The sequence below is a fragment of the Halorubrum halophilum genome, assembly GCF_000739595.1.
In the GTDB taxonomy this organism is placed as follows: Archaea; Halobacteriota; Halobacteria; order Halobacteriales; family Haloferacaceae; genus Halorubrum; species Halorubrum halophilum.
Window position 1 is genome coordinate 1 of sequence record NZ_BBJP01000014.1, and the last position, 110,367, is coordinate 110,367.

The following is a 110,367-nucleotide window of genomic DNA, read 5'->3' on the forward strand; positions in this document are numbered from 1 at the left end:
AGCCGTCTTCGGGATCGGCCCCGGCGACCCCTCGACGCTCCGGAACCTCGGGCTCGAAGACCAGCGCGGGCTCCGCCCCGTACTAGAGGCGTTCAAGACCGCTCAGAAGCTCTGGGCCGGCGAGCGCGTCAACCACGAGGGGAGCTTCGACGCCGAGGGCGCCGGCCTCAACTACGAACCCCCGCAGGGCGCCGACATTCCGGTTCACGTCGGCGGCGAGGGACCGCACATGTGTCGGATGGCGGCGAAGCACGCGGACGGCCTGCTGTATAACGGTTCGCATCCGAAGGATCTCGCGTGGGCCCGCGAACAGGTCGACGACGGACTCGCGGATCGGCCCGAACACCGCGGCGACTTCGATCTGATCGCGTACGCCGCGGTGTCGGTCGCCGAGGACGAGACGGCCGCCCGCGAGGCCGCCCGCCCGCCGGTCGCGTTCATCCCCCGGGGGGCCCCCCCGCCCGCCGGTCGCGTTCATCGCCGGGGGCGCAGCGCCGCCGGTCCTGGAGCGGCACGGGATCGACTCGGACGCGGCCAACGAGATCGGCGACCGCGTCTCGGCCGGCGAGTTCTCCGCGGCCTTCGAGCGCGTGACTCCCGAGATGATCGACGCGTTCTGCATGGCGGGCACCCCCGAGACCGTCCGTGAACGCGCGGCCGCCGTCGCCGAACACGCCGACGGGCTGGTGGTCGGCTCGCCGCTCGGCCCGGATCTGGAGGATGCGGTCGATCTCGCGGCCGAGGCCGTCGACGGAATATTTTAAATAGTCGTCGCCGTTCCCGCGCCCCGAGAATTGGAAATCGCGCCTGATAACTCCGGGGTGAGTTTCATAAGCCGCTTCCGTCGAGTTCTCCGCATGTCGACGACACGACAGCGGCGCCCGGGTCTCCGCGGGCGGTACGAAGGCCTCCTGTGGGGAACGATGGACCGTCTCGGGATCACCGAATCGATAGAGCGGAAGGTCGTCACGGCCGTCGGGATCCAGTTTCTCGTCACCGTCGGGATCTTCCTGACGCAGTTCCTGGTCTCCGGAACGCTCTCCTACGTGATCTCAGGCGCCCTGTTTCTCGGCGCCGTCGTCGCGATCTACAACACCCTCCTCATCGTCCGCCGTGACTTCGTGGCGCCTCTCAAACAGTTGGAGACCGGCGCCGACGCGATCGCCGCGGGGGAGATCGATGCGGTCGGGTCGAAAGACGGCTCCGGCACCGCGCTGACCGGCAGCGACCAGCCCGACGAGATCGGGAGCCTCGTGAACTCGTTCGTCGAGGTCGAGCGCTATCTCGGGACCGTCTCCGCGCAGGCCGAGGCGCTCGCGGCTCAGGAGTTCGACGACCCCGCGCTCGACGAGGACGTGCCGGGCGCGTTCGGCGAGTCGCTCGACGAGATGGCCGCGAATCTCGAAGCGTACACGACCGATCTCGAGTCTCTCGTCGACGCCTTCGGCGACGCGGCGGGACGCGCCCGAGACGGCGACCTGACCGCGACGATCGACGACGGCGCGCTGGCGGTAGACGGGGACCGGTACGCGGAACTCGTCGAGAACTACAACCGACTCGTGACCACGCTCGGCGGGACGGTCGGCGAGGTCGCGTCGTTCACGGGCGATGTCGCGGACGCGAGCGACGACGTGCGCGCGAGCATGGACGAGGTCGACGACGCCAGCGAGGAGGTCGCGCGCTCGGTCCAGGAGATAAGCGACGGCGCCGCCGAGCAGACCGAGGAACTGGAGTCGGTCTCCGGCGAGATGAGCACGCTCTCGGCGACCGTCGAGGAGATCGCGGCGTCGGCCGACGACGCGGCCGCGACCGCCCGGAGCGCGGCGGACCGAGGGCGGGCCGGCCGCGAGGAGGCGGCCGAGGCGATCGAGGAGCTGGAGGCCCTCGAAGCCAGTATCGCCGAGACGGCGACGGCGGTGGAGGACCTCGTCGACCGGATCGGCGAGATCGACGAGATCGCCTCCGTGATCGACGGGATCGCCGAGGAGACGAACCTGCTGGCGTTGAACGCCTCTATCGAGGCGGCGCGGGCAGACGGCTCCGGCGACGGGTTCGCGGTCGTCGCCGACGAGGTGAAGTCGCTCGCCGAGGAGACCCGCGAGGAGGCGGCCGCGATCTCCGGGCGCATCGACGAGGTGCAGGCGGCGTCCGCGGAGACCGCCGCGGACGTGGACGAGATGGAGTCGCAGGTGTCTGACGGCGTCGACACGATCGAGTCGACGCTCCGGGAGTTCGAAGAGGTCGTGGAGGACGTGACGACCGTCGACGAGACGGTCCAGGAGATAAGCGAGGCGACAGACGACCAGGCGCGGACGACGCAGGAGGTCGTCGATATGGTCGACGGCATCGCCTCGGTCAGCCGGCAGACCGCGACCGAGGCGGAGACCGCCGCCGCCGCGGCCGAGGAACAGACGGCGACGGTCTCGGAGGTCACCCGGCGGGTCCACGCGCTCTCGGACCAGTCGGACGAGCTACTCGCGAGGCTCGACGAGTTCGACGTTCCCGACGGCGACACTGATCACGCGTCCGCGTCCGAGGCAGAGCGCCCCGGAGCGTCGATCGCAGGCGCGGACGACGACTGAGCGAAGCGTTGAGGCCCTGAAGCGCTACTCCGCCGGACCGCGACCGCCGAGCGAGGGGAGCGTCACGCCGATCTCTTGGAGGAGGGCGCCGATCGTCGCGTAGCCGAACGCGGCCACCGAGGCGACGAGCAGGACCTGACCGACGACGACGAGGAGCGCCGACACCGGATCGCCCGCGCCGAGGATCAGGTCGTTCAGGAAGATGTCGACGAAGCGGCCGACGTCGCCGACGAGCCGGGAGACGAAGTCGATGAGTGCCATCATGGAACGTAGTTGGACCAGGGGGTACTTGGATGTTGAGTTCGCGGCTTTCTCTCGGGACCGATCAGGGAGCACGATTGGCGGCCGGGTTTCGACAACCGAACGGCTTACACCCAGCCGACACGGACCTGTCCGTCATGAACGCCCTGACGGAGCTGTTCGCCGCGAACACGTTGCTGTGGGTCCTCACGGGGGTCCTCGCGTACTCCGCGGCCGCGATGTGGCTTCGGGACCGGGGGGTCCTCCCCGAGTCCGTCCGCGTCTCGGGACCGGTACTGACCCTCAGAACCCTCCGCGGCCGGGTCTTCCTCAATCGGCTCGCCGCGCCGAAGCGGCTCTGGCGGGCCGTCGCGAACCTCGGGCTCGGCGGCGCCTTGGTCGCGATGGTGGGATCGTTCGTCCTCATCCTCTCGTCGGCGCTGTCCGCGCTCCGGACGGCCCAGCCCTCCGCGATCCAACAGCCGCAGAACTTCCTGATCATCCCCGGCGTGAACGACTTCCTCCCCCTCTCGGTCGCGCCCGAGATCGTCGCCGGACTCGCGGTCGCGATGGTCGTTCACGAGGGCGCGCACGGCCTGCTGTGCCGCGTCGAGGGGATCGACATCGAGTCGATGGGGCTCGTCTTCTTCACGTTCCTCCCGATCGGCGCCTTCGTCGAACCGAACGAGGAGGCGACCCAGGAGGCCTCCCGGGGCGCCCGCGCCCGGATGTTTGCCGCCGGCGTCACCGCGAACACGGTCCTCACGGTGCTCGTCTTCGCGCTGCTGTTCGGCCCCGTCGTCGGCGCCATCGCGCCGGCACCCGGCTACGCCGTCGGCGAGGTGACTCCCGAGTCGCCGGCCGCGGGGGCCGGCATCGCCGGAGGCGACCGGCTGGTCGCGGTCGACGGCGCGCCCGTCGACACCGCCGCGGAGTTCGAGACCGCCCTCGCGGACGCCGGCGAGACGGTGAGCGTCACGGCCGACGACGGCGACGCGGAGCGGACCGTCGAGGTGGAGCGCGAGCTCCAGGTGATCGGCTCGGCCGGCGGGAACCCGCTCGGCGTGACCGTCGAGGCGGAGCCGGTGGCGATCGCCTCGGTCAACGGCGAGTCCGTGGCGACCGAGGGGCAGTTCCTCGACGCCGTCGGGAACGCCGAGCGCGCGACGGTGACCGTCGACGCCGACGGCGCGGCCAACGCCACGGTCGAGTCCGAGACCGCCGAGATCCCGATCGGCGCGTACGCGCTCGGCGTGCAGGAGGACGGCCCCCTCCACGCGGCGGGCGCGCCCCTCGGCGAGCCCCTGACGATCGTCTCGATCGACGGCGAGCGCGTCCGGAACAACGACGAGCTCTCCGCGGTGCTCGGCGAGCGCGAGCCGGGAGAGACGGTCGAGGTCGTCGCGTACGGCCCCGACGACGAGCGCGTGCCCTACGACACGGAGCTCGATCCCCATCCGAACCGCGACGGCGGGTTCGTCGGGGTGAGCGTCTTCCCCGGCTCCAGCGGGCTCGCGCTCGACGACTTCGGCGTCTCGGAGTACCCGGCGGGCGCCTACCTCGAACTGCTCGGCGGCGACGGCGGGGAGGGCGCGACCGACGGGCTCGCGCTCGGCGGGCTCACGGACTCCCCGCTCGGGCTCGTGTTCGCCTCGCTCATCCTCCCGCTCGGCAGCCTGTTCGGACTCCCGTTCAACTTCGCGGGATTCACCGGCGAGATGACCAACTTCTTCGTGGTCGAGGGGTCGCTCGCCGCGCTCGGCGGCGGGACGTTCCTGCTCGCGAATCTCCTCTTCTGGACCGGGTGGATCAACATCCAGCTCGCGCTGTTCAACTGCCTGCCGGCGTTCCCGCTCGACGGCGGCCGAATCCTCCGGATGGTCGCCGAGGCGGTGGTGAGCCGGACACCCATCTCCGACCGCCACGCCGCGGTCCGCACGATCACGGTCTCGTCCGGGCTCGTCATGCTCGCCGGGCTGATCATGATGATCTTCGGTAATCAGATCCTCATGGCGCTCGGGCTGTTGTAGTCCCGAACCGCGGGGCGAGCGGACCCCGCGACGTTCGCCGAATGGGAAACGGGTTTCTCCGCGGGGCGAAACGGGTACCCATGAGCCACTCACGCACCGTCGAGATCGAGGGCCACATCATCGACAGCGGGACGATGCAGCGCTGTTTCGGCGCGGTGATGGACCTCGGCGGCTCCTTCGACGTCGAGCAGTTCGACGTGGGGACCCACGAGGAGGCGGAGTCGTACTGCCGGATGGCGGTCTCGGCTGACGACCCGGAGACCCTCCAAGCGATCCTCCACGAGCTCCACCAGAACGGCGCGGTACTCGAAGACCCGACGGACGTGGAGCTCGTGGCGGCGCCCGCGGACAAGGTCGTCCCGCCGGATTTCTACTCTACCACGAACCACCCGACGGAGGTGCTGTACGACGGCGAGTGGATCGAGGTCGAGCGGATCGAGATGGACTGCGCGCTGATCGTAGATCCCGAGGGACCGGACGGGACCCCCCGAGCGTACACGAAGGTGCTCAACGCGGTCGAGGAGGGCGACCTCGTCGCCACCGACCAGTCCGGGATCCGCGTGAAGCCTCCCGAACGCCCGCGACACGGCGGCGGCGCGTTCGGCTTCATGCAGGGCGGCGTCTCCTCCGAGCGCCCCTCGGAGTCGACGATCCGGGAGGTCGCCGAGGAGCTCCGCGAGGTGGCCGAAGACGGCGGGAACGTGATGGTCGTCGCCGGCCCCGCCGTGATCCACTCGGGGGCGGGCGACGCGCTCGCGGAGCTGGTCGAGGCGGGCTACGTCGACTCCCTGTCGGCAGGCAACGGCTTCGCCACCCACGACCTGGAGCGCTCGCTGTACGGCACCTCGCTCGGGATGGACGTGGAGACGCTCGAACACCCGCGGAAGGGCCACAAACACCACATCTGGACCATCTCGGAGATCATCCGGGCGGGCGGGATCGAGGCCGCCGTCGAGGACGGGATCGTCACGGAGGGCGTGATGTACCAGTGCGTGCGAAACGACGTGGACACCGTGCTCGCGGGCTCGATCCGCGACGACGGACCGCTCCCGGACACGATCACCGACGCGGTCGAGGCGCAGGACGCCATCCGCGAGCAGGCCCACGACGCCGACATCGTGTTGATGCTCGCCACCCTGCTCCACTCGGTCGCGGTGGGGAACTGCCTCCCGTCGACGACCAAGACCGTCTGCGTCGACATCAACCCCGCCACCGTCACCCAACTGCTCGACCGCGGCTCGGCGCAGGCGGTCGGGATGGTCACCGACATCGGGACGTTCGTCCCCACGCTCGCGGAGTTCGTGCTGGAAGGAGAGGAGGAGAATCTCGCCGCCGACGCGGACGACACGCACTCGCACGCCCACGGGGAATGACCGACGTTCGCCCGTACGACTCCGAGACCGATGTCGACGCGTTATACGGGCTGAAGATCGCCTTCGAGCGCGGGCTCGGCGCGTCGACCGGCGGCGAGGGGAAGGCGGCCGCCTACGAGGGGAAGCTCACCGACGAGTACCGCGAGCGCTGGCTCGCGTGGGTGGACCGCTGCGTCGACGACGACGAGCGGTGCGTGACTGTCGCGGTCGAGGAGGGCGGCGAAGGACCCGGCGACCGCGACGGCGACACCGACGGCCCGACCCTCGTCGGCTACGTCTTCGTCCTCCCCGAGCGCCTCGCGATGATCTGGGACGCCGCCGTGATCAACGAGATATACGTCGATCCGGAGCATCGCGGGACCGGCGTCGCAGACGAGTTGATGGACGCCGCGGTCGCGCTCGCCGGAGATCAGGACCTCCCGATCGACCGGGTCGTGCTCGACGTGGACCCTGCGAACGAGCGCGCGAAGGCCTTCTACGACCGACACGCCTTCGAGTCGTGGGGCGAGATGGTGGCGCGACCGCTCGACGGCTGACCCTCGGGAGGGCGGGCTCGCGCCTACTCGGGCTCGTTGTACGCCTGCCGCCACAGCAGCCGCACCGACCAGACGACGAACGGCAGCAGGAAGATGACCCGTACGGTGGTCCCCGAGTCGCCCCACGGCCCGGCGATCAACGCGATCGTGCCGGCTGCGAGCGCGAGCCCGAACCCGACCGCGCCCGCGGCGATCCGCCGGTCCATCGGCGGCAGATGGGTCGTTCGAATCGGGAGGTCGAACGCCGAGACGAGCGCCTCGCCGTCGGCGACCGGGCCGACGAACCGCTCCGCCTCGTCCTCGCCGACGCCGGCGGTCAGCTCCACGGTTCGCGCGTCGAACACGCGGTCCGGGAGCCGAGTGTGAACCACGCTCACCCCCCGGATCCGATCGACGGAGACGGCCCACTGCGGTTCGTCGAGCCACGCGTCGTACGCGACCAACCGGTCGGCGTACCGCCGGTACTCGATCGGCGCGTAGGTGAGCGCGAACCCGGCGGCGTTCACGGCGATCGCGCCGAGGTACAGCGCGAAGAGGCCGACCGCGGACCAGCGGACGGCGGCACCGGAGGGGTCCCCGCCGACGAACAGCCCGAAAGCGGCGATCCACGCGACAAAGAAGCCGGTCGCGTAGATCGGGGCGACGCCGACGAGCGTCTTCAGAACGCCGGTGGCGGCGGCGGTCCGGCGGTGAACCGGGATCCGGGCGTCCGGTTCGGCGTCGGGGACCGCGATCGGTTCCGGATCGTCGGGCGACTCGGACGGGCCGGCGAGCCAGTCGGTGAGCCGACCGCCGGCGGACCCGTCGTCGCCGTGAGCCGCCCGGAACGCCGACCACTCGACGACGAGCTTGACCGCGACGAAGGCGGCGAGCACGGCGACCCCGCCGCCCGCGGCGTGGAGCGGCGGGAGCCCGAACAGGGCGAACAGCAGGAAGGCCGCCCGCCTCGTCGGAGTCTCCACGACCGCGTACGGGGAGGTCTCCGCGTACCGCCGCCGGCCGAAGTAGTCGCGGGCGACCTCGACCGCTTGCCCCGCGAGGAGCGCGAGCGCCGACGCGAGGACGGTCGGACGAGAGAGCAGGGCGGGCACGTCGAACGCCTGCGAGAACGTGACGCCGACGAACAGCGCGATCCACGCGGTCGCGCCGCAGACGGCCGCCGCGAACGGGAGGTTTCGGGGGTAGACCGGGGGAAGCCACGAGACCGGGCGGAACGCGCCGCGTTTGCTCGCCAGCGGCGTCTCCCTGATCCCGATGACGCCCGACTCGCGGTCCTCGGTGGGCGGTCGGGCCGCGAACAGCGCCTTCGCGCCCGCCAGCGGGATCGACAGCACGACCTCGATCGCGTACACCGCGGCCAGCGTCGCGGGGTCCCAGCCGAGGCGGAGCACGCCGACGAGCGGGAGCAGGTTGGCGAGCAGAACGGGGAGGAACGCAGCGGCTCCGGAGGCGGTCCGGCGGCCGCGGTGAGCGATGGAGGGCATCCGTCGTCGTTTCCGAAACGATCGGCCGGAGTGATAAGCACCGGTGAATACGGCCCGAGTCGTGGACACGTTCTTAGGCGCGCTCCGCGTGAGGAGGCGGTATGAGAAGCGTACATCGGCTCGCCGTGGCGGCGGGCCTCGTGGCGATCGCGGCCGCGCTGAGCGCGGTCGCGGCGCCCTCGCTCCCTGAGCGCGTGGTGACGAACTGGGACGCCGCGGGGCGGCCGGCCGGGACTCTCTCGCGGACCGCGGCCGTCTGGCTACCTCCCGCGCTGATGGCCGGACTGGTCCTGCTTCTGGCCGCGCTTCCACGGGTCGATCCGCTCCGCGAGAACGTCGCGGCGTTTCGCCCGACCTACGACTGGTTCGTCGTCGTCCTGACGGCGTTCCTGTTCGTCGTCCACGCCGGAATTCTCGCCTTCAACCTCGGCTACGAGTTCCCGTTCACGTCGCTTCTCGTGGCCGCCGTCTCGCTGCTCGTCTACTACGTCGGCGCCGTGCTCCCGCGGACCGAGCGCAACTGGTTCATGGGGATCCGCACGCCGTGGACGCTCAGCAGCGACGCGGTCTGGGACCGGACCCACCGGCTCGGCGGGCGGCTGTTCAAGCTCGCGGCGGTCGTCGGCGTCGCGGGGCTCGCGTTCGGCGAGTACGCGGTGTACCTCCTCGTCGTATCGGTGGTGACGGTCGCGTTGGTCACCGCGGCGTACTCGTACGTCCTGTACGCTCGGCTGGAGCAAGACGGCGACGGCTCGGTCGGGCCGGGGTCGGAGTCATAGCGTCCCGCCTTCAGGGGGCGAGAACGCCGGACAGGAGTTATGTGGGTGCCCGTGCCATCTCCGGGTATGAGCTATCTCGTTGCGACCGACGGATCGACGGAGAGCGACGAAGCGGTCCGGTACGCCGCGCGACAGGCGGTCGCGTTCTACGAGACGCTGGAGATCGCCCACGTGCTGACGCCGGACTCGGAACTGGTCGACGGGACGATCATCCTCCCGGGCGAGGAGGCCGCAGTCGAGGCGGGCCAGGGCGTCTTGGAGAACGCTCGCACCGTCGCCGAGGAGGCGGTCGGCGACGAGCCGATCGACGTGGAGACCCAGCTCCTCACCGGTCGTCCCGCCGACGCGCTCACGGACTACGCGGCCGATCAGGCCGTCGACGCCATCTACGTCGGCCACCGGGGGCTCTCGGAGGAGCGCGAGCAGGTCGTCGGCAGCGTCGCGAAGAGCGTGGTCGACAAGGCGGATGTGCCGGTCACCGTGATCCGGTAGCGCGCTCGACTCCGGCGCGATCGATCCCGGCGTGTCCGATTTCGGCGCGTCCGAGACGACGGCAAGGACCACCATTACCGGGGGTTCAAAACCGGTCGGGGGTGTAACACGACGTGATGCCTGAAGACTCACTCGTCACGGCGGACTGGGTGGAAGAGAATCTCGAGAAGTTCGAAAGCGACGACCCGGCGTACCGGCTCGTCGAGATCAACAACCCGACCGTCACCGACGAGTCGGACTACACGCCCTACGAGGAGGGCCACATCCCCGGCGCGCTGAACTTCGAGTGGGATGAGGTCTTCACCGACAAGACGGAGCGCGACATCGTCTCGAAGGAGAAGTTCGCCGAGCGAAACGGCGAGGGCGGGATCGAGGCCGACACGACGGTCGTGGTGTACGGCGGCGGGCGCGTCCCGAACTGGTTCGCGCTGTTCGGCTACTGGATCTACAAGTACTACGGTCACGACGACGTACGCGTGATCGACGGCGGGAAGGGGTACTGGGTCGAGAACGACTACCCGCTCTCCACCGAGGAGCCCGACTTCACGCCGCGCGAGTACGAGGCCCGCGGACCCTTCGAGAGCGTCCGCGCGTACAAGGACGACATCGACAACGCGATCGAGGACGGACTCCCGATGGTCGACGTTCGCTCCCCCGAGGAGTTCTCCGGCGAGGTCATCGCGCCCGAGGGACTCATGGAGACCGCCCAGCGCGGCGGCCACATCCCCGGTGCGAGCAGCGTCCCGATCGGCACCACCCTGAACGAGGACGGCACGTTCAAGAGCAGAGAGGAGCTCCGCGAGCTGTACGCTGACGCCGGCGTCGACGGCAACGAGTCGACGATCACCTACTGCCGCGTCGGCGAGCGCTCGTCGATCGAGTGGTTCCTCCTGCACGAACTGCTCGGCTACGACGACGTTCGCAACTACGACGGCTCGTGGACCGAGTGGGGCAATCTCGTCGGCGCGCCGATCGAGACGGGCGAGTAAGGAGGTTCGCGGCTGCGACCGCATCCACGGATTTTTGAATAGTCGGCGCTTTGAATGCCTACTCGATAGGCGCGCTTCTGTTCGAAGCGACCGGTCGATGAGAGTTTCGACAGCGCTACAACGACGCGTCCGCATCGGTTACGCGAGTCGAGAACGCATGCTGGACAGAGAACCGACTTGGAACGAGAATCTCGGCTTCCTGGTCGTCTCGTTCGGAATCGCCAGCACCGCCGCGGTACTCGTCGTCCCCGCGGTCGGCCTCGGAGGCATTCCCGGGGCGATCGTGGCCACCGTCGTATTCGTCCTCGCCTTTTTGACGTGTATGCTGGCCATCGACAGGCTATTCCTCTCCGAGGAGTGACGCCAAGAGTCCGTCAGCGGTAGCGACGTACGATCGACCGGGGCTGCGATCTTGATCGATAGTGGGAGTGGGTATAGCACGTTGGGAGTGAGGTTGTTTATAAGCGATCGAGTAGTGTTGCTGTCGGCTGTTTATAAGTGGTTGATGGTGGGTCGGCGGTGAACACCTCCAAAGCCCCAGCCGACGAGGCGGGCGCACGCTCGCTGCGCTCCTCGGTCGCTCGCAGTGCTCGCTCTCTGCGGTGCTTGCGTCGCCTGCGCCCGCCTCGTCGGCTGCCCCTTTGAGTCCCGCCCGCAACCGCACAGCGCCTCACGCCTCCCCAGCCTCGTCGGTGGTCCTCCGCTTCGCTCCGGACCACCGACTCCCTCGCACCGTCGGTGAGCGGCCCAGAGGGCCGCTCACCGGGGCGCGCCACCGCCTCGTTCATTTATAAGCGATCGTCGCTGTCACTCGTGGCCTTTTAAATGCTGGATCGCCACCACCGATCTGCAACACCCACTCCCGCCATCGATCGTCACTGTTCCCGTACTGACCGCGATCTGGTCTCGATAGATCGCCCGTTGAGAATTTCGACAGAGCCGCCCTTCTCGATGTCAACGCTGAGGATTTCGAGAACGTCCAAAAACGCTATACCGGTCCCGAAAGACCGCTCGATCCATGGCTCCGCTTCCGTTACAAGTCCCCGCCGGCCCCGAGTTGCTGCTAATTCTCCTGATACTGATCGTCGTCTTTGGGCTCATCGGCCGATGGGTCTACCGGGACGCAAAATCCCGCGGGAGCGACTGGGCGTGGCAATGGGGAGTCGGCATCGCGTTCCTGTTTTTCCTCGGTCTGGTCCCCGGCCTACTCGGTATTCTCATCTACGTCTTGGTCCGAGGAGAGCGCGTTGCAACCGCGTCCTGAGCGCGGTCCGCCGAGTAACACGCCTTTAAAAGGTTCGACGGCGCGGGACGGGCCGGTTGCGGGGGATCCGCCGGCCCGCTTGTCGCCGAGCGCGTCGACCTCGTCTGTGACAACCATTTTCGCAAACGGGGCGCCTCAGCGTCGACGATTCGCAGCCGTGCAAACGTCTTTATGGTTGTGTATACTATTGTAAAGTATGCAAAAGAACGTCGGTACGACTGATAAGCGCGTCAGAACGGCTTTCGGCGCGGTCCTCGGGATCGTTTCGCTCGGGACGCTCGGTGGCGTGGTTCCGCTCCCGGAGCTCGCTGCGCCCGTGTTCGGAATCGCCGCGCTCCTCATGCTCGGAACCGCCGCGACCGGCACCTGCGGGCTCTACGCCCTGCTCGGCGTCGATACCTGTCCGGCGTCGGCGGGCGGGTCGCGGTAGGGGTCCCGACGGATCCCGAAACACTCGTGTAGCGAGCCAACACGGACGTTCTCGGCGATTATCGGATCTCCGCCGGCAGCAGCCTCAAGTGTGGCTAGTCGTAACGCGTAGCATGAGCCTTCGAAACGGATCGATGTCTCCCTCGTGCGAGCGTATCCACGGCGGCGCCGACGGGGGTCACCGCCCGTGAGCGACGCTCCGACCGTCCTCGTGATCGGCGGGGGCGCGACCGGGACCGGGATCGCCCGCGACCTCGCGCTCCGCGGCGTCGACGTGACCCTCGTCGACCGCGGCGGACTCGCGAGCGGCACCTCCGGGCGCTCGCACGGCCTGCTCCACAGCGGGGCCCGGTACGCCGAGGCCGACGCGCCCGGCGCCGAGGAGTGTCTCCGCGAGAACCGGACGCTCCGGGATATCGCCGGCGCGTGCGTCCGCGAGACGGGCGGTCTGTTCGTCCGGCTCTCGGACGACGACCCGGACTACTTCGAGGCGAAGATCGACGCCTGCGAGGAGATAGGCATCGAGACCGAGCGACTCGACGGCGACGCGGTGCGGGCGGTCGTCCCCGGCCTCTCCGAGGACGTCGCCGAGGCGTTCCGGGTGCCCGACGGGGTGATCTACCCCTCGCGGCTAGTCGCCGCCAACGCGGCCGACGCGGAGCGACACGGCGCGACCGTCCACACGGACGCCCCCGTCGAGTCGATTGAGCGGGCAGACGGCGCGGTGTCGACGGTGCGCGTCGGCGGCGACGTCGGCGCGACCCTCGAACCGGACCACGTCGTCAACGCCACGGGGGCGTGGGCCGACCGGATCGCCGAGTTGGCCGGCGTCGAGGTGGGGATGGCGCCGAGCCGCGGCGTGATGATCTCCGTCGAGTACGACGGGCTCGACCCGGTGTTGAACCGGTGTCGCGACCCCGACGACGGCGACATCGTCGTCCCCCACGAGGGGGAGGCCGTGCTCGGCACGACGAGTGTCCCGGTCGACGACCCCGACGAGTACGAGACCGCCGACTGGGAGGTGGAGCGGTCGGTCGCAGAGTGCGCGGCGATGCTCCCCGCGGTCGCCGACGCGCCGACGGTCCGGACGTGGTGGGGCGTCCGTCCCCTCTACGCGCCCGACGAAGCCGGCTCGGACCGACGTGGGATCTCTCGCGGGTTCAGCGTGATCGACCACGCCGACGAGGGCGTCGCAAACCTCCACACCGTCGTCGGTGGGAAGCTGACGACCTACCGGGAGATGGCCGAGGCGACGAGCGACCGCGTCTGCGAGCGGCTGGGCGTCGACGCCGACTGCGAGACCGCGACGGAGCGGCTCCCGGGCGCCGACGACCCCGACCGGCTCGACGAGTTCGTCGAGCGGTACGGCGGGTCGAACCCGACCGACGCCGGCGTCGTCGACGCCGCTGTCGACGACTGAAAAGAAAAAATCTCGGGAGAAGCGACGCCGTGCCGACTACTCGTCGTCGATCAGGCCGCCGAACACCGATTCCGCGGTGTCGGGCACGTCGAAGTCGTGGTAGTGCTCGCCCTTCTCGTTCGAGAGGATGTTGAGGGCGGCGGCGGCGCCGTCGCCGGCCGAGATGACCGCCTGCCACTCCTCGGCCCGGACCATCCCGCCGGTCGCGTACGCGCCCTCGACGCTCGTCTCCATGGAGACGCCGACGTCGACGAGGTCGCCGTCGAACTCGCAGCCGAGCGACTCGGCGAGGTCGCGGCTCGCGCCCGTCGCCAGCACCACGTAGTCGGCCTCGTACTCGTCCGCCTCGGTGGTCACGGCGAAGCCGTCGCCGGACTCCTCCACCGCCGTTACCTTCTCGCCCTGCTTCCGGTCGACTCCGAAGTCGTCGACCTGCTGGCGGGCGGTCGCCATGAACTCGCTGCCGCCGACCGAGCCGATTCCGAGGTAGTTGAACAGGTGCGCCTTGTGCATCCAGGTCTTGTCCGTGTCGAACAGGACCGTGTCGAGCCCGTTTTTGCTCGCGAAGAGTCCCGCGCTGAGCCCTGCCGGTCCGCCGCCGACGATTGCTACGTCTACCATACGCGCCGTAACGAGCGCACGGTCATAAGGGCTGGTGAAAGCGGTTATCCACACGCCGCTGCCGAGCCGAAGGTATTTGCGCTCGACGCCGATGGTGTGAGTATGACCGCCGTCCGCGCGTCGGGGCCGTCCGCGACCGACGCCGCTCCCGCCTCTCGTCTCACTCGGTCGCTTCGCCTGTGCTGCGTCGCCGTCGGCGTCCTCGTGCTCGTCGCCGCGCTGTCCGGCTCCGCCGCCGCGGTCGACGGCTCCCCCGACTCGCTCACCGCGACGAGTTCCGCCGTCAACGCGACCGCCGCCGCCGGCGACGCGGCGACCCCCCTCGACGACGCGAACGGAACGACGACGGTGATCGTCCGGTTCACGCGGGTCGAAGACCCGGACACGCTCGGCGAGCCCGACGGAAACGGCTCCGCCGCCGTCGCCGACCTCCGCGAGCACGCCGACGCCGAGCAGGCGGCGTTCGAGGCGTTCGCCGACTCGCGCGACGGCGTGACCGTCGAACGCGAGTTCTGGCTGGCGAACGCGATGCTCGTGGCCGTCGACGCCGACGCGGTGACGGCGGAGTCGCTGCTGTCGGTCGCGAACGTCACCGGAGTCCATCGGAACGTCGCAGTCGAGCCGCTCGGCGCGGCGGCTCGGCCGCCGCAGGCACCTCCGACGCAGCCGCCACGGCCGCAGATCGATGCCGAACCGTCCGGATCGTACACCGCGGGCCTGCGAGTTATCGACGCCCCGACCGCGTGGGAGCGGTTCGACACTCGCGGGGCGGGCGCCACTGTCGCGGTGATCGACACCGGCGTCGACCCGGCGCATCGGGACATCGACCTCTCGGGGTGGGCGTCGTTCGACGACAACGGGACCGTCGTGAGCGAGGACCTCGCGGACGCGAGCGACCCCGACGGCCACGGCACCCACGTCGCCGGAACAGTGGCGGGCGGGGATGCCTCGGGCACCCATATCGGCGTCGCGCCCGAGGCGGACGTGGTCGCGCTGGACGCGTTCGGCGAGAACGATACCGCGACGTTCGCGGGCGTGATCGGGTCGATGCAGTACGCGACGACCGAGAGCGACGCCGACGTGCTCCAGATGAGCCTCGGTTCCTCCGGGACGTTCCGCGGGTTCATCGGGCCCGTGCGCAACGCCCGCGCGACCGGCGCGGTCGTCGTCGCGGCCGCTGGCAACGAGGGCGCGAACACCTCGTCGGCCCCCGGAAACGTGTACGACGCGCTCGCGGTCGGCGCGGTCGACGGGACCGACGAGGAGCGCCCGGTCGCCGAGTTCTCCAGCGGCCAGCCGATCAACGCCTCCGCGGCGTTCGAGACGTACCCCGAGGAGTGGCCGGCCCACTACGTGGTCCCCGACGTGTCCGCGCCCGGCGTCAGCGTGGTCAGCGCCGAGGCGGGCACGAGGAGCGGCTACGTCCGTCGACAGGGGACCAGCATGGCCGCCCCGCACGTGAGCGGGATCGCGGCGCTCGCGGTCGCGGCGACCGACGGCCGAGCCGACGACGCCGACCTACAGGCCGCGATCGTCGACACCGCAGTCCACCCAGCGAACGCGACCGAGCCGGACGACCGGTACGGACACGGCGTTGTCGACGCGCCGTCCGCGGTCGAGGCGGCGGTGGCGGCGACCCCGCCGGAGGCGGAGTCGACAGACGAGGGGAACGCGAGTGGAGGCGCGAACGGGGATTCGCGGGGAGAGAGCGGCACCGAGGATGGTACACCCGGCTTCGGCGGCGTCGCGGCCGTCGTCGCGCTCGTCGCGGCCGCGGAGCTATCGAGGCGGCGCGGAGTGTGACCGCGGGAGGGCCGCGAGCCCAGATCCCCGAGCTGGGGGCGTTACCCGGAAAAGTCGGACAGCGAGCCGGGGCGATCTGACTCGGGGTCATCGGTGTCTCCACCCGGATCACCGTCGGCGTCGCTCTGGTCGTCCAAGTCGCTCTCGTCCCCCTCGTCGCTGTCGCCCCACGGATTCTCTGAGTCCACCGGCTCGACGGCGCGGTCGAGGTCCTCGGGCGAGTAGTCAGTCCCGTCGTCGAGGAGCATCGCGAGGCGCTGCCAGCGCGCGCTCTGGTCGTCTTCGCCCTCCGGGCCGACCCGGGCGCCGTGGGTCTTGAAGAACTGCGTCCCGCGGTCCAGCCGCGCGCCCTCTCCGGTGTGGCCGTCGAAGACTGCGTCGAACTCGCCCTCCGGTTCGAGGTCGCCGACGGGGAAGTCGTGGGCGGGCTGCTCGCCGCGCTCGCGGGCCTCCGCGCGGACCTCGGCGACGGCGGAGAAGTAGGCGTCGGCGTTCGAGGCCTCCCGGGTCGAGCGCGCGCGGGCGGCCGCCAGCGCGGCGTGGATCGCGCAGAGCCGGCCCTTCCACTCGGCGGGCTCCCAGCGCTCGGTGGCGAGCTCCTCGTAGCGCTCGATCGTGAGGGCCGCGTCGCTGCCCGCGCGGAGGTCCTCGACGACGTAGAGATTGAGGCGGTCCCAGAGGTTCCACGCGTAGCCGGAGCGGGCCAGCTCCCACGCGGCCCACGCGGCGACCTCCTCGTCGGAGCGGCGCACCGCCTTCTGGAGGAGGCTGGAGACGACGTACCGGCTGTACCCGCCGTCGGTCTCGTTGGCCGCCTTCTCCTCGCCGAAGTCGTTCTCGCCGGTCGCGTCCGGCGTCGTGTCGGTCTCCAAGCTCCCGTCCGACCCGAACGTCGCCTGTCGATCGTCGCCGTCGGCCATACCCCCGCTCCCGCCGCGAGCGACTTAAAAACCGCGCGCGGCGGGCGGGGTGTGAGGCGTCGAGCCGTCCGCGGTACCGCGGATCACACCGCGTTTGAAAGATAACCCTTAAGTCGGATCCGGCGGGTAGAATACGGTAACCGCCCTTAGCTCAGCCTGGTAGAGCAGTCGACTGTAGATCGACTTGTCCCCCGTTCAATTCGGGGAGGGCGGACTTCCTTTCCAGTCGATTCGTAGGCGACTGTAGATCGACTTGTCCCCCGTCCTCGTGAGCGGAGCGAACGAGGGCTCGGAAGACGCAGCGCCGAGCGAAGCGAGGCGACCGTCTTCCGGCGTTCAATTCGGGGAGGGCGGACTGGTTCTTTGTGCTCGTGAGCGACAGCGAGCGGATGTTGATCGTGAGGGACAACCGACCCGAATTGGGCACGGAAGACGAGTCATAGCCCGGACCGGCGAGGAAGCTCCTTTGGATGCTCGCTCACGACTTCGTCGACGCGCTCCCGGCCCACAATCGCCCTGTGCATCGCCTCCGCTGTCGTCAGGAGTTCGCTCACGGCGTCGGCCGAACTTTCATCCCGGTTCGCGTGGTAGTGGGTCTCGTGATGGACTGCCGAGTCGTCGTCGAGGCCGCCGTTCCCGTGTACGACGTGGAAACTGCCGACGAAGCGGTCCGGATCGCTATCTCGAAGACCGGTGAGATGCTGAACCCGGACCTCAACTACGTCGAGATCGAGACCGGAAGCCGCACGTCGCCCGGCGGCGAGGAGCTTCCGCCGGCGTTCGTCGCCGCCGACGAGGCTCTCGTCGCGCTCGAACTCCGGATGGACGTGTTCAACGTCGACCGCGAGGAGCACGCGAGCCGCGTCGCCCGTAAGGAGATCGGACAGCGTCTCCGGAACATCCCGCTGACGGTGCTCCGCGTCGATCAGATCGAGGATGACACCGACGAGGACACAACCGACGACGACGCGGTCGACGCCGCCGACGACGCGAACGATACTGACGATGCGAACGATACCGACACGCGGAACTGATCCTTTACGACGGAGTACTCAGAGTCGGCTCTAGACGGCGTCGCCACTCGAAACGTACTGATCGGTCCGCAGGTGGTGACGAAGATTCAGTCTGCGGTCGGGGCCAGCGGCTCCGACTCGGACTCGTCCATCGGCTCGGTGATTCCCTCGGTCAGCTTAAAAACAGCGGCTTTGTGGTCGGTCTTCGACTTGTGAATCGATGTCGGTTTGACGCCGAGTTCTTCGTAGGCGTCGAGGTCGATGTTCTCGTCCCAGAACTCGCACTGCTTTCGTACTTCCGCGAGGAGGCCGTGAAGGTGGATAAGCTCCTGCTTCTTCATGAGTACCAGTCCTTTGCTACCGGAGGTTTATATTATTATCCTGAGTCACGTTACCATGGGTAGCTCCGATTGTCCCGTTTGCGGGGCGGAGACGTGTTTTTTCGCGTTATCGATCGGGAAGGTTCGCGAGCTTCCCGCTGGCGACCGACCGCCGGGCGCCGAGGAATTTCGACCGCCAGTGCGCCCGGGATCGGGTACGCCATCGCGCACCATCGCGCCCCGTCGCGCGCGCTCGGTCGAAGGAAACAGCGAATCCGGAGCGACTTCCGACCTACTGGAACTGTTTGACCGCTTCGAGGTCGCGTTCGGTCCGCATGAACTCCGTCAGTCGGCGCGTCGCGTGACAGTCGGGACAGCTGAAGTTCGATCGGAGGCGCTGCAAGTCAGCGGGATTGTCCTGCCACTCTTTGTTGCACTCCGGACAGACGAGTCTGACGAACGCATCCACCATGCGAGTGACGTACACGCGGCCGGGTTAAAAACGTACGTGGCGGTTCGGAGGCGGTGTTCAGATAAGGATTGAAAAGTGAGGCGGTACGTTTTCAAAGTGACTTATGCCCGAAAACGACCGCCTCAGCGGCTGTTTAGACGAGATCAACTTAGAGTTTGTGGAGCGAGAAGCAACACCGCGGCTGTTGATGAAGCTCAGTATTCAGCTTCATTTAGCTGAATTATCGCTTTCAAATACTGTCTCGTTTCTTGATGTTTTTGGTGTTGATAGGGTTCGATCTACCGTTCATAACTGGGTTCATAAGGCCGATCTACAGCCGGAATCTGGTCGGTGCCCGAATCACGTTGCGGTCGATGAAACGGTGATTCAGCTTGACGATGAACAATATTGGCTGTACGCCGCGGTCGATCCCGATTCAAACGATTTACTCCATACAAAGCTTGAACCGGCAAGAACGAACGTGATCGCAGATCAGTTTTTCGCGGAGCTCCGCGAAAAACACGATGTAGATGACGCGATCTTTCTCGTTGATGGCGCGGTTCCACTTCACCGAGCCTGTGACAAACATGGCCTCGATTTCAGATACGAACGACATGGAAATCGGAACAGCGTAGAACGTGTCTTTCGTGAGGTAAAACGCAGAACTACCAGTTTCTCAAACTGTTTCAGCAACGCCGAGGCAGAAACTGCTAACGAGTGGTTGAGATCGTTCGCTTTCGCATGGAATCAGCTTATCTGAACACTACCGGTTCGGATCGCGTCGTTCCCCCGCGCGGGGGAGCCGCCGAGAACGTCGAACGGGGTGATTCAGGCGGTCAGCCCCTCGCTCGCGTCGAGGAGCTCCTTGTACCGGTTGCGGATGGTGACTTCGGAGATGTCGGCGACTTCCGAGACCTGACTCTGGGTCACCTTCTCGTTCGAGAGGAGCGCGGCGGCGTACACCGCCGAGGCGGCGAGCCCGACCGGCGACTTCCCGCTGGTGATCCCGGCCTCCGTCGCGCCGTCGAGCAGCTCGCGGGCCAGCCGCTGGGTCTCCTCGGAGAGTTCGAGCCGGGAGACGAACCGGGGGACGTAGCTCCCGGGGTCGGCGGGCTGGATCTCCAGTTTGAGCTCTCGGATCACGTACCGGTACGTCCGGGTGAGCTCCATCTTGTCGACCCGCGAGACAGCGGTGAACTCGTCGAGGCTTCGGGGATTCCCCGCCTGACGTGCCGCGGCGTACAGCGCTGCGGTCGCGACGCCCTCGATGGAGCGGCCCGGGAGGAGGTTCTCGCTCAGCGCGCGGCGGTAGATGACGGAGGCGGTCTCGCGGACGTTGTCCGGGAGGCCGAGCGCCGAGGCCATGCGGTCGATCTCGCCGAGCGCCTGTTTGAGGTTGCGCTCCTTCGAGTCGCGGGTGCGGAACCGCTCGTTCCACGTGCGCAACCGCTGCATTCGCTGGCGCTGGCGGCTGGACAGGGACTTGCCGTAGGCGTCCTTGTCCTGCCAGCCGATGTTCGTCGAGAGCCCCTTGTCGTGCATCATGTTCGTCGTCGGGGCGCCCACGCGTGACTTGCTGTCGCGCTCGCTGGAGTCGAACGCGCGCCACTCCGGCCCGCGGTCGACCGAGTCCTGCTCGACGACGAGCCCGCAGTCGGAACAGACCGTCTCGCCGTGCTCCGTGTCGGTCACGAGGTTCCCGTCGCACTCGGGGCAGGTCGTGGTCTGCTCGCTCGTCGATTCCGTCTCGTCTGCGGTCGATTCGGTCGACCCCGTGGTTCGGTCTCGCTCCGTCTCGCCGTCGTAGCCGCGTATGTGTGTCTCAGTCATGGTGTTCATGGTGTTTTCACCGATCGAACTCCCGACAGAAATACTGGCGTCGGGTTCGCCGATTCGTTAACCAATAGTAAGTCTCCAAAGTATATAAACCTTTGTACTACCTTCTCATCGATGATACTGTAAACAGGCCGTATCTGTCTCTTCTGTCCGGGTACTGCGATCTGCGGCCTCTCCGTCGAGTACCCGTTCTGTCGCAGCCGACATCTCCGAGGTATATAAATAATGGTGTCGAACCGCCGTCGACTCGTCGCCGTCGACTGCGGGTCTCAGGAGCGACGACGCGCGACGAGTGCGACCGCGATCAGCGCGATGAACGCGACAGCGACGTCGAACCCGGGCGCCTCGTCGCCGCTTCCGTCTTCGTCGCTCCCGCCGCCTCCGTTCATCTCGTCGTCGCCGTCGGACATGTTGTCGTCGGACATGTCGTCGCCAGCGTTCTCACCATCCTCGCCCTCCATGTTCTCGGTGTCCTCGCCGCTCTCGACGGTCAGATCGGCGGGCGACATCACCGGCCCGCCCGCGGCCGCGTACGGCCCGTCCTCGTTGCCCTCACTGCTGGGGAAGTCGTACGCCTCGTTGTCGTTCGTGTCGCGGTGCGCCATAGCGAACACCGTGTCGTCGTTCTGCAGGGGGTCGTCGAGCCGGACGCGGACGTCCTCGTGGACGCCCGCCTCCAGGTACTCGGTGGTGCCGCGGATGGAGTCGAACACGGCGCCGTCCGCGAGCGAGGAGTCGTGAACCGTCACGAACCCGCCGTCGGGAACGTGGACCTCGTCGACGACGACCGTGTTCCCACCGGACGTGCCGTCGGCGAAGCTCACGCTCGCCTCGTTGGTACCGCTCTGTGCCGCGACCGCGCCAGCCGCGCCGGCGACCGCCGACACGACTACCGCGACCGTTATCGCCAATGTCAATGCGCTGTTGCGCATGAGAGAGTCGACCGAGGATATATAAAAAGAGATTTCCCGAACTCCGGCCGCGTTCTCACCCAAATTCGTTCGAAAAGCCGCCCAAAACGAGTATTCAAGCGCTAACACACCGGTTTCAGGAATAGCAGTGATCGACTGCGGGAGTGGGTATTGCAGATCGGTAACGGTTATCGATTATTTAAACAACGGGAAGCAACGGTGACGATCGCTTATAAACGAACAATGCGGTGGCGCGCCCCGGTGAGCGGCCCGGAGGGCCGCGAACCGACGGTGCGAGGGAGTCGGTCGTCCGGAGCAACGCGGAGGGCGACCGACGAGGCTGGGGAGGCGTGAGGCGCCGTGCGGTTGCGGGCGGTGGGACTCAAAGGGGCAGTCGCGAGGACGGCGCAGGCGACGTAAGCACCACAAGGAGCGAGTGAAACGAGCGACTGAGGAGCACAGCGAGCGTGCGCCGTCCTCGGCGGCTGGGGCTTTGGAAGTGTTCACCGAAGGGTCGTCGATCGCTTATAAACACTCAACGGCAACACCACTCATTCACTTATAAATAACCGATCAGCCGAATAGACACACGCACTCCCGCTCTCGTTCACGGATGTCGAGAGAAACACCGCCACGCTTACCTCAACAGCGAGTTCGATCGAGTCAGTCCCACGTGATCCAGACGAGAAACAGGAGTCCGAGGGTCTGGAGGACGTGTAGCGCCATCATCCCGCGCCACGCGATGGCGGGGACGTCGGAGGCGAACCACACGGACAGCATGGGGTCGACCAGGTAGATGTACAGCGCGAAGGCGTTCTCCCCCAGCAGAAACACGCCGAACATCGCCAACCCGAGGGCGTGCTTCGAGCGGAACTCCGCGTAGTTCCGCCCCCACACCCAGACGAGCGCGAGCAGCAGGGCGACGTTCACCCCCACTGAGAGCCGCGCTACGTCGAACCAGAGACTCATCGTACACCTGCTATCGGCGGGGTGGGTATAACGGCTTTCCCAAATTCGTTCCGAATACGACCCGCAATCCGGCGGATACGGGTCCGAACTGCCGATCTGTCAGTCGTCATCTGTTTGCTCCATGATCGTTTCGATGGTGTCCCAGTGCTGGCGCGCTCGCGGCGTCGGCAGGTAGACGGCGCCGTAGTCGTCGCCGCTGCGCTCGACGACGTCGTTGTCCATCAGGACGTCGAGGTGGTGGCGGACGGTCTTGTAGTCCAGATCGAGGTCCTCGGCGAGCTGGTTCGCGTTCCGCGGGCGGTCGTCGAGCGCCCGCAACAGCCGGACGCGGTTCGCTCCGCCCCGCGTTCCGGTTAGCACGTACCAGAGTGCCGCTTCCATCGTATTCCGATCGTCGGCGCGCCACCTAACTCCACCGCTCCCGGACGGGATCCGGATGCGGGGACACCTACCGGTTCCGGCTCACCGGGAACGCCACCCTGTCGGGATGCTCGTTGAACCGTGAGAGGATCCGCTCGTACAGCCGGTTCTTGACCCGCTGTCCGCGTCGCGGATGGGTGAGATACCGGACGCGGAGCTCCACCCACGACTCGCCCTGTTTCACGTTCACCGTCGGCCGGTCGTACACCTCTAGCTCCACCGGCGTCTCGGCGAGCGCCTCGCGATACGCCGCGATGCCGGCGGCCATCTCCTCGCCGAGGAGGTCGGTCGCCTCTTCGGCCATGACCTCGCGCGCGAAGTCGAGGTCGGTCTCGTAGGCGACCTGCACGGCGACCTCGTTCCACACGTACGGGGAGCCGCCCCCGCCGAAGTTGACCACGTTCGAGGAGAGCACGACGCTGTTCGGCACGGTCACCACCCGGCCGGACGGCTGGTTCGTCGTCACTAACTCGCCGTTGATCTCCCACAGCGTCGTCACGAGGAAGTCGACGCCGATCACGTCGCCCTTCGCGTCGTCGATCCGGACGCGGTCGCCGACGCCGTACGGCTGTTTGACGGTGATGTACACCCACGCGATGAGCGACAGGAGGGGCTGCTGGAGCGCGAAGGTGATCGCGAAGCCGACGACCCCGAGCGAGAAGAGGAGGCCGAGCCAGTTCTCCGTCAACACCGCGAGCACCGCGACCGTCCCCACGAACCCGAACGCGAGGCGCAACACGTTCCGCGTGTTGTACGCGCGCCGCTTGTTCGCCGACCGCATCAACAGTTGGACGGAGAGGAGGTACGTCCCGTACAGCACGCCGAACACGGCGACGACGAGCAGCGCCCGCCCGACGACGAGGGGAGCGGGGTGGCCGATCAGGTCCGGCCAGTCGCCGAGCGCCCCCGTCGTCGTCACGAGCCCGCCCGCCACGCCGGCGGCGACGCCGAGGACGATGGCGCCCAGCCCAAGCGGTCGTCTCACGGTCGTCGGTCGCGGCGGACCGGCAAAACGGTTGTGACGACGGGACACCCCGGCCCCGCGAGTCGCGACCCGCCCGAACGCCGCGTTCGCCTCCAGGTCCGCACAGAGTCGGTCGGCGTCGACTGGCAGGCCCATGCTCGGAGCGGGGACTGCCGGCCCGAAACGGTTCGTGGTCGGGTCGCGTGAGGTTCCCGAAGCAACCAAAGACACTTATTTTTCGCCCGAGTCGTCGGGGACGATGTCCCCGATACTACTGCAGGGAGGAGGAGCCGGCGCGCTCTTTCTCCTGTTCGGCCTCCTCATGCTGCTCGTACAGCTCGGCATCATCGTGTGGATCTACTCCGACGCCCAACAGCGGAGCGACCAGCCGGCGTTCCTGTGGGCGATCGTGGCGTTCCTCGCGCCGCTGCTGGGGCTCGTGTTGTACCTGATCCTCGGTCGGAATCGGTAGAAGGCGGCGGGAAATCACCGCTCAAACCCCTCTGAGGACAGTCGTCGCCCCGACCGTCTCCGCGACCACCCACGCGACGAACAAGAGGTACGCGATCAACAGGACTGAGGACTCCCGCTCGGTGAGCGACAGGTCTGTCCGGAGCGTCGCGAACAGGAGCACGGTCGCCGCGGTGAGCACGCCCAGCATCGGGACGGCGGTGGAGAAGTTCACGTCGACGCTCCCGACGATCAACACCCCCACCGGGATGGCGACGAGCAGGTCGAACGTGTTCGACCCCAGCACGTTCCCGAGGCTCGTGCCTCCACGCCCCTCGCGAGCGGTCCGGACGCTCACGAGGGCGTCCGGGAGGCTTGTCGCCGCCGCGACGATCGTGACCCCGGCGAGGAACTCCGGGACGCCGAACGCCGTCCCGAGCGACTCGACCGACCCGACCAGCCGCTCGACGGCGACGCCGATGAGGAGCAGGCCGGCCGCGAGCCTCCCCCACTCGCGGCGGGCGTCCACGCCCTCTCGCACTCGCTCGACCGCCGCGTCGCCGACGTCCTCGTACTGGATGAACAGGTAGAGCCCGTACAGCGCGAGCGGGATCGCGGCGACGGGTCGGGTTAGCTCCCCGACGATCGGGTCCGACGAAACGGGGTAGTAGATGACGGCGAGCGCGAAGGTGACGACCAGCGCCGACACCGCGATCATGTAGAACTGCGCCTCCTTGTACACGATCGCGCGGCTGGTCTCGAGGTCGCCCTCGGCGCCGAACTCCGATAGGGCGGGGATGACGAGGACGTTGAAGATCGCGGAGCCGACGAGCGCGCCCACGCCCATGTCGAAGACGCCGGTGATCGCGGTGACGACGACGCTCGCGAACTCCGGGAAGCTCGACCCGACGGCGACCACGATCGACCCCTGCACCACCGCCGGCAGGCCGTAGTACCCCGAGAGCGTCTCTGCGGCCTCCTCCAGCCAGCCGCTCCCGACCCAGATGGCGCCGGTCGCGGCGGCGATCACGGCGACGTGGAGGACCGAGCCGTCCGCGAGGCTCCAGCCGAGCATCGGCTATCTGACGTGTTTGCCCGCGAGCTCCCACAGCCGGTCCGCGATCGCGTCGTCGAGCGCCCCGCTTCGGACGCGCCACTCCCAGTTGCCGTCGATCGTCCCCGGCTCGTTGAACCGCGCCTCGCTCCCGAGGCCGAGCAGGTCCTGTGCCGTCGTCATCGCCAGCACCGCCTCCGAGGCCCACACCTCGTCGATGATCTCCCACTCGGTCGGGCGGTCGCCGTCGGCGCCGACGTTGTACCGGAAGCACTCGCGCTGACGCTCCGGGAGGTCCTCGAAGTAGCCGACCCACGTGTCCGTGTCGTGGGTCGAGGTGTAGCCGACGACGCCCTCGGGATAGTGCATCGGCTGGTACTCGTCACCCTCCGCGCACCAGTCGGCGTACTGCGGGACGCGCATCCCGGGGAAGCCGAACTCCGCCATCAGCTCGTCCATCTCGGGCTCCTCGAACCCGAGGTCCTCGGCGATGAAGGGCGCCTGTCCGAGCTCGCGCTCCACGGCCTCGAACAGGTCGCGTCCCGGTCCCTGGCGCCACTCGCCGGCGGCCGGGTCGTCGCGGTCGGCCGGGATCGCCCAGTACTTGGCGAACCCGAGGAAGTGGTCGAGCCGGGCCACGTCGGCGAGTTCGAACAGCCGCCGGAACCGGGCGATCCACCAGTCGTACTCTCGCTCCGCGAGCCGGCCCCAGTCGTAGACGGGGTTCCCCCAGCGCTGCCCGTCGTCGCCGGCGTTCGGCGGCACTCCCGCCACCGCCGCGGGGCGGTTGTCGTCGTCGAGCCAGAACGCCTCGGGGTTCGCCCACACGTCCGCGGAGTCGAGCGCGACGTAGATGGGCACGTCCCCGACGATCGACACGCCCTCCTCCTCGGCGACCGCCCGGAGGTCGCGCCACTGCCGGTCGAAGGTCCACTGGAGGAACTCGCGGAACCGGACCTCGGCCGCGTGGCGCTCGCGGGCGTCGGCGAGCGCCTCGGAATCTCGCGTCCGGAGCGGGTCGGGCCACTCGGTCCACGTGTCCTCGTCTCTCGCGTCCGAGAGCGCTCGGAACAGCGCGTAGTTGTCGAGCCAGGGCTCGCGTTCGCGGAAGGCGTCGAGTTCGTCTTCCGCTTCGGGCGCGTCTGACTCGTCGAACCGCTCGAAGGCGGTCCGCAACAGCGGCTCCTTGTACTCGCGGACCGCCTCGTAATCGACCCGGTCGTCCGGGAAGTCGGGGATCGGTTCGAGGTCGGACTCGTCGAGCCAGCCGTCGTCGACGAGCCCGTCGAGGTCGATCAGGAGTGGGTTGCCGGCGAACGCGGAGGGCGACTGGTAGGGTGACTCCGCAGCCCCGTCAGTCGTCGGTCCGAGCGGGCAGATCTGCCAGTGTCGGACGTCGGCGTCGCCGAGGAAGGAGAGGAAGGCCTTCGCCCCGTCGCCGAGGTCGCCGATACCGTGTCTCCCCGGGAGCGAGGTGACGTGACAGAACACGCCGCCGGAGCGGTCGAGTCGCATGCGTCCCCCTGCGATCCCCACCGACTCAAGCGTTGCGTCCGGTCGGTTTCGGCGACGGTTTCAGCGCCCGGTCTCTCGGACGACGGCCACGTCGTCGACGCGGATCCGCTCGGTCCCGTCGCCGTCGACGACCAGGCAGGGCTCGTCGGTCACGAGGTTCCGATTGCCGTGGTCGACGCCGACCGAGACGCTCGCCGGCTCGGGCGCGAAGTTGAGGACGACGACCAGCGACTCCCCGTCGTCGCGCCGGCGGAACGCCACCACGTCGTTCGGGTGAACCTCCCCGCTGGCGACGATCGGTCGCTCCGAGAGGTCGCCGCTGGCGACGTGGTACGCCACCCGATCGAGGTCGCCGTCGGGCCCGAGCGCGGAGTGGTCGGCGCGGACCGCGAGCAGCCGCTCGTAGCGATCCCGGACTCCCTCCCGGGCGTGCTCCCACGCGATCGCGTCGCGGCGACCGCGCTGCCCGATCTCTTGGCCCGCGTAGATCATCGGAACGCCCGGCAGGGTGACGATCGCCGCCCCCGCCGCGGCCGCGGCGGCGTCGCCGCACTCGACGCGGTAGCGTGTCTCGTCGTGGTTCTCGATGTACTGGAGGAACTCGGCGTGGTCCGGGAAGCCGATCTCGGCGCGCTGGTCGATCGCGTCCAACAGCGACGCGGCGGGGTCGACGCCCCGACCGATCTGGCGGAGCTGGAAGTACAGCGTCGCGTCGAAGTGTACGTCGAACATCCCCTCGTGGAAGCCGGGGATGTACGGGATCGTCTCGTCCATCAGCAGGAACTCCCGGTCGATGTCCTTCACCCGGTCACGGAGCTCGCGCCAGAAGGAGTCGGGCACGGCCCACGCCATGTCGCACCGGAACCCGTCGACGAGCGGCGCCCACTCGTCGATCACGTCGAGGAGGAACCGCCGGACGTCGAGGTTCGCGTGATTCAGGTTCGCGATCAGCTCCCAGTCGAAGTACGTTCCCGGCTCGCCGGACTCCTGCCACTCGTAGCGGTCTCGGTACGGGGAGTCCGGGTTCTCGTAGGCGTCTTGGAACCACTCGTGGTCGCGCGCGGTGTGGTTGGCGACGAAGTCGAACAGCACGCGCATCCCGTGGTCGTGGGCCGTCTCGACCAGCGCTTCGTAGTCGTCGCGGTCGCCGAGGTCGTCGGCCACGTCGAAGAAGTCGGTGATGTTGTAGCCGTGCGGCTTCCCGTCGTGCTTGAGGATGGGGGTCAGCCACAGGGTGTCGACGCCCAGATCCGCGATCGTCGGGATCCGCTCCGCGATCGCGTCGAACGTCTCGCCCCGTTTCTCGTCTCCGCTGTCACCGTCGCTCCCCTCGGCGAACGTCCGGACGTACACCTCGTAGACTGTCGCGTCTTCCGTCCATACCGGCGGATCGTTGAGCCGTACGATCTCGAAGTCGGGGCTGTCCGGGCCCCCGACGCGTCCGTCCCCGTCGTCGTCGCCTCGACCTGCGCCGTCGCCGCTCCGATCGACCGCGACCGCGTCGGCGACGCTGACGCGCGGCTCCTGCCCGGGCTCTGCGGCGACCGCGACCCCGTGGACCCGCAGGCGGTCCGCGACCGCGGTCGCGGGCACCCGGAGCGCTCGCCCGTCGTCGCTGGTTTCGAGCGCGTCGCGCGGGCTCGTCCGCCCCTCCGCGACCGCGCTCGCGACGTCGCGGTCGTCGACGACGAACCTCACTCGCAGGTCGTCCGCGTCGACCGAGGAGTGCGGGTTCGGCGTCGCGGTCGCGCGGACGACGATTTCGGACTCCGCGTCGTTTCCGCCCTCGTCCACGCTCGCGTCCAATCGCACGCGCGGCCGCCCGACGCTCTCGTCGCTGCGCGGCTCGGCGTAGTCGACCGGGGCGTCGCCGGCGGTTCGGTCGCGGATCGCCGTCCCGCTTCCGCCCTCCACGTCCACGCCCTCGTAGCTCGACGGGAACGCGCGGACCGTCAGCAGGTGGTCACCGTCCGGCGCGTCGAGTCCGATCCGATAGCGACCGGGGACGTCTGGGGTGAACTCGGTCACTGGGTCGGTTCCGACGGTCGCTTCGCTGTCGGGGGGCGCGTCGACGACGCGCCACGCGTAGGATCCGCTCGGGTCCGGATCTCGAGGCGCGAGCTCCGTGGTCTCGCCGGTCGCGAGGAATCTCGGGGGTCCGGGATGGTGCATGTCACCCACATCGGCACCCGGGGTCTTCGTTGTTGCTCCTGTGTCACCCCGGCTGGCCGGACGCCGGTGAATCGAGCGTCTGCGGCGCGGATCGAAGACGCCCGCGTTCGTCAAGGCTTTCACCTCGGGAATCGCAGGGAACCCATGCGACTGCGAACCGCTCTCACGGAACACGAACGTCGGCGCGGCGAGCGCTACCCGGCGGAGCGTCCCACCACCGCCGGCGCGTTCACGGGCGACGACGGTCGGTTGGTCCACGTCGGACCGAACGGGACCGTCCACGACTGTTCGTACTCCCTATCCGGAGTCGGCGGCGCCGACCGGCTCCGCATGGGGATCACGGCCGGGCGGGGCGTCCGCTGGTTCGACGACCTGACCACGACCCGCCAACACTACGACGGCGACACGCCCCTCGTCGAGACCGAGTACGACGCCGGCCGCTACACCATCCACCAGTTCGATCTGGTGGTGAGCGACACCCATCTCACTCACGTCGAGCTGCGCGGCGCCCCGCCGGCGGGCGCGGAACTGGTCGCGGCCTGCGCGTTCTCGCCCGACATGGTCGAGGGGCGCGTCGGCAACCTCGTCCACGAGGAGGCCGGCCCCGAGGGCGGGAGCGTCGTCGAGGTGTATCACCGCACCGAACACGACTTCCTCACCGCCTCCACGGGGCTGTCGGCGGCGCACGGCCAGCGGCTCCGCACCGTCTCCGAGCTGCTCGGCGAGAGCGGCGACGGGTTCCCGCACCGCGGCGAGATCGACCAGCGCGAGGACTCCCGGCTCACCCCGGACGTGGTCGTCCGCGCCCCGTTCGAGCGCGACGGCCGGACCGAGCGCGTCACGCTCGCGAGCCGCGCCGTCCTCGACAGGCGGGAGACCCGCGAGACGGTCGACGACGCCAAGGACGCGGTTTCCGACGGTCCGGACCGCCAGCGCCGGATCGAGGAGCTGTCGCGGATCGCGACCGCCTACCCCGACGCCGACGACCTCCGCGACGCGGCCGAGGGCCGTGGCCCGACCGTCCCCGACGACGTGCCGCGCCGGTCGGTGGTCGCGAGCGATCTCCGCGCGCTCGACCTTCTCACCGCCGAGTCCGGCGCGCGGATCGCCGCCCCCGAGTTCGACCCGTTCTACTCCACCTCCGGCGGGTACGGCTACACCTGGTTCCGCGACGAGGCGGAGACGTCGCTGGCCCTGCTCGGCGCGAGCGACGTGCTCGGCCTCGACGCCGACGAGGAGCTCCTCGCGACCGCCTCCTTCTTCTGTCGGACGCAGGACGCCGACGGCTCGTGGCCCCACCGGGTGTGGGCCGACTCCGGCAAGGTCGCGCCCGGCTGGGCGAACGCTCGGATCGAGGGCGCGAACGCCACCGCCGGCCCGAACGATCAGCTCGATCAGCCCGCGTCGGTCGTCGCCTTCCTCGCCCGGCTTCGTCGGACCACCGACCTCCCCCCGGAGTGGCGCGACCGCGTCGACGACACCATCGTCGACGCCCTCGCGTTCCTCCGCGAGACGACCGAGGACGACGGCCTCCCGCGCCGGTGCCAGAACTGCTGGGAGAACGCGCTCGGCCGCTTTACTCACACCGGCGCGACGTACCTCCGCGCGTTCGCCGCCGCGGCACGCGCGCCGCTTCCCGACGAGGTGCGGGCCGACGCCGCCGAGGCGGCCGACGCCGCTCTCGCCGGGCTGCACGACCGGTGGAACCCGGACACGGAGCGGTTCCCGCAGCGCGCGAGCGCGGAGAGCCGCGACGACCGGCCGGACGCCAGCACGTTCGCGCTCGCGAGCGCCGCGACCGAGTACGCGGGACTGCGCGACGAGCGCGAGGCGATCGGTACCGACGGCGGGTCGGCTCCCACCGCGGCCGCCGCGGTCGACTTCGACGCCTTCCTCGACCGCGTGACGACCCACGTGCTGACGACGGTCGGCGATCTCCGCCGCGAGACCGCCGACGTGGAGGGGCTCGTCAGGTTCACCGGCGACGACTGGCGCACCGCAGAGCAGGGCGGCGCGAAGGTGTGGTCGATCGCGACGCTGTGGGGGTCGACCGCCGCCGCCGAGCTCGGCGGGCTCGTCCGCGAGCGTGGCGGGGACCCCGCCGACCTGTTCGGCGCCGCGCGCGACCTCTACGCGCTGTGCGAGCCCGACGGCCCGTTCGTCAACGACGCCGGGCTCATCGCCGAGCAGGCGTTCGACGACGGGGATCTCGACGGCGCGACCCCGATCGCGTGGTCGCACGCCCTCCGGATCGACGCGACTGTGACGCTCGCGCGACACGGGGCGCTCCCGGTCCCGCACGACGAGCCGCGGGGGCCCGACGAGGCGCCCCACTGGACGACCGGCCGGAAGTTCGGCGTCGGCACGCCCGCCGACCACGAGGCCGACGACCCGGTACCGGTCTGGTTCACCCTGACCGAGGGCGCGCTCACCGAGGCCCGGTTCCCGCGGATCGACGTGATGAACGTCCGGACGTTCGACTTCCTCGTCGCCAACCCGGAGACGGGGTACACGGTCCGGACCTTCGACGAGACGAGCCACGTGACCGCGACGGAGACGGTCGAGCGGACCACGGAGCCGACCGTCGACGACGCCCTCGCGTACACGCAGACGATCCGCGAGACGGGCGACGGCCACGGGCACAGCTGGACGCTCACGGTCGAGTACGCGGTCGACACCGACGGCGACGCGATCCTCGCCGACGTGTCGTTCGAGGGGAGCCGCGAGTACGACGTGTACGCCCTCGTCGACACCACGGTCACGAACGTCGGGACGAACGACCGCGGCGACCGGGTTGGCGACTCGGACGGGTACCACCTGCTCGCGCGCAACGACGACGCGGCCGAGCGCGATCCAGGCAAGCTCGTCGACGACGAGGGCGACTCCTTCGAGGTCGCGCTCGCGCTCGACAGCGCCGGTGGCTTCGACTGGGCGAGCGCCCTCGTGGCCGGCGGCCACGAGGCCGACGCGCTGTTCGCCGACGGGGAGCGCGGCGAGGGGATCGCGGAGGCGGCCGGAAACGTCGTCCTCGCCGGGCTCGTCGGGAGCGGCACCGAAATCTCGGACGCGGTCGCGCTCGGGTTCGCCGAGCAGGCGGACACCGCCGCGGCGCTGGGCGAGGCGCGCGGCGCCATCTCGCGGGGGTTCGACGCCGTCTCCGAGTCGTACGTCGAGACGTGGCGCGGGTGGCTCGCGGACCGGAAGTTCCCCGCCTCCGTGACCGGCGACGCGGAGTTGGAGACGCAGTACCGGTTCGCGCTGATGACGCTCGCGGCCGTCGAGGACAAACGGCACGACGGCGCGGGGATCGCCAGCCCCTCGGTCCCGTGGGGCGAGACCGAGTACGCCGCCGAGGACCGCGGCTACGGCTACAACTTCGTCTGGTCGCGCGACCTCTACCAGGTGTTCACCGCGCTGATCGAGGTCGGCGAGGTCAAGCGCGGCGCCGACGCGCTCGCCTACCTCTACAACACCCAGCAGGACGACGACGGGTTCCTCCCGCAGAACACCTACATCGACGGGCGCACGCGGTGGGGCGGCGAGCAGATGGACAACATCGCCTTCCCCTCGGTGATGGCCTGGCAGCTGTACGAACACGGGATCGCGCCCGGCGAGGCCGACTACACCTACGGTCAGGTCCGACAATCGCTCGGCTACATCGCCGCCAACGGCCCCGAGACGGCCCAAGAGCGCTGGGAGGAGGAGGCCGGCTTCTCGCCGTCGAGCATCGCCGCCGAGATCGCGGGGCTCGTCTGCGGGGCCGCGCTCGCGGTCGCCGAGGCCGACCGGATCGAGGCGGGCGACGGCTCCGCCGGCTCCGGGTCGGCGGCCGACCCCGACTCGCTCCGCGCCGACGCCCTCGCGTGGCTCGCGCTGGCGGACGATTGGACGGCCCGCGTCGAGGAGTGGTGCGCGACGAACACGGGCACCGAGCGACACGGTGAGACCCCCTACTACGTGCGGGTCACGGCCGACGGCGACCCCGAGGCCGGCCGCCCGCGGACGATCGCCAACGACGGCCCCACCTACGACGAGCGGGAGATCGTCGACGGCGGCTTCCTCGAACTGGTCCGGCTCGGCGTGAAGCCCGCCGACGACGACGCGGTCCGGAACTCCGTGTCGGTCGTCGACGACTCGATCCGCGTCGATACCCCGTACGGCCCCGCGTGGTACCGGTACGTCGGCGACGCGTACGGGGAGATCGCGCGCGGCGACCCCGGCGGCCCGTGGGCCGGGACCGGCGACGGCCGCGGGCGCCTCTGGCCGATCTTCACGGGCGAGCGCGGCGAGTACGAGCTGCGCGCCCGCGCCGACGGCCCCGACGCTTTCGGCGGCACCGACGAGGACGCCCTCGAACCCGACGCCCTCTTGGAGACGATGGCCGGGTTCGGCAACTCCGGGCGGATGCTCCCCGAGCAGGTGTGGGACCGCGAGCACCCGACCGACTACGGCTGGGAGTTCGGCGAGGGCACCGGGGGGGCGACCCCCCTCGCGTGGTCGATGGCCGGCTTCATCCGACTCGCGCACGGGGTCGACGCCGGCGAACCGGTCGAGACGCCCACGGTCGTCCGCGACCGCTACGTCGAGCGCGACGGCTCGGCCGCGCCGGAGTTGACGGCGACCGCGGAGTACGTCGACGACGCCCTCGTCGTCGCCGGCGTGACCGACGCGGACACGGTCGCGGTGTACACGCCCGACGGCTCCGAGCTCGCGACGCCGGAAGGCGGCGAGTACGAGTTCCGCCTCGACCCCGCGCTCGACGCGAAGACGATCATCGTCGCCGCCGCGAACACTGACGGGGTTGGGGACGGTGATGGCGACGCGGAGGGCGAAGACGCGGACAACGAGACGGTCGACGCCGAGACGATCCTCGGCGAGTTCTCGGGCGCCGGCACCGCGGTCGAGCGGCTCCGGCTGTAGCCGAGCGCGGTTTTTAAACCGGTTCTGTGAAACCGGTCGGCCGCTGATGGCTGCTTCTTGATCGATAGCGGGAGTACGTGAATCTCTGTGGTGGATCGGTTGTTTATAAGCGATCGACGACGCTGCGGTGACGATCTCCAAAGCCCCAGCCGTGAGGACGGCGCACGCTCGCTGCGGTCCTCAGTCACTCACTCCGTTCGCTCCTTGCGGTCCTTACGTCGCCTGCGCCGTCCTCACGGCTGCCCCTTTGAGTCCCACCCGACCGCACCGCACAGCCTCACACCTCCCCAGCCTCGTCGCTGGCGGCTGGCGCCGCCAGCGACTCCCTCGCGCGGTGCTGCTCGGCCACGAAGCGGCCTCGCAGGCACGCGCCACCGCCATCATTTATAAGCAACCGTTGTGCTCGCTCTCGGCTATTTAAATATCGCATCACTAGCGACGAACTGCAACACCTACCCCCGCTATCGCCCGCCGCTGTCACCGATCGGGGGGCGCTCATCCGAGCGCGGCCACGTCGACTTCGACGGGCTCCGCGTCTCCGTCATCGCCGCCAACGTCGAGTTCGACGCCGTCCACCACCGACTCTCGAACCGTCTCGCGCCACGACTCGACGGCCTCGGTGTGTCGCTTCCGGCGGGTCTCCACGTCGGCGTCCGGGTTGTCCGCCATCGTTTCGTCCACCTCCGGATACGGGGGCACGTCCGAGACGAGGTCGTGCGGGTCGATGTGGATCGGGGCGGGACCAGACTCCTCGCCGCTGTCGTCGTCGGGCGTCGCCCCGTCGCTCGTCCCGAGGCTGTGCAGTCGCGCGCGCATCCTCCCCGAGAAAGGCGGCGTCACGCGGAGCACGACCGCGCGGTCGCTTCGCAGCGTCGCCTCCAGCGCGGTCGCCACGTCGTCGCGGTGGACCGCGACCGACCGGATCTGGCTCGGGTCGCCGGACGCGGACGACTCCTCGTCAGTCATCCTCCCTCGACCACTCCGCGTCCGAGAGGGTGCGCTGGACCGCCTCCTCGCCGACGGCGCCGGCGAGGTGCTCGAACCCGGCGCGGACGCCGCGGTCCCTCGCGTTCGCCACCAGCCGCGAGACGATGAACTCCGGCGTCGACTTCCCGACCGTGCCGAACCGCGGCTGGTAGTCGACCCGGAGGTCGAGGTCGTTCGTGAGCCCCTCGGCGAAGATACCGTCGATCCGGGCGAGGTCCGGGAGCGGACTCAGGTCGTCCGCGAGGTGGGTGACGTAGATACCCAAGGCGCCCCGATCGACGGTGAGGGTGACGAGCCCGTTTAAGAGGTCCGCCGCGCGTCCCGGCTCCGTGATCGCCTCGAACTCGTCGACGAGCATCAGGGTCCGCCCGTCGGCGACCAGCGGCGGCACGACCGACTTCAGCGTCGACTCCAGCACGCCGGCGTTGAAGGAGGCGTGTCGGCGGTGGAAGACGATCCGGTCGAACGCGCCGACCTCCGCCTCTTCGGCCGGCACGGGGAGCCCCATCGACGCTAACAGCGCGACCGCACACAGCGTCTCCAACAGGGTGGTCTTCCCGCCGGAGTTCGCCCCTGTGAGGACGCTCACGCGGTCACCGGTCGGCGGTGCCTCGGCGCTCGCCACGCCGGGCTCGCCCGCGAGCGAGTGCGAGCCGATCGCGTACGACACCGGCTGGACCTCGCCGTCGATGAAGAGGTTGCGAGCGTTTCGCACGGCGACGCCGTCGTCGACGAGGGTCGGTCGGGTCAGGTCGAACGCGGCCGCGAAGCGCGCGAGCGACAGCAGGAAGGCGGCGTCGGAGACGGCCGCGACTGCGCCGGCGACGGTGTTTGTGCTCTCCTCACTGTTCTCTTCTCCCTCTCCCTCGATTCGCATCCCGCCGATCCGCTCGCGGATGTCGGCGGCGACGGTCTCCTCGCGCTCCGCGACCGCCCCCTCCAGTTCTGTCACCAGATCGCGGAGGGTGGCGGAGACGAAGTCGGCCGCGTCGAGCGCCTCGTCCGGCGAGACCGATCGCACCGTCGCCGGGTCGACGCCGGTCTCGCGCGCGACGTGGTCGATCGTCGCGGCCTCCAGCGCCTCGAAGTCGCGCAGGGAGCCGTCTCGGACCGCGTCGAGCACGTCGAACGCCGAGTTCGCGAGGTCCCGGGCCGCGTCGAGCTGATCGCGCCGCCGGTCCAGCTCGTCGTCCGCGCCGCGCGCGACCTCGATCTCGCCGTCGCCGCCGGCGCCCGTCGGGTCGATCGCGCCCCGCACGTCGGCGAGGGCGTCGGCGGCGTCGCGCAGGGCATCCCCGTCAAGCGCGCCGATGTCCTCGAAGGGCTCGTCCGTGAGACCGACCTCGCGCAGCGCGACGGCGGTCTCGACGGCCGCCAGATCCGAGCCCTCGGCGTCGTCGTAGCCGTCGAACGCCTCGGTCACTTGCTCGCGCTCGTCGTCGTCGAGTTCCTCCCACGCGTCGCGGGCGGCGATCACGTCGTCGAGTCGGGACTCGACCGCCTCGCGGTCGGTGAGCGGCGTCAGCACGCGGATCCGGTCGGCGGCGTGGGCGGTCAGCGCGTGGCCCGCCGCCAGTCCGAGGAGATCGTCGTACACCGAGCGCGTGTCGCCGGTCGCGAGGACGTCCATGCCGGCCTCGCCGTTGGCCCGGCGGAGGATCCGGGTGGCTCGCCCGCGGTGGAGCCCGGCGTCGACGAGCGCCCGCACGTCGGCCGACTCGATCGCCTCGACCGCGCGCTCGGTCCCGAGCGACTCCGTGAGCCGCTCGCTCGTCTTGGGGCCGATCCCCCAGTAGTCCTCCAGTCGCATACGCGGTACTGTCCCCCCGGCGTCTTGGCGTTTTCGTCGGGGCGCGTCACCCCGAGGAGGACGACGTCACCTCACCGCGACTGCCGGTAGATCAGGTTCCGCTGGATGTCGTTCGCGCCCTCGTAGATCACCGGAATGCGCACGTCGCGGTAGACGCGAGCGATCCGGCGGTCGGTGAGGATCGAGCGCCCGCCGTGGAGCTTCATGCCCTTCTCGGCGCAGTCGGCCGCGACCTCGGTTGATTTGGTCTTCGCCAGCGCGGCCCAGTAGCCGGCGTCGTCGTTGTCCGCGACCTTCTCACAGGCGCGCCAGTTGAGCGCGCGCGCCGACTCGAAGCCGATCCGCATGTCCGAGAGAGTGTGCTGGACCGCCTGAAACTCGTTGACGGTGCGGCCGAAGGCGTTGCGCCCGTGGACGAACTCCTCGGCCTCCTCGATGGCGGCGGCGGCGAGCCCGAGCCCGTGACCCCCGACGATCACGCGGCCGTGGTTGAAGAAGTCGGCGAGGACGTAGAAGCCGCCGCCCTCGCTGCCGACGACGTTCTCCTCGGGGACGAAGCAGTCCTCGAAGACGATGTGGCCCTGCTTGGAGGCGCGCATCCCCATCTTCTCCGGGATGTGTTCGGCCTCGTAGCCGTCCGAGTCCGTTTCGACGATGAACAGCGTGTAGTTGGAGTAGCGGTCGTCGCTCTCGCCGGTCTTCGCGTAGACGGTGAGCCAGTCTGCCTCGACCGCGTTGCCGACCCAGTACTTCTCGCCGGTGAGCTCGTAGCCGCCCTCGACCTTCTCCGCCTTCGTCGTCATCCCCGCGAGGTCGGAGCCCGTCTCGGGCTCGGAGACGGCGAGCCCCGAAATTTGGTCGTTCTCTGCGACCGGCCGGAGGTACTCCTCCTTCTGTGCGTCGGTGCCGTACTGCTCGACCATCTCCGCGCCGAAGCTGGCGAGCTGGAGTGTGAGCGCGATGCCGGCGTCGGCGCGGTAGAACTCCTCCGCGATCGCGAGCACCTGCGCGAGGTCGAACCCCTTCCCGCCGTACTCCTCGCCGATGTCCTGCGCGACGAGTCCGGCGTCCATCCCCGCCTCCAGCACCTCCCACGGGTACTCGCCGGAGTCGTAGTACGCCTCGGCGTTCGGGGCGATGTACTCGTCGGCGAACTCGCGGGCCTCTGCCTTCACGTCCCTCGCGCGCTCCGGGACGATACTGTCGTCAAGTAGGTCCATGCGCCATGTGCGGACCCCGTAGTCAAAACGTTCGTGGAATAACGAAAAACACCGGGACAGTTTATCAGTCGTTACGGTCGCTCGCCGGGTCGTCGCTTCCGCCGTCCTCCTCACGGTCGCCGTCAGCGCTGCTTTCGCTGTCGTCGTCTTCGCCGTCCGCGTTCTCGTCACGGTCGTTCGACGGAGGGTCGGGTGTCACCGACTCATCCGTATCAGTCGTCTCAGTCGCGTCGTCCGCGTCGTCCGATTCGGCCGGTTCAGTCGGCTCGGCGGGCTCGAACCCTGCGGTCTCCAGATCGGCGTCGCTCCGGGGGTCATGCCCGCGCTCGCGGAGGACTTCGCGCACCGCTTCCCGGTCGACGGTCCCCGACACGGTCCGGGGGAGCTCGTCGACGTACGCGACGGTCTTCGGGATCTTGAACCCCGCGAGCCGGTCCCGCGCGAACGAGACGAGTCGCTCCTCGTCCACGAGCGGCGGCCCGGCGGTCTCGCCGGGACCGTCCTCGTCTGCGGGTTCGCCGTCCGCTCCTTCGTCGTCCGCGTCTCTCTCGTCAGCGCCCCTCTCGTCCGCATCTCTCTCGTCCGCATCTCCCTCACCGATGGCTCCGCCGTCTCCGCCGCTTCCACCCTCTCCGCCGCCTTCTACCCGGTCGCCGACGGCGAGCAGCGCCGAGACGCGCTCGCCCCACACGTCGTCGTCGAGCCCGACCACGGCGGCGTCCTCGACCGCCGGGAACTCCCGGAGCACGTCGACCACCTCGCCGGGTTCGACGTTCTCACCCCCGGTGACGATCCGGTCGTCGAGCCGGTTGAGCACGTAGAGGAACCCCCCGTCGTCGACGCGACCCACGTCGCCGGTGTGGAGGCCGTGCGGGCCGAACGCCGAGCGGTCAAGGGCGGTGGCGGCGTCTCGGCCGTCTTCGTCGCTGTCGCGCTCTCCGTCGGTTCCGTCCTCCCCGTCGATGTACCCGGGAGTCACCGTCGGGCCGTCGACGACGATCTCGCCGCTCTCTCCCGGTTCGACCGGCGTTCCGTCCTCGTCGACGACCGTCACGTCGGTACCGAACAGCGGTCGACCGACGGTGCCGATCCGGCTCTTCGTCTGTCGCGGCGTCGCGGTCGCGATCTGTGAGGCCGACTCGGTCATCCCGTAGGTCGGATACACCGGGATCGAGTAGTCGCGGCAGCGCTCGACCAGTTCGTCCGGGGCGGGCGCCCCGCCGAGCAGGACCACCCGGAGCGTGTCCGAGAGCGTCCCTCGACGGTCGAGCATGCGTTGGAGCATCGTCGGGACCAGCGAGATACCGGTCACGTCGTAGGTGTCGATGTCGTCCGCGGTGCCGCCCGGGTCGAACCCCTCGCGGAGCACGAGCGTCGTCCCGTACAGCGCGGAGCGGTACACCGGGGCAAGCCCGCCCATGTGGTGGAGCGACAGCGACACGAGCCACCGGTCCCCGCGATCGACGCCGAGCCGGAACGCGGAGGCGACGGCCGAGCTGTAGATGTTACCCGCGGTGAGCGGGACGGGCTTGGGCTCGCCCGTCGTCCCCGACGTGAACAGGATACAGAGGTACTCCGACTCCGCCCACTCCGGCGGATGGACCGGCTCGGGTTCGACGCCGTGGACCGCCGTGACGCCCTCGGCGGCCGGATCGTCGACGGAGAACACCGGGACCTCGCTGTCCGTGGCACACTCCTCGATCGCGCCGAGCGCGGCGTCTTCCGTCGGCTCCGCGCACACCACCGCGTCGAGGTCGGCCCGCTCGACACGTTCGGCGAGCTCGCGCTCGGTGAGCTCCTGTCCCAGCGGGACGAAGGTCGCCCCGATCCGCATCGCCGCGTGGACGAGCCCCACCGTGCCGACGTACGGCGGCGTGAGCACGCCCAGCCTGTCGTCCGCCTCGATGCCGTGGGCGACGAGACGTCCGGCGGTCTCGGAGACGAGCCGATCGAGGTCGGTGTAGGTCCACGCCTCTCCATCTTCGGCCCGTATCAACGCGGTGTGGTCCGGCGAGGAGGCGACGCGGTGTGACAGCCAGTCGCGCATCGTCGTCACCGGGGGTGGGCGCGTCGCCTACTCATCGGCGGGCTGGCGCACCGTCAGTACCGGCACGTCGGAGGTCCGGACGACCCGCTCCGTGACGCTGCCGAGCAGGTAGCGGTCGAGCCCCTTCCGGCCGTGCGTCCCCATCACGATCACGTCGATGTCGTTCTCGGCGACGTGGTCGCGGATCGACTGGTACGCGGTGCCCGTGGCGACCGTCGTCTCGCAGTCGACGCCCGCGTCCGCGGCGGCGTCGGCGACGCGGCGCGTGGCCTCCTTCCCCTCCGATTCGAGCGCCTCGACGACGACGTCGGCGCCGGCTTCGAGCGTCGAGTACGCCGCCCCGTCGACGACGTAGAGGGCGTGCAGGCGGGCGTCGTAGTGTTGCGCGAGGTCGATCGCGTGCTCGATCGCGGCGTCCGACGCCGGACTGCCGTCGGTCGGTACGAGGATCTGAGAGTACATCTCGTCGAAAGGTACGCCCGGTGCCGATTAAAAACCCGATCACGGAAGACTGTCGTCGCGGCCGACCTTATCGAAAGCCCATCGCTTCGATCTGCTCCTGATACCGGTTGCGGATGGTGACCTCGGTGACCTGTGCGACGTCGGCGACCTCGCGCTGGGTCTTCTTCTCGTTACACAGAAGCGACGCGGCGTAGATGGCGGCGGCGGCGAATCCCGTGGGCGATTTCCCGGAGAGGAGCCCCTGCTCGGCGGAGACGTCGATGATCTCGGTCGCCTTCGACTGGACCTCCTCGCTGAGCTCCAGCGAGGACGCGAACCGGGGGACGAACTGCTTCGGATCGACCGGCTTCAGCTCCAGCCCGAGTTCTTGGGAGATGTAGCGGTACGTGCGACCGATCTCCTTTTGCGGGACGCGCGACACGTCGGCGACCTCGTCGAGCGAGCGCGGGATCCCCTCCTGCCGGCAGGCGGCGTAGAGGGCGGCGGTGGAGACGCCCTCGATCGAGCGCCCGCGGATCAGATCCTCGTTGAGCGCGCGTCGGTAGATGACGGAGGCGACTTCACGTACCGATCGCGGGACGCCGAGAGCGCTCGCCATCCGGTCGATCTCCGAGAGCGCGAACTGGAGGTTGCGCTCGCCGGCGTCCTTCGTCCGAATCCGCTCCTGCCACTTGCGCAGCCGGTGCATCTGTGACCGCTTCTCGGAGGAGAGCGACCGGCCGTACGCGTCCTTATCCTTCCAGTCGATCGTCGTCGTCAGCCCCTTGTCGTGCATCGTCTCGGTGATGGGGGCGCCGACGCGCGACTTCGACTGGCGTTCCGAGTGGTTGAACGCGCGCCACTCCGGCCCGCGGTCGATGTTCCGTTCGTCCAGCACCAGGCCGCAGTCCTCACAGACGAGCTCTTGGTCGGCGTCGGTGACGATCTCCTCCGAATCGCACTCTGGACAGGAGACCGCCTCCGTCTCGTCCGATTCTTGCTCGGTCTCCCGCTCCTGTTGGCGCTGGCGGCTCGGACGTTCCATTATAAGGTTTCTGGTTATTGCCGCATTTAAACCTTTGTCCGAATCTGGGAATTGCCCTCGCCACGCCGACCCGTGAGTCGGCGACTAGAACGGCTCTCCGGGCCCTGTACGGTTCGTTCGCGTTTTTCTGTCACACCCACCGCGCCGCAGAGTGTACCTCCGAACCGCATCGAAATGAACACGAAACGTGACTGTGTTGTATTACTATCGGACATTTAACAAAGCTTTTGTATTACTAAAGTATATAGCGATGTATGAGCACCACGCAGTCCGACGGGATCGAAGCCACGCTCCGCGGCTGTCGCCCCGCAGAGATCGACCCCATCGTCGTCGACGCCGCCGACCTCGAAAGCACCGCGCCCGAACACCTCCGCGACCTCAAAGCCGAGTTCTCCGCCCGCGGCTACCAGCCCGCGACCCTCTCCGTCGCGGCCTGCTTCGACTGCGACGACGCGCTCTCTACCCAGCGCGAGGCCGACCGGCTCCGCGAGTTCGTCCGCGCCGCGTCGTTCCTCGGCGCCGGACGGATCGAAGTCCGCCTCGACGAGGTGGCCGACCGAGACGCCGCCGAGCCGGCGCTGTCTGCGCTCGCGGAGCGCGCGCGCCGTGAGGGCGTCGAACTCGTCCGCGTCGACGACGGCTCGGCCGCCGCCTGAGCGGATGGCGTCGAAGCGATCGCTCGCGACCAAGCTCGGCGTCGTCGCCGGCTTCGAGGACCCCAGCGCCGCACTCGAACAGTACCCGACGCCCCCCGATCTCGGGGCGCACGTCGTCCACCTCGCCGACCTCCACGGCGACGTCGACGGCCGGACCGTCCTCGACCTCGGTACCGGAACGGGGATGCTCGCGCTGGCGGCCGCCCTCCGCGGTCCCGCGCGCGTGTTCGGTGTCGAACTCGACCGCGGCGCGCTCTCGACGGCGATCGAAAACGAGCGCCGGATCGCCGCCAGCGCCCCCGTTCACTGGCTCCAAGGCGACGCGACGCGGCTCCCGCTCGACGTGCCCGACCCCGTGACCGTCGTGATGAACCCGCCGTTCGGCGCGCAGGACGGGAACCGGAACGCCGACCGCGGGTTCCTCGCGACCGCCAGCCGCGTCGCGGCGGTCTCGTACTCGGTCCACAACGCCGGCAGCCGAGAATTCGTCGAGGCGTTCGCGGCCGACAACGGCGGCGACGTCACCCACGCGTTCGCCGCCGACTTCCAGATCGAGGCGCAGTTCGACCACCACACCGACGCCGCCCGCGATATCGACGCCGAAGTGTATCGGATCGAGTGGACGTGACGGCGACGATCGTCGATACCTAGCAGGCGCCGGCGACGGAGCGGGCGGGAGCGCGGGAGACGGGATCTCTCGAAGAGTCGTCACACCGAGCGAAGGAGGGTGAGGTCGGTGACGCAGATCGACCGCGCCTAGTCGTCACCCGTGGCGACCCGCGGTCCGTCGAACCCGATCGGGATCGGCTCTCGCGGGATCGGCTCAGCGGATCCCTCGCGGGCGAACGGCGGCCAGCGGACCTCGGTCGCGATCGGGCCGTCGAGGTCCAGCGTCATCCGGAGGTCCCCCCTCCGGTCGGCAAGCTCGAAGCCGACCGACCGGTAGACGCTCCGTGCGACCCGATTCCCGCTCTCGACGTGGAGTTCGAGCCCCTCGCGACTCCCGGCGGCGGCGTCGGCGATGACGTGGCGGCAGAGCTCCGTCCCCACGCCTCGCCCCTGCATCTCGGGGTAGACGAAGACGGCGAGCTCGGGGCGGGCCGCGTCGGTCGGGGTGTACATGGCGTGACCGAAGGGCTCGCCGTTCCGCTCGGCGACGACGTTGCTCCCGTCGGCGAGCATCGTCTCGATCCAGTCGGCCCGGCGGCTCCGGGTCACCGGCGGGAGCCCCTGCGCGCGGTCCGCCGTCCCGAACCCCTCGTACATCTCCGCGAGGGCCGCGGCGTCCTCGCGGACCGCGGGGCGGATCGTCCACCGGGCCCCCTGCTTGTCCACGAAGCGCGGACAGCGCGGCGGACAGTGGACCGTCCCCTCGCACTCGCTGCCGTCCCAGCCGTCGCAGGCGGTGGCGTCGTGGCTCATAGCTGGCAATCGACCCTCCACGGGGTTATATCGTGACAGGTGGTCCCACAACCTGAGAACGGAGCGGCGGGTGGCGATCGGCGGTCGACCGGATAGAACCCGATCTCACTCCCGAATGAGGACGATCCCGTCGCGGAACACCGAGTGGTTCGGCACCACGTGCTCCTCGCCGTCGGCCTCGATGCGGGTGACGAACAGGTCGACCTCCTGCACGATGCCGCGCTCGCCGGCGACACGCACCTCGTCGCCGATCACGTACGGCTGCCGGAGCAGGAGGAACACCCCGGCGGCCGCGCTGGCGACGAGGTCCTTCGTCGCCAGCGCGGCGAACAGCACGACCGCGAGCGCGTACGCGCCCAGCAACACGACCAGTGCGAGGGTCTGCACGCCGACCTGTCCGAGCGCGATCAGGGCGGCGACGTACACGACGCTGTACTTCACGAGCGGCGGCAACACGCCGAGTTCGGGGAGCTTGATCCCGCGGAGCCGCTCGGCGACGAGCAGCTCCGCCTTGTCGCCGACGACGACCCCGACGATGAGGACGACGACCGCGACGAACAGCCGCGGGAGGAACGCGGCGACGCCCGACCAGAACTGTTCGAGGTAGTTCACGTCGGCGACCGTGAGCGCGACGATGACGGCGACCGCGATGATGAAGTAGCTCGACAGCTTCGCTAAGATTCGCACCGTCGAGGTGTCGAATTCGCGGGCGGTGCGCTCGAAGGCGGTCCCCTCGATCACCTCCGGGACGCCCGCGCGAGTCAGCAGGCGGCGGTTGATCACGCCGACAACGTACGCCGCCACCAGCCCGAACAGCAGCACGAACAGGGCCAGCCAGAGCCGGTCCGGGACCGCCGCGACGAACTCGGAGAGCGGTGTCGGTACCGCGGACATGGCGATTAGTACTCCTCCGGATCGATCTCCAAGACGAGTTCGCCCGCTTTAAACGCCCGCACGAGCCCGTCCGACTCGGAGAGCACGATGGAGGTCGAGTTGGTGTCGCGGGTGATCGCGGCGCCGGACATGTGGCGCGCGCCGAGCCCCTTCGGGATGTCGACGCCCTCCGCGCCGGGTTCGAGGTAGCGGTACGCGGAGACGATCTTCCCGGAGTCGGAGACGACGAAGGCACCGTCGAGCCGCGAGAACTCCTTGAGCATGACGTTGACGATGGGGTCGCCGACGTGGACGTGCGACTTCTCGAAGGGGTTGTACGATAGCGGACGGGACTTGTTCATCACCTTTCCCGCGTCGCCGACGACGAACAGCGCGCCCACCGGCTTCCCCTTCTGTCCCTTCTGTCCGAGCTCGATCGCGACCTCGAACACGTCGCGGATCACGCTCGGCTCCGCCCGCGAGTTGACGAAGAGGTCGTAGATTCCGGTGTGGACCGTCTCGTCGACGGTGACCCGAATCACGGCGTCCGACCCGCCGTCGAAGACGGACGCGATACAGACCACCTCGTCGCCCTCCGAGACGAGCTCGGCGTCCATCGCCCCCTCGATGCCGAACCGGATCCGGTCTTTGACGTTGTCGAACGGGAGGGGAAGCTCGACGAACACCTCGGCGTCGACGTCGTTGTCGGGGGCGACGACGACGACCTCCGTGTCGCCGTCCTCGAACCGATCGTGGAACGAGCTGGTCGGCGAGAACACCAGCACGGCGTCCGCGTCCTCGACGAGATCGGACAAGTGGTCTGTGAGCGAGGCCATTGCTCGTAGGGACTCTCGGCCGACGTATAGTCGTTGTGTCAGTGTCGTGCGCGTGTCAGACGCCGCCTACGTCACGAGGACGCGCACTTGATAGGGAGCCAGATCGAGCCGCGCCAGTTCCTCGTCGGGCGACAGATCGAGGTCCCCGTCGCGCAGGGGCGCGCCGCGCTCCGTCACCGCTTCCCCCCACGTCCACGGAATTTCGAACGCCTCGAACGACTCCGGGCCGAAATTGGCGACGACGACGACTTGGCCGTCGCTTCCGATCGGCTGGTCTCCCGGCCGGCAGTAGGCGACCACGGCGGGGCCGTCGGGATCGTCCGTCTCGGGATGGACGTGGAGGAGTTCCACCTCGTTCCGCTGGAGCGCCGCCGTCGACGTCCGAAGGTGGATCAGATCGCGGACGGCCTCGTGGAGCGCGCCGTGGCCGGGATACTCGCGACGCGACCAGTCGATCGGGTCCTCCATCTTCCGCTGCCAGTTCTCGTAATCGAGGTCGTGAATCTCGGCGAACTCCTCGCCCGCCAGGATCATCGGGACCCCGACCGACGTGAGGAGGATCGCGAACGCGCCCCGGACTCGGTCGAGTGCCTCGGTGTGAGCGTCGATCTGCACGCTCTCGCCGGCGGTGACGAGGTTGTCTATGAGGTACCGCACGTTCTCGATCGACCCGTCGCCGAGGCCTCCCTCGGCGACCATGGTGCCGAACAGGAAGTTCATCAGCCGCTGGTCGCCCTCCGCGCCCACGTCGTGAGAGGTGATGTAGTTGACCGCCTGCGAGAGGTCATCGAACCCCCCCTCGAACGCCTCGGTTCGGCCGTCGTACGTCCGGTCGTTGGCGATCAACGCCTCGATCCGCTCACTCCGGGCGGGCCCGTCCCCGTCGGGCTCGATTCCGTCTCGAAGGAGGCGTCTGGCTTCGACCTGGAAGTCGAAGTTCCACATGGCGTCTACGACGGACCGACCGTCGGGGTTGTTCTCGTGGTCACGGACGATCTGTGCGCGAGTGTGAGAGTCCTCGGCGACGACGAGAAACGGCCGGTCTGCGGACAGTTCGTCGTGGGCCGCGTGGGTACGGTCGCGGAACCGCTGGACGAACTGCCAGTTGTCGGCGCCCTTGAACTCGTCTATTCGGAAGCCGTCGACGTGATACTCTTCGACCCAGTACTCCCCCATCCGGCAGAGAAGCTCCTGTGCCGGGTGGTAGCCGTCGAGCGTCTCCTCGAAGTCGAAGCGGCGTCCGCCCCAGTCGCTCCGCTCCGGCTGTTCGTCCGGGTGACGGAAGAACCAGCCGTCCGCCAGCTGCTCCAGCGGACACCCCGTCGCGTGGTTCACCACCACGTCGAGGAACACCCGGATACCGCGTCGGTGGCACTCCTTGATCAGGAACTTCGTGTCGATCGGCCCGCCGAGGTCGTTGTCGGGCGCGAAGAAGAACCGCGTCCCGTACCCCCACCCGCGGTCGTCCGGCGAGTCCATGATCGGCAGCAGCTCGATCCCGTTGACGCCCAAGTCCGCGATCGCGTCTAGGTGGTCGGTCAGCAGGTCCTGTAGGTCCCCGTCGGCGACGTTACGCCGGTTGCCGCCCGTCGCGGGCGCGGCCCAGCGGGGCGGGAACTCGTACAGCACCAGCTCGTGGTTCCCCGGAAGCCCGCCTTCGGGGAGCTCGTCGTCCCAGGAGAACGGGGGACGGTATCGCTCGCCGTCCCGAATCCGGAAGGTGCTGCGGATTCCCTGGAACCGGGTGAGATCCTCGGCGAACGGGTCGGGAACCGCGATCGGCTCGTCTTCGCCGCGCTCGACGACGAATTCGTACTCGTAGCGGCCGTCGGCCAACTCTAGCTCGCTCAAGTCCAGCTCGTACCACCCCTCGTCGCCGGTCGGTGTCAGCTCCGCTCGGTCCCAACTCCCCGGCTCGAACTCCGAGCGGGACTGCAGCGGCGAGTAGCGCATCGCGACCGTCTCTGCGTCCATCGCCGGCACGCGGACGACGGAGGAATCCGTGTCCGGCGGAAACGCGATGTCGGTGTCAGTGCTCACACCGTACTAACAGCGGAGAGCGGTAAGTGCCGTCGGCTTGCTCCTGCAAGACGTTGATACGTCCCTCGAGCGGGCTCTCGCTCGACGCGGCAGCCGCGTTCGTCGTTGCCTCGTCGTCTCGGGGCCGTTCGGCTGCTACGCCACTCGGTCGATCCGCGTCGGCTTCGCGCTGGATCGCTCGCGATGCGACCCCGCAAGAAGCACTTGCGAACGCAAGCCCAGGCGTATTACCAGTCGATTCCGTAGCGCTGTCATGACAGCGTTGGCACTCGACAAACGGACGCTCCAGAGACTGAGTATCGCATCGACGCTCCTAGACGCCATCGCGGCGTTCGCCCGCCGAGACACCCGGACGGGGATCCTCCTGCTCGGCGCGGCCGTCGCCTCGATATGGGTGCCGGGATTGGGCGTGATCGCCTCCGTCCTCACCCGACTCTACCGGAAATTGCGAAGAGGCCGGCGTCCGAGCCTCGGAGAATCGGTGTGAGTACGACCGCGAGCCGGCTTCCCGCCCGACTTTTACGCGAGAGGGCCGACTGATCGGACGAACATGGCGACCCGCGAGGCCCTCTGGGACTACCGCGACGAGTTCGGCGACGCCTTCGGTCGGACCTACTTCCGACGATTCGGCCCGGGCGTGGTCTCCAGCGTCGGGATCGGGACCTACCTCGGCGACCCCACCCCCGCCGTCGACGACGACTACCGCGAGGCGATCGACCTCGCGCTTCGCTCCGGCGTGAACCACGTCGACACCGCGGTCAACTACCGGTGCGGGCGCGCCGAGCGCGTCGTCGGCGAGGCGGTCCGGAACTCCCCGATCGACCGCGACGCGATCGTGGTGGCGACGAAGGGCGGGTTCCTCCCGTTCGACGGCAGGCGTCCCGACGACCCCGCCGAATTCGTCCGCGAGCAATTTGTAGAGCCGGGGATCGTCGCGCCCGACGACCTCGCGAACGGGGCGCACGCGATCGCCCCCGACTACTTGGGGTGGTCGCTCGACCGATCCCTCGAGCGGCTCGGCCTCGACGCGATCGACTGCTACTACGTCCACAACCCGGAGACCCAGCTGGCGACGCGCTCTCGAGACGCGGTGTACGACCGACTCGAGGCCGCCTTCGAGGCCTTGGAGCGCCGGCGCGCCGCGGGCGACATCGGGGCCTACGGCGTCGCGACGTGGGACGCGTTCCGGGTCGCCGAGGACCACGAGCGATACCTCTCGCTCGCGGCGATCCTCGCGCGGGCCGAGGCCGCCGGCGAGGCGGTCGGCTCCGACGACGACCACGGGTTCGACGCCATCCAGCTCCCCTTCAACGTCGCGATGGCGGACGCGTTCACGCGGCGGAACCAGCGAGCTCCCGGCGTCGACTCCGACGGCGACGCCGACGCGGAGCCGGTCTCCACCTTGGAGTTCGCCCACGAGGCCGGGCTCTCCGTGGTGACGAGCGCGAGCATCGGACAGGGCGATCTCGCCGTAGAGGGGGCAATCCCGACCGACGTCGACGCGACGCTCGCGGGCGAGACCCCGGCCCAGCGCGCGCTCAACTTCGCGCGGAGCGCGCCGGGCGTCACCTCCTCGCTGGTCGGCGCGAGCGACCTCGACCACGTCCGCGAGAACGTCGCCGCCGGAACCTTTGACCCCCTCGGCGCGTCGGCGTTCGACGCGGTGTTCGAGTGAGTGCCGGGCGACGACCGGTCCGGCAAAAGACGTTTGTCGGGACCGCCCCAAGCCGGTCGCATGTCCCCCACGCGGCGAGCCCTCCTCCGGAGCGCGTCGCTCGGTGCGCTCACGATGGGCGGCTGTCTCGGCACCGAGACGCGCGGCGACGGCGCAGATCCGGCGGCCGAGACGAGATCGACGACGGGTAGCGACGACGACCCGACGGTGCTGAAAGTCCGGAATCCCGGCGGCGAGGCGGTCGTCGTCGACCGCTCCGTCGGAGATGACGGGAGTGAAAGCGACGACGATGAAAGCGACGAGAGCGACGGCGACGCCGATCCCGCCCCGATCGGACGCGAACTCGTGACGACCGCCGACCGGGCGACCGAGCTGACGGTCACCGCGGGCGTCCCCGACGAGGACCGCTCGCGGGTCCGGTCGTTCCTTGACGACACCGACTACGAGACGGAGAGCGTGTTCGTCGCCCGCGCCGGAATCAGGTCGTGTTATCGGTTCCGGATCCGGTCGGTGTCGTGGGAGCCGGGCGACGTCGAGTACGAGTACTGTCGCGAGCTCCGGCCGCCCGACGCGGCCTGCGAGACCGACACGCGAGACGCCGTCGGGCTCCTCTTCCGACTCCCCGCCGCGCTCGACTCGCCGCTCACAAGGTCGGGATCGAGCGGCCGATCACCCTGTGAGCGCGTCGGGACGGATTACGACCGGATCGACGCGAACGCGACCGTGCAGGGGAACGAGACCGCGCTCGGCGAGAGTTCGGACGGCGAGACCGCGGACGCCGGAACCGCAGGCGCCCAGACCGCGGACGAGGAGCCCGGGGGTGACGGCTCGTGACGCGCCGCCTCACCCGTCGCGGGACGCTGGCGGCCGCCGGCGTGCTCGCGTTCGGAGGCTGTCTCGACGGCAGGCGTAGTCGGGGGTTCTGGGACGATCCGCCGTCGCTCGACACGACCGGAGTGTCGCGGGCGATCGAGGCCCCCGTCCCCGACCGCCCGCGGCTCGTCCCCGTCTCGATTGAAAGCGGGGTCTCGGCGGCGTTCGCCGATCGCGTCGACCGTCTGCTCGAACCGATCCCCAACCCCCTGACGGCTGAAACGCTCCCGAACGGGGCGATTCGCGAGCAGATCGCTGAGGGACGCGACGGCGCCCGCGACGCGCTCCCGGCACCCGAGGAGCCGATGGCGCCGCTCCGTCGGGCGGAGCGCTTCGCGACCGCGCGCGGCCGCGCCGCGACCGCCGTCGGCACGTGGGCCGGCGTGACGACCGGGGGCGACCCGCGAGCGGTGACGGCCGGCGTCGAAACCGTCCGGAACCGGGCCGCCGAGACGCTGGAGACACTCCCCGGGGACGCGTCGGACCCTCTCGCCGGCGCGGCCGTGTACGGCCCGATCGAGCGCTGGCTCGACGCCGCGCTGCGCCGGGACCTCGTCGGTGGGTCCGCCGGCGTCGCGGACGACGCCAACCCGCTTCGAGCCGGGGAGACGGTCGGCGACACCGAACGGGTCCAGTCGCACGTCGAGGTCGGTCGGCACCTCCGCGACCGGTACCGGAACTCGCTCGCGGAGCCGCAGGCGGTCGACGTCCCCCTTCGCGAGGCGGCCGAGGCGGTCGGCACCGAGATCGCCGATCGGCTCCGAGAGCTCCACGGGGGCGACACCGACCGGATCAGGGGGAGCCCCGGGATGGAGGCGTTCCTCGACGATCGGTCGATTCCACGCGACGCGCCCAGCGTCTCGCTCCTGTCTCGCGCGAACTACCGGACCTTCGAGGATCTCCGGTTCGATCCCGTCCCGCTCGGCGACTGGACCCCGGACCATCCGGCGACGGCGCTCGCCCGAACGGCGCTCGCTCGGGTCCGACTGCGCGCCATCGACGCCCTCGCCGCGGAGATCGAGAACGGGGAGACGATGTTCCCGGCGGACGCGGCCGCGGTCGAGAGCGGCCGCGACGCCGCGATCCGGTCGGTGGAGGGGCTCGTGGCGAGCGCGAACCCCCTGGCGCGCTGGCTCGGCGCGCAGTTCCGCCCCCTGTTCGACGAACGGGACGCCGCGCTCGCGGAGAGCGATCCCGATCCGCGCGCGGTCTCCGAAGCGTTCGCCGCGTACCGATGGATCGAACTGGTCGGCGGTGAGGTGACCCCCGTGCTGGCGTCGATCAGCGACGCGCTCGAGGCAGCAGACTAAGCCCTCGGAGCGTACCGATGAGGGAGGAGAAAGCGGAGACGGGGTGACGGCCGGTTTCGGCGACTGTGCGATCGGAACGGGCGGCGGTCAGCGCAGCTCTTTGAACGTGGCTTTGCACTCGGGACAGACGCGCACGGAGAACACCTCGTCCGGGTCGTTCTGCTTTTTCAGGACCTTCTCGCAGTCGGCGCAGTTCAGCCGCTCGTAGGTGTCCTTGAACAGGTCGCCGTCGCGAAGTCCCTTCCGCGTCGATTTCATGCCTCCAAGTTGATCCCGTGACGGTATAAAAACCCCGTACGACGCGAGTCGGACGCCGCGACTCGCCCGTCGCCGACGGGCGACTCCGCGTCGATCGGACGGGTCGCTTTCGCAACCCTTGTCTCCGCCCCCGAAGTAGCTCGACCGTGTCACGGAGTCGGCTGTTCGGATCGCTGTGTGCGCTCGTCTTTCTCGTCAACTTCGCACGAGTCGTGTTCGCACCCCTCGTGGGCGAGTTCATCGGCGAGTTCGCGATCGGCGAGGGGACGGCGGGGCTGATCGTCACGCTCGCGTGGCTCGGCTCGGCGGCGCCGCGGCTCCCAGCGGGCTGGGCGCTGACGCACTTCTCCCGTCAGTTCGTGATCCTCGTCTCCGGGGCAATGCTGACGCTGGGCGCGCTCGGCGTCGCGCTGGCGCCGGGCGTCCCGACGCTGCTGACCGCCGCGTTCGCGATCGGGTTGGCCTCCGGCGTCTACTTCGTCGCCGCCAACCCCTTGGTCGCGGAGCTGTTTCCGACCCGCGTCGGTCGCGTGATGGGCGTTCACGGGATGGCGAGCCAGCTCGCCGCCGTCGCCACCGCGCCAGTGGTCACGGTCGCGCTCTGGTACGACTGGCGGCTCGCCTTCTACGGGCTCGCGCTCGCCGCCGCCGCCTCCACCGTCGTCTTCGTCGTCTTCGCCCGGCAGACGGACCTCCCGGACGCCGGCGCGAGCGACACCGACTTCGTCGCCGGCGCGTTCTCGGAGTGGAAGCTGATTCTGGCGGGCGTCGTGTTACTGGGGCTCGCGAGCTTCGTCTGGCAGGGACTCTTCAACTTCTACGAGCTGTACATGATCGACAAGGGGCTCCCGCCCGCGACGGCGCGGAACCTGCTCACGGTGATCTTCGCCGCGGGCGTCCCCGCGTTCCTCGTCTCCGGCGACCTGGCGGACCGGCTCCCGCACGTGCCGTACCTGCTCGGAATCGTGTCGACGTTCATCGGCGGCGTCGTCCTCGTGGTCGTCTCCTCGGGACTGGCCGCGGTCGTCGCCGCCAGCGTCGTCGTCGGCTTCACGATCCACATGCTGTTCCCCGCCGGCGACACCTACCTGCTCGCGTCGCTGCCGGACGAGTCGCGGGCGTCGGCGTACGCCGTCTTCTCCGCCGGAATGATGACGACGCAGGCGGCCGGCTCGTGGGTCGTCGGCGAGGCGATCGAGGCCGGTGCCGGCTACGACGCGGTCTTTCTCACGCTCGCCGGGGGACTCGCGCTCGTCGTCGTCGCGTACGCGGTGCTGGAACGCCTCGGCCGGATCCCCGGTGGGGCCGCGAGCGCGGAGCCAGCGCGGTGAGAGCGGTCCGCACTCCGCCCGCCGTCCACCTGCCCGCCGTCCACCTGCCCGCCGTCCGCCGTCCGCCTGCCCGCCGAGACCGGCACGGGAGCACGGGTATCGCACCTATTTAGGGCGTCCCGCCCGTGTACCGGATAGATGGAGTACGTACAAGAGCGCGTGACGACGCTGCACGCGTTGACCGACCACCGGCCGGAGGCCCCCACCGGCCGGGCGGCGGTCGTCGTGCCGATGACGGAGCGCGAGTACGGGACGCTCGCGGCCGATCGGGTCCTGACGGCGCTGGAGTCTGTCGACCCCGCCCGCGTGGTCGTCCCCCTCCGCGCCCCCGCCGAGCGCGTCGGGCCCTTCGCCGAATGGCTCGACGGCTTCGACGTGACCGTAGAGCCCCTGTGGTGCGGCGGCCCGCGGCTCACGGAGCTGCTCGCGGCCCGCGGGCTCGACGGGGACCGCGGAAAGGGTCGGGACGTGTGGCTCGGGCTCGGTCGCGCCCTGGAAGAGGAGTTCGTCGTCGTCCACGACGCCGACACGAAGACGTACTCGCCCGCCTTCGTCAACCGACTGCTGTTCCCGCTCGCGCACGGCCACGACTTCTCGAAGGGGTACTACGCTCGCGTCGAGGACGGGTCGCTGTACGGGCGGCTGTTCCGGCTGTTCTTCAGGCCCTTAGTCCGCGCGCTCGCCGACGCTACCGAGCGCCGCGAGGCCGGCGTTCTGGAGTACCTCGACGCGTTCCGCTACGCGCTCGCCGGGGAGTTCGCGGCGACGACCGACCTCGTCTCGCGGCTCCGCGTCCAGCGCGGCTGGGGGTTGGAGGTCGGGACGCTCGGCGAGACGTTCGCGCACGCGGGCTTCGCGGGGAGTGCACAGGTGGATCTGGGGCGGTACGAGCACGACCACCGCTCCGTCGACGGCCCGACCGGGCTCGCCGACATGAGCCGGGCGGTCGGCGAGGCGACCCTCCGCGCGGTCGAGAACGCTGGCGTCCAGATCGAGTACGACGCGCTCGCCGCCCGCTACCGCGAGGCGGCCGACGGGCTGATCCGCGGCTACGAGACGGACGCCGCGTTCAACGGCCTCGACTACGACCGCACCGACGAGCGCGAGCAGGTCGCGACGTACGCCGACGCCCTCGGAGAGCCGGGCCCGGACACCCGTCTCCCGGCGTGGCGCGACGCTCCCCTCACGCCCGCGGAGGTGGCCGACGCGGCGCGGGCCGACCTCGCGGCGGCTGCGCGGGATACGGGGTCGGGGCGAACGGATCGGAAGCCGCGGGAGGCCGACCGCCCGCGGCCCGCGGACCCGAGCGCCGACGCCCCGGCGGGGGAGGACTGACCGATGGGGGATGGAGACGGACCCGGCGGCTCCGATGGCGACGCCCCCAGCGTCGCCGCCCGCGACGACCTCGCCGGCGTCGTCGACCTGTTCCAGTGGCTCACCCGCGAGGAGCTGTCGCGAGCGCTCTCGGAGCTCGCTTATAAACAGCGCGCCGAGGTCGATGACGAGGCCATCGCCGCCGCCATCGACGTCGCGGTCGCGGAGTACGCGCTCGTCCCCGCGCCCCCCGCGGCGCTCTCGGAGGCGGGAGCGGGGAGCGCGCCGGAATCGGTGGCGGACCCCGCCGACCTCGACAGAGGGGACGACACCGACGGCGCCGACGCGATCGCTCTCGCGGTCGGCCCGGCGGCGTTCCCCTCGCTGCCGGCGGACGCCGAGGACCTCCCGCACATCCTCGACGTCCCCGAGCGCGACGTGGATCGAGAGGCGCTCTCGGAGGCAGTGTTGAAGCGGCTGTCCGAGGACGCGGTCGCCGCGATCGAGTCGAGTGACGCGGAGCGGCTGGAGGTCCTCGCGGACGTGACCTACGACATCGAGGCGTGGGCGCCCGTCGACGCCGGGGACATCCGCGAGCGGATCGTCGACGAACTGGACGCGTAGGCGCCTCTGCGGGACCGTCTACAGCCCACGCCGACGCTCAGTCGATCACGTCGACGATTTCCCCCTCGATCATCCGCGCGAGGACGACCCGAGACACGTCCGCGCGCTCGTGGACGGCCCGAGCGATCTCCCGCGCCGTCGCCTCGTCGTGGGCATCGTCGACGGCGTTGACGAGGGGGATCGCGGTCGCGTCCTGCGGAACATCTTTTAAACCCCCCAGTTCATCGGCGAGCACTCGTCCGACCAGTTCGGGAGTGATCTCGTCGCCGACCGCCGCGTCGGTGATCGCGGCCACGCGCTCGGGACGGTGGACGGTCTCCGCCGTCAGCGGCTCGCCGACCGCGCCGACGCTCGCCACCGGCACCACGCGGTCCGCGCTCGCCGGGACCTGCGGCTCGCGCTCGTTCGGGGCTTTGAAAAGGCGCGTCCGCGCGCCGTCGGCCTTCACAAGGACCGGCCCGTCGTGTGCGGCCCCGATCTCGTCGACGACCGTCGGGTCGTATCCCCGATACCGATCGTCGCGCTCGCGCTCCGGGACCAGTCCGAGCGGGAAGGCGTCCTCGGCTCCCTCGTTCGCCGGCTCCGCGAGTGCGGCGACCGGATCCTCGGTCACGCGGACGCCCGCGACCTCCCGGTCGAAGATCGGGATCCGGACCGTCGCGGTGAGTACCGCCGGATCGAGCCGCCCGGCGAGCGCGTAGAGGGTGGTCTTCTTCCCGCCGGCGCCGACGAGGCAGGTCGTTCCCGCGGCCGCGTCGAGGGCGTCGACGACGCCGTCGATACCGTTCATGTCCGAATCCGTGGTCGGCGAGGGGCGAAAGGCCGTCGGTCGGGGCGGATCGAACGAGGGAGATCGGATCGGCGTGTGGTTTAATCCCGTTCGCCCGCGAGGTGGCTCACGATGACCGTTCCCGACCGGATGCTCCGCGTCGACCTCACCACGGAGCGCGTGCGCAGCGAGCCGGTTCCCGAGGCGTGGCTCGCGCGCTACGTCGGCGGGAAGGGGCTCGGCGCGCGGTACCTCTACGAGATGGAGCCGGGCGTCGACCCGGCGTCGCCGGCGAACCGGCTCGCGTTCGCCGTCGGCCCGCTGACCGGATACCTCCCCGGCGAGCCGCGCTACGCGGCGGTGACGAAGTCCCCGCTCACGGGCGCGTTCCTCGACTCCTACGGCGGCGGGTCGTTCGCGTCGCGGCTGGCCGGCTCCCTCGGCGACCACCTCGGCGTCGTGATCGAGGGCGCGGCCGACGACCCGGTGGTCCTCTCGCTCGCCGGCGGGGAGGCGACGATCGAACCCGCGGACGACCTCCGTGGACTCGACGCGGCAGAGACCGACGCGCGGTTCCCGGACGCCGCCGTCGCCTGCGTCGGTCCGGCGGGCGAGGCTGAGGTCCGGTACGCGACGATCGCCTCCGACGGCGGCGACCACCACGCGGGTCGGGGCGGCGCGGGCGCAGTGATGGGCGCGAAGGGGCTCAAGGCGGTCGTCGCCCGCGATCCGGCGCTCGAGGTTCCCGCCGCGCTCCGCGACCTCCGCGAGCGCGACGAGGCGGCGTTCGCCGACAGCGACGCCGGCCGGTGGCTCGCCGCGGGCGACACTCTCGAAACAGTCGCGTTCGGCGACGAGACCGGCGTGCTCCCGACGCGCGGCTGGCAGTCCCGCCGCTTCGGCGGCGCTGACGGTCTCGGCGTCGAGCGGGCGACCGAGAGCGCGACCGGCCGCGAGCGTCCCGAGGATCCGGTTCCGGGAGGGTTCCGGGTGTCGGCGGGGGAAGGGACGAGTTCGACCGAGGACGCCGACTCCGACACCACCGTCCCCCGCGGCGGCACCCCCATCGCGCTCGGCGCGGGGCTCGGGATCGACGACTTCGACGCGGTCGCGGCCCTCGGCGGTGTCTGCGACCGGCTCGGGATCGACGTGATCTCCGCCGGAAACGCGGTCGCGTGGGCGGTCCGCGCGAGCGACGCGGGGCTGATCGATCCCGCCGATCACGGCGTCGATCGCGATCTCTCGTTCGGCGACGAGGCGGCCGCCAGAGAGCTGATCGAGGAGATCGCGGCCCGGTCGACCCCGCTGGGCGACGCGCTCGCGGACGGGGTGGCGGCCGCCGCGGAGCGGTTCGGCGGGACAGATTTGGTGCCGACCGTGAAGGGGATGGAACTGGCCTCGTACGACCCGCGCGGCGCGGCGACGATGGCGCTGGCGTTCGCGACCGGCGACCGCGGCGGCTGCCACCGACGCGCCCGGCCGGTCGAGACCGAGGCGGTGGCCGACCCGGGGTGGAACCCCGCCGAGCGCGCCGCTGTCGTCGCGGACGAGCAGGACCGGCGGGCCGGGCTGTGGTGTCTCGTCGGCGACGACTTCCTCGCCGAGAGCTTCGGGGCGGCGGCGGCCGCCGAGTGGCTCGCCGCCCTCGGCGACGAGCGCGACCCGGATGACCTCCGGCTCCTCGGCGAGCGCGTGTGGACGCTCACGCGCCTGTTCAACCTCCGAGAGGGGTTCGACCGCGACGACGACGGCCTTCCGGAGGCGCTGACGCGGAATACCGATGAGGCAGGCAAAGAGGGCGAAGCGCCCGGCGACGGCCTCGACCCCGACGCGTTCGAGGACCTCCTCGACCGGTACTACGCGTATCGGGGCTGGGACCGCGAGGGCCGGCCGACCGCCCGACTGCTCGATCGGCTCGGGCTCGCCGACCTTCCCGACGCGGCGACGCCGGTTGGGTCGGCGGAAACGATACCGGGTTTCGGCGCCGCTGACGGCGACGACGACTGAACGGCGAGAAAACCGGACGAGAAAACCGGCGCCGACCTACGGGGCCGCCTGCTTCGTCGAGACCAGTTCGATCACGTCGCGGTGGGAGAGCTCGTGGTCCGTCCCCACCTGTCGGCCGCTCCGGCAGTCGGTGCCGTGGAGGAGCCCCTCGCCGATGTCCGAGTGGATGTGGAACGCGAAGTCCTCGGTCGTCGACCCGCCGGGGAGGATGAAGCAGTCGCGGAAGACGCCCTTCTCGTCTTTGCTCCCGTTCGCGGAGCCGGGGAAGACGGCGATACACCCGAGCACGTCGAAGACGGCCTCCTCCAGCGCGCCCTGCACGCCGGTCCCGTCGTACTCGGCGACGAACTCGCCGATCTGCGCTAAGCCCGCCTCCTGCTCGCCGGAGACGTCGTCGACGACCTCGAAGTCGCTCTCGCCGGGCGTGTAGTCGACGACGCCCGCGTCGTCCGCGTTCTTGAGGGCCTTCTCCGCGTGAGCGCTCGCGGGGACGAACGAGAGGTGGTCGTAGTCGGGGTCGGTCGTGATCTCCCCCCAGTTCGCCTGCGCCTCGGGGGTGTCCATCTTGTTGGCGGCGACGACCATCGGCTTCGTGCGCTTGCGGATCTCACGGGCGAGGTCGGCCTTGTCGGCCTCGTCCCACGTCTCCGGATCGAGTTCGAGCCCCTCCGCGAGGATCACCTGTTTCATCCGGTCCTTGTCGATGCCGAACGCGGACATCTGGTCGGCGAGCTCCGCCTCGATGGCGGCGTCCGCGCCGTGGTAGCGCGTCTCAAACTTTTCGAGCCCCTTCTCTAACACGTCGAGGTACCAGGCGTCGAGCTCCTCCTCTAAGAAGTCGATGTCCTCGCGCGGGTCGTGGCCCTCGGTGGTCTCGCCCTCGATGTCGGTCTTGCCCGAGAAGTCGACGACGTGGATCAGCACGTCGGTCTCGTTGAGGTCGGTGAGGAACTGGTTGCCGAGCCCGCGGCCCTCGTGGGCGCCGGGGACGAGCCCGGCGACGTCGACGAGCTTGACCGGGACGAAGCGGGTGCCCTCGCGGCAGACGCCGACGCTCGGCGTGCAGGTCTCGTCGAACTCGGGGGCGGCGCAGTCGACGCGGACGTACGCCTCGCCGACGGTCGGGTCGATCGTGGTGAACGGGTACGCGCCCTCAGGCACGTCGTTCATGGTCGCGGCGTTGAAAAACGTCGACTTCCCCACGGAGGGCTTGCCGACGAGGCCGATCCGGTAACTCATTACCAGCAGTGCGCGATCCACGGTAAAAAGCGATGCGAGACGCGCCGTGGCGTGGGGAGCGGTGACGTGCGGGCGTATCAGCCGGACTCGATCGGTCCGATCAGGCGTCGCCGTCGGACTGCCCCGGCTCTCCGAGCGCCTCGATCGGGAGCACGTTCTGGAGCGCGGCGACAGCGTCCTCGGCGCTCTCGAATCGCTCTTGGTCGATGTCGGCCACAAGGTCGCCGAGGTCGGCGTCGCCGTCGGCGAACAGCACGGTCGTGCCGGCACAGGAGTCGGAGAGATCCTCGCGGGCGGCCGGATACGAGTAGTCGCGGAACTCGTCTTCGACGCGAGAGAGATTTATTTCGGATGTCATGATAGAGATATCGACGCGTGGGACCTTAAACGCGCCCCTCGTCCGAATTCCGACGGATCCGGCCGAAAAAGAACCGGCAAAACGCGCAAAGAGTTATGTGCGGGCCGCTCTGTGGTGCATGTGAACATATGTCTCTATACGATCGGATCCTCGTCCCGACCGACGGCTCCGCCGAGGGGAAGCGGGCGGTCGCGCACGCCCTCGACCTCGCGTCGGTCCACGACGCGAACGTTCACGCGCTGTACGTGGTCGACACGGCGAGCTACGCGGGGATGCCGATGGAGAGTTCCTGGGAGGGGGTCGGCGACCTCCTGCGGGACGACGCGAACGAGGCGGTCGCGGAGGTCGAGTCGCTCGCGGCCGAGACCGACCTCGGGATCGAGACGGCGGTCGCGGAGGGGTCGCCGAGCAAGGAGATCATCCGGTACGCCGAGGGAAACGGCTGTGACCTGATCGTGATGGGCACGCACGGGCGCGGCGGGATCGACCGGCTCCTCCTCGGGAGCGTCGCCGAGAAGGTGGTCCGCGGGTCGAGCGTCCCCGTGCTGACGGTGCGGTTGGACGGAAATATTCCGGGAGACGGGGCCGTCGAAAGCGACGCTCCGGCCGAGAACGAACCGTCGGCTGACGGCGAGTCCGAAGCGACGGGACAGAGCTAGGCGACGGTCGCGTGTCGAGCGTTCGACGATCGGTCCTCAGTCGTCGGCGTCGCGCAGGTGTTCGCAGTCGCCGGCGTGGACCCGACGGATACCGTCGGCCGTCTCGATCACGAGCGCGCCTGGCGGCTCCACGTCGATCGCGGTGCCCGTCACCGGGCCGTTCGGGGTGTCCACGCGGACCCGGCGGCCGAGGGTGCTCGCGCGCTCGCGCCACGCCGGGAGGATCCGGTCCATCCGGTCGGGCGTCCCCGCCAGCGCCGCGAAGCGTTCGAGGAGCGTCGCGGCGACCCGGCGCCTGTCGACGGGCCCGTCGAGTTCCTCCTGTAGGGAAGTCGCACCCGCCGGAAGCGTCTCGGCGTCGATGTTGGCGTTGACGCCGATCCCCGGGACGATCCACGAGATCCGGTCAGCCTCGCCCTCCATCTCCGTGAGGATCCCCGCGACCTTGCGGCCGCCGCGACCGCCCGGGTCGGGGTCGGCGCCGCCCTCGCCGTCGTCTCCGCTCTCGGACTCCCCCACGAGCACGTCGTTCGGCCACTTGATGTGGGCGTCGACGCCGGCCTCTCGGCAGGCGTCGGCCGTCGCGACCGCGGCGGCGAGGGTGAAGAGCGGGGCGCGGGCCGGCGGCGCGTCGGGCCGGATCGCGAGCGAAAGCCAGACGCCGCCGCTCGGCGCGACCCACTCGCGGTCGAGTCGCCCCCGGCTGCCGGTCTGCTCGTCGGCGACGACCGCGACGCCGTCGGCCCCGTCGCTCGCCAGTTCGCGGGCCCGCTCGTTCGTCGACGCGATCCGGTCGCGGTACTCGACCGCGTAGGGCGCGTCGAGTCCGAACTCGATACCGGCCGCGGAGTAGCCGGGGTCCTTAGGCGCGACGTACCCCTCCGAGGTCGACTCGACCGCGAACCCTTCCTCGCGGAGCGACTCGACTGCCTTCCAGACCGCCGCCCGCGACACGCCGAGGTCGTCGGCGAGCGCGGGACCGGAGACGGGGCCGTCGCCGAGAGCGTCGAGCAGCGCGCGGCGCGTGTCCATGTCGACGGGGTCGGCGCGAGCGTGCAAAGCCGTTCCGGGTCCCGGTTCCTCTCCGACTCAGAGCGCCGGATCTCGCCCGAGCCCGGACCCCAGCTCTCGCCCGACCGATCGGACCGAGCACAGGCCTATCCGTGTGGAGCGCGAACTTCGGCCGAATGACCGGTTCCGGCCGCGAAACCGTTCTCCTGACCGTCCTCGACGGCGACGACCGGACCGAGCTCGCGGTCGAGCCCGGACGAAACCTGCGTCGGGCCCTCTTGGAGGCGGGGCTGTCGCCGTACGCCGCCGCGACGCGCCGGCTCAACTGCGGCGGCCGGGGGCTCTGTGCCACCTGCGGCGTCCGGATCCGGGAGGGACCCGCACCTGAGCACTGGCACGACCGACTGGCGGACCGGTTTGGCTATCCGCGCCTCTCCTGTCCGATGACCGTCGAGCTGGTCGACAAGCTGGTGTGGGGCTCGCGGGCGCGACCCGACAGCGAGGAGTGAGCGCGCCTCCGATCCGGCGGTCGGAGCCGTCCGGATCCGGACCGGAGACACCGTGTTTCCGGTGAAACGGCGAGCGTTACCGAGTCGCACGCGGTCGGCGGCGGACTCGACGAGAGGAGGAGAGGGGACACAAGGGGCGTTCGGACCGGCTTCGGCGCAAGACACAAGGTCTCACGGGCGAACGCTCGGGTATGCAACCCTCCAAGGAGCGGGAGGCGTCCGACGGCGATCCGATGGACGACCTCGACGACCTCCTCGACGACGACCTCGCGGGCGGCGAGGGGGAGCCCGACGCCGAGACGGACGGTGCCGCGACCCCCGAACCGAGCGCGGGGAGTTCCCGGACTGGGGAGGCCGGCAGAATCGGCATCTCCGGCCGGTGGTTCTCGGCGAAGGCCTTCGCGCTCGCGCTCGTCACGGTCGCCGTCGCAGTGTTCGTCGGTGGTCTGATCCCGCTTATCGGCGGGACGATCGGGACAGCAGGAGGCGTGTTCCTCGCCGCGTTCCTGCTTGGCCTCGTCGTCTCGACTCGTCGGTACGTCGAGACGGGGATCGCCGGGGCCGCGGCGGGCGCGACGAGCGCGGTGACGAGCGTCCTCGGCGTCGGCTTCCTCCCGATCGGGATCGACTACCTCTCGCAGTGGGGGCTGCCGCTCGTCGCGGTCGGCGGCGGCGCGGGGCTCGCGTTAGCGCTGCTCGGTCACTACTTCGGGCGGGACCTCCGAGCGGGGCTGACCGAGGATATCGGCGGATAAGGCGAAGCAGGCGAACCAGGCGGAACGAGACGGTCGGTGGTCAGCGCGCCCGCAGCGCGTCTTCGACGCCGACGTAGGCGGCGATCTCGTGGCGTTCTAAGACGAGGAAGCCGGCGAGGATCGCGACGAATCCGAGGAGCGCCTCCGCCTCGATCAGGCTGCCGAGCAGGACCCAGCTCCCGACCGCGGCGACGACCGGTTCCGCGTAGCCGACGAGGTGGAGCTGCGTCGGTCCCACCTCGTCGAGCAGCGCGAAGTAGATCAGGAACGCGACGACGCCCGACAGCAGCGTGAGGTACGACAGCGACATGATCGAGGTGGCGTTCCAGACGATCGCCGCGGGCGACTCGCCGAGCAGGGCGGCCCCGACGAACAGCATTCCGGCGCCGGAGACCATCGCCCACCCCTGCAGCGCGGCGATCGGGAGGTCGGTGCGGAGCGGGCGGAGCAGGACCGCGCCCAGCGAGAAGGCGACCGCGCCGGCGAACGCGAGCGCGACGCCGAGGAGCGCGGAACTGCCGAGCCCCGCCTCCATCGGGTCGGCGATCACGATCACACCGAGGATCCCGAGCGCGAACCCGCCGATCTCGAAGGGGCCGAGCCGCTCGTTCGGAAGGAGCAGCGCCGCGAGCGTGGCCGTCAACACCGGCGCGAGACTCACGACTACGGCGGCGACACCGCCCGAGATGTGGAGCTCGGCGACGTACAGCAGGCCGTGGTACGCGGCGATCACGAAGACGCCGGCGACGGCGACGCCGAGCCACTCGTCGCGGCCCCGAGGGACCGTCCTGCCGGACATGACAACGGCGACGCCCAACACGATCGCGCCGGCGACGGCGTAGCGCACGCCGGCGAACAGCAGCGGTGGGAAGTAGTGCAGCCCGGCCTCGATGGCGACGAAGGAGGTGCCCCACAGGACCGCGAGGAGGACGAAGGCGGCGACGATCGATTCGGGAGTGGAAATGAGGTTCCGCAGATTCATTGGTTATCTGTTCGAAATCACCAGAGATAGTTAAACTAATCTCTCGAATTGCCCCGTATCTGGAATGAACAATCACACATACGAATATGATGCGAGTTCGTCTCGAAACGAGGCCTAATCTTGTACTTGGCTTCAAGTATATCGGTCGTAATATATAACAGACCATCACGCGAACGAGAGGTATGGACGAGCGCGACGTGCGGCTGTTGAAGGCGATTTCGGACCTCGGCACCGGGAGTCCCGAGCGGCTCCACGAGGAGACCGACATCCCGGTATCGACGATCCACTACCGGCTGAACAACCTCCGAGAGGACGGCGTGATCGAGAACGACCTGTACGACCTCGACCACGAGGCGCTCGGGCTCGGCGTCACCGTGATCGTCGAGGTGCTCGCGGACTACGAGGGGCCTTACGAGGAGTTCGCCGAGGAGCTGCTCGCCGTCGAGGGCGTCACGGAGGCGTTCTTCACGATGGGCGAGACCGACTTCGTCGTCCTCGCGCGGCTCTCCTCGTCGGACACCGTCGAGCGCCTCATCAGCGACTTCGAGGCGATCCCGGAGGTCGAGCGCACGAACTCGACGTTCACGATTTCTACTCTGCGCGACGAACCGCGCGCGCCGGCGACGTACGACCTCGACACGCTGATCGAGGAGCTGACCGACTGAGGAAAGGCGGTCTCAGCGCTTTGGCGACGGCATTTTTAAACAGAATTGGTGTTGCGACGACCGTTTATAAACGGATCTGCGGTGCGGTTGCGGTGGGTGGGGCTCAAAGGGGCAGTCGTGATCCCCGCGAGCAACGCGAGCGGGGGCACGGGAGACGAAGTCTCCCGGAGAGACGAAGCCCGCTGTAGCAAGCACCGCAGCGAGGGAGCGACAGCGACCGAGCGAGGAGCGCAGCAAAGCGCGCGAGTCGTCGCGACTGGGGCTTTGGAGGTGTTCACCAGGATGTCGGCAGCGACCACTTATAAATAAACCACAGAAACGCGCAATACGTCCGACCCAACCTCAGCAATCACTTATAAACAACCCCATCACACCGCAACGTCTACGACCGCTTACCGATCTCCTCGCGCAGCACGTCGGAGACGACCTCGCCGTCGGCCTTCCCGCGGAGCGCGCCCATCGCCTCGCCCATCAGCCCGGAGAACGCGCCCATCCCCTCCGCTTCGATCTGGTCGGCGTTGCGCTCGACGACCTCCACCACGGCCTCTCGGACCTCCTCTTCGCTCACGCCCGACAGCCCGGCCTCCTCGACGGCCTCGGCCGCCGACAGCTCGGGATTCTCAGCGAGCGTCGTCAGCACCTCCGGGACGCCCTCCTTCGCGAGGTCGCCGTCCTCGACGAGGTCGAAGAGGTCGAGGAAGTGGTCGTCGGTGAGGTTCTCGACGGGCGCCCCTTCCCGCCGAATCTCCGTCGTCGTCGACTCCAGCGTCGACGCGGCGAAGGTGGGGTCGGCGCCGCGGTCGACCGCGGTCTCGAACAGGGGGAACCGCTGGCCGAACGCGACCTGCTCGGCGAGGCCGGCGTCGAGCCCGAACTCGTCGGCGTATCGCTCGGCCTTCTCGTCGAGCAGCTCCGGCCGGTCCACGTCGGACGGGTCCGGCTCGACCGGCGGCACGTCCGTCTCGGGGTACATCCGGGCGGCGCCCGGGAGCGGCCGGAGGTAGCGCGTGGTCCCGTCGTCGTTGGCGCCGCGGGTCTCCTCGGGGACGCCCTCGATGGCGGTCTCGGCGCGCCCGGCGGCGGCCTCGATCGCGAGGTCGGCGGTCTCGGGGTCGGCGGCGACGATGGCGACCGCGTCCTCATCGCCCGCGCCGACCGCGTCGCGGAGGGCGTCGACCTCCGCGTCGGTCACGCCGTACGCCGGGAGCTCGTCGGTGTGGAAGATACCGCCCGCGCCGTGGCGCTTCGCGTGGTCGGAGAGCTCGGTCCCGAGCCGGCGGTCCGGCTGGATCTCGCGGCCGACGAGGCCGTCGAATCCGAACAGGGGGACCGCGGTGACCTTCCCGCCCGAGTCGAGCGCGCCGCGGATGACTCCCGACTCGGTGTCGGCGAAGGTGTCGGTCGCGTCCGAGACCTCGCCCACGCTCGCGTCGCGCTCGCGGAGCTCGTCCCGAATCTCGAGCAGTTCGGCCTGGCGGCCGACCTCGCCGCGGACGATGTCCTCGATGCCCTGCAGGTCCTGCACGCCCTTCACCTCGACGCGGGCGCCGTCGGCGATGGAGACGTTCACGTCCTGCCGGATCGTGCCGAGCCCGCGCTTGACCGCGCCGGTCGAGCGGAGCAACATACCGATGCGCGCGGCGGCCTCGCGGGCGCCCTCGGGGCTGCGGATGTCCGGGCCCGTCCCGATCTCGACGAGGGGGACGCCGAGCCGGTCGAGCGAGTAGGTAACTCCTTCTTCGGTCTCTTCGACGCGCTTCGCTGACTCCTCTTCGAGCATGAGGTCCGCGATCGACACGCGGCCCTCGCTCGTCTCGATCTCGCCCGCCTGACCGAGCAGGATCGAGCGCTGGAAGCCGGAGGTGTTCGAGCCGTCGATGACGAGCTTCCGCATGACGTGGGCCTGATCGACGACGGAGATGTCGAGCAGGTCGGCGATCTGGAGGGCCACGGAGAGGGCCTCGCTATCGACGCGGCGGGGCGGCTCGTCGTCCTCCTCGACGAGGCAGGTGGTGTCGTACGCGAGGTAGGTGAACTCGCGGTCGACGCGGCTCTCCTCCATCGCGGCGTCGTCGAGTTCGCCGAGCTCGCTCTTCGTCGGGTGGAGCCGCCGGGTGATCGACCGGTCAGACTCCTCGGGGTCGCGTTCGACGGTCGGGGAGTCGCAGAACAGCTTCGTCGCCGTGTCGAGCTGCTGGTGGATCTCCAGCCCGGCGACGAGCCCCAGCTCCTCGTAGTCGTACTCGGAGGTCGCGTCCGTACTCATTACGCCTCACTCCGACGGCGCGCGACTAAAAGGGTGGCAGTTCGCGCGAGCGATGCGGGACCGGAAGCGGCGACGTTATTTATAAAACACAGATGCGGTCGGTGCGTGCCTGCGAGGCCGCCTTGCGGCCGAGCAGCACGCGCGAGGTCGCCGGCGCTACGCGCCGGCTGCCAGAGGGACCTTCGGTCCCTCGCTGGAGTCAGTCGCCCGAAGCGAAGCGAGGGCGACTGACGAGGCTGGGGAGGTGTGGGGTGATAGCGGGTGGGTGGGACTCAAAGGGGCAGTCGGGAGGAGGGCGCACACTCGTTGCGCGCTTTGGTCGCTCGCGCTGCTCACTCCCTGCAGTGCTTACGTCGTCTGCGCCCTCCTCCCGGCTGGGGCTTTGGAGGTGTTCGCCGTCGATCTGCAGTCAACCGTTTATAAGCAATCGGCTAGCTCGTTGCGAGCGCCCGAGAGACGATCCGCAACAAACCCCATACAGTAGAGTCATCACTCAGCCAGTAGCGGTCGAAAGGAATTATGCGTGGGTGCTGTCGTAGAGACAACACCGTGCATCGTGGCGGGTGTGCCGCCGAGCGATGCGTGGGACCGGATTTGAACCGGCGGACCTCTACAGGACAGCGCCCTCAACGCTGCGCCGTTGGCCTGGCTTGGCTACCCACGCTCGCGGTGTTCTGTCGCGTCTCCACGTACCCTTCCCCTAATTAAAAGCCCTTCCATTCGGCGGGACCGTGTCGGGGGTTGCCATCGATCGAGAGGACGCACACGCAACGAACGGACCGCCGGAACTGGCCCACCGAAACCGCCACGCGTTTGGGAGTGGCGACCGTCCGATCGCTTATGTCCGAGTGGGCCCGCGAGAACGTCCCGTTGCTGACCGCCCTCCTGTCCGTCGCCGCGCTCGCGCTCGTGTTCGGCGCCGTCGGCGGCGTGATTCCGAGCGGCGTGCTCCCGCGCGCGAGCGACGCGGTCCTCGACGGGCTCCCGCACCTCAACGCCGCGATCTCTCTCACCGCGATCGCCACCATCCTGCTCGGCTGGCGGGCGATCTCCCGGGGGAACGTCGGCCGCCACAAGGCGCTCATGCTCTCGTCGTTCGGGCTGTTCGTCGCGTTCCTCGCGAGCTACCTCTACCGCCTGATCCTCGTCGGGACTGTCGAGTTCCCCGGCCCGGAGACGGTGTACACGTACGTCTACCTCCCGTTTCTCGCGGTCCACATTCTGCTCGCGATCGTCTGCATCCCCTTCGTCTTCTACGCGCTGCTGCTCGCCGCCACCCGCCCGTACGAGGAACTGTATCACACTCGACACGCACAGGTCGGCTCCGTCGCCGCCGTGCTCTGGCTGATCTCCTTCACGATGGGGATCGGCGTCTACCTCATGCTGTACCACGCGTTCTGAGGCGCCTGCCACCAGATCTGGCGACGAACGTTGAAGCCGCCGCCGCCCGTATAGACCGACGTGCTGTTCCCGACCCACCTCCTCGTCGCCGTCGGAATCGGCTGGCTGGCGGGCCATCCGCGAGTCCGGCGACGACTCCGAGGTGCGCCGACGCTCTCGACGGGATGGGCGGTCGCCGGGGCCGCGCTCCCGGACGTCGTCGACAAGCCGCTCGGCGCGCTCGGCGTCGTCGATACGTATCAGTCGGTCGCCCACTCCGCGCTGCTGGTTCCCCTCGCAGTCGTCGTCGCCGTGAGACACCGGCGCGCGATCGCGCTCGCGGTCGGTTGGGGATCGCATCTCGCACTCGACGCGTTCCACGTCGTCGTAAACGGGCGAGCGAGCGACGCGCTGTTCCTCGTGTGGCCGGCCCTCACGCGGTCTGACCCGCTCGCGATTCCGCCGGGCGAGTTCGCGCGGTTCTACGTCGGAAGCCCGTCGTTTTACCTCGAACTGGGGCTGTGGCTGGCGGCCGTCCTGATCGTGTTGCGGGCGCGGTCCGACGCCGATCGAAGGGACGGTCGGTGACCTCCGGTGACCCTCTTACTCCTCGTTCGCCATCTTGTGGGCGGCGTAGAACAGCGGGACGAGCAGCGCGCCGGCGAAGCCGAGCGCGAGCGAAAGCGCCCCGATGTCGTTGACACTGAGGTCGCGGCCGCCGGACCCGCCGTCGGAGGCGTTCCCGCCGTCGGACGCATTTCCGCCGTCAGTTTGGTTTCCGCCCGACCCGCCGTCGCCGCCGTCTCCCCCGTCACCGCCGGGCGTCACGAGGTCGTCGTCGACCGATCCGACCGCGACCGCGCCCTTCATCCCGACCGCCTCGTGGGGGACGCAGAGGTAGTTGAACGTGTCTCCCTCCTCGGCGTCGTCGAAGGTGTACTCGAAGGTGGTCCCCTCCTCGCTGACCGTCTCGCCGCTGTCGAACGTCTCGTCATTGGCGACGACGTTGTGCGCGCCGCCCTCGCCGGTCCACTCCCAGACGACCGTCGTCCCGGGGTCGATCAGGATCGCCGCCGGCCCGAACTTGAGGCCGTCGACCGCGCCGACCTCGACCGTGACCTCGTCCTGTCCGGTGTAGTCGTGGGTGCCGTCGTAGTTGTCGACGTCGTCCAGCCAGCCGTCGTACTGGGCGGCCGCCCCGCCGGAGCCGGCGGCGAGCCCCGTCGCGGCGGCGGCACCCGCGGCGCCGGCCCTGAACAGCCCGCGGCGACTCATCGTCGTCTCGTCGGCGTCGGATGTCATACGCGTACCTCCCGGCGTGGGCGTATTTAAATTCCCGATTCCACCGCCGCGCAGTGAGAAGACGTCGGCAGCCGACGAAGTGCGGTCGAGACCGCGGACGGCGACGGACTCAGTCGTCGGCCGGGGTCGCGTCGGGCACGGACCCCTCGATATCGCGATCCGTCTCCTCCCCGGCCACGTCGAACGGGTACTCGCCCGTGACGCACCCCAGACAGAGGTCCGCGCGGCTCTCGCCGAGCGCGTCGGCGACCGCGTCGATCGAGAGGTACGACAGCGAGTCCGCGCCGACCTCCTCTCGGATCTCTTCGGTGGAGGCGTCGGCGGCGATCAGCTCCTCGCGGGTCGCCATGTCGATGCCGAAGTAGCAGGGTGCGACGATCGCCGGCGCGCCGATCCGGAGGTGGACCTCCTCGGCGCCCGCCTCGCGGACCAGCTCGACGAGCTGGGTCGAGGTGGTCCCCCGCACGATCGAGTCGTCGATGATAGTGACCGACTTGCCCTCGACGGTCGACTTGATCGGGTTGAGCTTCAGTCGGACCGCGCGCTCCCGCTCGTCTTGGGTCGGCATGATGAACGTCCGGCCGACGTAGCGGTTCTTCATCAGCCCCTCGGCGAACTCGATGCCGCCATCGCCCTCGGGTCGGGGGCCTCCGTCCGCGGTCGTCTCGCCGGCAGCGTCGGCGTAGCCCGACGCGAAGGCTCGCCCGGAGTCCGGAACGGGCATCACCACGTCCGACTCGACGCCGGACTCCTCCCAGAGCTTCCGGCCGAGCTTCCGGCGCACCTCGTACACGAGGCTCTCGTCGATCACGGAGTCGGGGCGGGCGAAGTAGACGTGTTCGAAGAAGCAGTGGGCGGTCGACTCGCGCTCGACGAGCTGATACGTGTCGTAGCCGGTCCCGTCGGGGTCCAGAACGACCAGCTCGCCGGGGCGCACGTCGCGGATCAGCTCCCCGTCGAGGGTGTCGATCGCGGCCGACTCGCTGGCGAGGACGTAGCCGCCGTCGATCTTCCCGAGGCAGAGCGGGCGGTTGCCGAGGGGGTCGCGTACGCCCAACACGGTGTCGTCGTGGGTGATCGCCAGCGAGTAGGAGCCGTGGATCCGGTTCATCGTGTGTTTGACCGCGCGGACGAGGTCCTCCTCTAAGAGGTTGCGCGCGAGGTCGTGGGCGATCACCTCGGTGTCGCCGTCGGAGGTGAACGCGTGGCCGGCCGCCGCGAGCTCCTCGCGCACCTCGTCGGCGTTGACGAGGTTCCCGTTGTGCGAGAGCCCGAGCGATCCGGACTTAAAGGAGACCGAGAACGGCTGCGCGCAGCTCTTGTCGAGGCTGCCGGCGGTCGGATACCGGACGTGACCGATGCCGGTGCCGCCCGACAGCGACTCCAGGTCGCCCTCCTCGAACGCGTCGCCGACGAGCCCGCGCTCGACGTGGCTGTGCTGTTGGAACCCGTCGTGCGTGACGATCCCCGCGGACTCCTGTCCCCGGTGTTGGAGCGCGTACAGCGCGTAGTACAGCGGTCGCGCGGCCTCGCGGTCAGCGAGCGAGACGCCGACGACGCCGCACTTCTCTCGCGGCTCGTCAGCGGTGTTGTCCCCACCGGCTTGCATATACACGTCGGTGGGGCGTGAGTCGATAAAAACCCTCGTGTTCGTGGCACAATGGCCCGTTTAAACCACAGAAGTATGCACAAGAGTGGATCGAAACGGAGATTTTCCCCCGACTCGACAGCGATCTCAGCTCTCCCGTGGCGACCCTCTCAGTCCTCGCCGACGTACTCGTCCAACCGCTCGAAGTACGCCTCCCGCGGCACCTGATACGCGGCCCGGTAGTCCACGTCGCCGGCGGCGAACCGCTCCGCGACGTCGACCGCGGCGGCCGCGCCGGCCTCACGGCTCTCGCGCGTCTCGGAGACGGCCTCGATCTCGGGCTCCAAGAAGAGGACGACGTGCCACTCGTCGGTGGCGTACTGGCCCGATCCGGGACGCGAGTTGCGCGCGCCGTTCGTCAGGTAGATCGTCGGGAGACACTCGGACGGGAGGTCGTCGCCACCGAAGACATCCGGCCGGTAGACGAGGATCGCTCGCCCGCTCGGCTCCTCGTTCCACACCCGCCAGCCGTCCGGCAGCGCCTCGAAGCTCATGGGCGGAGTCGGGCGCGGAGGCTTGAAAGGGTCGCGCTCCGAGCGGGGTGGCGTTTTCTGCAGCGACGACCGCGGGACCGCCTCACTCGACGATGTCGGAGCCGCCCGCGGGGATGAACTCCTGTAGCTGGTCGGCGCTCGCGACCTTCCGGACGAACGACGTGTCGGCGAAGCGCCCCTTCAGCTCGCGGTACACCATCATCGCGGCGTCGTTCTGCGCGTACATCCCGGGCTCCAGCGTGACGCTCGTCGCCGCGCGGTCGACGATTGCCGACGGCGGCCCGCCGATGGCCTGCGTGACGGGCTCGCACTGGACGCCGACGGCGATCCGACAGGGAACGTCCTCGAAGTAGGTGCGGTCGCCGCGGATCACGAAGCTCCCCTTCTCGATGTACTCGCCGCTCTCGGGCGTCTTCGAGACCTGATCGGGCTCGACCATGTACGCGTCGCCCGCGCCGCGCCCGTCCTTCCAGTCCGACGAGTAGGAGACGGCGAACTGCGCAGCCTCCCGCAGCGTCTCCTCCGAGAAATCAACCGGATCGGCCGACTCCGAGGGGCCCGCGGCCTTCAGGAGCGTCACCGGTCCCCCGTGCGCCTGCGTGTGGAAGAACCGGTCGTGTTTGCCCATGTATTTTTTCACCAGCTCCTCGTTCTGGTCGGCGTTGCGCCCGCCGATGACGAGGTAGCCCGTCGAGGTGTGGAACCACCGGAAGCGGTCGTACCAGTCGTCGGGGCTCCGGATCGGGATCGAGGCCCGCGAGAGCCAGTCGGTCTCGTACTCCTCCTCGTCGTCGCCGTCTTCTCCCTCACCGTCGCCACCGGGACTCTCGTCGTCGGCCGCCTCCTTCGCCTCCCACTCGGCCTTGCGCTCCTTGACCGCCTCCAGCTCCTTCCGGGTCGACTCGATCGCCTCCATCGCGCCCTCCTTCTTCCCCTCGATCCGCTTCGCCTCCTGGTAGAGCCGGTCGGCGTTGACCTCGACGCCCGCGCTCGCGTCGAGCTCGACTCGGGTCGTGTCTCCGTCGTCACCGTCGCCCTCGGTATCGAGCTCGACCGTCACCGTTCCCTCGCCGCCGTCGACGTCGACGACGGCTTCCGCCGCGGGGATCCCCTGCTCTGCGCCCGCCTCTAAGGTCTCCGCGATCTCGTCCCACGGGACCTCGTTCTCGCGGGCCTCCCGCACCGTCGAGAGCACCTCGTCGACGAGGTCGTACCGGGCGTACAGCAGCTCCGCGCGCTCGCGCTCCGCCTCGGCCTGCTCCTCGAACCCCTCGATCGCCCCCTTCTGCTGTTCGATGATCCGCTCCTGTTTGGCGATCTCCTCCTCGAAGTCAGGGCGGGAGGCGCTCGCGTCAGCGGGGGCCTCGCCCGCGTCGGTCTCCTCGCCTTCGAGCCGGTAGAAGTACTCGTCGACGGCGGCGTTAAACGAGTCGAAGCCGACGCTCGGCAGCCCCTCGTGCTCCGAGAGCGGGAAGGGCGTGACGTCGACGACGCGGGGGTCGCGGTCGTCATCACCGTTTTCCCCGTCTCCACCGTCGAGTTCCTCCTCGTACACCCGCGGGTCGATGTCGCCGGAGCGGAGCCGGTCGCCGATCCGTTCGAGCGCCTCGTGGAGCGCGCGGAGCTGGTCGTCGGTGGCCTCGTCGATCGGCGTCTCCTTCTCGACGCCAGCCCGGGTGCACACCTCCTCTGCGTAGAGCCCGCCGAGGTTGAGCTGCGTGGCGAGGGTTCGCACCACGTCGCTGTCCGACTCGCGCATGTGCCGTTTAAATCCGCCGAGGCTCACGTCGAGGGGGTTGAGCCGCGAGGCGGGGTACTCGTACTGCGACCCGGGCGCGACCGTCCGAGACTTGAGCCGGACGGTCTGCAGCGAGCCGACGACCTCGCCGGTCTCGTCGAGCGCGGCGACGTTGCCCTGCCCGAACAGCTCGGCGACGAGCGTCGTGTTCTCGTCCTCGCGCTCGAACTCGAAGGTGAGGATCCGGTCGAACTCGTACTGCTCGACGCCCGCGAAGTCGGCGCCCGACATCCGGTTTCTGAGCATCTTCGCGAAGTTCGGCGGGCGACCCGGCGCGTCGGCGACGTTTTCGGCGTCCGCGACGTGGGCGCGTTTGATGTCGCCGACCTCGATCATGAGCTCGACGCGGCCGCGGTCGAAGTCGCGGAGCTTCAGCCGGAGCAGGTCGTCGTCGTAGAGGTACGCCTTGTCGACCTTCGCGCCCTCGTACCGATTGAGCTCGGTGACGAGGGCCGCGAGGTCGATGCTCGACAGCTCCCGCTTCTGGTCCATACGCGAAAGAGACAGCGGGCCCGGAAAAAGGCGTGTCGTTGTCGGTGCGGGCCGTCAGACGAGAGATCGGTCGCAGCCGGACCCGCCTACGCCTACAGCCGCTTCGACACGTACGGCCCGTCTTGGTGGTAGCCGAGCTTGTTCCGGTAGTACTCCCGGGCGCCGATCCCCGAGATGATCGCCAGCTTGCGGTAGCCGGCGTCGCGGGCCATCTCCTCGGCGCGTTCGAGCAGCTTGGTGCCGTACCCCTGGTGCTGCCAGTCGCCGTCGCCGCCGATGGCGACCTCGCTGCCGTACACGTGCAGTTCGCGGATCAGCGCGGCGTCCTCCAGCTCGCGGCGGATCGCGTCGTCTTCGGTCCCCGGCGCACCGGGCTGGTCGGGCGCGAACGATGGGAAGCGCAGGCGACAGAATCCGACGAGCAGGTCGCGAACGGGGTCCTCGAAGGAGATGAAGTGTTCCGTCCCGCCGCCGGCCTCGTACGTGAGCACGTCGAGCACCACGTCGTCCGGGTCCGGGTCGGCGTCGTTGTGGCCAACCTCGCGGGCGCGGATGTCGCGCTGGGTAATGCCCTTCTCCTCGGCCCGCTGGTCGGCGAGCTGTCGGAGGTTCGACTTCCAGACGCCCCCCTCGATGAAGTCGGCGGGGATGTCGCGCTGGACGCGCTGGAGGCGGGTGTACTTCGGGATGTGGTCCATCGCCTCGGCGACCACGTCGGCCGCCTCCTCGTTCGAGAGCGGCTCGAACGAGTCCTGGCGCCACCGGTCGTACACCCGGGTCCCCTCGACGACGAGCGTCGGATAAATTTTGAGGTAGTCCGGCCGCCAGTCCGGGTTCTCGAAGATCTGTCGGAAGTCCTCGATACACATCTCTCGCGTCATCCCCGGCTGGCCCGGCATCATGTGGAAGCCGACCTTGAACGCGGCGTCGCGCAGCCGGCGGTTGGCGCTGCGGGAGGCCTCGTTTCCGTGGCCGCGGTGCATCTCGCGGTTTATCCGCTCGTAGGTGGTCTGGACGCCAACCTCGACTTTGGTGCCGCCCAGGTCGAGCATGCGGTCGATCTGCTCGGGGTCGCACCAGTCCGGCTTCGTCTCGAACGTCGTCCCGATGTTGCGGATCTCGTTGGTCTCGTTCTCCGCGATCACGTCCTCCAGGTACTCGAACTCGGTCTCCTCGGGGGCGGGCGCGAACGACTCCCCCTCGGCCGGCTCCGGCTCCTTCTCGAGGTCGTAGTCGTTCATCGCCTGCAGGGCGCGCTTCACGAACCACTCCTGGTAGTCGTGCGAGCGCGCGGTCATCGTCCCGCCCATCAGGATCAGCTCCACCTTGTCGACCGGGTGGCCGATCTTCCGGAGCTGTTCGAGCCGGAGGGTCACCTGCCCGTAGGGGTCGTAGTCGTTCTGCTCGCCCCGTGCCGCCGCGGGCTCGTGGCCCGTGTACGACTGCGCCGAGGAGAACTCCGAGGCCGGCCCGCCGGGACAGTAGAGGCACTTCCCGTGCGGGCAGAGCTTCGGCGAGGTCATGATCGCGACCGGGGAGACGCCGGAGGCGGTCCGGACCGGCTTCCGCTGTACGACCTCGATCACGTCGTCGCGGGCCTCCGTGGGCGCGTGGTCCAGTATCTCGGTGTTCTTCGGCACCTTCGGGGAGCCGAACTCCGAGCAGGCGTCGAGCTTGGCGGACTCCAGATCGTCGCGGTCGATCTCGCCGGCGAGGATCCGGTCGACGAGGTGCTCGCAGGTCCGGACGAAGGCCTCGGGCTCGGCGTCGGTCGCCTCACCGCCGGACTCCGCCCCGGCGTCGCCGCCCTCGCTCTCGGCGTCCGCGTCACCTGCCGCGTCGGTACTCATTACCCTTCGATCGACGTGTTTCGCGGTTAAGCGTGTCGCACCCGCGTCCAGTGGAGACCGTCGAACCGCCCACCCAAGAATATATTAACTAGTGGTATAACTGAGTAATCAATGGCGGCGACACAGATCCAGCGGGCCCGAGACGGAGAGATCACGCCCGCGATGGAGCGCGTGGCGGAGCGAGAGAACTGCGAACCCGAGTTCGTCCGTCGGCAGGTCGCCGACGGGCAGGCGGTGATCCCGAACAACCACGCCCACGACGCGCTCGATCCGATGATCATCGGCAGGGAGTTCTCGACGAAAGTCAACGCCAACATCGGCAACAGCGAGTCGACCAGCGACCTCGACGCGGAACTCCGGAAGCTCCACGCCGCGGTTCACTACGGCGCCGACACCGTCATGGACCTCTCGACGGGCGAGCGATTGGACGAGACCCGCGAGGCGAACGTCGCGTACTCGCCGGTGCCGATCGGAACGGTCCCGATATACGAGGCGGTGAAGCGGGCGGACGCCCCGGCCGCGATCACCCACGAGCTACTGCTCGACGTGATCGAGAAACAGGCCGAGCAGGGCGTCGACTACATGACGATCCACGCGGGCGTGCTGCTGGAGCACCTGCCGCTGACCGACGGTCGCACGACCGGGATCGTCTCCCGCGGCGGCTCCATCCTCGCGCAGTGGATCGAGGAGAACGGGACGCAGAACCCCCTGTACGCGAAGTTCGAGGAGATCTGCGAGATCCTCGCGGAACACGACGTGACGGTCTCGCTCGGCGACGGCCTCCGTCCCGGCTGTCTCGCCGACGCGAGCGACGAGGCGCAGTTCGCCGAGCTCGACACCCTCGGCGAGCTGACTCGCGTCGCGTGGGACCACGGCGTGCAGGTGATGGTGGAGGGCCCCGGCCACGTCCCGATGGACGAGATCGCCGACAACGTCGACCGGCAGCAGGAAGTGTGCGACGGCGCGCCGTTCTACGTGCTCGGGCCGCTCGTGACCGACATCGCTCCCGGCTACGACCACATCACGAGCGCGATCGGCGCGACCGAGGCGGCGCGTGCGGGCGCGGCGATGCTCTGCTACGTCACGCCGAAGGAACACCTCGGGCTCCCCGACGCTGAGGACGTGCGAGACGGCCTCGCGGCGTACCGGATCGCCGCCCACGCCGCCGACGTCGCCAACGGGCTTCCGGGCGCGCGCGACTGGGACGACGCCCTCTCGGAGGCGCGCTACGAGTTCGACTGGGCCCGGCAGTTCGACCTCGCGCTCGATCCCGACCGCGCGCGGTCCTCCCACGATCAGACGCTCCCCGGGGACAACTACAAGGAGGCGCGGTTCTGCTCGATGTGCGGCGCGGAGTTCTGCTCGATGCGCATCGATCAGGACGCCCGAGACGCGGACGGCGAGATGGGCGCCATCGACGGCGAGACCGACCTCGACGCGTCTGCCGCCGCCGCGGTGAACCTGCCCCCGGTCGGATCGCACGACACCGACCGCGTTCCGGACGAGATCGAGATCGACGGCGTCACGTTCACGCCGGAAACGGGGCACGCCGACGACTGATTCGCCATCGGCCGTCGCTCTTGAACGTCCCTCGCCGTCGTCGACCGGATCCGCCCGTTTTAGGTCGACCGGACCGAACCACGAGAGCGTGCTACGCAAGGACCTCCTGCGCGTCTCCCGGGCCGGCGGCGGGTACCGCCCGCGCTTCGCGACCCGCGAACACCGCCCGCTCGCGGCGCGCGTCCTCGGGACCTTCGAGTCCCACGTCGGTGAGCGACGCGGCGACCTCGACGACGCGCTGGCGGCGCTGGAGGCCGACGCCGCCGAGTCCGGCGGCGACTTCAAGCTCGTCCGGGGACTCGCCGCGCTCGTCGAACGCGAGTGCGCCTTCGAGACGCGGGCGCCGGTCCCGCCGCGTCGCGTCCGGCGGGCCGCGTTCGAGGCCGCGGAGGCGGTGGGGGTCGCGAGCGAGGCGGAACGCGAGACCGCGGTCGACCGCGCCGCCGACGCGCTCGGGATCGACCCCGGCGACGTGGAGGCGTCGCTGTACGCCGACCGCGGCGTCAACGAGGTCCTCGTCGACGCCGACGTGCGGTGGGGCCCCGACTCGCTCTTGGAGCAGTACGACCTCTCCTTAGCCCAGACCGCGCTGTTCGACGCCACCGAGGTCCGGGTGCGGTCGAACGACCCGAAGCGGCTCGTCTCCGCGGTGAAGCGGCTCCGACTGATGTACGAGGTGGAGAAGACTCCCGAGGGCCGCGAGCTCGTCGTCACCGGTCCCGACGCCTTGTTCTCGCGCACCCGACGCTACGGGACCGCGTTCGCGAGACTGCTCCGGACGGTCGCGGAGTCCGCGGACTGGTCGCTGGAGGCGACGATAGACGACCGCGGCCGCGAGCGCACGATGCGCCTCTCCGACGGCGACGTGACGGTTCCGGGCGTCGAGCCGGTCGCCGAGCCCGACTTCGACAGCGGCGTCGAGGCCGACTTCGCCGGGCGGTTCCGCGGGCTCGACCTCGACTGGACGCTCGTGCGCGAGCCGGAACCCCTCGAAACCGGAACGCGGGTGATGATCCCCGACTTCGCGTTCGACTACGACCACGCCGACTTCCGGCTGTTCTTCGAGGTGATGGGCTTCTGGACCCCCGAGTACGTCGAGAAGAAGCTCGGCCAGCTCGCGGAGGTGGAGGACGTGGATCTCTTGGTCGCCGTCGACGAGAGCCTCGGCGTCGGCGAGGAGATCGCCGCCCGCGACCACCGCGTGGTGAGCTACTCGGGAACGGTCCGCGTGAAAGCGATCGTCGACGTGCTCCGCGAGTACGAGGCCGAGTTCGTCGCCGACGCGGCCGCCGACCTCCCCGAGTCGCTGTCGCCGGACGCGGACGCGATCGGCCTCGACGACCTCGCCGACGAATACGGCGTGAGCGTCGAGGCGATCGAGGGCAAGTCGTTCCCGGACCACGAGCGGGTCGGTCGGTCCCTCGTGCGGCCCGCGGTGCTGGAGGCGGCGGGCGAGGAACTGGCGGTCGGCACGGCGCTCACGGAGGCCGAGTCGATCCTCGACGGCCGCGGGATCGACGACGCGAGCGCCGCGCTCTCGCGGCTCGGGTTCCGGGTCGAGTGGGAGGGGCTCAGTGGCGGGACGCTGCGAGAGAAGGGAAAGTGAACTACCCAACCACGCGATCGACAGCGCCGTCGGCCGACACCGCTTACCGTCGTCGGCTCGCGACCCGCTCCTCGGCCGTCTCCGCGCTGACGACCTCGTAGAGGATCGCTCGTCCCCCGTCCTCCTTCGGACGGAGGACTCGCCCGAGCCGCTGCGTGAACTCCCGCTCGCTGCCCGACCCGGAGAGGACGACCGCGACGTTCGCGTCGGGCACGTCGACGCCCTCATCGAGGACGTTGGCGGCGACGACTCGACCGTAGGTCCCCTCGCGGAAGCGCTCCAGAACCTCGCGGCGCTCCTTCGCCCCCGTCTCGGCGGTGATCGCGGGCAGCAGGAACCGCTCGGAGAGCCGGTAGACGAGGTCGGTGTGAGCGGTGAACACGATCACCCGGTCGTCGCGATGGCGGTCGAGGATCGACTCGAGTCGGTCGATCTTCCGGCGCGCATTCATCATGATCTCCCGGGCCTCGTTCTTCGCCAGCAGCGCCTCGCGGGCGGCCGGGTCGTTGCCGGAGCGCTTCACGAGTTCTCGGTAGTCGCTCCCGCTCGTGAACGTGATCCCCGCGTCGCGGACGTACTCGACGAAGGTGCCCTGCTTCTCGTCGTAGCGCTCGCGCTCGTCCGGCGTCAGCTCCACTTCGATCCGGCGGATGTCGTACGGCGCGAGGTGGTCGCCCGCGAGGTCGTCGGCGTCGAGCGAATACACGCGGTCGCCGATCAGCTCCGCGACCGTTTCGTGGGCGCCGTCGGGGCGCTCGAACGTCGCTGTCAACCCGAGCCGCGCGGGCGCCGCGAGCAGCCGCGCAGCGTCCCGATACCCCTCGCCGCCGAGGTGGTGGACCTCGTCGAAGACGACGAACTCGAAGGCGTCGCCCACGTCCTCGGCCTTCAGGTACGCCGAGTCGTACGTCGACACCGTGATCGCCTCGCGGCGCTGCTCGCCGCCGCCGAACCGACCGATCGGCGCGTCGAACTCCGCCTCCAGCTCCCGCTGCCACTGGTCCAAGAGGTCGACCGTGGGAACCACCACGAGCGTCGGTACGCCCAGTTCGACCATCGCGCGGATCGCGATCACGGTCTTGCCGGCTCCGGTCGGGAGTTCGATCACGCCGCGGTCGCCGGCGTCGCGCCACGCGTCGAGCGCCTCGCGCTGGTACTCGCGGAGGTCGTAGTCGGTCGAGAGGCCGTCGTCGAGCCCCGCGTCCGCTCCCGCGCGGTCGCTCGCGTCCAGCACGCGGTCCTCGACGTTCGCCCCGGCGACCTCCAGGGCTCGGCGGATCGCGGCGTAGCGGTGGGCCGGCGCGCGACCCGTCCCGGAACGCGGATCGCTCTCGACGCCGGGGAGCGGCGGGAGCGACGCCAGGGCGTCGCCGTCGGTGGGAGCCTCCACCCGGGGGGCGACCCGGATCGTCCCGTTCTCGTAGGTCAGCCGGACGTCCATCGCCGGACGTTGCCGACCGACTTACAAAGGGTCACCGCCTCCGTCCGCCGCGCGCGGACGAAAGTCGCTCCCCGCGCGGCGACGGCGACGCCCCCAAGTGCCTCGCTCCGAAACGGGCGACCATGAGTCTCATCGGATCGGCCGTCACCTTCGTCGTCAGCCTGCTCGTCGGCGGGCTGGCAATCTTCATCGCCGCCGCGGTCGTCACCGGCACCCGCGACTACGGCCACGCCGTGTTCACGGCGCTCGTGGGCGCGGTCGTCTGGGGGCTCACCGCCTTCTTCCTCTCGTGGGTCCCGCTGGTCGGCGAGTTCTTCCCGCTTCTCGCGTGGATCTGGGTCATCCGGGCGCGCTACGGTACCTCGTGGGTCCACGCGGGGATCATCGGGTTCGTCGCGTGGGCGTCGGCGGTGCTCGTGCTGGCCGTGCTCCCGTTCGCGGGGGTCGACGCGGTCGGCGTGCCCTTCGTCCGGTCGCTCGGCGCGATCTGATCGACACTGTGGCGGGCAGATAGCCGGCTCGTTGGTTCCGCCTCGGACTCGTCGGGGGAACGTTTAATCACCGCCTCCGCCGAAGTGGGTGACATGGCTCGAACCCCCGTCAGCGGAGGACGGTGAGCGTGGCGGGTGCCGTCTTCTGGGCGCTCGTGGTGCTGGCGACGCTCACCAGCCTCGCCACGGCGTGGACGCTCGGTGCCAACAGCAACTCGCCGCCGTTCGCGCCGGCGATCGGTGCCAACGCCATCTCGACGATGCGAGCGGCTTTCCTCATCGGCATCCTCGCCGCGCTCGGCGCGCTCACGCAGGGCGGAGCGATCTCCGAGACGGTGGGGGCGGGACTTATAAACGGGGTCCAGATAACGTCGCTGGCGGCGACGGCTGGGCTGCTGACGGCGACCGGGTTCATGGCCTTCGGCGTCTACACCGGCTACCCGGTCCCGGCGGCGTTCGCGACGACGGGCGCGATGGTCGGCGTCGGGCTCTCGCTCGGCGGCGACCCCGCCATCGACACCTACCGCCGGATCGCGCTCTTCTGGGCGCTCGTCCCTCCCGTTTCGGGCGGGCTCGCCTATCTCACCGCCACCGTCCTCCGACGCGACGACATCCCGGAGACGGTCGGTGTTCCGTTGCTCGCGGCCGTCGTCGGCGGCATCATCGCCAACGTCCAACTGGGCGTCATCCCGTCGCCGCCCGACGCGAGCCAGAGCTCCGTCGCGGGGTTCCTCGCGCGACAGGTCGAGACGCCGACGGCCGCCGGCGTCGACCCCGTCGTGGTGCTTGTCACGCTGGCGGCCGCCGCGGCGTGGTTCGTGCTCATTCGCCGGCGGACCCAGGCGTCGGTCGAGGGCGGTATCCGGACGTTCCTCATCGTCCTCGGGAGCGTCGTCGCCTTCTCCAGCGGCGGCAGTCAGGTCGGGCTGGCAACCGGTCCGCTCGAGAACCTCTACGGGGTCGAGCTCGGGGTGCCCGGAATCGTCCTGCTCGCGCTCGGCGCGACCGGCATCCTCGCGGGCGCGTGGATGGGGGCGCCCAAACTGCTCCAGGCGACCTCGCGCGAGTACGCGCAGTTGGGAGTCAGGCGCTCCATCGCCGCGCTGGTCCCTGGCTTCATTATCGCGCAGCTGGCGATCTCGCTGGGGATCCCGATCTCGTTCAACAACATCATCATCTCCGGCGTCATCGGCGGGGGACTCGCCGGCGGTTCGGCCGGCGTGTCTCGTCGGAAGATCGGGGTCACCCTCGCGTTCTGGCTCATCACGCTCGTCGCCTCGATTGCGATCGGGTTCGGGCTCTACAAGGTCTTCGCCGCGGTGCTGGGCGGGTGAGGTCTGGAGGTGGGGTTGAGACGAGTGAAGTGAGCGAGATCAGCGAACGACGGTCACGGTCACGGGGGCCTCGGAGACGACAGTCGTCGCCACTGTTCCGAGCAGCCGGCGAGCGATACTCCCCCGCTCGCCCCCGTGCCCTCCCATGACGACGTGATCGACGTCGTGGGCGTCGACGTACCCGAGGATAGCCTCGGCCGGATCGCCGGTCTCCACCGCAGTCTCAACCTCTCGGTCGACCTCGGCCGCCCGCGTCTTCGCTCGTTCGACGACGCGGGCGGCGCGGTCGCGGGCGGCCTCGCGACGCTCCTCCCCGGGTTCGAGTATCCCTCCCTCGCTCATCGCCGCGTCGATCGGCGTCACGACGTTCAGGACCGTCACCCGACGGTCGAACAGTTCGAGCGCCTGCGTGAGCGCCTCGTCCGCCAGCGGCGATCCGTCGAGCGGGACGAGGACGTGCGATGGCGCCATACGCCGTCTTGAACCCGCTTACACAAATCGGTAGTGATCGTCTGACACACGAATGGTCACGACGCGGTGAGCGATCGCCTCTCGCCGGAAAGAATCCGGCGATGGCTCACCCGCCTTCGGTGCCACCTACTCCGAGACCGTCGTCTTCACGATGCTCACGGGCGCGGTCGACTGCCGGGAGACGCGCTCGGTGACCGAGCCGAGCATCCGGCGGTAGTTCCCCGACCGGGTCTTCGATCCCATCACCGTCAGGTCGATGTCCTCGTCGTCGATGTATTCGAGAATCGCCTCGTGGGGAACGCCGTACACCAGCTCGGTGACCGTGTCGACGCCGGCGTCCGCGGCGTGGGACGCCACCTCGTCGAGCGCCTCGCGGCCGCGGTCCTCGAGCGTCTCGGAGGCGCCCTCCGAGCCGTCGACGAACTCGTCGCCGGAGTACGCGTTGACGACGTCGCTGTCGACGACGTACAACACGTGGAGGGTCGCGCCGTAGCGCTCGGCGGCGTCGATCGCGTGGTCGATCGCGCGGTCGACGCCCTCGCTACCGTCCGTGGGGAGCAGTATCTGATCGTACATACGCGAGAGTTCTCCCCGTTACCGAATAAATCGTTCGCCGTTTCCCGAACGGTTAACACGCTGTGTGCCCCCCGAATTCCCATGACCGAGGCCGCGGACCGGATCTTTGTGAACGGAGAGGTACACACGCTCGCAGACCCGGATTCGGGTGGCGACGCGGTCCGCGAGGCCGTCGCCGTGCGGGACGGGGAGGTCGTCCGGACCGGGCGGACCCACGACGTGGAACTGCTCGCGGGCGTCGACACCGACGTGGTCGACCTCGACGGGCGCGTGCTCCTCCCCGGCTTCGTCGACGCGCACACCCACCTGACGACGGTCGGACGCTACCTCGTCCACGCCGACCTCTCCGTCGCGGACTCGCCGGACGAGGCGGTCGATCTGCTGGCGGAGCGCGCGGCGGAAGTGGAAACCGAGGAGAGCAGCTGTGACGCGGCCGACGACGGGATCGACGGGGGCGACGGCGAGAGCGACGCGGCCGACGACGAAGCCGGGACGGACGACTGGGCGCTCGGCTACGGCTACGACGAGTCGGGGTGGGACGAGGACCGCTACCTGACCCGCGCGGATCTCGACCGCGTCTCGACGGAGCGCCCGGTCGCGGCGTTCCGGGAAGACATGCACGTCGCCGCGGTCAACGGGGTCGTCCTCGACCGGTTCGCGGACGAGTTTGCGAGCGTCCCCGGAGAGACGGTCCCGACCGACGACGCGGGCGAGCCGACGGGCGTCCTCTTGGAGAGCGCGATCGACCCGGTCTACGAGGCGGTCGAGTCGGGGCCGGAAGCGACCCGCCGGGTCGTGGAGACCGCGCTCGACGACTGCGCCGCGAAGGGGATCACGGGCTTTCACGACATGGTCAGGAGCTCCCGCGCCCCGCGGGTCTACCGCGATCTGGACGCCGCCGACGAACTGACCGCGCGCGTCCGGATCAACTACTGGAGCGACCACCTCGACGCGCTCCGCGAGGTCGGCCTGTCCACGAACGCCGGGAGCGAGATGGTCGAGACCGGCGCGATCAAGTCGTACACCGACGGGAGCTTCGGCGGACGGACCGCGAGGCTCTCGGAGCCGTACGCGGACGCCCCCGAGGAGACCGGCCAGTGGGTCGTCGACCCGGACGAGCTGGCGGCGACCGTCGAAGACGCGACCGCGGCGGGCTACCAGTTCACCGCCCACGCTATCGGCGACGAGGCGGTCGACGCCGTGCTCGACGCCTACGAGGAGGTCTCCGAGACCGATCCCGGCCAGGCGCGCCACCGGATCGAACACGTCGAACTCGCAGACGACGCCGCGATCGAGCGGCTCGCGGAGACGGGCGTCATCGCCAGTGTCCAGCCGAACTTCCTCAAGTGGGCGGGCGAGGACGGGCTCTACGACGCCCGGCTCGGGCCGGAACGCGCCGCCGCGACGAACCGCTACCGCGACATGCTCGACGCGGGCGTCCGCCTCGCGTTCGGCTCCGACGGGATGCCGATGGACCCCCTGCTCGGCGTCCACCACGCCGTCAACGCCCCGGACGAGGCGCAGCAGCTCGGGGTGACCGAGGCGCTGCGCGCGTACACCCGAGGCGCGGCGTACGCGGGGTTCGACGAGGACCGGCTCGGCACGGTCGAACCCGGCAAGCGCGCCGACTTCGCCGTCCTCGACGCGTCGCCGTGGGAGGAGCCGTCCGCGGTCCGCGAGATCGACGTTTCGATGACGGTCGTCGACGGCGAGGTCGTGTACGACGGGCGGTGACGGCGGCGGCATCTGACGGGCGGTGAGGACGGCATCCGACGGCGGCGAGCGCGGCGCCGGGCCGAGCCCCGTCACGAAACGCCGCAAGCGCTGCCAGAAGACGATGGTTATTAATCGTGTAGGTTCTACGCGGTGGCATGGCAGAGATCGCCATCGAGTACGCCGCCGGCAGTCGCCTCCGGTCCGAGGCCGAGACGGCTCGACGCCTGATCGACTCCTACCTCGGCGACCGCCCCGACGTCGACCGGGTCACCCTCGCGCCCTCCAGCGAGTCCGTGTTCTGCGTCAGCGTCGAGGGCGACCGCATCTGGTGTACGGACCCGCGCGAGTGGATCGACGCCGTGGAGGCGGTGACCGCGGCGCGGCGGCGGCTCTCGGAGCTGTCGTAGCGACCGAAAGGAAGCGCCGCCGAGCGGCGGGGCGGCTCACTCGGCTCGGCCTGCCGCGTGCGACCGCACGAACTCCCGGAGGAGCTTGCCGGCCAGCGCCGCCGCCTGCCCGTTGTCGCGGTCGTTCACCTCGACGGCGTCGAACCCGTCCGCGGCGGGCGCGACCGCGCGGACGAGGTCGCGGACCTCCCGCGGGTCGAGCCCGAACGGCTCTTTCGTCCCGGTGCCCGGCGCGAAACCGGGGTCGAGGCCGTCGATGTCGACCGAGCAGTAGACGGTTTCGTTTTTAAATGTGTCCGCGTCGACGCCGTCGATCCACGCCCGGGCGTCCTCGGGCGGGACGACCGTCACGTCGGCGTCGGCGGCGCGGTCCCACTCCGCCTCGGAGCCGGTGCGCGCGCCGACGATCACGGCGCGGTCGACGCCGAGGTCGTCGAGGGCGCGCCGGGTGACGCAGGCGTGGCTCAGCGGGTTCCCGTCGTAGGCGTCGCGCAGGTCGAGGTGAGCGTCGCAGACGACGAGGGCGTCCGGATCGACCGCCTCGACGCCGGCGTGCGTGACGGTGTGTTCGCCGCCGACGAGCAGGGGAACGGCGTCGTCATAGATGACGCTCCGTAGTTCGGCGGCGAGGTGGTCGAGGTATTCCGCTACGTCGTCCCACGGGCGCACGTCGCCGGCGTCACAGACGCCGAGCGCGGAGAAGTCGCTGTCAGTCCTGTGGTCGTAGTCGTCGTAGGTCTCGGCGAAGCGCCGGATCCGGTCCGGTCCGAACCGGGTGCCCGGCTGAAAGGTGGTCGTGGCGTCTAAGGGAGCGCCGACGACCACGTACGAAGCAGCGTCGCGGTCGGTCGTCGCTCCCGGGAACATCGGCCTCGGTTACCCGACGACCTTGCGCTGGCCCTCGTACTCCAGGTACTCGATGTTGTCGTCGGAGTTGAAGTCCTCGTCTTCAGGGACTCGCATGGTGAACGTCTCGTAGGTGTCCAGGTCCATGATCTGGGCGTCGTTTCCGGAAACGGAGACGACCTGGCCCTGCTTCCGCTGGATGATCGGGACCCAGACCTTGGCGTCGACCGGCTGCGAGAGCGAGCGCTTCCTGTCGTCGAAGACGCCCTTGCCCTCGACGCGCGCCTTCGCGCTCCCGTGTTTTCCGGGCTTGGCTGTGCTGTAGTGGTTGATCTTACAGGGCGTGCTGTCCATCATGACGTAGCTTCCCTCCTGCAGTTCGCGAACCTGCTTCTGCTCTCGCGGCATAAGCGCTACTTCCGGAGGCGCGGGTATAAACGGTTTGGAACGCCGTCGCGGGGGATCGGCGGACCGGGATCGGCGGGCTGGAGCCGCTTCGGCTGTGAGCCCATTAGGGATCCATCTCGTCGACGTACTCGTCCTCGTCGGCGTCTCCGTCCGGCGGGACGAACTGCCCGGTGATGAGGTAGCTGGCGACGAAGAGGCCGATGAAGCCGGCGCCGACCGCGGCGGTCGTCCGAACGACGAACGGGAAGTCGATCCACCAGAGCGCGCGGTCGGCGATCATCATCACGACGACCGCGACGAACAGCGCCTTCTGCTCGTCGGTCGGGTCGCGGACGAAGCCGACCACGTCCTCCTTGATGTCGCTGAAGAGTCCCATGTTACGCACCTCCTTCCGCGCCGGCCTCGCTCGCGCTCTCGCCCTCGATGACGCGATTCACGCGGTCGAGCCCCTCCTCCAGCTCCTCGGTCGGGAGTCCGAACCCGATCCGGAACCGGCCCGGGAAACCGAACAGCCCGCCGGGCGCGAGCACGACGCTCTCCGCCTCGACGACAGCCCGACAGAACGCCTCGCCGTCGTCGAACCCGTCGGGCACCGTGACGAACCCGTTGACGCCGACCGGGTCGTACCAGTCGAGGCCGTGGCGGTCCAGCCAGTCGGCGACGATCGCGCGGTTCGTCTCCGCCAGCTCGCGGTTCTCCGTCAGGATGTTCGGCTCGCGTCGCCCGAGCGCCTGCTTCGCGACGTGCTGGCCGAACAGGCTCGGGGAGATGGTGGTGTAGTCCTTCCAGCGCCACGCGCGCTCGACGACGGCTTCGGGGCCGGCGATCCAGCCGAACCGGAGCCCGGCGAGCCCGTACGCCTTCGTGAGGCTCGTCGTCGAGATTCCGTGGGACCCGAAGCTCGCCACCGGGGGCCGCGGCTCCTCGGCCAGCAGGCGGTACACCTCGTCGGCGAGGAGGTACGCGTCGTGGTCGACTGCCACGTCGTAGACGGCCCGCATCGCCGCCTCGTCGTGGTACCGACCGGTGGGGTTGTTCGGGTTGTTCACGACGATCACGGCGGTGTCGTCGCGGGCGGCGTCGGCTATCGCCTCCGGATCGAGCTCCCACTCGGGCGGCTCCAGCTCGACGCGGGTCACCTCGCCGAACGCGTCGGGGACCGCGTGGAGGGCCTGATAGGTGGGCGTGACGACAACCGCGTGGGTGCCGGATCCGACTCCCGACGCGCCGCCCGTCTCGGGGTCGTCCGCGCCGCCCTCGCCGACGACGGCGTTCTCGTCGCCGAGCAGCGAGAGGAACGTCAGGAAGTTCGCCTCTTGGGTCCCGCAGGTGAACAGCACCTCGTCGGCGCTCCGGCCGTACCGCTCGCCGACCGACGCGCGGAAGTCGGGGTCACCGTTCGTCGGGATGACGTAGTCGAGCCGGCCCGGGTCAAGGTCGAACCGGTCCGCGTCCAGCGACCGGATCCCGCTTTCGGCCAACATGATGTCGGCCTCGTGTTCGTACTCCGCGAACCAGCGTTCGAGGCCGAACGGGTCGATGCGCATACCCGCCTTCGGGCGGGCGCGAGGTTAGGTGCTACGGTCCCTCGGGACACCGCCATGCAAACGACTTTTGCCGGCGGATGCGATCCCTCACCATGGTTCTCAACCGGGGTCGACTGCTGGGCGCGCTGCTCGTCGTGTTGGCCGCCCTCGCCGCGGTCGTGTTGGCGGAAGTACTGCGGACCGTCGTCTTCGCGGTCACCGTCGCGTACGTGCTGTACCCGGTCCGAAAGCGGCTCGTCGGGCGGGGGGTGTCCAGCCGGATCGCGTGCGTCGTCACTACCGTCATCGCCTTCCTCGCCGCGGTGCTTCTCGTGGTTCCGCTGCTCTACGTGTTGTATCGGCGGCGGGCGGAACTGATCGAGATCCTCGGGCAGATCCCCGACGTCGTCCCGATCAGCGTGGGCGAGTTCGAGCTGGTCATCGAGACGGTGCCGTACGTGGCGGCCGCCGAGGTGTGGATCCGACAGGTCGCGCTCGCGGTTGCGGCCGCGGCGCCGCGGCTCGTCTTGGAACTCGTCGTGTTCACGTTCCTCGTGTACGGGCTCCTCTACCGGCCGAGGGCGGTCGGGACCGCCGTCTTCGGCGTTGTCCCGGCGGAGTACCACGACATCCCCACGCGGCTCCACGAGCGGACGCGTGAGACGCTGTACTCGATCTACGTCCTGCAGGCGGCGACGGCGGCGGGGACGTTCGTCCTCGCGTTCGCGCTGTTCGCGATCCTCGGGTACGACTCGCCCGCCCTCCTGGCCGTCATCGCGGGGGTTCTCCAGTTCATTCCCGTCGTCGGCCCCAGCGTGCTCGTCGTCGCGCTGACCGCGGGCGACCTCCTCGTCGGGGAGACCGCGCGGGCGATCGCCGTGCTGGTGCTCGGCCTCGTCGTCGTCGCCTTCGTCCCCGACGCGGTGATCCGGACGCAACTCGCCGACTGGACCGGTAAGATCTCCCCGGGACTGTACTTCGTCGGGTTCGTCGGCGGCATCCTCACGCTCGGCGCGGTCGGGCTCATCGTCGGGCCCCTCGTCGTGTCGCTGCTGCTCGAAGTGATCGACATGCTCTCCGAGCGCGGTGCTCAGCCGGACCGGGTCGGGGAGGTCGGGGGGTCGGTCGACTGACGACGAAACGCAACAGTATCGGTTCAACCGACGGGACGCGAGTCTCGACGCAGACCGCCGGTTCCGTCTAATCGCCGGCTTCGATGTCGCTACCCGACCTGCGGATTCAAGTCCGTGGCCCGACACGTCGACGCATGGCAGGACCGGATCCAGCCGAACTCCGGCGGGTCGTCGACGCGTTTCCCGCGGCGCCCGGCGGCGACGCCGCCGACCGCGTCGACGACCTCCTCGACGGGGCGTACGGCAGGCTGGCCCGCGAGTGGTACCCGGAGCTCGTGGACCTGACCGAGGCGTACGGCGACGGCGAGGTCCTCCGCGAGGACGTGCTCGAACACGTCGAAGCCGTGCCGTCGTTCCGGCTCTCGGACGGGGCCGCGCCGCTTCCGGAGAAGCGTCGAGCGCTCGCGGCGGCAGACGAGACGGCCGATGAGGTGACCGAGATCGCGGGCTGGTACGCGACGCTGCGGTCGATGCTCGACGACGATCCCGACGACCTGAGTCGCGTCGAGCGGCTGCTCCACGGCTTCGGCTACGTCCTCGCGCACGGGCTCTTCCTCGGTGCGTCGTCGCCGAAGCGCGTCGTCCGGCGGCTCCGACTGGCGTACCGGTCGGTCGGCGTCGACATCGACGGGACCGACAGCGAGGCCGGCGCCGAGCGGACGACGTTCACCTGTCCGTACCGGAACGCGGGCGCGCGGATCTACGGCGAGAAGTGGGTGTGCCACGAGAAGCTCGACCGCGTCGACGACGGCTACGTGACGTACCTCGCCGAGCGAGGGATCGACTACCAGCGACCGCGGGACTGCGACGGGAGCGAGCGGTGCTACTCCACTGTCGCACGCGACGGCCCGGAACTATGGTGGCCGAAGACCGCTCCCGCGGTGGTCCAGGCTCACTCGTGACCCGGAATCGTCGGCGCCCGCGGTCGACACCGTCGCGATCGCACGCCGGAGACGAGCCGCCACCGGAAGCCGGCGACGAGTCCGCGGCAGAACGGATCCAGCGGGGGTACGCCGCGTGGGCGCGGGTCTACGACTGGTTCGCGCGGGCGACCGCCTCGGTCGGTGGCGTGCGTGCGGGCTGCGTGCGAGCGCTCGACCTCGATCCGGGCGACACCGTCGTCGAGTTCGGGTGCGGCCCCGGCGTCAACGTTCCGGCGTTGCGCGAGGCTGTGAGCCCGACTGGGCGCGTCGTCGGCGTCGACATCACCGGCGCGATGCTGGAGCGGGCGCGGGGACTCGCCGAGCGGCGAGGGTGGGAGAACGTCGAGTTCGTGCGGGGCGACGCCACGGATCCACCGATCCAAGGGGGAGAGGCCGACGCCGTCCTCGCGACGTTCGTCACGTCGCTGTTCCCGGAGCCGTACGCGGTCGTGAGCGGGTGGTGTGAACTGGCCGACAGCGTCGTCGTGGCGGCGTTCGCGCCGCGGGGGAGCCGCCCGGCGAACGCCGCCCTCTCCGCGTTCGCCCGACTGAACGGTCGGCTGTTCGACGCGGGCGCTCGCGATCCGCTCGACCAACTAGATGCGCGGACGGCCGCGGCGCGACGGGCACTCGCTGACAACGCGGAGACGGTGACGGAGGAGCGATATCTGTTCGGGACGATCACGATGTGCGCCGGCCACCGATCCGTAGACGGCCGAGACGGGTGAGCGGTGGGGCGAAAGGGCAACGTTTAGCGCGCCCCCGGTCGCACTGGCTGGCATGAGCTTCTTCGAGACGCTCGCGGACCGGATCGAGTCGACCGACAGCGTCGTCTCAGTCGGGCTCGACCCCGACCCGAGCCGCCTCCCCGACGCCGTCGCCGACGCCGACCTGCCGCGGTGGGCGTTCAACCGCCGGATCATCGACGCGACCCACGAGCACGCCGCCTGTTACAAGCCGAACGCGGCGTTCTACGAGGACGCAGACGGCTGGCGCGCGCTGGAGGAGACGATCGCCTACGCCCACGGCAAGGACGTGCCGGTCCTCTTAGACGCCAAGCGCGCCGATATCGGCAACACGACCCGGCGCTACGCCGAGGCGCTCGACCGCGCCGACGCGATCACGGTGAACCCGTACCTCGGCCGCGACTCCCTCCAGCCGTTCCTCGACCGCGAGGAGAAGGGCGTGTTCGTCCTCTGTCGCACCTCGAACCCGGGCGGGAACGACCTCCAGGACCTCGAACTCGCCTCCGGCGAGCCCCTCTACGAGCGCGTCGCGGCGCTCGCGGACGTGTGGAACGGCAACGGCAACGTCGGCCTCGTCGTGGGCGCAACCGCGCCCGAGGAGCTGGCCGAAGTTCGAGAGATCGTCCCCGAGATCCCCTTCCTCGTCCCCGGCGTCGGCGCCCAGGGCGGCGACGCGGAGGCCGCGGTCGAACACGGGCTCGCCGATCGTCCCGACACCGCCGTCGACGTGGGGCTCGTCAACTCCTCGCGCGGGATCATCTTCGCCGGCGAGGAGTCGAGCAGCCCGGGCGACGAGGCGACCTACTTCGGCGCCGCCGGCGACGCGGCGAAGCGCCTCAAAAAGCGGCTGAATCGGTATCGGTAGGGAAGCCCGTCACGCCGGCGTCCTGCTGCGCGCTTACTGCTGGCGCCCCTGCATACACGCCGCACAGGCGCCCGCACCACCGTTCCAGTGATCGTCGCAGACGGCGTTCCCGCACCGCGGGCAGCTGTGGGTGGCCTGTGCCGCCTCGCAGACCTGACAGAGTCCGGTGACGCTCATGGGTCCTCTCCGGTCGGGTCGCTTATGAGTGTCGGGGGCGACCCCCGCGTATGCGCCAGTTCGTCGTCATCGGCCACGACGTGCCGACCGATCCGGACGCGATCTCGCTGTCGGACATCCCCGGCGCGGGCCGGCTCGACCTCCTCTGTCGGTGCGTCGCCGGCGGCGTCTTCCTCTCGCACGGGATCCGCGAGGACGTTCGGGTCCACCTCGTCGTCGCCGACGAGTTCACGGTCACCTTCGACGCCGATAGCCTCCGACACCTCCACCCTGACGAGCGCAACGTCGCCGCCCGGATTCGGGACGCGCTCGACGCGCGGGACGACGCCATCGGCCACATGCCCGCCGACGTCTCGCCCGGCGTCGAGCTCCGCCGGATGGGACTGGAGGCGACCCTGAACCGGCTGCTCGACGGCGGCGCGGGTACGGCCACCGATCCGACCCTCGTCCAGCTCCACGAGGACGGTGACCCTCTCGTCGAGGCCGCGCCGCCGACCGACCCCGTGTTCGTGCTCTCCGACCACAACGACTTCGCCCCGGCCGAGCGCGACCTGCTCGCCGACCGCGTTGACCGCCGCGTGCGGGTCGGCCCGAAGCGGCTCCACGCCGACCACACAATATCCGTCGTCCACAACTGGCTCGACACCGATGGGTACGAATCCTACTGACGACCGGCGCACGACGACCGCGCCCGCGACCGACGACCGGTTCGCGGTCCCGCTCCGCGGCGTCGCCGTCGACGCCGAGACGCGCTGTGCCCACTGGGACAGCGCCGTCGACGTGGTCGCGCTCCGGTTCGGCTGCTGTGCGGCGTACTACCCGTGCGACGCGTGCCACGAGGCCGCGACCGACCACGAGGCCGAGCCGTGGCCCCGCGACCGGTTCGACGAGCCGGCGGTGTTGTGCGGGGCCTGCGGCGCGACGCTCACCGCCCGCGAGTACCTCGACGGCGACGGAGAGGCGCAACGCGCCTCTAGCAGCGAGGGACAGAGTCCCTCGGGCAACCGGGCTTCGCCCGGTGACAGTCGGGCGAAGCCCGACGACAGCGAGGCGCAACGCGCCTCTGGCAGCCGGACGCAGTCCAGCGACGACGCCTGCCCCCGGTGTGACGCCGCGTTCAACCCCGGCTGCCGGGCGCATCGCGATCGGTACTTCGAGTCGTGAGGCGGTCAATCGGTGGGCGGCCGCGCTCGCCGCGGCCCCCGATCGCCCCCCGTTTTCGGAAAGGTTAAAAGAACGAATGGCCTTCTGTCGAGTGCGGGCCGGTGGGGTAGCTTGGTATCCTTCGGCCTTCGGGTGGCCGTAACCACGATTCAAATTCGTGCCGGCCCACTTCTCCCGCATTCGTTCAGGATTCGTGGGACGGGAGTCCGTCCTTTATAAATCCTGTTTAGAACCTGACTGTTGATTCCAATTGCGGCGCAAGTGCGTCCCCACGCCGTCATGGGCTTCTATGAATACGTAGGGGCTGTGGCTTCTTCAGTCCTTCCCTCATTTGGGGATGGGTCTGTAGGTATTGAGGCTTTAGCGTACATTTTTCAACCGATTCGTGTGCCAGAGTTCTGCGCGTGAGGCGAGAGAACGCCGTGAGTACGCAGTAGGTGCGGTCAAGGTGTGAGTCACGTAGATTGTGACACCATCTGTAGAAGGCTCTCTAACGCTTTGAGCGGCTTCGAGAACAGGGCTGTGTCGCCGCTATGCTAACATAGGATTCTCTCGGAGCCGCCTTGCGGTTCTGACCGGCGTCTACTCGTCAGTCGTAGTGTCGATACCGAGTGTCTTGTTCAGCCCACAGAAGCACGTCGTCGCGTTGAATCCGAACCCGAGCGCCCCAACGAGAGCCAGCAAGCCAGTCTTTCGCTTCCCCTTTCGGAACGTACTGATTGCGACAACAGACAGAACAGCGGCGAGTAGTGTGCGGGCGAGACGGTCGCGGCCACCGACGTTTGTTTCTGCCATGTCAACGGGATAGGACGCCACTTGCTTGTGTCTTTTCTCGTGGAATATTACAACTCGGATTGAATGATAATGGCGGAATCCATCGTCGCCTACGTCACTGTCAGTGTTTGTGTTATTATGACTGAATTTGTTGGTGTGTGAACGACGCGTACCTCGATTTCTTCTCCCCTATCGATAGAACAGTCAGTACTTGGGATACGGAACGCTATTTCATCGCCAGTGGCGTATTCTGACCTGTGAATCGCATTCTTATCGGGCGTACGGTCGCTGTTGTAGGAACCTTCATCGAAAATGTCGTCACCTTCAATATTTGAGTCGCTAATTGAATTACCAGAGGTCGCTGGTAGACCGACCAGTCGGCTCTGCTTCCCGCAGGCTTCTGTCGCGTCAACAACTATTTCCATATTACGCACCTGTACTGTGTCGCCTGCGATGTGTCTTATTCGGACGATACCCCCATCATTACCATCTTGAGAAACAAGCTCACCACTTGACTGTCCGACGAGGGGTCCGGGCCGGGTTATGTCGTCAGCAAACCCAAGCCCATATACCGAAATTGTAGCGGCCAGTATGACCACTATTGCGACCATCAAGACTGTCGCAATGACTGACGAAACAGCCCGTGACGACGACGGAGCGCTCACTCTACACAATGTAGTAGTATACTAACTCTAATGTGTTTGTATCGACAGCGAAAGCTGGACTCGTCATCAATAAGCAAGGCTGGTCAGCTATTCATTCCTTATTCTGGCATGAACGAGTGTATTAAATCCCCTACCCTGACTTTCGGAGATAGTAGCACCGACAGCGAGCCGATTGTCGACGACGGCGACACGGACCACAAGCAAGACCCACGCTTGCAGATTCTTTCCTCTAACCGTCCCCGTGCTTCATTACCTGTCACTCAAAACTCGGAATCATTCAATGTCGGGAGAGACAGTTGCGGGGGTCGACTGGGCGGGCGGAAAGTGGCTCGCGATCGTACTGAAAGACGGTGCTCGAGAAGAGTATCTGCGTGAGGAACATCTCTCGTCGATCTGGGAATCGGACTGGGACTTCGATCGGATTCTGATCGATGTGCCGATCGGCTTACCTCACGACGAGGAGACGCTCGACAAGCGCGAAATCCTCGACTCGGCTGCGCGATCGGTAACGGGACGACCCGGGTCTGTCTTTCCCGCCCCTTCAAGGGGCGCGTGTGAAGCGGCGAAAGACGGTGATGACTACGAGACGGTCGCGGAACAGAATCAGGACGATATCGGCAAAGGACTCAGTAAACAGTCCTACAACATCGCCGCCGCGATCGGCGAAGTCGACGCGTTCCTCAGAGAGAACGGGGCAGCAAGCGAGGTCGTGATCGAGTCGCATCCAGAGGTCTGTTTCCGCGGGTTGCTCGGGGAGCAGCTCACGCACTCGAAGAAGACCGCTCAAGGGATCGGTGAGCGGCTCAAAGCGCTCGACGGCCATCTCGACAACCCGAGTGTGGTATTCGGAGAGATCTGTCGTGACCTCGATCATGAGTCGGGTGAGATCGATGTCGACGACGTGATCGACGCCCTCGGTCTTGCCGTCGTCGCGGCATATCCGGAGGAGGATCTAAACTTTCTCCCGCACGACAAAGAGTATCGAGACGGAGCAAAAATTCCGATGCGAATGGCCTACTGGAGCGAAGATCGGCTCTCGTGACGGGTACAGGTCGTCGTTCAGTGAAGGGATCGGACGCTTAGGTGAGTGCCGACTGAGACAGATCTCAATCGATCTGCAGAATCGCGGCGAACCGCGCCGGAAATTTCGCGCTCGCGCGTGCGCCAGTCCCTACCCCGCGGGATGGAGGGTAGCATGTGTGGCGACGAGCGAGCGGTCAAGCGGTAGATGTGGGTTCTCGTGGCCCGGATGCCTACGTTCAGTAAGCGGAGAGGCGAGTTCGTGAGTAAACTTATGTTCTATGGGGTCATAGGTTATAGTACAGCAGGATGCCGGAGCACCACCCGATCGAGTTGAACCGCGCCGTCCCCGGTGGGCGCGTGGAGATATTCGCGATCCGTGACGAGGAGTATCCGGACGGGTGGTTCTACCGGTTTCAGTACTACCACCCCGAGACCGGCGAACTGCTCCGGTACGACGACGCGCACGACGACGGCGATCTCGGTTGGCATCACCGACACGCTCGATTCGGTGACGACACGGAGATCGCGGACCCGCGGCTCGCGTGACTCGGTTCCTGAACGAGATCGCGACGCTAGCGGACACGGAGACCACCAATGACTGAATCCGACCACGACGGCTGGCCCGACAAGTACAGCGACCCTCGCGACCGGCCGCATCCCGAGGTCCTTCGCATCACTGTCGAGTCGTTCGAAAAGGCGTTCGAGGACACGCTCACCGCGGTCGACGCGGTCGCCGACGGCGAACCACAGCCCGCGGTCGTGTCGTTCGCGACGGTCGGCGAGCTGCGGAAGATCCTCACCGACCGGCGGATCGAACTGCTCCAGACGCTGATGGACACTGACGGCGCCGCCGAGAGCATCAGCGCGCTCGCGGAGGCGCTCGATCGCGACTACAAGACGGTCCACGACGATGTCACGCTGCTGTCGGACTACGGGATCGTGTTCATTGTCGAGGACGACAACCGCTCGAAGCGTCCGTACCTCCCGTACGAACGCATCCGTCTCGATGTCGAACTCACCGCGAGCGATTCCGGTGAGGAGCCCGCAGCGGCGTGAGACAATCGCAGTTGAGCGGCCCAAACCACCGGCTGGGACAGGTGATATGTACCCTCCCCTACGCTCTCGTCGACGACGGCCAGAGCGGTGGCAGTCGTGTCACTATTTGGGTTCGTTACACCTGGCGCCCGGCACAGACTTCATGACACGGTCACCGAGAGTTGATCGAGAAACTCATGAGGAGTTCGACGACATGGTCACGCAGACTCCCTGCAGATTCTTACACCCGGCTGTCGACGACAGATCCATGTCGGATATTCGCTATTGCTACTACCCACGGACTCGCGCTCCACCTGACTTCGTCGAGGAAGTCGTGGCAGCGTTCCGTGCGAACGAGGGCGCGATCTCGACCGTCGAAGACGACAACGGGCTCAAAAGCGACGACGTACTCAACGTCGTTCGCGACGATCTAGATGCGATCGGCTTCGACGTTGAGGAAGGCAAAAAGGAGGAAGAGAAGATCCACCGCCCGGTGTTGTTCGGCGAAAACGGAGAGCCGGACCTCCAGTACGAGGTCGACGGGTATCACGAGGGGAAGCGATACGGGTTGGAGGTTGAGGCGTCGCGAGCCGTGTTGGGGAACGCGCTGTATCGCGACCTGATTCAGGCGGCGGTGATGGTCCAGGTGGACACGCTCGTCCTCGTGGTTCCGAACGTCTACCGGTACAACAACGGTGGCCGAACGACAGAGAGTAGAGCGTATGAGAAGAGTCGTGACGTGATCGACACGGTGTACGCCTCGGGCCGGGTCGAGCTCCCCTTCGAGACGCTACTGATCGGGTACTAATGAATATGACCAGCGAGAACGCGCTGACACGGTTGGCAGACGACATCGCGAACGTCATCCCGACTGTCGATCGGAATACCCAGGGACAGTACGGAGACGGGATCGGCTCGGAGGACGAGCCGCGGCAGGTGGAACTACTCGTCGACGAGCTACAGCGACACAGCTCGGCGTATGAAGACACGCGGTTGGAGGTCCCCTATCCGGATAGCGCCGAGAGTTGCGATCTCGTCCTCCCGGACGGGATCCCGGTCGAGTGCAAGCTGCTCCGATACTGGCGGGCAAACGGCGATCCGGAGGACTCGATGCCGATGCGAGTCTTCAGTCCGTTTCACGAGCACACGCTGCTGAGTGACGCACAAAAGCTGAGCGAGTCAGGATTCGGTCGTGACGGGGGACTACTCGGACTGTTCTACAAGCGGTCAGATGACGACCCGGAAACCGTCGCGAATCTTCCCGAACAGTATACGGCGGAGCGGTTGGCCGACAAGACGGCTCGCGATATCGGGTACTGGTTCGATATCGACGTCGACGTGTGTGGGGTTGCGGCGTTCGACGGCCTGCAGCATCCGGTGCAAGCGCAAGGAGCGGCGATTACGTGGGAGATTAGGTCGTAAGAGTGGTAACTGTAACGAGAGCAATCTAGTGCGCAAAAAACGGAACGGGACCACCATACTATTATAAGATAACTGGAGATTAGGCCGACAGATTACTGGATCGATAACTCATTCAACTCTAGTACGGATAAGAGTGCGGCGTACGATGCGTAAGTAAATGCTTTCATATTATATTCACACCCAACAGTTGACACAAGAACAACTTTGTAGATCTCTCCTTCTTTTGCACCAAAGCTCACTGAAAGTGGTTCTTCAGAAGAAAAATAGGTGCGGTTCTGATCCCTTGGAGAGCAGTCGCCGGTCACCGAATCCCAAATTGCTGAAGCATAATCAAGTGCAACACCAACAACAGGCCCTGCAAGTAATCCTGCTGGGCTAGGTAGATACCGAGATACTAGTTGTTTTATTAAAAATCTGAGTAAACTCTCGGTTCTGTTTTCCACATTACCTACGGCGTAGTCTGCGTGTGTCGCAGAATCTGTTGCGACATCCTGTTCTGGATTCTTGAGTACGATCAGGTTGGTTGCTGCGTGTGAGACTGCTTCTTCAGGGACAATATCTGGACAGTTGAATCTATATGACCAATTTCCTTCGATATCATATAATGCGGTAACATCGAACTGTCCGTCAGATGGAGCCTGCCAATACGTCTCTCGTAGCACACTGCTGCAGGCAGCAATCGGTTCTGGATCGCTGAGATCCTCCGATGGACGGATAGTCACATCCGTATCAAATGTCGTTGTTCTCCCCGACGAGTCAACTGATGACGTAAGATTACTAGCGTCGATAGAGGTGGTGTCGTCCGGTTCTCCACGAACTTTTTCTTTCATCGGCACGGTAGCGTGAGCTGATAAAGTCCCAGTTCCGCGAGCGACGGTGTCTGGTTCAAATTCTGGGCCAGAGACAAACGGGGGATCCGTGCCCAAACAACCAGAGGTAGCGCTTATTCCGGTTACTGCCAAGGCACCAGACGATCGTAAATAGGCCCGTCTACTCCGAGACTTTCCCTGACTATCCGTCGCCCTTTGCGAGTCGTTTGTGGGTAGTACCATCGATCAGCGTAGCGTAGCGGAAGGTTAAATAATTTGACTTGAAAGGAGTCTCTCGGAGCTACAGACCCGTGTCAGGCTTCAGCTACGTGATCGCCGACGACGTGGCCGACGATCTGGAGAACTACCTGCGGACGAAGGAGCGCGCCGAGGAGCTCAACGCCAAGATCGAGCAGACGGACCGGTTTATCGACGAGATCGTCTACGAACTGTGGAGGCTGACTGAGAGAAATCGAGATTGTCGAGGGGGCTGTGGGAGAATAGACTCTGAAAGGACTCGCTGTGGTGCAGTCGACCTGATGGCCTCAAAAGTAACGTTTCTATCCCTGTTTAGTTTCAACTGACTTGCCGACATCTTCAGCACTAAACGCACTCACGAAGTCGTAGCAGCGCCTACGTAGTTCCGACCGATCACGGTGTGGCGATCTATCCACTGACTGCTCGCGAGCGATATCACGGATAACCTGACGGAGAGAGCAATGGTTGCTGAACGTCGGCTGGTCACCCTCTGAAGCCGTGTACTTGATCCATGTCCACCCGTCAGAGGCGATCCCGACGAGAGGGCGATCTTCAGCTTGATCAAGGTAGCTGATCGACTCGGATTGTGCCTTCTCGATTCCGTTTGGAGCTTTGAGTTCACCGATCACTATTACGTCGACGTTGGTAATCGTGAAATCGGGCGTATCGTCTCCGAGTCCTTTGAATCCCTTCGGCTGTGGCCGATACTGGTAGCCGAGAGCGTCAGCAACGTCACGAATGAGATGCTCCTCGATGAACCGCTCTGGCCCCTGACGGATTACTTCACCTTCGAGTGGGACCGATTCGTAGAGGACTTCGTTGGCATGTTCTCTCGGGACACGTCGATCGAACTCCGTGGCAAATCGTTCGATCGACCGTATCACACGCTGAGCACGTGGATCGTTTTGTGGTCTATCAAAATCAGACTGGTCCATGAGCATCAAACAGTCAGTCGTCACTTCTAGCTTTGGAACGGCAGTTCAGGAAGCGCGCATCTCTGAGACATCTCTGTTGGAACTCTCGCCCGAAGCGGTCTCGGTGCTGTCGACGACGACGTCAGCCATACCCACAACTGCAACTTTGACAAGCTTCAAGTCCACCGCTGGCCGGGTGTAACACGAATGAAACTCTTCGCCTCGGCGTCGGACCGGCGGCGGGGGATCCTCGTGCTCATCGCGGTCGCAGTCGCGTTCGTCGCCCTCTACCTCTTCGTCCGCGAGTACGCGGGGTTCATCACGAACGCCGAATCCCTGCGCGTGTGGCTCCAGCAGTTCGGCGTCCTCGCCCCGCTCGTGTTCATCGCCATCCAGGCCCTCCAGGTCATCGTCGCACCGATTCCCGGTCAGGTCGTCGCGCTCGTCGCGGGCTTCCTCTTCGGCCCGTTTTGGGGCACCGTCTACAGCCTCACGGGCGTGCTGATCGGCAGCGCGATCGCCTTCTCGCTCGCGAAGCGGTACGGCCGGTCGTTCGTCGAGGACGTGCTCCACGAGGACGTGATCGCGCGGTTCGACGGGTTCGTCGACACGGTCGGAATACCGGGGCTGTTCGCGTTCGTGATCATCCCCGGGCTCCCCGACGACGCCATCTGCTTTTTAAGTGGCCTCACGAAGTGGTCGCTCCCGGCGTTCATCGCCGTAATCAGCGTCGGCCGACTGCCGGCGTACGTGTTCACGGTGTACGCCGGCGGCGAACTGGCGAGCGGGCAGTTCCTCTCGGCGATAGCGCTCATCGCGATCGTCGTCCTCGCGTCGGTCGTCGGCTACTACAAGCAGGAGACGGTCAGGGACCTCGTCGCGCGCGTCGAGCCGCGGCTTCCGTTCTGAGCGATCCGTTCGAGTCTCGGCGGGTCCGCGCTTATCCCCACGTCCAATGTCGATCGAGGACGAACCGGTAGAGCCCGCTGAGGAAGATGGCGACCGCGTTGGCGACGAGGTACATGATACTCGCCCACTCGACGAGCGCGTAGAGGACGCCGAGCTGGATGGGGATCGCCGTCCCGCGAACGAGGTTCGTCTTGAGCAGACCGCCGAGGTACTCGCTCGTACCCGTGTTCTGGCTCGCCTGGAACGTCCACGCGTTGTTGAGCACGTACGAGAGGACGATCGTGATCTCGATGGCGATGGTGGCGCCGATCAGGTAGTTCAGTCCAGCCGTATCGACGAACAGCCACAACAGGCCCATCTGAATCGCCGCGGTAGACGCGCCGACGACGACGAACCGACGCATCTGAACGGCGATAGGCCCGGACGTGAGATCCCTGAGAACGGCGCGGATCATCACTTGTAGCCGAGCGCTTCGAGGCGGGCTTCGAGGTCCTCGTCGACCTCGTCGTCGTCGCCCTCCTCACCTTCGGCGGCCGCCTCCGCGTCCGCCTGTCTGTCGCGGAGCTCCGCGACGTGCTCGGCGGCGATCGGCGCGAACCGCTCGACGATCGCGAGCGCCTCGTCGGACGGATTCTCGGAGAGGTCCTCCTGTTGGGTCGGATCCGCGGGCCGGTGGTACAGCTCCGTGTCCCCCGTGTCCGCGTTCTCGATGTACGTCCACTCGTCGTCGCGGACGCTCACGAGGAGGTCCCCGTCGGACAGCGACCGCGGGATCGGCTGTTCGGTCACCTCCTCTCCTCGAACCGTGACGGAGACGACGGGGTCCTGATCGGGCGACTCGTTGCCGCTCACCGTCGGCGCGAGCGACTCGCCGCGCCACTCCGGGGGCGACTCGACGTCGAGCAGGTCGGCGACGGTCGGCGGGATCGCGTCGAGCCCGACGTGTTCGGAGACGCGGCGGCCGCCGTCCTCGTCGGGGACGTTCACGATGAGCGGCACCCGAATCAGCTCGTCGTACAGCTTCGGGTAGTGCGCGAGGTGGCCGTGCTCCTGGAACTCCTCGCCGTGGTCGCCGGCGACGACGATCGCGGTCTCGTCGGCGATCCCGGCCGCTTCGAGTTTGTCAAGGAGCCGTCCGACGCTGGCGTCGACCTGTCGCACCGTCGCCTGATACAGGGTCCGGAGCTCGCGGAGAGTCCGCTCGCCGACCTCCCAGCCGAGGCTCGTGCGCGTGTGAGCGTGGAGCATCCGGTGGGTGCCGACCAGCCCGTCCGAGACCTCGCGGATGTACCGCGGCGCGGGGACGTACGGGGTGTGGGTGTCCATGTAGTGGACCCACAGGAAGAACGGCTCGTCGGTGTCGTCGACGAAGTCCGTGGCGGCGTCCTCGACGTCGAACATCCGCGAGGCGTCGAGGAAGGGTCGGTCGTCGCTCTCGCCCCGGAGCTTGGAGCCGAGCCGGCGGAAGGGCGACGTGACGAGCTGGATCCACGCCTCGACCGTCGGGTGCGCCGCGAGATACCGGCTGTACCGGCTCGACCCGACGCTCGTGACGAACGGCTCGAACTCGTCGAACCCCTCCGGATACCCCCAGTGAGAGGTGAGGAAGCCGTTCGCGGCGTTGAAGCCGCCGGTCGCGATGCCGGCCTCGGAGAGCACCGACGCGAGCGTCCGGGACCCCTCCACGCCGATGTCGCCGTTGCGGGCGAAGACGGGCTCGGAGGCGAGGATCGAGGGGAACGAGAATGGCGTCCAGTTACCGGTGGCGAACGAGCGGTCGAAGACGGTCCCGCCGGCTGCCAGCTCGGAAAGCACCGGCGAGTGTCGGTCGTCGTCGTAGGGGCCGATCGCGTCCGCCCGGAGCGAGTCGATCGTGACGAGGAGAACGTTGGAGATATCTCCGTCCCCCGCCGAGGGCGAGTCGGTCGAATCCGATCCGGTCGAATCCGACACCGCTGAAGTCGATACCGCTGTGTCCGAGGCCGACGTGTCCGATACCATATTATGCGTGAGTGGGGTCTAACGCCGCCGAACCGCGGCTCGGCCCGATCGGCCGCCTCGGCTTCCGCTCCCGGAGGGAACGGAGCGCTGGCGTCCGCCGAGTCGAGGGGCCGGCGAAGGCCCACCGGCTCGTCGGGCCGAACGTCAGAGTCACTAGTATACCCGACAGCGGTCTGCCAGCGGCTTGAGGATTTCGATCGCGGAGGCGACGGCGGGGAGAACGACGGATCTTCCAACGAACGTAGCTATTTGGCGCTCGGGACCCGAGAACGACGTATGAGAGACGCGTCGAGCGAGGGGAGCCGCGAGGGAGGACCGGCCGGCGACCGACGCCTCGGGGTCGAGGCGCTCGACGAGCCCGTGCCGCCGGACGAGATCCCCGATGAGGTGCCGGGCGAATCGCGGGCGATCGACGTCGGGGACGTTCGGCTCCACGTCGTCGAGGCCGGGCCCGAGGACGGGAAGCTCCTGGTCTTACTCCACGGGTTCCCGGAGTTCTGGTACGGCTGGCACGAGGCGATCGCGCCGCTCGCCAACGCGGGCTACCGCGTCGTCGTCCCCGACCAGCGCGGCTACAACCTCTCGGAGAAGCCGCCGGCCGTGAGCGACTACCGGATCGACGCGCTGGCGCGCGACGCCGTCGGCCTGATCGACGCCTACGACCGCGAGACCGCCGCCGTCGCCGGCCACGACTGGGGCGCCGCGGTGGGGTGGTGGCTCGCGCTTCACCACGCCGACCGCGTCTCGGAGTTCGTCGCGGTCAACGTGCCGCACCCGACCGTCTTCGAGCGCGCCCTCCGGAACTCGTGGGACCAGCGGCTCAAGAGCTGGTACGTGCTCGCGTTCCAGCTCCCGAAGCTCCCCGAGGCGGTCGCCAGTGCCGGGAACTGGCGGCTCGCCGTGCGAGGGCTCCGGGAGTCGAGCGATCCGGGGACGTTCAACGACGAGGACTTCAGGCGCTACCGCCGCGTGTGGAACCGCGAGGGGGCGTTCGAGGCGATGGTGAACTGGTACCGAGCGATCGTCCGCGACCGTCCGACGTCGACGAGGAAGACGGTCGAGGTCCCGACGCTCGTAATTTGGGGCGCGAAAGATCGGTTCCTCTCGAGACGACTGGCCGGCGAGAGCGTCGACCGCTGTACCGACGGTCGGCTTCTCACCCTCGACACGGCAACGCACTGGGTCGTCCACGAGGAGCCGCACCGCGTCGCCGAGGCGATCGCCGACCACGCCGACCCGCTCCCGCCGGGCGCGCGGGAGTAGTCCGCCAAACGGTTTTTAAATAGTCCGCCAAACGCCTTTTATATCGACGCCGGCGACGACACGGTATGACGCTCGATCGATACGCCGACGCCGTCGACGGGCTCGAACCCGACGCCGGAGCGGTAGAAACCGCGGAACTGGTCGTCACCGACGACGTGCTCGTCAAGGCGTTCGCGCTCGGGCCGGGCGCGACCCTTGACGCGCACGAGCACGGCGACGCCACCAACGTCTTCCACGTCCTCGAAGGCGATCCGACCGTCGTTCGCGGAGGCGAGGAGGAGTCGCTTTCGGCGCCCGCGGTCGTCCTGAACGAGCGCGGGACCGTCCACGGCGCCCGGAACGACACCGACGAGCGCGCCGTCATCACCGCAAGCCTCTGCCCGCTCCCCTGATGGACGGCGAGATCGATCCCGACGAGCTGGCGGGCCTGCTCGGTGACAGTGGGGGGACCGACACCGCCGACGCCGATGACGCCGATGACGCCGACGACGCCAACGACGCCAACGACGCCGACGACGCCCTCCGCATCGTCGACATCCGCGACCGGCGCGCCTTCGACCGCGGGCACATTCCCGGCAGCGAGTGTGTTCCCTTCCCGGAGCTGACGACCCGCGTCGCGGAGCTGGAAGGCGCCGAGAGAATTGTCACCGTCTGCCCCCACGGGGTGGCCAGCCGGCAGGCGGCCCAGTTGATCGGGAGCTACGCGGGAACGCAGGACGCGCGCGTGGAGAGCCTCCGCGGCGGTATCGAGGCGTGGGAGCGCGACGCCGGCGAGTTGGTCCCGACGGCGACCGACGGATCCGACGGAACCGACGGAACCGACGGCGAGACGGGCCCGACCGCGGGCGCCAACGAGGGACCGGACGCACCCTTTTAAATTCTCTTTCCCGCCCGGCTATTCTCCCCGCCGACCGCGACGCGCGAGCGACGTGCCGGCGACGACGATCGAGACGAGCGCGACCGCCGGGCCGAACCCGGGCGCGCCGTCGACCGAGATCAGACCGGCGCCCTCGACAGTCACCGTCGTCGACGCCTCGTCGACCGGGCCGACGACGCTCACCGTCACGTTCCCGGAGCCGACGCCGAGCGATCCCCCGTCGTCGTCGACGGTTATCTCCCGGCCGACCGTCGCCTCCTCGCCGGCGTCCAGTCGCACCGGCGCGGTCGCGACCGTCTCGCCGTCGACCCGAAACTCGATCTCTCCGCCCGCGGGCACGCTCGCGTCGTTGCCGACGGTCGCGTTCGCGACGACCGACTCGCCGGCGGCGACGCGGTCGGAGGCCGTCGAGACGCCGCGAACGCTCGGCCGCGCGGGCTCGGAGACGGCGACCGTGAGGCGCTCGCTACCGATCTGGACTTCGTACTCACCCGGGTCGTTGAACGAATGCTCGAAGTGCTCGACCGTCTCGGCGCCGGCGTCGAGCGTCCCCGACCGATTCTCGACCGGCTCGCCGTCGACCGAGAGCGACAGGTCGTAGCTCCCGGCCGCGCCGCCCGTGTTGGACGCGACGACCGCCGCTTCGAGCGACTCGCCGGCCACTAACTCGACGGGATCGCGGGCGACGGTCCGGTTCCGGTACTCGCCGGCCGCCCTGATCCCGTCGTCCGCGAGTTCGTACCCCACCTGCGCAGGGGTCTCGCCGAACGCGGCCGTGTGGGCGTCTCGGCCCCACGTCTCGGCGGTCCCCCGCGTCGTCGTCAGGCGCTCGGCGTCGGCGCGGACCTCGGCCGCGGTCGCGTCGTCAGCGCCCTCGGCGGCCGCCGCCTCGACCGCGTTGAGAACGTCCTCGTTGGTGATCGGCCTGTCGGCCTCGTTCAGCTCGCGGAGGACCGTCGCCAGCGACGCGGCGCCGTCGGTCTCGACGCGGAGCCGGCGGTCGATCTCGCCGGCGACGAGCGCGCCCTTCGTGTAGTCGGCGTTCCCCTCCCACGTCGTCGGGTCGGAGAGCACCGCCGATGCGTCGGGGTCGCGCTCGCCGCGCGCTAACGTGGCCTCGAACTCGTCGAAGTCGGCGGCGCCGCGTTCGAGCGCGAAGAGCGCGGCGTAGTGGGTCGCGCTCGCCTCCGTGATCCACCGCCCGCTCGCCTCGGTGCGGTACGCCTGCCGGGTGTGCACGTACTCGTGCGTCCAGACGTCCGCGGCCGTGCCCGCAGGCTCCCGGTCTCGGACCCACAGGTCCGCGTCGCCGGTCTGGAGCCCGCGAACCGCCCACGACACCTCGCCCGTGGGGGCGGCGAACGCGACCACCTCCTCGTCGCGGGCGCCGACCTGCAGCGCGGTCGACGCGTGCGCGAAGACCCCGAACACCTCGTCGGGCGACGCGACCGGGTCCGCGGCGTCGGGGACGATCAGCCGGTAGCGCTGGCCCGCGGCCTCCCGGACGTACTCCTCGTGCGGTCCGAGAAACGCCATCGTCTGCGAGGCGACCCCCTCGCCCGCGACGACCGTCTCGCGCTCGCTTCGGACCTGTCCCTCGTACTGTCCGGTGTACGACCACACGGCGCCGACGCGGGGGGTTCTGACGAGCGCCCACTCACCGGCGTCGACGAACCGGTGAGTGCCGTCGACCGCGAGGGGACCCTCCCCCTCGACCGTGTCGTTCGCGTCGACGGCATAGGTGAGCGACGGATCCGCGGTCTCGCCGTCCCACTCCCAGACCGACTCGTCGGGTCCGGAGTCGTCGGCCGGAACGAACCCGTCGGCCTCAATGTCGGTGTCGGTGCCGGCGTCGACGCTACGCAGCGTCACTTCGAGCTCCGTGACCCGGTCGGGGATCTCCGCCCGCGTCGTGACGCCGACCGTTCCGCGCTCGTCGGTCTGGACCATCTCGTTTCGGAGTCGGATCACGTCGGCGTCGTCGCCGGCGGTCTGTGCCGCCGGAGCCGCGTCGGTGCTCCCCGAGAACGACTCGGCGGTGGGGTTCGTCTCGCCGCCGGCTCCGGGAGCGCCCCAGGCCGCCGTCAGCGCGACGAGCAGGAGCGCGACGAGCGACAGCGCGAGGACGGCAGCTCGAATGCGGGTAGACGACTCGGACCGATGCATGCGTATCGTACCGCACGCGCCGAACATAGGGCTGTTCGTGGACGCGTTGACACGACTCGACTCGGGTCGACTCGACTCGGGTCGGCGTCACGTCGGGATCCCGACGCGACGCCAGACGCTTCGAGAATTAGGGGGGAGGGAGCGCGTGACGAGTCCCTCCATGCGGCGAGTGTCGGAGCGAAGGGTTAGTTATAGACTCCCTGAATGTCATCATTCCCGACGAGTCTCCCCATTCACGATCCGAGCTTCAGAGCGCGCGGAGCCGCGTCGTCCAGAAGTCGCGGAAGGCGTCGTTGAGCGCCTCCCGCGGCTTCCCGGTCGCGTCAGAGACGTCGGTGACGTCAGCGTGGTCGCGGACCTCGCCGAGCACGCTGCGCTCGCCGACGACGACCGTCCGGTCGATCGGGGAGTCCATAGCGGAGTCGCGGTCGTCCAACCCCGCGAGCGCCGCAGTCGCCTTCTTCAGGTGGTCGTCGATCTGCCCCTCGCGTCGACGCTCGAACCGGCCCTGCGAGAAGCCGCCCTTCGAGTGGGCCTCCTTCACGTCCGAGGTGAACCCTTCGAACTCGACCCGTTCGTCGCCGTCGTAGACGCCGAGGGCGAAGGTGTCGGACCGGACGAGCGCGAAGGCGACCCGCCCGGTCGGCCGGAACCACGAGTCGTCGAGCCGGAACTCGTCGTCCCACCGGTCGAACGGCGCCGGCTCTATCGGGGGCGTCAGCGCCGCGCTCACGGCGCCGGTGTCGTCGGCGATCACCACCGCGGGGGCGGCCCGCCGGACGAGCCGGGTTCGATCGCCGAACCACTCCGCGACGCTCGACGGCACCGCGTCCTCGTCCGGGACGAAGGCGGTGAGGAGCCCCTCGGGGTCGTCGCTTTCGACCGCCCGAAAGCGCCCGAGCACGTCGGCCAGGCGCGGACCGCGGAGGTCGCTGACGCGGCGGAACTCGACGGATTCCTCCGCGTCTTCGGTGCGATCGAGGCGCTCTTCCAGCGACTCGATCCGGTGTTCGAGCTCGTTGACGCGCTCCTCGGCGCGCTGGCGGTCCGCGACCGCGTCTGACCGGCGCTCCTCCTCGGCCTCGGCGCGGCGTTCGAGGTGGCGTTTCTCCTCCTCCAGCTCCTCGATCCGCTCCTTCAGCTCGGCGCGCCCGAGCAGCCTGTCGATCATACCCGAACGGCGACCCCCCGCCACCTAAAAGGTGCGTCTGTAGCCGCCGGCTAACGAATTCGCTTATAAATGACGGGCGGTGGCGCGCGCCTGCGAGCGCCCGGAGGGCGCGAGTCAGCACGCGCGAGGGAGTCGCTGGCGGCTGTGGCCGCCAGCGACGAGGCTGGGGAGGCGTGAGGTGCGGTCCCGTGAGCGACCGGAGGGAGCGAGCAGGAGCACGGGAGTCGCAGCCCGCACAGCGAACGAAGTGAGCGAGCAGGAACGTCTTCCGGTGGTGCTGTGCGGGGCGGGTGGGACTCAAAGGGGCAGTCGCGCTCGGCGAACCCCAGCGACGCAAGGACCGCAAGGAGTGAGCGAAGCGAACGACTGAGGACCGCAGCGAGCTGTGGGAGTCGAGCGCGACTGGGGCTTTGGAGGTGTTCTCCGCCGATTCACCGTCAACTATTTATAAACAACCGATCACGGCGGCGAAATCACAGAAAACGGGAACGGCCACGTAGTACTAGGCGTTCGCGTGCGGCTCCCACCCTTCCCAGCGCAACAGCGTCTCGGCGCGGTCCGCGTCCGCTAGCAACACGTTCCGCCGATCGGGGAGGGTGTCGTCCGCGATCTCCTGCGGGATCGCGAGCGTCCCGCTCGGCACGTCCTCGTCGCCGGCGACCGGGATGTGGCCGCCGCCGACCTTCATCACGAGGGGGGCGTCGAGTCGCTCGACGCCCTCGCCGTCGGCGTACAGCTGCTCGTTGACGTGCTCGTGGTCGACCCGCTGGATGACGGCCCGCTCGCCGTCGTGGGGTTCCACGTACAGTTCCCCCAGGTAGTACCCGCTTGAGAATCGCTCGAACATTCTATGCATGGTAATCTCTGGCACGGCCATACATAAGTGTTACCCGGAGCCAGAACGAGCAGTATCTATCGTTTATCACAATCGATCGATCGCAATGATCCTCGGTAACACTCGAAGTAGCGGAAGTTACGTCGCGTAAAGTGAGCGTTTATGGTATCAGTCTCCTCGTGGCGGTGATGGCAGATACCAACGAAACCGACGACGCCGCCCCGCCGCTTTTCGGGCGACTCCTCTTCGCCGGCGGACTCGCGGTGCTCGCACTGCGAAACCTCACGGGCCTCGATGGGCGGATCGCCTACGCGGACGCGAAGGGCGTACCGGCCGCCGACGCGCTCGTTCCCGCATCGAGCGGCCTCCTGCTCGGCGGGAGTCTCGGTATCGGGCTCTGGAAACTCCCGAAGCTCTCCGCGGGGAGCGTCGCGGCATTCTTCGTCGGCGTCACGCCGCTCATGCACAACTTCTGGGACGTCGACCCGGAGTCACGCGACGAGGAAATCACCTCGTTCCTGCAGAATCTGACGCTGCTCGGCGCCGCGCTCGCGTTTTTCAAACGGGCTCGCACCAGTAACGACAGCTGAACGAAACGGACCGGCGGTGACGGCGGGGCCTCGTCCGAGCCGACCGCCGTCCAGTCGCCCGGTTATTGTTCGTCGGAGCGCCGCGCGACCTCGTGACGGCCGAAGCCGTACCGGAGCCGGTTCGCGAGCCGCCGCGAGAAGCGCCCCTCGTTCCGGGAGTCGAACCGCTCCGCGAGCGCTTGATAGATGAGCGGGACGGGAACCTCCTGTTCGAGCGCCTCCTGCACCGTCCACGTGCCCGTCGAACCGCCCGCGACGTGGTCCGCCACGTCCCCTAAGTCCGACCCCTCCTCGCGGAACGCCTCCTCGCACAGTTCGAGGAGCCACGATCGGATCACGGCGCCGTTGTTCCACGTGCGCGCGACGGTCTCCATGTCGAGGTCGTACCGGCCCTCGGTGAGCAACTCGAACCCCTCGCCGTACGCCTGCATCAGCGCGTACTCCACGCCGTTGTGGACCATCTTCACGTAGTGGCCGGACCCCGACTCGCCCATCCGGTCGTGGCCGTCCGGCCCGGTCGCCACCGCGTCGAACACCGGTACCATCGCCTCGTAGGCCCACTCCGGGCCGCCGACCATCAGCGAGAAGCCCTCCTCGGCGCTGGCGGGACCGCCCGACGTGCCGCAGTCGAGGTACGCGGCGTCCGTCTCCTCGGCGCGCCGAACCGACGCCTGAAACTGCGAGTTCCCGCCGTCGACGACCACGTCGTCGGCGTCGAGGTGGGGTTCCAAGTCCGCGAGCGTGGCGTCGACCGCGTCGCCCGCGGGGACCATGAGCCAGATGCGCTTTTCGGCACCCAGTCGGTCGCACAGGTCCTCGACCGAGTCCGCGGCCGTCGCGCCCGCCTCCGCCGCGGTCGCCGTCGCCTCCGCCGAGAGGTCGAACGCGACCACGTCGTGGCCCGCGTCGAGCGAGCGATTCACCACGATCTGCCCCATCCGCCCGAGTCCGATGACGCCGAGTTCCATGCGCGAGGGGTGGCGACCGGCCGCCGTAGTGGTTCCGGTTCGGGGCTCATTTCGGTGACCCTCCCCGCGTCGCTCGGCGCTCTGACGCTCGGCCGAGAACGCCCCAACGGTTTCGCTCGCGGCGTGCGTGCGACATCCATGACACACGTTAGCGAGAGTGACCTCGACTGGACCGACACCGACCGCGGAGAGGTTCGATTCCGCCGGAACGATGACCGAGCCGGACGTGACGGTGTATCCCGACTCGGAGGCGTTCGGCGTGTTCGTCGGGTCGCCACCGGGCGGTCGCGAAGAGCGATCGCTGTCCGGGTACTACGAGATCGACGACGCCGTCGACTACTGGGAGCTGTAGCCGTCGGAGGCGACCCACCGGCCCCCGAGTTCCTCGGAGTCC

General features: G+C 68.8%; 110 protein-coding genes, 3 tRNA genes and 2 pseudogenes. 60 read left to right on the top strand and 55 right to left on the bottom strand.

Annotated elements, in window-relative coordinates:
- Nucleotides 1–764 (top strand): annotated as a pseudogene (locus tag ACP96_RS05530) (LLM class flavin-dependent oxidoreductase); the annotation flags it as partial.
- Nucleotides 765–923: 159 nt separating this feature from the next.
- Nucleotides 924–2,582 carry a methyl-accepting chemotaxis protein gene (locus ACP96_RS05535; RefSeq protein WP_050032632.1) on the top strand — a complete coding sequence of 553 codons (1,659 nt, stop codon included), beginning with the start codon at nt 924–926 and terminating at the stop codon, nt 2,580–2,582.
- Nucleotides 2,583–2,606: 24 nt separating this feature from the next.
- Here the strand turns inward: ACP96_RS05535 and ACP96_RS05540 are convergent, their stop codons facing one another.
- Nucleotides 2,607–2,846 carry a hypothetical protein gene (locus ACP96_RS05540; RefSeq protein ID WP_050023454.1) on the bottom strand — a complete coding sequence of 80 codons (240 nt, stop codon included), beginning with the start codon at nt 2,844–2,846 and terminating at the stop codon, nt 2,607–2,609.
- Between the two features lie 134 nt (nt 2,847–2,980).
- Between ACP96_RS05540 and ACP96_RS05545 the strand changes: the two genes are divergently transcribed.
- The 3 genes from ACP96_RS05545 to ACP96_RS05555 all read left to right on the top strand — a co-directional run bounded on the left by ACP96_RS05545 (nt 2,981) and on the right by ACP96_RS05555 (nt 6,761).
- Nucleotides 2,981–4,852 (top strand): site-2 protease family protein, encoded by a 1,872-nt coding sequence (locus ACP96_RS05545; RefSeq protein ID WP_050032549.1) that lies wholly within the window; start codon nt 2,981–2,983, stop codon nt 4,850–4,852.
- 80 nt (nt 4,853–4,932) lie between these two features.
- On the top strand, nt 4,933–6,225 hold the full coding sequence (locus tag ACP96_RS05550) for an ornithine cyclodeaminase (RefSeq protein WP_050026863.1): 1,293 nt from the start codon (nt 4,933–4,935) through the stop codon (nt 6,223–6,225).
- Nucleotides 6,222–6,761 carry a GNAT family N-acetyltransferase gene (locus ACP96_RS05555; RefSeq protein WP_050026862.1) on the top strand — a complete coding sequence of 180 codons (540 nt, stop codon included), beginning with the start codon at nt 6,222–6,224 and terminating at the stop codon, nt 6,759–6,761. The genes ACP96_RS05550 and ACP96_RS05555 overlap by 4 nt, the downstream gene beginning before the upstream one ends.
- 23 nt (nt 6,762–6,784) lie before the next feature.
- Here the strand turns inward: ACP96_RS05555 and ACP96_RS05560 are convergent, their stop codons facing one another.
- Entirely contained in the window at nt 6,785–8,245 is a 1,461-nt protein-coding gene (locus ACP96_RS05560; protein WP_050032551.1) for a DUF6498-containing protein, read from the bottom strand.
- A 101-nt stretch (nt 8,246–8,346) separates the two neighbouring features.
- On the opposite strand from ACP96_RS05560, the gene ACP96_RS05565 reads away from it, so the two are divergent.
- The 7 genes from ACP96_RS05565 to ACP96_RS05595 all read left to right on the top strand — a co-directional run bounded on the left by ACP96_RS05565 (nt 8,347) and on the right by ACP96_RS05595 (nt 13,618).
- The gene (locus tag ACP96_RS05565; RefSeq protein ID WP_050032553.1) at nt 8,347–9,024 is read left to right on the top strand and encodes an SdpI family protein; all 678 of its coding nucleotides are present in this window, start codon (nt 8,347–8,349) and stop codon (nt 9,022–9,024) included.
- Between the two features lie 66 nt (nt 9,025–9,090).
- On the top strand, nt 9,091–9,516 hold the full coding sequence (locus ACP96_RS05570) for a universal stress protein (protein ID WP_050026857.1): 426 nt from the start codon (nt 9,091–9,093) through the stop codon (nt 9,514–9,516).
- Between the two features lie 116 nt (nt 9,517–9,632).
- Nucleotides 9,633–10,505, top strand: coding sequence for a sulfurtransferase (locus ACP96_RS05575; protein WP_050026855.1), 873 nt, complete (start codon nt 9,633–9,635; stop codon nt 10,503–10,505).
- 157 nt (nt 10,506–10,662) lie between these two features.
- A complete protein-coding gene (locus ACP96_RS05580; protein WP_050026853.1) occupies nt 10,663–10,866 on the top strand; it encodes a hypothetical protein in 204 nt (67 codons plus the stop codon).
- Nucleotides 10,867–11,523: 657 nt separating this feature from the next.
- Nucleotides 11,524–11,769: a hypothetical protein gene (locus ACP96_RS05585; protein WP_050032555.1), complete on the top strand. Its 246-nt coding sequence runs from the start codon at nt 11,524–11,526 to the stop codon at nt 11,767–11,769.
- 196 nt (nt 11,770–11,965) lie between these two features.
- Nucleotides 11,966–12,199: a YgaP family membrane protein gene (locus ACP96_RS05590; RefSeq protein WP_050026839.1), complete on the top strand. Its 234-nt coding sequence runs from the start codon at nt 11,966–11,968 to the stop codon at nt 12,197–12,199.
- Nucleotides 12,200–12,385: 186 nt separating this feature from the next.
- Nucleotides 12,386–13,618 (top strand): FAD-dependent oxidoreductase, encoded by a 1,233-nt coding sequence (locus tag ACP96_RS05595; RefSeq protein WP_050032557.1) that lies wholly within the window; start codon nt 12,386–12,388, stop codon nt 13,616–13,618.
- Nucleotides 13,619–13,654: 36 nt separating this feature from the next.
- Here ACP96_RS05595 and ACP96_RS05600 read toward each other — a convergent pair whose 3' ends face one another.
- Nucleotides 13,655–14,239, bottom strand: coding sequence for an NAD(P)/FAD-dependent oxidoreductase (locus ACP96_RS05600; protein ID WP_050026843.1), 585 nt, complete (start codon nt 14,237–14,239; stop codon nt 13,655–13,657).
- 102 nt (nt 14,240–14,341) lie between these two features.
- Between ACP96_RS05600 and ACP96_RS05605 the strand changes: the two genes are divergently transcribed.
- Nucleotides 14,342–16,042 (top strand): S8 family serine peptidase, encoded by a 1,701-nt coding sequence (locus tag ACP96_RS05605; protein WP_050032558.1) that lies wholly within the window; start codon nt 14,342–14,344, stop codon nt 16,040–16,042.
- A 41-nt stretch (nt 16,043–16,083) separates the two neighbouring features.
- On the opposite strand, the gene ACP96_RS05610 is transcribed toward ACP96_RS05605, so the two are convergent.
- Nucleotides 16,084–16,962: a hypothetical protein gene (locus ACP96_RS05610; protein ID WP_050032559.1), complete on the bottom strand. Its 879-nt coding sequence runs from the start codon at nt 16,960–16,962 to the stop codon at nt 16,084–16,086.
- A gap of 140 nt (nt 16,963–17,102) precedes the next feature.
- Between ACP96_RS05610 and ACP96_RS05615 the strand changes: the two genes are divergently transcribed.
- Nucleotides 17,103–17,176 (top strand) — tRNA-Tyr (locus ACP96_RS05615).
- Nucleotides 17,177–17,564: 388 nt separating this feature from the next.
- Nucleotides 17,565–17,996 (top strand): DUF555 domain-containing protein, encoded by a 432-nt coding sequence (locus ACP96_RS05620; protein WP_050032561.1) that lies wholly within the window; start codon nt 17,565–17,567, stop codon nt 17,994–17,996.
- Between the two features lie 86 nt (nt 17,997–18,082).
- On the opposite strand, the gene ACP96_RS05625 is transcribed toward ACP96_RS05620, so the two are convergent.
- Nucleotides 18,083–18,316: a UPF0058 family protein gene (locus tag ACP96_RS05625; RefSeq protein WP_015910243.1), complete on the bottom strand. Its 234-nt coding sequence runs from the start codon at nt 18,314–18,316 to the stop codon at nt 18,083–18,085.
- Between the two features lie 271 nt (nt 18,317–18,587).
- The gene (locus tag ACP96_RS05630; protein ID WP_050026851.1) at nt 18,588–18,767 is read right to left on the bottom strand and encodes a DUF7836 family putative zinc-binding protein; all 180 of its coding nucleotides are present in this window, start codon (nt 18,765–18,767) and stop codon (nt 18,588–18,590) included.
- Between the two features lie 103 nt (nt 18,768–18,870).
- Between ACP96_RS05630 and ACP96_RS17560 the strand changes: the two genes are divergently transcribed.
- Nucleotides 18,871–19,506: an IS6 family transposase gene (locus ACP96_RS17560; RefSeq protein WP_082222471.1), complete on the top strand. Its 636-nt coding sequence runs from the start codon at nt 18,871–18,873 to the stop codon at nt 19,504–19,506.
- Nucleotides 19,507–19,574: 68 nt separating this feature from the next.
- Here the strand turns inward: ACP96_RS17560 and ACP96_RS05635 are convergent, their stop codons facing one another.
- From ACP96_RS05635 to ACP96_RS05655, 5 genes are all read right to left on the bottom strand, one after another.
- Nucleotides 19,575–20,576: a transcription initiation factor IIB gene (locus ACP96_RS05635; RefSeq protein WP_050032634.1), complete on the bottom strand. Its 1,002-nt coding sequence runs from the start codon at nt 20,574–20,576 to the stop codon at nt 19,575–19,577.
- 275 nt (nt 20,577–20,851) lie between these two features.
- The gene (locus ACP96_RS05640; RefSeq protein WP_050032564.1) at nt 20,852–21,514 is read right to left on the bottom strand and encodes a DUF7282 domain-containing protein; all 663 of its coding nucleotides are present in this window, start codon (nt 21,512–21,514) and stop codon (nt 20,852–20,854) included.
- Between the two features lie 642 nt (nt 21,515–22,156).
- Nucleotides 22,157–22,462: a hypothetical protein gene (locus tag ACP96_RS05645; RefSeq protein WP_050026761.1), complete on the bottom strand. Its 306-nt coding sequence runs from the start codon at nt 22,460–22,462 to the stop codon at nt 22,157–22,159.
- Nucleotides 22,463–22,561: 99 nt separating this feature from the next.
- Complete coding sequence (locus ACP96_RS05650) at nt 22,562–22,843, bottom strand: winged helix-turn-helix domain-containing protein (RefSeq protein WP_008003187.1); 282 nt, start codon at nt 22,841–22,843, stop codon at nt 22,562–22,564.
- A 67-nt stretch (nt 22,844–22,910) separates the two neighbouring features.
- Complete coding sequence (locus ACP96_RS05655) at nt 22,911–23,867, bottom strand: mechanosensitive ion channel family protein (protein WP_050032637.1); 957 nt, start codon at nt 23,865–23,867, stop codon at nt 22,911–22,913.
- A gap of 238 nt (nt 23,868–24,105) precedes the next feature.
- On the opposite strand from ACP96_RS05655, the gene ACP96_RS05660 reads away from it, so the two are divergent.
- Complete coding sequence (locus tag ACP96_RS05660) at nt 24,106–24,318, top strand: PLDc N-terminal domain-containing protein (protein ID WP_050026762.1); 213 nt, start codon at nt 24,106–24,108, stop codon at nt 24,316–24,318.
- A gap of 21 nt (nt 24,319–24,339) precedes the next feature.
- Here the strand turns inward: ACP96_RS05660 and ACP96_RS05665 are convergent, their stop codons facing one another.
- Genes ACP96_RS05665 through malA form a run of 3 tightly spaced genes read right to left on the bottom strand, consistent with a single transcriptional unit; the run spans nt 24,340 to nt 29,037 of the window.
- The gene (locus tag ACP96_RS05665; protein WP_050032565.1) at nt 24,340–25,371 is read right to left on the bottom strand and encodes a sodium:calcium antiporter; all 1,032 of its coding nucleotides are present in this window, start codon (nt 25,369–25,371) and stop codon (nt 24,340–24,342) included.
- Between the two features lie 3 nt (nt 25,372–25,374).
- Nucleotides 25,375–26,865 carry a 4-alpha-glucanotransferase gene (malQ, locus tag ACP96_RS05670; RefSeq protein ID WP_050032566.1) on the bottom strand — a complete coding sequence of 497 codons (1,491 nt, stop codon included), beginning with the start codon at nt 26,863–26,865 and terminating at the stop codon, nt 25,375–25,377.
- A gap of 60 nt (nt 26,866–26,925) precedes the next feature.
- Complete coding sequence (gene malA / locus ACP96_RS05675; RefSeq protein WP_050032567.1) at nt 26,926–29,037, bottom strand: alpha-amylase MalA; 2,112 nt, start codon at nt 29,035–29,037, stop codon at nt 26,926–26,928.
- A gap of 144 nt (nt 29,038–29,181) precedes the next feature.
- Between malA and ACP96_RS05680 the strand changes: the two genes are divergently transcribed.
- Nucleotides 29,182–33,957: a glycoside hydrolase family 15 protein gene (locus ACP96_RS05680; RefSeq protein WP_050032568.1), complete on the top strand. Its 4,776-nt coding sequence runs from the start codon at nt 29,182–29,184 to the stop codon at nt 33,955–33,957.
- A gap of 495 nt (nt 33,958–34,452) precedes the next feature.
- Here the strand turns inward: ACP96_RS05680 and ACP96_RS05685 are convergent, their stop codons facing one another.
- The 6 genes from ACP96_RS05685 to ACP96_RS05710 form a co-directional block, all read right to left on the bottom strand.
- On the bottom strand, nt 34,453–34,923 hold the full coding sequence (locus ACP96_RS05685) for a hypothetical protein (RefSeq protein ID WP_050032569.1): 471 nt from the start codon (nt 34,921–34,923) through the stop codon (nt 34,453–34,455).
- A complete protein-coding gene (locus tag ACP96_RS05690) occupies nt 34,916–36,754 on the bottom strand; it encodes a MutS-related protein (protein WP_050032570.1) in 1,839 nt (612 codons plus the stop codon). The genes ACP96_RS05685 and ACP96_RS05690 overlap by 8 nt, the downstream gene beginning before the upstream one ends.
- Before the next feature lie 71 nt (nt 36,755–36,825).
- The gene (locus ACP96_RS05695; protein ID WP_050025228.1) at nt 36,826–37,974 is read right to left on the bottom strand and encodes an acyl-CoA dehydrogenase family protein; all 1,149 of its coding nucleotides are present in this window, start codon (nt 37,972–37,974) and stop codon (nt 36,826–36,828) included.
- Between the two features lie 64 nt (nt 37,975–38,038).
- Nucleotides 38,039–40,021 carry an AMP-binding protein gene (locus ACP96_RS05700; protein ID WP_050032638.1) on the bottom strand — a complete coding sequence of 661 codons (1,983 nt, stop codon included), beginning with the start codon at nt 40,019–40,021 and terminating at the stop codon, nt 38,039–38,041.
- Nucleotides 40,022–40,048: 27 nt separating this feature from the next.
- Nucleotides 40,049–40,483, bottom strand: coding sequence for a universal stress protein (locus ACP96_RS05705; protein ID WP_050025232.1), 435 nt, complete (start codon nt 40,481–40,483; stop codon nt 40,049–40,051).
- A 67-nt stretch (nt 40,484–40,550) separates the two neighbouring features.
- Nucleotides 40,551–41,507 (bottom strand): transcription initiation factor IIB, encoded by a 957-nt coding sequence (locus ACP96_RS05710; RefSeq protein ID WP_050032571.1) that lies wholly within the window; start codon nt 41,505–41,507, stop codon nt 40,551–40,553.
- A 254-nt stretch (nt 41,508–41,761) separates the two neighbouring features.
- Here ACP96_RS05710 and ACP96_RS05715 point away from each other — a divergent pair, with 254 nt between their 5' ends.
- Both ACP96_RS05715 and ACP96_RS05720 read left to right on the top strand, forming a co-directional pair.
- A complete protein-coding gene (locus ACP96_RS05715) occupies nt 41,762–42,163 on the top strand; it encodes a hypothetical protein (protein WP_050032572.1) in 402 nt (133 codons plus the stop codon).
- Nucleotides 42,164–42,167: 4 nt separating this feature from the next.
- On the top strand, nt 42,168–42,791 hold the full coding sequence (locus tag ACP96_RS05720; protein ID WP_050025234.1) for an METTL5 family protein: 624 nt from the start codon (nt 42,168–42,170) through the stop codon (nt 42,789–42,791).
- Between the two features lie 128 nt (nt 42,792–42,919).
- On the opposite strand, the gene ACP96_RS05725 is transcribed toward ACP96_RS05720, so the two are convergent.
- From ACP96_RS05725 to ACP96_RS05740, 4 genes are all read right to left on the bottom strand, one after another.
- The gene (locus tag ACP96_RS05725) at nt 42,920–43,585 is read right to left on the bottom strand and encodes a GNAT family N-acetyltransferase (RefSeq protein WP_050032573.1); all 666 of its coding nucleotides are present in this window, start codon (nt 43,583–43,585) and stop codon (nt 42,920–42,922) included.
- A gap of 105 nt (nt 43,586–43,690) precedes the next feature.
- Entirely contained in the window at nt 43,691–44,479 is a 789-nt protein-coding gene (locus tag ACP96_RS05730; protein ID WP_050025237.1) for a mechanosensitive ion channel family protein, read from the bottom strand.
- A gap of 5 nt (nt 44,480–44,484) precedes the next feature.
- Entirely contained in the window at nt 44,485–45,294 is an 810-nt protein-coding gene (gene dacZ / locus ACP96_RS05735; protein WP_050025239.1) for a diadenylate cyclase DacZ, read from the bottom strand.
- A 66-nt stretch (nt 45,295–45,360) separates the two neighbouring features.
- On the bottom strand, nt 45,361–47,334 hold the full coding sequence (locus tag ACP96_RS05740; RefSeq protein ID WP_050032575.1) for an alpha-amylase family glycosyl hydrolase: 1,974 nt from the start codon (nt 47,332–47,334) through the stop codon (nt 45,361–45,363).
- Nucleotides 47,335–47,587: 253 nt separating this feature from the next.
- Here ACP96_RS05740 and ACP96_RS05745 point away from each other — a divergent pair, with 253 nt between their 5' ends.
- The 4 genes from ACP96_RS05745 to ACP96_RS05760 all read left to right on the top strand — a co-directional run bounded on the left by ACP96_RS05745 (nt 47,588) and on the right by ACP96_RS05760 (nt 51,192).
- Complete coding sequence (locus tag ACP96_RS05745) at nt 47,588–47,821, top strand: hypothetical protein (RefSeq protein WP_050025242.1); 234 nt, start codon at nt 47,588–47,590, stop codon at nt 47,819–47,821.
- A 63-nt stretch (nt 47,822–47,884) separates the two neighbouring features.
- Entirely contained in the window at nt 47,885–49,009 is a 1,125-nt protein-coding gene (locus ACP96_RS05750; RefSeq protein ID WP_050032576.1) for an aldo/keto reductase, read from the top strand.
- Between the two features lie 60 nt (nt 49,010–49,069).
- Nucleotides 49,070–49,843, top strand: a complete 774-nt coding sequence (locus tag ACP96_RS05755) for a hypothetical protein (RefSeq protein WP_050032578.1) — start codon at nt 49,070–49,072, stop codon at nt 49,841–49,843.
- The gene (locus tag ACP96_RS05760; protein WP_050032579.1) at nt 49,840–51,192 is read left to right on the top strand and encodes a hypothetical protein; all 1,353 of its coding nucleotides are present in this window, start codon (nt 49,840–49,842) and stop codon (nt 51,190–51,192) included. Before ACP96_RS05755 ends, ACP96_RS05760 begins: the two co-directional genes overlap by 4 nt.
- Before the next feature lie 87 nt (nt 51,193–51,279).
- Here the strand turns inward: ACP96_RS05760 and ACP96_RS19140 are convergent, their stop codons facing one another.
- Nucleotides 51,280–51,450 carry an HVO_0758 family zinc finger protein gene (locus tag ACP96_RS19140; protein ID WP_200895695.1) on the bottom strand — a complete coding sequence of 57 codons (171 nt, stop codon included), beginning with the start codon at nt 51,448–51,450 and terminating at the stop codon, nt 51,280–51,282.
- Nucleotides 51,451–51,596: 146 nt separating this feature from the next.
- On the opposite strand from ACP96_RS19140, the gene ACP96_RS05765 reads away from it, so the two are divergent.
- The 3 genes from ACP96_RS05765 to ACP96_RS05775 all read left to right on the top strand — a co-directional run bounded on the left by ACP96_RS05765 (nt 51,597) and on the right by ACP96_RS05775 (nt 54,719).
- Nucleotides 51,597–52,781, top strand: coding sequence for an MFS transporter (locus ACP96_RS05765; protein ID WP_050032580.1), 1,185 nt, complete (start codon nt 51,597–51,599; stop codon nt 52,779–52,781).
- Nucleotides 52,782–52,919: 138 nt separating this feature from the next.
- Nucleotides 52,920–54,116 (top strand): glycosyl transferase family 2, encoded by a 1,197-nt coding sequence (locus ACP96_RS05770; protein WP_050032582.1) that lies wholly within the window; start codon nt 52,920–52,922, stop codon nt 54,114–54,116.
- A gap of 3 nt (nt 54,117–54,119) precedes the next feature.
- Nucleotides 54,120–54,719 carry a DUF7109 family protein gene (locus tag ACP96_RS05775; RefSeq protein WP_050032583.1) on the top strand — a complete coding sequence of 200 codons (600 nt, stop codon included), beginning with the start codon at nt 54,120–54,122 and terminating at the stop codon, nt 54,717–54,719.
- A 37-nt stretch (nt 54,720–54,756) separates the two neighbouring features.
- Here the strand turns inward: ACP96_RS05775 and yqeC are convergent, their stop codons facing one another.
- Nucleotides 54,757–55,509 carry a selenium cofactor biosynthesis protein YqeC gene (yqeC, locus tag ACP96_RS05780; RefSeq protein ID WP_050032585.1) on the bottom strand — a complete coding sequence of 251 codons (753 nt, stop codon included), beginning with the start codon at nt 55,507–55,509 and terminating at the stop codon, nt 54,757–54,759.
- A 111-nt stretch (nt 55,510–55,620) separates the two neighbouring features.
- On the opposite strand from yqeC, the gene ACP96_RS05785 reads away from it, so the two are divergent.
- On the top strand, nt 55,621–57,495 hold the full coding sequence (locus tag ACP96_RS05785) for an aldehyde ferredoxin oxidoreductase family protein (protein WP_050032587.1): 1,875 nt from the start codon (nt 55,621–55,623) through the stop codon (nt 57,493–57,495).
- Nucleotides 57,496–57,531: 36 nt separating this feature from the next.
- Here ACP96_RS05785 and ACP96_RS05790 read toward each other — a convergent pair whose 3' ends face one another.
- Both ACP96_RS05790 and ACP96_RS05795 read right to left on the bottom strand, forming a co-directional pair.
- Nucleotides 57,532–58,734: a redox-regulated ATPase YchF gene (locus ACP96_RS05790; RefSeq protein WP_050032588.1), complete on the bottom strand. Its 1,203-nt coding sequence runs from the start codon at nt 58,732–58,734 to the stop codon at nt 57,532–57,534.
- 100 nt (nt 58,735–58,834) lie between these two features.
- The gene (locus ACP96_RS05795; protein WP_050032589.1) at nt 58,835–59,092 is read right to left on the bottom strand and encodes a DUF5789 family protein; all 258 of its coding nucleotides are present in this window, start codon (nt 59,090–59,092) and stop codon (nt 58,835–58,837) included.
- Between the two features lie 128 nt (nt 59,093–59,220).
- Here ACP96_RS05795 and ACP96_RS05800 point away from each other — a divergent pair, with 128 nt between their 5' ends.
- Nucleotides 59,221–59,751, top strand: a complete 531-nt coding sequence (locus ACP96_RS05800; RefSeq protein ID WP_050032590.1) for a universal stress protein — start codon at nt 59,221–59,223, stop codon at nt 59,749–59,751.
- 36 nt (nt 59,752–59,787) lie between these two features.
- On the opposite strand, the gene ACP96_RS05805 is transcribed toward ACP96_RS05800, so the two are convergent.
- Entirely contained in the window at nt 59,788–60,783 is a 996-nt protein-coding gene (locus ACP96_RS05805) for a biotin--[acetyl-CoA-carboxylase] ligase (RefSeq protein WP_050032591.1), read from the bottom strand.
- A 155-nt stretch (nt 60,784–60,938) separates the two neighbouring features.
- On the opposite strand from ACP96_RS05805, the gene ACP96_RS05810 reads away from it, so the two are divergent.
- Together ACP96_RS05810 and ACP96_RS05815 are read left to right on the top strand one after the other, a co-directional pair.
- Nucleotides 60,939–61,271: a 2Fe-2S iron-sulfur cluster-binding protein gene (locus ACP96_RS05810; RefSeq protein WP_050032592.1), complete on the top strand. Its 333-nt coding sequence runs from the start codon at nt 60,939–60,941 to the stop codon at nt 61,269–61,271.
- A 191-nt stretch (nt 61,272–61,462) separates the two neighbouring features.
- Complete coding sequence (locus ACP96_RS05815; protein ID WP_050032595.1) at nt 61,463–62,026, top strand: hypothetical protein; 564 nt, start codon at nt 61,463–61,465, stop codon at nt 62,024–62,026.
- A 40-nt stretch (nt 62,027–62,066) separates the two neighbouring features.
- Here ACP96_RS05815 and ACP96_RS05820 read toward each other — a convergent pair whose 3' ends face one another.
- Nucleotides 62,067–63,008: a DMT family transporter gene (locus ACP96_RS05820; RefSeq protein ID WP_050032597.1), complete on the bottom strand. Its 942-nt coding sequence runs from the start codon at nt 63,006–63,008 to the stop codon at nt 62,067–62,069.
- 182 nt (nt 63,009–63,190) lie between these two features.
- Between ACP96_RS05820 and ACP96_RS05825 the strand changes: the two genes are divergently transcribed.
- Nucleotides 63,191–63,673, top strand: coding sequence for an Lrp/AsnC family transcriptional regulator (locus ACP96_RS05825; protein ID WP_050026820.1), 483 nt, complete (start codon nt 63,191–63,193; stop codon nt 63,671–63,673).
- A 382-nt stretch (nt 63,674–64,055) separates the two neighbouring features.
- Here ACP96_RS05825 and gatE read toward each other — a convergent pair whose 3' ends face one another.
- Both gatE and ACP96_RS05840 read right to left on the bottom strand, forming a co-directional pair.
- On the bottom strand, nt 64,056–65,939 hold the full coding sequence (gatE, locus tag ACP96_RS05835; protein WP_050032600.1) for a Glu-tRNA(Gln) amidotransferase subunit GatE: 1,884 nt from the start codon (nt 65,937–65,939) through the stop codon (nt 64,056–64,058).
- A gap of 579 nt (nt 65,940–66,518) precedes the next feature.
- A tRNA-Leu gene (locus tag ACP96_RS05840) sits at nt 66,519–66,603 on the bottom strand.
- Nucleotides 66,604–66,779: 176 nt separating this feature from the next.
- On the opposite strand from ACP96_RS05840, the gene ACP96_RS05845 reads away from it, so the two are divergent.
- Together ACP96_RS05845 and ACP96_RS05850 are read left to right on the top strand one after the other, a co-directional pair.
- Complete coding sequence (locus ACP96_RS05845) at nt 66,780–67,340, top strand: DUF420 domain-containing protein (protein ID WP_050032602.1); 561 nt, start codon at nt 66,780–66,782, stop codon at nt 67,338–67,340.
- Nucleotides 67,341–67,400: 60 nt separating this feature from the next.
- Nucleotides 67,401–67,907: a metal-dependent hydrolase gene (locus ACP96_RS05850; RefSeq protein ID WP_082222472.1), complete on the top strand. Its 507-nt coding sequence runs from the start codon at nt 67,401–67,403 to the stop codon at nt 67,905–67,907.
- A gap of 15 nt (nt 67,908–67,922) precedes the next feature.
- Here ACP96_RS05850 and ACP96_RS05855 read toward each other — a convergent pair whose 3' ends face one another.
- The 5 genes from ACP96_RS05855 to ACP96_RS05875 all read right to left on the bottom strand — a co-directional run bounded on the left by ACP96_RS05855 (nt 67,923) and on the right by ACP96_RS05875 (nt 74,903).
- Nucleotides 67,923–68,621: a halocyanin domain-containing protein gene (locus ACP96_RS05855; protein ID WP_050032603.1), complete on the bottom strand. Its 699-nt coding sequence runs from the start codon at nt 68,619–68,621 to the stop codon at nt 67,923–67,925.
- Between the two features lie 109 nt (nt 68,622–68,730).
- Nucleotides 68,731–70,230 carry an amidophosphoribosyltransferase gene (gene purF / locus ACP96_RS05860; protein ID WP_050026806.1) on the bottom strand — a complete coding sequence of 500 codons (1,500 nt, stop codon included), beginning with the start codon at nt 70,228–70,230 and terminating at the stop codon, nt 68,731–68,733.
- A gap of 149 nt (nt 70,231–70,379) precedes the next feature.
- Nucleotides 70,380–70,763 (bottom strand): DUF5820 family protein, encoded by a 384-nt coding sequence (locus ACP96_RS05865; protein ID WP_050026808.1) that lies wholly within the window; start codon nt 70,761–70,763, stop codon nt 70,380–70,382.
- An 82-nt stretch (nt 70,764–70,845) separates the two neighbouring features.
- The gene (rqcH, locus tag ACP96_RS05870; protein ID WP_050032604.1) at nt 70,846–73,053 is read right to left on the bottom strand and encodes a ribosome rescue protein RqcH; all 2,208 of its coding nucleotides are present in this window, start codon (nt 73,051–73,053) and stop codon (nt 70,846–70,848) included.
- A 92-nt stretch (nt 73,054–73,145) separates the two neighbouring features.
- Entirely contained in the window at nt 73,146–74,903 is a 1,758-nt protein-coding gene (locus ACP96_RS05875) for a tRNA uridine(34) 5-carboxymethylaminomethyl modification radical SAM/GNAT enzyme Elp3 (protein WP_050026813.1), read from the bottom strand.
- A gap of 111 nt (nt 74,904–75,014) precedes the next feature.
- Here ACP96_RS05875 and thiC point away from each other — a divergent pair, with 111 nt between their 5' ends.
- A complete protein-coding gene (gene thiC, locus ACP96_RS05880; RefSeq protein WP_050032605.1) occupies nt 75,015–76,463 on the top strand; it encodes a phosphomethylpyrimidine synthase ThiC in 1,449 nt (482 codons plus the stop codon).
- Between the two features lie 88 nt (nt 76,464–76,551).
- Nucleotides 76,552–78,069: a DUF790 family protein gene (locus ACP96_RS05885; protein ID WP_050032606.1), complete on the top strand. Its 1,518-nt coding sequence runs from the start codon at nt 76,552–76,554 to the stop codon at nt 78,067–78,069.
- 43 nt (nt 78,070–78,112) lie between these two features.
- Here ACP96_RS05885 and ACP96_RS05890 read toward each other — a convergent pair whose 3' ends face one another.
- A complete protein-coding gene (locus tag ACP96_RS05890; protein WP_050032608.1) occupies nt 78,113–79,510 on the bottom strand; it encodes a DEAD/DEAH box helicase family protein in 1,398 nt (465 codons plus the stop codon).
- A 122-nt stretch (nt 79,511–79,632) separates the two neighbouring features.
- Here ACP96_RS05890 and ACP96_RS05895 point away from each other — a divergent pair, with 122 nt between their 5' ends.
- Together ACP96_RS05895 and ACP96_RS05900 are read left to right on the top strand one after the other, a co-directional pair.
- Entirely contained in the window at nt 79,633–80,001 is a 369-nt protein-coding gene (locus ACP96_RS05895; protein ID WP_050032609.1) for a hypothetical protein, read from the top strand.
- Nucleotides 80,002–80,129: 128 nt separating this feature from the next.
- Nucleotides 80,130–81,335 carry an inorganic phosphate transporter gene (locus tag ACP96_RS05900; RefSeq protein WP_050032611.1) on the top strand — a complete coding sequence of 402 codons (1,206 nt, stop codon included), beginning with the start codon at nt 80,130–80,132 and terminating at the stop codon, nt 81,333–81,335.
- Nucleotides 81,336–81,374: 39 nt separating this feature from the next.
- Here ACP96_RS05900 and ACP96_RS05905 read toward each other — a convergent pair whose 3' ends face one another.
- Together ACP96_RS05905 and ACP96_RS05910 are read right to left on the bottom strand one after the other, a co-directional pair.
- Nucleotides 81,375–81,806, bottom strand: coding sequence for a universal stress protein (locus ACP96_RS05905; protein WP_050024725.1), 432 nt, complete (start codon nt 81,804–81,806; stop codon nt 81,375–81,377).
- Nucleotides 81,807–81,932: 126 nt separating this feature from the next.
- Nucleotides 81,933–82,382, bottom strand: a complete 450-nt coding sequence (locus ACP96_RS05910; RefSeq protein ID WP_050024727.1) for a universal stress protein — start codon at nt 82,380–82,382, stop codon at nt 81,933–81,935.
- Between the two features lie 81 nt (nt 82,383–82,463).
- Here ACP96_RS05910 and ACP96_RS05915 point away from each other — a divergent pair, with 81 nt between their 5' ends.
- The gene (locus tag ACP96_RS05915; protein ID WP_050032612.1) at nt 82,464–84,116 is read left to right on the top strand and encodes an amidohydrolase; all 1,653 of its coding nucleotides are present in this window, start codon (nt 82,464–82,466) and stop codon (nt 84,114–84,116) included.
- Between the two features lie 137 nt (nt 84,117–84,253).
- Entirely contained in the window at nt 84,254–84,505 is a 252-nt protein-coding gene (locus ACP96_RS05920; RefSeq protein WP_004046310.1) for a hypothetical protein, read from the top strand.
- 36 nt (nt 84,506–84,541) lie between these two features.
- Here ACP96_RS05920 and speB read toward each other — a convergent pair whose 3' ends face one another.
- The 4 genes from speB to ACP96_RS05940 all read right to left on the bottom strand — a co-directional run bounded on the left by speB (nt 84,542) and on the right by ACP96_RS05940 (nt 87,306).
- On the bottom strand, nt 84,542–85,372 hold the full coding sequence (gene speB, locus ACP96_RS05925) for an agmatinase (RefSeq protein ID WP_050032613.1): 831 nt from the start codon (nt 85,370–85,372) through the stop codon (nt 84,542–84,544).
- Nucleotides 85,373–85,381: 9 nt separating this feature from the next.
- Entirely contained in the window at nt 85,382–85,759 is a 378-nt protein-coding gene (locus ACP96_RS05930; RefSeq protein ID WP_050024732.1) for a translation initiation factor IF-5A, read from the bottom strand.
- Between the two features lie 103 nt (nt 85,760–85,862).
- Nucleotides 85,863–86,135, bottom strand: a complete 273-nt coding sequence (locus ACP96_RS05935) for a hypothetical protein (RefSeq protein ID WP_050024734.1) — start codon at nt 86,133–86,135, stop codon at nt 85,863–85,865.
- A 1-nt stretch (nt 86,136) separates the two neighbouring features.
- Nucleotides 86,137–87,306: an aminotransferase class I/II-fold pyridoxal phosphate-dependent enzyme gene (locus tag ACP96_RS05940; RefSeq protein ID WP_050032614.1), complete on the bottom strand. Its 1,170-nt coding sequence runs from the start codon at nt 87,304–87,306 to the stop codon at nt 86,137–86,139.
- Between the two features lie 92 nt (nt 87,307–87,398).
- On the opposite strand from ACP96_RS05940, the gene ACP96_RS05945 reads away from it, so the two are divergent.
- The 4 genes from ACP96_RS05945 to pyrF all read left to right on the top strand — a co-directional run bounded on the left by ACP96_RS05945 (nt 87,399) and on the right by pyrF (nt 90,952).
- The gene (locus ACP96_RS05945; RefSeq protein WP_050032615.1) at nt 87,399–88,418 is read left to right on the top strand and encodes an AI-2E family transporter; all 1,020 of its coding nucleotides are present in this window, start codon (nt 87,399–87,401) and stop codon (nt 88,416–88,418) included.
- A gap of 134 nt (nt 88,419–88,552) precedes the next feature.
- Nucleotides 88,553–89,320: a hypothetical protein gene (locus tag ACP96_RS05950; protein WP_050032616.1), complete on the top strand. Its 768-nt coding sequence runs from the start codon at nt 88,553–88,555 to the stop codon at nt 89,318–89,320.
- Nucleotides 89,278–90,069: a class I SAM-dependent methyltransferase gene (locus ACP96_RS05955; RefSeq protein ID WP_050032641.1), complete on the top strand. Its 792-nt coding sequence runs from the start codon at nt 89,278–89,280 to the stop codon at nt 90,067–90,069. The genes ACP96_RS05950 and ACP96_RS05955 overlap by 43 nt, the downstream gene beginning before the upstream one ends.
- Before the next feature lie 52 nt (nt 90,070–90,121).
- The gene (pyrF, locus tag ACP96_RS05960; protein WP_050032617.1) at nt 90,122–90,952 is read left to right on the top strand and encodes an orotidine-5'-phosphate decarboxylase; all 831 of its coding nucleotides are present in this window, start codon (nt 90,122–90,124) and stop codon (nt 90,950–90,952) included.
- Nucleotides 90,953–90,985: 33 nt separating this feature from the next.
- Here the strand turns inward: pyrF and ACP96_RS19145 are convergent, their stop codons facing one another.
- Nucleotides 90,986–91,129: a hypothetical protein gene (locus tag ACP96_RS19145; protein WP_200895683.1), complete on the bottom strand. Its 144-nt coding sequence runs from the start codon at nt 91,127–91,129 to the stop codon at nt 90,986–90,988.
- A 50-nt stretch (nt 91,130–91,179) separates the two neighbouring features.
- Here ACP96_RS19145 and trmY point away from each other — a divergent pair, with 50 nt between their 5' ends.
- The 3 genes from trmY (at nt 91,180) to ACP96_RS05975 (ending at nt 92,461) form a co-directional block, all read left to right on the top strand.
- Nucleotides 91,180–91,797, top strand: coding sequence for a tRNA (pseudouridine(54)-N(1))-methyltransferase TrmY (gene trmY / locus ACP96_RS05965; protein WP_050024742.1), 618 nt, complete (start codon nt 91,180–91,182; stop codon nt 91,795–91,797).
- A complete protein-coding gene (locus ACP96_RS05970) occupies nt 91,778–92,293 on the top strand; it encodes a CHY zinc finger protein (RefSeq protein ID WP_050032618.1) in 516 nt (171 codons plus the stop codon). The genes trmY and ACP96_RS05970 overlap by 20 nt, the downstream gene beginning before the upstream one ends.
- A gap of 95 nt (nt 92,294–92,388) precedes the next feature.
- A tRNA-Pro gene (locus ACP96_RS05975) sits at nt 92,389–92,461 on the top strand.
- 414 nt (nt 92,462–92,875) lie between these two features.
- Here the strand turns inward: ACP96_RS05975 and ACP96_RS05980 are convergent.
- Both ACP96_RS05980 and ACP96_RS17565 read right to left on the bottom strand, forming a co-directional pair.
- On the bottom strand, nt 92,876–93,088 hold the full coding sequence (locus ACP96_RS05980; protein ID WP_050024763.1) for a YgaP family membrane protein: 213 nt from the start codon (nt 93,086–93,088) through the stop codon (nt 92,876–92,878).
- An 89-nt stretch (nt 93,089–93,177) separates the two neighbouring features.
- Nucleotides 93,178–93,732 (bottom strand): type IV pilin, encoded by a 555-nt coding sequence (locus tag ACP96_RS17565; protein WP_082222473.1) that lies wholly within the window; start codon nt 93,730–93,732, stop codon nt 93,178–93,180.
- Nucleotides 93,733–93,904: 172 nt separating this feature from the next.
- On the opposite strand from ACP96_RS17565, the gene ACP96_RS05985 reads away from it, so the two are divergent.
- The 5 genes from ACP96_RS05985 to ACP96_RS06005 all read left to right on the top strand — a co-directional run bounded on the left by ACP96_RS05985 (nt 93,905) and on the right by ACP96_RS06005 (nt 97,212).
- Nucleotides 93,905–94,774: a DUF429 domain-containing protein gene (locus tag ACP96_RS05985; protein ID WP_237561619.1), complete on the top strand. Its 870-nt coding sequence runs from the start codon at nt 93,905–93,907 to the stop codon at nt 94,772–94,774.
- A 287-nt stretch (nt 94,775–95,061) separates the two neighbouring features.
- Nucleotides 95,062–95,301 carry a toxin-antitoxin system TumE family protein gene (locus tag ACP96_RS05990; RefSeq protein WP_200895684.1) on the top strand — a complete coding sequence of 80 codons (240 nt, stop codon included), beginning with the start codon at nt 95,062–95,064 and terminating at the stop codon, nt 95,299–95,301.
- A 48-nt stretch (nt 95,302–95,349) separates the two neighbouring features.
- Complete coding sequence (locus ACP96_RS05995) at nt 95,350–95,811, top strand: HVO_A0114 family putative DNA-binding protein (protein WP_050032619.1); 462 nt, start codon at nt 95,350–95,352, stop codon at nt 95,809–95,811.
- A gap of 313 nt (nt 95,812–96,124) precedes the next feature.
- The gene (locus ACP96_RS06000) at nt 96,125–96,598 is read left to right on the top strand and encodes a hypothetical protein (protein ID WP_237561620.1); all 474 of its coding nucleotides are present in this window, start codon (nt 96,125–96,127) and stop codon (nt 96,596–96,598) included.
- A gap of 5 nt (nt 96,599–96,603) precedes the next feature.
- Complete coding sequence (locus tag ACP96_RS06005; RefSeq protein WP_050032643.1) at nt 96,604–97,212, top strand: hypothetical protein; 609 nt, start codon at nt 96,604–96,606, stop codon at nt 97,210–97,212.
- Between the two features lie 92 nt (nt 97,213–97,304).
- Here ACP96_RS06005 and ACP96_RS18510 read toward each other — a convergent pair whose 3' ends face one another.
- Nucleotides 97,305–98,042, bottom strand: coding sequence for a hypothetical protein (locus ACP96_RS18510; protein WP_154020407.1), 738 nt, complete (start codon nt 98,040–98,042; stop codon nt 97,305–97,307).
- A gap of 290 nt (nt 98,043–98,332) precedes the next feature.
- Between ACP96_RS18510 and ACP96_RS19480 the strand changes: the two genes are divergently transcribed.
- A complete protein-coding gene (locus ACP96_RS19480; protein ID WP_237561621.1) occupies nt 98,333–98,605 on the top strand; it encodes a hypothetical protein in 273 nt (90 codons plus the stop codon).
- Here ACP96_RS19480 and ACP96_RS18515 read toward each other — a convergent pair.
- The gene (locus ACP96_RS18515; protein WP_154020408.1) at nt 98,582–99,214 is read right to left on the bottom strand and encodes a hypothetical protein; all 633 of its coding nucleotides are present in this window, start codon (nt 99,212–99,214) and stop codon (nt 98,582–98,584) included. The genes ACP96_RS19480 and ACP96_RS18515 overlap by 24 nt on opposite strands.
- Between ACP96_RS18515 and ACP96_RS18520 the strand changes: the two genes are divergently transcribed.
- Both ACP96_RS18520 and ACP96_RS06020 read left to right on the top strand, forming a co-directional pair.
- Nucleotides 99,213–99,395: a hypothetical protein gene (locus tag ACP96_RS18520; RefSeq protein ID WP_154020409.1), complete on the top strand. Its 183-nt coding sequence runs from the start codon at nt 99,213–99,215 to the stop codon at nt 99,393–99,395. The two genes, ACP96_RS18515 and ACP96_RS18520, sit on opposite strands and share 2 nt — an antisense overlap.
- A 5-nt stretch (nt 99,396–99,400) precedes the next feature.
- Nucleotides 99,401–100,102, top strand: coding sequence for a TVP38/TMEM64 family protein (locus ACP96_RS06020; protein WP_050032622.1), 702 nt, complete (start codon nt 99,401–99,403; stop codon nt 100,100–100,102).
- A gap of 31 nt (nt 100,103–100,133) precedes the next feature.
- Here ACP96_RS06020 and ACP96_RS06025 read toward each other — a convergent pair whose 3' ends face one another.
- A complete protein-coding gene (locus ACP96_RS06025) occupies nt 100,134–100,556 on the bottom strand; it encodes a GtrA family protein (RefSeq protein WP_050024749.1) in 423 nt (140 codons plus the stop codon).
- On the bottom strand, nt 100,556–102,103 hold the full coding sequence (locus ACP96_RS06030) for a sulfatase (RefSeq protein ID WP_050032624.1): 1,548 nt from the start codon (nt 102,101–102,103) through the stop codon (nt 100,556–100,558). Before ACP96_RS06030 ends, ACP96_RS06025 begins: the two co-directional genes overlap by 1 nt.
- Before the next feature lie 276 nt (nt 102,104–102,379).
- Here ACP96_RS06030 and ACP96_RS06035 point away from each other — a divergent pair, with 276 nt between their 5' ends.
- From ACP96_RS06035 to ACP96_RS06045, 3 genes are all read left to right on the top strand, one after another.
- Entirely contained in the window at nt 102,380–103,366 is a 987-nt protein-coding gene (locus ACP96_RS06035; protein ID WP_050032625.1) for an alpha/beta fold hydrolase, read from the top strand.
- Between the two features lie 65 nt (nt 103,367–103,431).
- The gene (locus ACP96_RS06040; protein ID WP_050032626.1) at nt 103,432–103,758 is read left to right on the top strand and encodes a cupin domain-containing protein; all 327 of its coding nucleotides are present in this window, start codon (nt 103,432–103,434) and stop codon (nt 103,756–103,758) included.
- Entirely contained in the window at nt 103,758–104,243 is a 486-nt protein-coding gene (locus ACP96_RS06045) for a rhodanese-like domain-containing protein (RefSeq protein ID WP_050032627.1), read from the top strand. Before ACP96_RS06040 ends, ACP96_RS06045 begins: the two co-directional genes overlap by 1 nt.
- A gap of 18 nt (nt 104,244–104,261) precedes the next feature.
- Here the strand turns inward: ACP96_RS06045 and ACP96_RS06050 are convergent, their stop codons facing one another.
- From ACP96_RS06050 to ACP96_RS06060, 3 genes are all read right to left on the bottom strand, one after another.
- Nucleotides 104,262–106,409, bottom strand: coding sequence for a COG1470 family protein (locus tag ACP96_RS06050; RefSeq protein WP_050032628.1), 2,148 nt, complete (start codon nt 106,407–106,409; stop codon nt 104,262–104,264).
- Between the two features lie 247 nt (nt 106,410–106,656).
- Nucleotides 106,657–107,580: a Vms1/Ankzf1 family peptidyl-tRNA hydrolase gene (locus ACP96_RS06055; protein ID WP_050032629.1), complete on the bottom strand. Its 924-nt coding sequence runs from the start codon at nt 107,578–107,580 to the stop codon at nt 106,657–106,659.
- 502 nt (nt 107,581–108,082) lie between these two features.
- On the bottom strand, nt 108,083–108,427 hold the full coding sequence (locus ACP96_RS06060; protein ID WP_050032630.1) for a DUF5802 family protein: 345 nt from the start codon (nt 108,425–108,427) through the stop codon (nt 108,083–108,085).
- 176 nt (nt 108,428–108,603) lie between these two features.
- On the opposite strand from ACP96_RS06060, the gene ACP96_RS06065 reads away from it, so the two are divergent.
- On the top strand, nt 108,604–109,005 hold the full coding sequence (locus tag ACP96_RS06065; protein WP_050024768.1) for a hypothetical protein: 402 nt from the start codon (nt 108,604–108,606) through the stop codon (nt 109,003–109,005).
- Between the two features lie 62 nt (nt 109,006–109,067).
- Here the strand turns inward: ACP96_RS06065 and gnd are convergent, their stop codons facing one another.
- On the bottom strand, nt 109,068–109,973 hold the full coding sequence (gene gnd, locus ACP96_RS06070; RefSeq protein ID WP_050024755.1) for a phosphogluconate dehydrogenase (NAD(+)-dependent, decarboxylating): 906 nt from the start codon (nt 109,971–109,973) through the stop codon (nt 109,068–109,070).
- Between the two features lie 208 nt (nt 109,974–110,181).
- Between gnd and ACP96_RS17570 the strand changes: the two are divergent.
- Nucleotides 110,182–110,325: pseudogene (locus tag ACP96_RS17570) on the top strand (cupin domain-containing protein); the annotation flags it as partial.
- Nucleotides 110,326–110,367: the final 42 nt, after the last annotated feature.

Bases quoted from the DNA above. Each gene is read 5' to 3' on its own strand.
- ACP96_RS05570 (WP_050026857.1), top strand. From the start codon at position 9,091: ATGAGCTATCTCGTTGCGACCGACGGATCGACGGAGAGCGACGAAGCG.
- thiC (WP_050032605.1), top strand. From the start codon at position 75,015: ATGGCGGCGACACAGATCCAGCGGGCCCGAGACGGAGAGATCACGCCC.
- ACP96_RS05875 (WP_050026813.1), bottom strand. From the start codon at position 74,903: ATGAGTACCGACGCGGCAGGTGACGCGGACGCCGAGAGCGAGGGCGGC.
- ACP96_RS05940 (WP_050032614.1), bottom strand. From the start codon at position 87,306: ATGCGCATCGACCCGTTCGGCCTCGAACGCTGGTTCGCGGAGTACGAA.
- ACP96_RS05550 (WP_050026863.1), top strand. From the start codon at position 4,933: ATGAGCCACTCACGCACCGTCGAGATCGAGGGCCACATCATCGACAGC.
- purF (WP_050026806.1), bottom strand. From the start codon at position 70,230: ATGCAAGCCGGTGGGGACAACACCGCTGACGAGCCGCGAGAGAAGTGC.
- ACP96_RS06055 (WP_050032629.1), bottom strand. From the start codon at position 107,580: ATGATCGACAGGCTGCTCGGGCGCGCCGAGCTGAAGGAGCGGATCGAG.
- ACP96_RS05890 (WP_050032608.1), bottom strand. From the start codon at position 79,510: ATGGACGTCCGGCTGACCTACGAGAACGGGACGATCCGGGTCGCCCCC.
- ACP96_RS05805 (WP_050032591.1), bottom strand. From the start codon at position 60,783: ATGGACACGCGCCGCGCGCTGCTCGACGCTCTCGGCGACGGCCCCGTC.
- ACP96_RS05920 (WP_004046310.1), top strand. From the start codon at position 84,254: ATGGCAGAGATCGCCATCGAGTACGCCGCCGGCAGTCGCCTCCGGTCC.
- ACP96_RS05910 (WP_050024727.1), bottom strand. From the start codon at position 82,382: ATGTACGATCAGATACTGCTCCCCACGGACGGTAGCGAGGGCGTCGAC.
- ACP96_RS05750 (WP_050032576.1), top strand. From the start codon at position 47,885: ATGGCGACCCGCGAGGCCCTCTGGGACTACCGCGACGAGTTCGGCGAC.
- ACP96_RS05820 (WP_050032597.1), bottom strand. From the start codon at position 63,008: ATGAATCTGCGGAACCTCATTTCCACTCCCGAATCGATCGTCGCCGCC.
- ACP96_RS05635 (WP_050032634.1), bottom strand. From the start codon at position 20,576: ATGACTGAGACACACATACGCGGCTACGACGGCGAGACGGAGCGAGAC.
- ACP96_RS06020 (WP_050032622.1), top strand. From the start codon at position 99,401: ATGAAACTCTTCGCCTCGGCGTCGGACCGGCGGCGGGGGATCCTCGTG.
- ACP96_RS05535 (WP_050032632.1), top strand. From the start codon at position 924: ATGGACCGTCTCGGGATCACCGAATCGATAGAGCGGAAGGTCGTCACG.
- ACP96_RS19140 (WP_200895695.1), bottom strand. From the start codon at position 51,450: ATGAAATCGACGCGGAAGGGACTTCGCGACGGCGACCTGTTCAAGGAC.
- ACP96_RS05630 (WP_050026851.1), bottom strand. From the start codon at position 18,767: ATGGTGGATGCGTTCGTCAGACTCGTCTGTCCGGAGTGCAACAAAGAG.
- ACP96_RS05790 (WP_050032588.1), bottom strand. From the start codon at position 58,734: ATGAGTTACCGGATCGGCCTCGTCGGCAAGCCCTCCGTGGGGAAGTCG.
- ACP96_RS05915 (WP_050032612.1), top strand. From the start codon at position 82,464: ATGACCGAGGCCGCGGACCGGATCTTTGTGAACGGAGAGGTACACACG.
- ACP96_RS05540 (WP_050023454.1), bottom strand. From the start codon at position 2,846: ATGATGGCACTCATCGACTTCGTCTCCCGGCTCGTCGGCGACGTCGGC.
- ACP96_RS05560 (WP_050032551.1), bottom strand. From the start codon at position 8,245: ATGCCCTCCATCGCTCACCGCGGCCGCCGGACCGCCTCCGGAGCCGCT.
- ACP96_RS05990 (WP_200895684.1), top strand. From the start codon at position 95,062: ATGCCGGAGCACCACCCGATCGAGTTGAACCGCGCCGTCCCCGGTGGG.
- ACP96_RS05620 (WP_050032561.1), top strand. From the start codon at position 17,565: ATGGACTGCCGAGTCGTCGTCGAGGCCGCCGTTCCCGTGTACGACGTG.
- ACP96_RS05745 (WP_050025242.1), top strand. From the start codon at position 47,588: ATGACAGCGTTGGCACTCGACAAACGGACGCTCCAGAGACTGAGTATC.
- ACP96_RS05585 (WP_050032555.1), top strand. From the start codon at position 11,524: ATGGCTCCGCTTCCGTTACAAGTCCCCGCCGGCCCCGAGTTGCTGCTA.
- ACP96_RS05695 (WP_050025228.1), bottom strand. From the start codon at position 37,974: ATGGACCTACTTGACGACAGTATCGTCCCGGAGCGCGCGAGGGACGTG.
- ACP96_RS05650 (WP_008003187.1), bottom strand. From the start codon at position 22,843: ATGGAAGCGGCACTCTGGTACGTGCTAACCGGAACGCGGGGCGGAGCG.
- ACP96_RS05995 (WP_050032619.1), top strand. From the start codon at position 95,350: ATGACTGAATCCGACCACGACGGCTGGCCCGACAAGTACAGCGACCCT.
- ACP96_RS06050 (WP_050032628.1), bottom strand. From the start codon at position 106,409: ATGCATCGGTCCGAGTCGTCTACCCGCATTCGAGCTGCCGTCCTCGCG.
- ACP96_RS05755 (WP_050032578.1), top strand. From the start codon at position 49,070: ATGTCCCCCACGCGGCGAGCCCTCCTCCGGAGCGCGTCGCTCGGTGCG.
- ACP96_RS05815 (WP_050032595.1), top strand. From the start codon at position 61,463: ATGCAACCCTCCAAGGAGCGGGAGGCGTCCGACGGCGATCCGATGGAC.
- malA (WP_050032567.1), bottom strand. From the start codon at position 29,037: ATGCACCATCCCGGACCCCCGAGATTCCTCGCGACCGGCGAGACCACG.
- ACP96_RS18515 (WP_154020408.1), bottom strand. From the start codon at position 99,214: ATGGACCAGTCTGATTTTGATAGACCACAAAACGATCCACGTGCTCAG.
- ACP96_RS05845 (WP_050032602.1), top strand. From the start codon at position 66,780: ATGTCCGAGTGGGCCCGCGAGAACGTCCCGTTGCTGACCGCCCTCCTG.
- ACP96_RS05690 (WP_050032570.1), bottom strand. From the start codon at position 36,754: ATGCGACTGGAGGACTACTGGGGGATCGGCCCCAAGACGAGCGAGCGG.
- trmY (WP_050024742.1), top strand. From the start codon at position 91,180: ATGCGCCAGTTCGTCGTCATCGGCCACGACGTGCCGACCGATCCGGAC.
- ACP96_RS06030 (WP_050032624.1), bottom strand. From the start codon at position 102,103: ATGGTATCGGACACGTCGGCCTCGGACACAGCGGTATCGACTTCAGCG.
- ACP96_RS05590 (WP_050026839.1), top strand. From the start codon at position 11,966: ATGCAAAAGAACGTCGGTACGACTGATAAGCGCGTCAGAACGGCTTTC.
- ACP96_RS05545 (WP_050032549.1), top strand. From the start codon at position 2,981: ATGAACGCCCTGACGGAGCTGTTCGCCGCGAACACGTTGCTGTGGGTC.
- ACP96_RS05710 (WP_050032571.1), bottom strand. From the start codon at position 41,507: ATGGAACGTCCGAGCCGCCAGCGCCAACAGGAGCGGGAGACCGAGCAA.
- ACP96_RS05700 (WP_050032638.1), bottom strand. From the start codon at position 40,021: ATGCGCGACTGGCTGTCACACCGCGTCGCCTCCTCGCCGGACCACACC.
- ACP96_RS17560 (WP_082222471.1), top strand. From the start codon at position 18,871: ATGCCCGAAAACGACCGCCTCAGCGGCTGTTTAGACGAGATCAACTTA.
- ACP96_RS05660 (WP_050026762.1), top strand. From the start codon at position 24,106: ATGTCCCCGATACTACTGCAGGGAGGAGGAGCCGGCGCGCTCTTTCTC.
- ACP96_RS05905 (WP_050024725.1), bottom strand. From the start codon at position 81,806: ATGGCGCCATCGCACGTCCTCGTCCCGCTCGACGGATCGCCGCTGGCG.
- ACP96_RS06025 (WP_050024749.1), bottom strand. From the start codon at position 100,556: ATGATCCGCGCCGTTCTCAGGGATCTCACGTCCGGGCCTATCGCCGTT.
- pyrF (WP_050032617.1), top strand. From the start codon at position 90,122: ATGAGCTTCTTCGAGACGCTCGCGGACCGGATCGAGTCGACCGACAGC.
- ACP96_RS05665 (WP_050032565.1), bottom strand. From the start codon at position 25,371: ATGCTCGGCTGGAGCCTCGCGGACGGCTCGGTCCTCCACGTCGCCGTG.
- gnd (WP_050024755.1), bottom strand. From the start codon at position 109,973: ATGGAACTCGGCGTCATCGGACTCGGGCGGATGGGGCAGATCGTGGTG.
- ACP96_RS05555 (WP_050026862.1), top strand. From the start codon at position 6,222: ATGACCGACGTTCGCCCGTACGACTCCGAGACCGATGTCGACGCGTTA.
- ACP96_RS06005 (WP_050032643.1), top strand. From the start codon at position 96,604: ATGACCAGCGAGAACGCGCTGACACGGTTGGCAGACGACATCGCGAAC.
- ACP96_RS05565 (WP_050032553.1), top strand. From the start codon at position 8,347: ATGAGAAGCGTACATCGGCTCGCCGTGGCGGCGGGCCTCGTGGCGATC.
- ACP96_RS05810 (WP_050032592.1), top strand. From the start codon at position 60,939: ATGACCGGTTCCGGCCGCGAAACCGTTCTCCTGACCGTCCTCGACGGC.
- ACP96_RS05625 (WP_015910243.1), bottom strand. From the start codon at position 18,316: ATGAAGAAGCAGGAGCTTATCCACCTTCACGGCCTCCTCGCGGAAGTA.
- ACP96_RS05610 (WP_050032559.1), bottom strand. From the start codon at position 16,962: ATGGCCGACGGCGACGATCGACAGGCGACGTTCGGGTCGGACGGGAGC.
- ACP96_RS19145 (WP_200895683.1), bottom strand. From the start codon at position 91,129: ATGAGCGTCACCGGACTCTGTCAGGTCTGCGAGGCGGCACAGGCCACC.
- ACP96_RS06045 (WP_050032627.1), top strand. From the start codon at position 103,758: ATGGACGGCGAGATCGATCCCGACGAGCTGGCGGGCCTGCTCGGTGAC.
- ACP96_RS05645 (WP_050026761.1), bottom strand. From the start codon at position 22,462: ATGAGTCTCTGGTTCGACGTAGCGCGGCTCTCAGTGGGGGTGAACGTC.
- ACP96_RS05730 (WP_050025237.1), bottom strand. From the start codon at position 44,479: ATGTCCGCGGTACCGACACCGCTCTCCGAGTTCGTCGCGGCGGTCCCG.
- ACP96_RS05950 (WP_050032616.1), top strand. From the start codon at position 88,553: ATGGCAGGACCGGATCCAGCCGAACTCCGGCGGGTCGTCGACGCGTTT.
- ACP96_RS05930 (WP_050024732.1), bottom strand. From the start codon at position 85,759: ATGCCGCGAGAGCAGAAGCAGGTTCGCGAACTGCAGGAGGGAAGCTAC.
- ACP96_RS05725 (WP_050032573.1), bottom strand. From the start codon at position 43,585: ATGAGCCACGACGCCACCGCCTGCGACGGCTGGGACGGCAGCGAGTGC.
- ACP96_RS05720 (WP_050025234.1), top strand. From the start codon at position 42,168: ATGGCGTCGAAGCGATCGCTCGCGACCAAGCTCGGCGTCGTCGCCGGC.
- ACP96_RS05785 (WP_050032587.1), top strand. From the start codon at position 55,621: ATGACCGTTCCCGACCGGATGCTCCGCGTCGACCTCACCACGGAGCGC.
- ACP96_RS06060 (WP_050032630.1), bottom strand. From the start codon at position 108,427: ATGTTCGAGCGATTCTCAAGCGGGTACTACCTGGGGGAACTGTACGTG.
- ACP96_RS05855 (WP_050032603.1), bottom strand. From the start codon at position 68,621: ATGACATCCGACGCCGACGAGACGACGATGAGTCGCCGCGGGCTGTTC.
- ACP96_RS05705 (WP_050025232.1), bottom strand. From the start codon at position 40,483: ATGTACTCTCAGATCCTCGTACCGACCGACGGCAGTCCGGCGTCGGAC.
- ACP96_RS06040 (WP_050032626.1), top strand. From the start codon at position 103,432: ATGACGCTCGATCGATACGCCGACGCCGTCGACGGGCTCGAACCCGAC.
- ACP96_RS05935 (WP_050024734.1), bottom strand. From the start codon at position 86,135: ATGGGACTCTTCAGCGACATCAAGGAGGACGTGGTCGGCTTCGTCCGC.
- ACP96_RS05865 (WP_050026808.1), bottom strand. From the start codon at position 70,763: ATGAGCTTCGAGGCGCTGCCGGACGGCTGGCGGGTGTGGAACGAGGAG.
- ACP96_RS05685 (WP_050032569.1), bottom strand. From the start codon at position 34,923: ATGACTGACGAGGAGTCGTCCGCGTCCGGCGACCCGAGCCAGATCCGG.
- ACP96_RS05715 (WP_050032572.1), top strand. From the start codon at position 41,762: ATGAGCACCACGCAGTCCGACGGGATCGAAGCCACGCTCCGCGGCTGT.
- ACP96_RS05980 (WP_050024763.1), bottom strand. From the start codon at position 93,088: ATGGCAGAAACAAACGTCGGTGGCCGCGACCGTCTCGCCCGCACACTA.
- dacZ (WP_050025239.1), bottom strand. From the start codon at position 45,294: ATGGCCTCGCTCACAGACCACTTGTCCGATCTCGTCGAGGACGCGGAC.
- ACP96_RS05795 (WP_050032589.1), bottom strand. From the start codon at position 59,092: ATGACATCCGAAATAAATCTCTCTCGCGTCGAAGACGAGTTCCGCGAC.
- yqeC (WP_050032585.1), bottom strand. From the start codon at position 55,509: ATGAACGGTATCGACGGCGTCGTCGACGCCCTCGACGCGGCCGCGGGA.
- ACP96_RS05680 (WP_050032568.1), top strand. From the start codon at position 29,182: ATGCGACTGCGAACCGCTCTCACGGAACACGAACGTCGGCGCGGCGAG.
- ACP96_RS05825 (WP_050026820.1), top strand. From the start codon at position 63,191: ATGGACGAGCGCGACGTGCGGCTGTTGAAGGCGATTTCGGACCTCGGC.
- ACP96_RS05580 (WP_050026853.1), top strand. From the start codon at position 10,663: ATGCTGGACAGAGAACCGACTTGGAACGAGAATCTCGGCTTCCTGGTC.
- ACP96_RS05605 (WP_050032558.1), top strand. From the start codon at position 14,342: ATGACCGCCGTCCGCGCGTCGGGGCCGTCCGCGACCGACGCCGCTCCC.
- ACP96_RS06035 (WP_050032625.1), top strand. From the start codon at position 102,380: ATGAGAGACGCGTCGAGCGAGGGGAGCCGCGAGGGAGGACCGGCCGGC.
- ACP96_RS18520 (WP_154020409.1), top strand. From the start codon at position 99,213: ATGAGCATCAAACAGTCAGTCGTCACTTCTAGCTTTGGAACGGCAGTT.
- ACP96_RS05800 (WP_050032590.1), top strand. From the start codon at position 59,221: ATGTCTCTATACGATCGGATCCTCGTCCCGACCGACGGCTCCGCCGAG.
- ACP96_RS05895 (WP_050032609.1), top strand. From the start codon at position 79,633: ATGAGTCTCATCGGATCGGCCGTCACCTTCGTCGTCAGCCTGCTCGTC.
- ACP96_RS06065 (WP_050024768.1), top strand. From the start codon at position 108,604: ATGGCAGATACCAACGAAACCGACGACGCCGCCCCGCCGCTTTTCGGG.
- ACP96_RS05970 (WP_050032618.1), top strand. From the start codon at position 91,778: ATGGGTACGAATCCTACTGACGACCGGCGCACGACGACCGCGCCCGCG.
- ACP96_RS05575 (WP_050026855.1), top strand. From the start codon at position 9,633: ATGCCTGAAGACTCACTCGTCACGGCGGACTGGGTGGAAGAGAATCTC.
- ACP96_RS18510 (WP_154020407.1), bottom strand. From the start codon at position 98,042: ATGAAAGAAAAAGTTCGTGGAGAACCGGACGACACCACCTCTATCGAC.
- gatE (WP_050032600.1), bottom strand. From the start codon at position 65,939: ATGAGTACGGACGCGACCTCCGAGTACGACTACGAGGAGCTGGGGCTC.
- rqcH (WP_050032604.1), bottom strand. From the start codon at position 73,053: ATGGACCAGAAGCGGGAGCTGTCGAGCATCGACCTCGCGGCCCTCGTC.
- ACP96_RS05640 (WP_050032564.1), bottom strand. From the start codon at position 21,514: ATGCGCAACAGCGCATTGACATTGGCGATAACGGTCGCGGTAGTCGTG.
- ACP96_RS05770 (WP_050032582.1), top strand. From the start codon at position 52,920: ATGGAGTACGTACAAGAGCGCGTGACGACGCTGCACGCGTTGACCGAC.
- ACP96_RS05945 (WP_050032615.1), top strand. From the start codon at position 87,399: ATGGTTCTCAACCGGGGTCGACTGCTGGGCGCGCTGCTCGTCGTGTTG.
- ACP96_RS05600 (WP_050026843.1), bottom strand. From the start codon at position 14,239: ATGGTAGACGTAGCAATCGTCGGCGGCGGACCGGCAGGGCTCAGCGCG.
- speB (WP_050032613.1), bottom strand. From the start codon at position 85,372: ATGTTCCCGGGAGCGACGACCGACCGCGACGCTGCTTCGTACGTGGTC.
- malQ (WP_050032566.1), bottom strand. From the start codon at position 26,865: ATGCGACTCGACCGCTCCGGCGGCGTGTTCTGTCACGTCACCTCGCTC.
- ACP96_RS05775 (WP_050032583.1), top strand. From the start codon at position 54,120: ATGGGGGATGGAGACGGACCCGGCGGCTCCGATGGCGACGCCCCCAGC.